General features: G+C 63.9%; 101 protein-coding genes, 1 tRNA gene and 3 pseudogenes (1 of these 105 running past the window's edge). 67 read left to right on the plus strand and 38 right to left on the minus strand.

Going from position 1 to position 115,343, the window contains the following annotated elements:
- The first annotated feature begins 150 nt into the window (after positions 1-150).
- A complete protein-coding gene (locus tag NKJ18_RS18245; RefSeq protein WP_023683937.1) occupies positions 151-1,206 on the plus strand; it encodes an ABC transporter permease in 1,056 nt (351 codons plus the stop codon).
- Complete coding sequence (locus NKJ18_RS18250) at positions 1,203-2,147, plus strand: ABC transporter permease (RefSeq protein WP_023702405.1); 945 nt, start codon at positions 1,203-1,205, stop codon at positions 2,145-2,147. Before NKJ18_RS18245 ends, NKJ18_RS18250 begins: the two co-directional genes overlap by 4 nt.
- Before the next feature lie 210 nt (positions 2,148-2,357).
- Here NKJ18_RS18250 and NKJ18_RS18255 read toward each other — a convergent pair whose 3' ends face one another.
- Positions 2,358-3,125: an SDR family NAD(P)-dependent oxidoreductase gene (locus tag NKJ18_RS18255; RefSeq protein WP_023686096.1), complete on the minus strand. Its 768-nt coding sequence runs from the start codon at positions 3,123-3,125 to the stop codon at positions 2,358-2,360.
- Positions 3,126-3,357: 232 nt separating this feature from the next.
- Between NKJ18_RS18255 and NKJ18_RS18260 the strand changes: the two genes are divergently transcribed.
- Complete coding sequence (locus NKJ18_RS18260) at positions 3,358-3,513, plus strand: hypothetical protein (protein ID WP_023670454.1); 156 nt, start codon at positions 3,358-3,360, stop codon at positions 3,511-3,513.
- A gap of 170 nt (positions 3,514-3,683) precedes the next feature.
- The gene (locus NKJ18_RS18265; RefSeq protein ID WP_023828716.1) at positions 3,684-4,643 is read left to right on the plus strand and encodes an LLM class flavin-dependent oxidoreductase; all 960 of its coding nucleotides are present in this window, start codon (positions 3,684-3,686) and stop codon (positions 4,641-4,643) included.
- A 195-nt stretch (positions 4,644-4,838) separates the two neighbouring features.
- Here the strand turns inward: NKJ18_RS18265 and NKJ18_RS18270 are convergent, their stop codons facing one another.
- Positions 4,839-5,507, minus strand: a complete 669-nt coding sequence (locus NKJ18_RS18270; RefSeq protein ID WP_023686098.1) for a cysteine hydrolase family protein — start codon at positions 5,505-5,507, stop codon at positions 4,839-4,841.
- A 325-nt stretch (positions 5,508-5,832) separates the two neighbouring features.
- Here NKJ18_RS18270 and exbB point away from each other — a divergent pair, with 325 nt between their 5' ends.
- The 12 genes from exbB (at position 5,833) to NKJ18_RS18330 (ending at position 18,849) form a co-directional block, all read left to right on the plus strand.
- Complete coding sequence (gene exbB, locus NKJ18_RS18275; RefSeq protein WP_023687757.1) at positions 5,833-6,822, plus strand: tonB-system energizer ExbB; 990 nt, start codon at positions 5,833-5,835, stop codon at positions 6,820-6,822.
- Positions 6,823-6,828: 6 nt separating this feature from the next.
- Positions 6,829-7,287 (plus strand): TonB system transport protein ExbD, encoded by a 459-nt coding sequence (gene exbD, locus NKJ18_RS18280; RefSeq protein WP_023710186.1) that lies wholly within the window; start codon positions 6,829-6,831, stop codon positions 7,285-7,287.
- Positions 7,284-8,243, plus strand: coding sequence for an energy transducer TonB family protein (locus NKJ18_RS18285; protein WP_023713408.1), 960 nt, complete (start codon positions 7,284-7,286; stop codon positions 8,241-8,243). Before exbD ends, NKJ18_RS18285 begins: the two co-directional genes overlap by 4 nt.
- Before the next feature lie 171 nt (positions 8,244-8,414).
- Positions 8,415-9,509: a transporter substrate-binding protein gene (locus tag NKJ18_RS18290; RefSeq protein WP_023693237.1), complete on the plus strand. Its 1,095-nt coding sequence runs from the start codon at positions 8,415-8,417 to the stop codon at positions 9,507-9,509.
- Positions 9,506-10,120, plus strand: coding sequence for an ANTAR domain-containing response regulator (locus NKJ18_RS18295; RefSeq protein ID WP_023668589.1), 615 nt, complete (start codon positions 9,506-9,508; stop codon positions 10,118-10,120). Before NKJ18_RS18290 ends, NKJ18_RS18295 begins: the two co-directional genes overlap by 4 nt.
- Positions 10,098-11,000: an ABC transporter permease gene (locus NKJ18_RS18300; protein ID WP_023828713.1), complete on the plus strand. Its 903-nt coding sequence runs from the start codon at positions 10,098-10,100 to the stop codon at positions 10,998-11,000. The genes NKJ18_RS18295 and NKJ18_RS18300 overlap by 23 nt, the downstream gene beginning before the upstream one ends.
- Positions 11,001-11,013: 13 nt before the next feature.
- The gene (locus tag NKJ18_RS18305; protein ID WP_023821986.1) at positions 11,014-11,934 is read left to right on the plus strand and encodes an ABC transporter permease; all 921 of its coding nucleotides are present in this window, start codon (positions 11,014-11,016) and stop codon (positions 11,932-11,934) included.
- 76 nt (positions 11,935-12,010) lie between these two features.
- Complete coding sequence (locus NKJ18_RS18310; RefSeq protein ID WP_444849001.1) at positions 12,011-13,606, plus strand: ABC transporter substrate-binding protein; 1,596 nt, start codon at positions 12,011-12,013, stop codon at positions 13,604-13,606.
- A complete protein-coding gene (locus NKJ18_RS18315; RefSeq protein ID WP_023668593.1) occupies positions 13,596-14,540 on the plus strand; it encodes an acetamidase/formamidase family protein in 945 nt (314 codons plus the stop codon). Before NKJ18_RS18310 ends, NKJ18_RS18315 begins: the two co-directional genes overlap by 11 nt.
- Before the next feature lie 187 nt (positions 14,541-14,727).
- Complete coding sequence (locus NKJ18_RS18320; RefSeq protein ID WP_352759103.1) at positions 14,728-16,509, plus strand: ABC transporter ATP-binding protein; 1,782 nt, start codon at positions 14,728-14,730, stop codon at positions 16,507-16,509.
- Positions 16,510-16,637: 128 nt separating this feature from the next.
- Positions 16,638-17,588, plus strand: a complete 951-nt coding sequence (locus NKJ18_RS18325) for a hypothetical protein (protein WP_027050529.1) — start codon at positions 16,638-16,640, stop codon at positions 17,586-17,588.
- A 49-nt stretch (positions 17,589-17,637) separates the two neighbouring features.
- A complete protein-coding gene (locus NKJ18_RS18330) occupies positions 17,638-18,849 on the plus strand; it encodes a hypothetical protein (RefSeq protein WP_023747346.1) in 1,212 nt (403 codons plus the stop codon).
- A gap of 48 nt (positions 18,850-18,897) precedes the next feature.
- Here the strand turns inward: NKJ18_RS18330 and NKJ18_RS18335 are convergent, their stop codons facing one another.
- From NKJ18_RS18335 to NKJ18_RS18345, 3 genes are all read right to left on the minus strand, one after another.
- Positions 18,898-22,323 carry an acyl-[ACP]--phospholipid O-acyltransferase gene (locus NKJ18_RS18335; protein WP_352759105.1) on the minus strand — a complete coding sequence of 1,142 codons (3,426 nt, stop codon included), beginning with the start codon at positions 22,321-22,323 and terminating at the stop codon, positions 18,898-18,900.
- Between the two features lie 91 nt (positions 22,324-22,414).
- A complete protein-coding gene (locus tag NKJ18_RS18340) occupies positions 22,415-22,702 on the minus strand; it encodes a YiaA/YiaB family inner membrane protein (RefSeq protein ID WP_023668598.1) in 288 nt (95 codons plus the stop codon).
- Positions 22,703-22,813: 111 nt separating this feature from the next.
- The gene (locus NKJ18_RS18345) at positions 22,814-23,500 is read right to left on the minus strand and encodes a PspA/IM30 family protein (RefSeq protein WP_023681449.1); all 687 of its coding nucleotides are present in this window, start codon (positions 23,498-23,500) and stop codon (positions 22,814-22,816) included.
- Positions 23,501-23,607: 107 nt separating this feature from the next.
- On the opposite strand from NKJ18_RS18345, the gene NKJ18_RS18350 reads away from it, so the two are divergent.
- The 3 genes and pseudogenes from NKJ18_RS18350 to NKJ18_RS18360 all read left to right on the plus strand — a co-directional run bounded on the left by NKJ18_RS18350 (position 23,608) and on the right by NKJ18_RS18360 (position 26,281).
- Positions 23,608-24,216 carry a TetR/AcrR family transcriptional regulator gene (locus tag NKJ18_RS18350; protein ID WP_352759108.1) on the plus strand — a complete coding sequence of 203 codons (609 nt, stop codon included), beginning with the start codon at positions 23,608-23,610 and terminating at the stop codon, positions 24,214-24,216.
- Between the two features lie 102 nt (positions 24,217-24,318).
- A pseudogene (locus NKJ18_RS18355) lies at positions 24,319-25,326 on the plus strand (acyltransferase family protein); the annotation flags it as partial.
- A 271-nt stretch (positions 25,327-25,597) separates the two neighbouring features.
- The gene (locus tag NKJ18_RS18360) at positions 25,598-26,281 is read left to right on the plus strand and encodes an SGNH hydrolase domain-containing protein (RefSeq protein ID WP_352759237.1); all 684 of its coding nucleotides are present in this window, start codon (positions 25,598-25,600) and stop codon (positions 26,279-26,281) included.
- A 47-nt stretch (positions 26,282-26,328) separates the two neighbouring features.
- Here the strand turns inward: NKJ18_RS18360 and NKJ18_RS18365 are convergent.
- Positions 26,329-26,404 (minus strand) — tRNA-Ala (locus NKJ18_RS18365).
- Positions 26,405-26,552: 148 nt separating this feature from the next.
- Here NKJ18_RS18365 and NKJ18_RS18370 point away from each other — a divergent pair.
- Together NKJ18_RS18370 and NKJ18_RS18375 are read left to right on the plus strand one after the other, a co-directional pair.
- Positions 26,553-26,843 (plus strand): YggT family protein, encoded by a 291-nt coding sequence (locus tag NKJ18_RS18370; protein WP_023668602.1) that lies wholly within the window; start codon positions 26,553-26,555, stop codon positions 26,841-26,843.
- 13 nt (positions 26,844-26,856) lie between these two features.
- A complete protein-coding gene (locus tag NKJ18_RS18375; protein ID WP_023668603.1) occupies positions 26,857-27,171 on the plus strand; it encodes a DUF167 family protein in 315 nt (104 codons plus the stop codon).
- A gap of 3 nt (positions 27,172-27,174) precedes the next feature.
- On the opposite strand, the gene NKJ18_RS18380 is transcribed toward NKJ18_RS18375, so the two are convergent.
- Genes NKJ18_RS18380 through NKJ18_RS18390 form a run of 3 tightly spaced genes read right to left on the minus strand, consistent with a single transcriptional unit; the run spans position 27,175 to position 29,947 of the window.
- Complete coding sequence (locus tag NKJ18_RS18380; RefSeq protein ID WP_023668604.1) at positions 27,175-28,056, minus strand: MurR/RpiR family transcriptional regulator; 882 nt, start codon at positions 28,054-28,056, stop codon at positions 27,175-27,177.
- Between the two features lie 50 nt (positions 28,057-28,106).
- On the minus strand, positions 28,107-29,174 hold the full coding sequence (locus NKJ18_RS18385) for an ABC transporter ATP-binding protein (RefSeq protein WP_023668605.1): 1,068 nt from the start codon (positions 29,172-29,174) through the stop codon (positions 28,107-28,109).
- A gap of 2 nt (positions 29,175-29,176) precedes the next feature.
- The gene (locus NKJ18_RS18390; protein WP_352759112.1) at positions 29,177-29,947 is read right to left on the minus strand and encodes an SDR family oxidoreductase; all 771 of its coding nucleotides are present in this window, start codon (positions 29,945-29,947) and stop codon (positions 29,177-29,179) included.
- Positions 29,948-30,124: 177 nt separating this feature from the next.
- Here NKJ18_RS18390 and NKJ18_RS18395 point away from each other — a divergent pair, with 177 nt between their 5' ends.
- From NKJ18_RS18395 to NKJ18_RS18410, 4 genes are all read left to right on the plus strand, one after another.
- Positions 30,125-31,357, plus strand: coding sequence for an ABC transporter substrate-binding protein (locus NKJ18_RS18395; protein WP_352759114.1), 1,233 nt, complete (start codon positions 30,125-30,127; stop codon positions 31,355-31,357).
- A gap of 425 nt (positions 31,358-31,782) precedes the next feature.
- Complete coding sequence (locus NKJ18_RS18400) at positions 31,783-32,652, plus strand: carbohydrate ABC transporter permease (protein WP_023745368.1); 870 nt, start codon at positions 31,783-31,785, stop codon at positions 32,650-32,652.
- Positions 32,649-33,473: a carbohydrate ABC transporter permease gene (locus NKJ18_RS18405; protein WP_023668609.1), complete on the plus strand. Its 825-nt coding sequence runs from the start codon at positions 32,649-32,651 to the stop codon at positions 33,471-33,473. The genes NKJ18_RS18400 and NKJ18_RS18405 overlap by 4 nt, the downstream gene beginning before the upstream one ends.
- A gap of 25 nt (positions 33,474-33,498) precedes the next feature.
- The gene (locus NKJ18_RS18410; protein WP_352759116.1) at positions 33,499-34,974 is read left to right on the plus strand and encodes a M81 family metallopeptidase; all 1,476 of its coding nucleotides are present in this window, start codon (positions 33,499-33,501) and stop codon (positions 34,972-34,974) included.
- 31 nt (positions 34,975-35,005) lie between these two features.
- On the opposite strand, the gene NKJ18_RS18415 is transcribed toward NKJ18_RS18410, so the two are convergent.
- From NKJ18_RS18415 to NKJ18_RS18440, 6 genes are all read right to left on the minus strand, one after another.
- Positions 35,006-37,060, minus strand: coding sequence for a M3 family metallopeptidase (locus NKJ18_RS18415; protein ID WP_023688838.1), 2,055 nt, complete (start codon positions 37,058-37,060; stop codon positions 35,006-35,008).
- Between the two features lie 88 nt (positions 37,061-37,148).
- Positions 37,149-37,562, minus strand: a complete 414-nt coding sequence (locus NKJ18_RS18420) for a hypothetical protein (protein ID WP_023668612.1) — start codon at positions 37,560-37,562, stop codon at positions 37,149-37,151.
- A gap of 67 nt (positions 37,563-37,629) precedes the next feature.
- On the minus strand, positions 37,630-38,274 hold the full coding sequence (locus NKJ18_RS18425) for a carbonic anhydrase (protein ID WP_023668613.1): 645 nt from the start codon (positions 38,272-38,274) through the stop codon (positions 37,630-37,632).
- A 149-nt stretch (positions 38,275-38,423) separates the two neighbouring features.
- Positions 38,424-39,188 (minus strand): DUF429 domain-containing protein, encoded by a 765-nt coding sequence (locus NKJ18_RS18430; protein WP_352759118.1) that lies wholly within the window; start codon positions 39,186-39,188, stop codon positions 38,424-38,426.
- A complete protein-coding gene (gene pdxY, locus NKJ18_RS18435) occupies positions 39,185-40,069 on the minus strand; it encodes a pyridoxal kinase PdxY (RefSeq protein WP_352445039.1) in 885 nt (294 codons plus the stop codon). Before pdxY ends, NKJ18_RS18430 begins: the two co-directional genes overlap by 4 nt.
- A 133-nt stretch (positions 40,070-40,202) precedes the next feature.
- On the minus strand, positions 40,203-40,454 hold the full coding sequence (locus NKJ18_RS18440; RefSeq protein ID WP_023693217.1) for a hypothetical protein: 252 nt from the start codon (positions 40,452-40,454) through the stop codon (positions 40,203-40,205).
- A 163-nt stretch (positions 40,455-40,617) separates the two neighbouring features.
- Here NKJ18_RS18440 and NKJ18_RS18445 point away from each other — a divergent pair, with 163 nt between their 5' ends.
- The 7 genes and pseudogenes from NKJ18_RS18445 to ppa all read left to right on the plus strand — a co-directional run bounded on the left by NKJ18_RS18445 (position 40,618) and on the right by ppa (position 45,667).
- Positions 40,618-41,250: a LemA family protein gene (locus tag NKJ18_RS18445; RefSeq protein ID WP_023681434.1), complete on the plus strand. Its 633-nt coding sequence runs from the start codon at positions 40,618-40,620 to the stop codon at positions 41,248-41,250.
- Positions 41,251-41,489: 239 nt separating this feature from the next.
- Positions 41,490-42,260, plus strand: coding sequence for a TPM domain-containing protein (locus tag NKJ18_RS18450; RefSeq protein WP_352674410.1), 771 nt, complete (start codon positions 41,490-41,492; stop codon positions 42,258-42,260).
- A gap of 49 nt (positions 42,261-42,309) precedes the next feature.
- Positions 42,310-42,765 (plus strand): annotated as a pseudogene (locus NKJ18_RS18455) (TPM domain-containing protein); the annotation flags it as partial.
- 35 nt (positions 42,766-42,800) lie between these two features.
- Entirely contained in the window at positions 42,801-43,691 is an 891-nt protein-coding gene (locus tag NKJ18_RS18460) for a TPM domain-containing protein (RefSeq protein ID WP_023681431.1), read from the plus strand.
- Positions 43,692-43,697: 6 nt separating this feature from the next.
- On the plus strand, positions 43,698-44,336 hold the full coding sequence (locus NKJ18_RS18465) for a TPM domain-containing protein (RefSeq protein ID WP_023668621.1): 639 nt from the start codon (positions 43,698-43,700) through the stop codon (positions 44,334-44,336).
- A 167-nt stretch (positions 44,337-44,503) separates the two neighbouring features.
- Positions 44,504-45,010 (plus strand): GNAT family N-acetyltransferase, encoded by a 507-nt coding sequence (locus tag NKJ18_RS18470; protein ID WP_023668622.1) that lies wholly within the window; start codon positions 44,504-44,506, stop codon positions 45,008-45,010.
- A gap of 123 nt (positions 45,011-45,133) precedes the next feature.
- Complete coding sequence (gene ppa, locus NKJ18_RS18475) at positions 45,134-45,667, plus strand: inorganic diphosphatase (protein WP_023668623.1); 534 nt, start codon at positions 45,134-45,136, stop codon at positions 45,665-45,667.
- A 229-nt stretch (positions 45,668-45,896) separates the two neighbouring features.
- On the opposite strand, the gene NKJ18_RS18480 is transcribed toward ppa, so the two are convergent.
- Together NKJ18_RS18480 and NKJ18_RS18485 are read right to left on the minus strand one after the other, a co-directional pair.
- The gene (locus NKJ18_RS18480; RefSeq protein WP_352759123.1) at positions 45,897-46,493 is read right to left on the minus strand and encodes a hypothetical protein; all 597 of its coding nucleotides are present in this window, start codon (positions 46,491-46,493) and stop codon (positions 45,897-45,899) included.
- A 254-nt stretch (positions 46,494-46,747) separates the two neighbouring features.
- Positions 46,748-47,365: a TetR/AcrR family transcriptional regulator gene (locus tag NKJ18_RS18485; RefSeq protein WP_023835195.1), complete on the minus strand. Its 618-nt coding sequence runs from the start codon at positions 47,363-47,365 to the stop codon at positions 46,748-46,750.
- A gap of 73 nt (positions 47,366-47,438) precedes the next feature.
- On the opposite strand from NKJ18_RS18485, the gene NKJ18_RS18490 reads away from it, so the two are divergent.
- Both NKJ18_RS18490 and NKJ18_RS18495 read left to right on the plus strand, forming a co-directional pair.
- On the plus strand, positions 47,439-48,722 hold the full coding sequence (locus NKJ18_RS18490; protein ID WP_023835196.1) for an MFS transporter: 1,284 nt from the start codon (positions 47,439-47,441) through the stop codon (positions 48,720-48,722).
- 260 nt (positions 48,723-48,982) lie between these two features.
- Complete coding sequence (locus NKJ18_RS18495) at positions 48,983-50,557, plus strand: alkaline phosphatase D family protein (RefSeq protein WP_352759126.1); 1,575 nt, start codon at positions 48,983-48,985, stop codon at positions 50,555-50,557.
- 47 nt (positions 50,558-50,604) lie between these two features.
- On the opposite strand, the gene NKJ18_RS18500 is transcribed toward NKJ18_RS18495, so the two are convergent.
- Positions 50,605-50,883, minus strand: a complete 279-nt coding sequence (locus NKJ18_RS18500; protein WP_245262865.1) for a hypothetical protein — start codon at positions 50,881-50,883, stop codon at positions 50,605-50,607.
- Positions 50,884-51,080: 197 nt separating this feature from the next.
- Between NKJ18_RS18500 and typA the strand changes: the two genes are divergently transcribed.
- From typA to NKJ18_RS18515, 3 genes are all read left to right on the plus strand, one after another.
- The gene (gene typA, locus NKJ18_RS18505) at positions 51,081-52,910 is read left to right on the plus strand and encodes a translational GTPase TypA (protein ID WP_023681424.1); all 1,830 of its coding nucleotides are present in this window, start codon (positions 51,081-51,083) and stop codon (positions 52,908-52,910) included.
- A gap of 243 nt (positions 52,911-53,153) precedes the next feature.
- The gene (locus NKJ18_RS18510) at positions 53,154-53,900 is read left to right on the plus strand and encodes a M48 family metalloprotease (protein ID WP_352759128.1); all 747 of its coding nucleotides are present in this window, start codon (positions 53,154-53,156) and stop codon (positions 53,898-53,900) included.
- A gap of 52 nt (positions 53,901-53,952) precedes the next feature.
- The gene (locus NKJ18_RS18515; RefSeq protein WP_023688850.1) at positions 53,953-54,159 is read left to right on the plus strand and encodes a hypothetical protein; all 207 of its coding nucleotides are present in this window, start codon (positions 53,953-53,955) and stop codon (positions 54,157-54,159) included.
- A gap of 17 nt (positions 54,160-54,176) precedes the next feature.
- Here NKJ18_RS18515 and NKJ18_RS18520 read toward each other — a convergent pair whose 3' ends face one another.
- Entirely contained in the window at positions 54,177-54,803 is a 627-nt protein-coding gene (locus NKJ18_RS18520) for a DUF1062 domain-containing protein (protein WP_352759131.1), read from the minus strand.
- A 342-nt stretch (positions 54,804-55,145) separates the two neighbouring features.
- Complete coding sequence (locus tag NKJ18_RS18525) at positions 55,146-56,180, minus strand: L-idonate 5-dehydrogenase (protein WP_352759133.1); 1,035 nt, start codon at positions 56,178-56,180, stop codon at positions 55,146-55,148.
- Between the two features lie 137 nt (positions 56,181-56,317).
- Between NKJ18_RS18525 and NKJ18_RS18530 the strand changes: the two genes are divergently transcribed.
- Positions 56,318-56,929, plus strand: a complete 612-nt coding sequence (locus NKJ18_RS18530) for a LysE family translocator (protein ID WP_023688853.1) — start codon at positions 56,318-56,320, stop codon at positions 56,927-56,929.
- 26 nt (positions 56,930-56,955) lie between these two features.
- Here the strand turns inward: NKJ18_RS18530 and NKJ18_RS18535 are convergent, their stop codons facing one another.
- Positions 56,956-57,519 (minus strand): peroxidase-related enzyme, encoded by a 564-nt coding sequence (locus tag NKJ18_RS18535; RefSeq protein WP_023688854.1) that lies wholly within the window; start codon positions 57,517-57,519, stop codon positions 56,956-56,958.
- Positions 57,520-57,650: 131 nt separating this feature from the next.
- Here NKJ18_RS18535 and NKJ18_RS18540 point away from each other — a divergent pair, with 131 nt between their 5' ends.
- Positions 57,651-62,441: an NAD-glutamate dehydrogenase gene (locus tag NKJ18_RS18540; RefSeq protein WP_352759135.1), complete on the plus strand. Its 4,791-nt coding sequence runs from the start codon at positions 57,651-57,653 to the stop codon at positions 62,439-62,441.
- A gap of 275 nt (positions 62,442-62,716) precedes the next feature.
- Entirely contained in the window at positions 62,717-64,096 is a 1,380-nt protein-coding gene (locus NKJ18_RS18545; protein WP_023750353.1) for an MFS transporter, read from the plus strand.
- A gap of 44 nt (positions 64,097-64,140) precedes the next feature.
- Here the strand turns inward: NKJ18_RS18545 and purH are convergent, their stop codons facing one another.
- From purH to NKJ18_RS18560, 3 genes are all read right to left on the minus strand, one after another.
- Positions 64,141-65,757 (minus strand): bifunctional phosphoribosylaminoimidazolecarboxamide formyltransferase/IMP cyclohydrolase, encoded by a 1,617-nt coding sequence (purH, locus tag NKJ18_RS18550; RefSeq protein ID WP_352759137.1) that lies wholly within the window; start codon positions 65,755-65,757, stop codon positions 64,141-64,143.
- A 106-nt stretch (positions 65,758-65,863) separates the two neighbouring features.
- On the minus strand, positions 65,864-67,588 hold the full coding sequence (locus NKJ18_RS18555) for a heparinase II/III family protein (RefSeq protein ID WP_352759139.1): 1,725 nt from the start codon (positions 67,586-67,588) through the stop codon (positions 65,864-65,866).
- Between the two features lie 217 nt (positions 67,589-67,805).
- Positions 67,806-68,660 (minus strand): helix-turn-helix transcriptional regulator, encoded by an 855-nt coding sequence (locus NKJ18_RS18560; RefSeq protein WP_023835206.1) that lies wholly within the window; start codon positions 68,658-68,660, stop codon positions 67,806-67,808.
- 159 nt (positions 68,661-68,819) lie between these two features.
- On the opposite strand from NKJ18_RS18560, the gene NKJ18_RS18565 reads away from it, so the two are divergent.
- Complete coding sequence (locus tag NKJ18_RS18565) at positions 68,820-69,677, plus strand: phytanoyl-CoA dioxygenase family protein (RefSeq protein ID WP_502882179.1); 858 nt, start codon at positions 68,820-68,822, stop codon at positions 69,675-69,677.
- 19 nt (positions 69,678-69,696) lie between these two features.
- Here NKJ18_RS18565 and NKJ18_RS18570 read toward each other — a convergent pair whose 3' ends face one another.
- The gene (locus tag NKJ18_RS18570; protein ID WP_352759142.1) at positions 69,697-71,082 is read right to left on the minus strand and encodes an RsmB/NOP family class I SAM-dependent RNA methyltransferase; all 1,386 of its coding nucleotides are present in this window, start codon (positions 71,080-71,082) and stop codon (positions 69,697-69,699) included.
- Entirely contained in the window at positions 71,073-72,098 is a 1,026-nt protein-coding gene (gene htpX, locus NKJ18_RS18575; protein WP_352759145.1) for a zinc metalloprotease HtpX, read from the minus strand. The genes NKJ18_RS18570 and htpX overlap by 10 nt, the downstream gene beginning before the upstream one ends.
- A gap of 105 nt (positions 72,099-72,203) precedes the next feature.
- Here htpX and NKJ18_RS18580 point away from each other — a divergent pair, with 105 nt between their 5' ends.
- Entirely contained in the window at positions 72,204-72,410 is a 207-nt protein-coding gene (locus tag NKJ18_RS18580) for a DUF1674 domain-containing protein (protein WP_023668643.1), read from the plus strand.
- A 111-nt stretch (positions 72,411-72,521) separates the two neighbouring features.
- Here NKJ18_RS18580 and NKJ18_RS18585 read toward each other — a convergent pair whose 3' ends face one another.
- Entirely contained in the window at positions 72,522-73,187 is a 666-nt protein-coding gene (locus NKJ18_RS18585) for an HAD-IA family hydrolase (RefSeq protein ID WP_352759148.1), read from the minus strand.
- 169 nt (positions 73,188-73,356) lie between these two features.
- Between NKJ18_RS18585 and NKJ18_RS18590 the strand changes: the two genes are divergently transcribed.
- Together NKJ18_RS18590 and NKJ18_RS18595 are read left to right on the plus strand one after the other, a co-directional pair.
- Complete coding sequence (locus tag NKJ18_RS18590; RefSeq protein WP_023693194.1) at positions 73,357-74,226, plus strand: transglutaminase-like domain-containing protein; 870 nt, start codon at positions 73,357-73,359, stop codon at positions 74,224-74,226.
- 387 nt (positions 74,227-74,613) lie between these two features.
- Positions 74,614-75,882 carry a class I SAM-dependent methyltransferase gene (locus tag NKJ18_RS18595; protein ID WP_023818257.1) on the plus strand — a complete coding sequence of 423 codons (1,269 nt, stop codon included), beginning with the start codon at positions 74,614-74,616 and terminating at the stop codon, positions 75,880-75,882.
- Between the two features lie 66 nt (positions 75,883-75,948).
- Here the strand turns inward: NKJ18_RS18595 and NKJ18_RS18600 are convergent, their stop codons facing one another.
- Together NKJ18_RS18600 and acs are read right to left on the minus strand one after the other, a co-directional pair.
- The gene (locus NKJ18_RS18600) at positions 75,949-76,686 is read right to left on the minus strand and encodes an MOSC domain-containing protein (RefSeq protein WP_352759151.1); all 738 of its coding nucleotides are present in this window, start codon (positions 76,684-76,686) and stop codon (positions 75,949-75,951) included.
- 9 nt (positions 76,687-76,695) lie between these two features.
- Entirely contained in the window at positions 76,696-78,651 is a 1,956-nt protein-coding gene (acs, locus tag NKJ18_RS18605; protein WP_023745348.1) for an acetate--CoA ligase, read from the minus strand.
- Positions 78,652-78,956: 305 nt separating this feature from the next.
- Between acs and NKJ18_RS18610 the strand changes: the two genes are divergently transcribed.
- Positions 78,957-79,229 (plus strand): usg protein, encoded by a 273-nt coding sequence (locus NKJ18_RS18610; protein ID WP_352759154.1) that lies wholly within the window; start codon positions 78,957-78,959, stop codon positions 79,227-79,229.
- A 60-nt stretch (positions 79,230-79,289) separates the two neighbouring features.
- Here NKJ18_RS18610 and NKJ18_RS18615 read toward each other — a convergent pair whose 3' ends face one another.
- Positions 79,290-80,324, minus strand: coding sequence for an aldo/keto reductase (locus tag NKJ18_RS18615; protein ID WP_023745347.1), 1,035 nt, complete (start codon positions 80,322-80,324; stop codon positions 79,290-79,292).
- 43 nt (positions 80,325-80,367) lie between these two features.
- A pseudogene (locus NKJ18_RS18620) lies at positions 80,368-81,546 on the minus strand (MFS transporter).
- A 127-nt stretch (positions 81,547-81,673) separates the two neighbouring features.
- Here NKJ18_RS18620 and NKJ18_RS18625 point away from each other — a divergent pair.
- Entirely contained in the window at positions 81,674-82,582 is a 909-nt protein-coding gene (locus tag NKJ18_RS18625; protein ID WP_352759157.1) for a LysR family transcriptional regulator, read from the plus strand.
- A 51-nt stretch (positions 82,583-82,633) separates the two neighbouring features.
- On the opposite strand, the gene NKJ18_RS18630 is transcribed toward NKJ18_RS18625, so the two are convergent.
- The 3 genes from NKJ18_RS18630 to NKJ18_RS18640 all read right to left on the minus strand — a co-directional run bounded on the left by NKJ18_RS18630 (position 82,634) and on the right by NKJ18_RS18640 (position 84,844).
- Complete coding sequence (locus NKJ18_RS18630) at positions 82,634-83,683, minus strand: aldo/keto reductase (RefSeq protein ID WP_352759159.1); 1,050 nt, start codon at positions 83,681-83,683, stop codon at positions 82,634-82,636.
- Positions 83,684-83,837: 154 nt separating this feature from the next.
- Complete coding sequence (locus NKJ18_RS18635; RefSeq protein ID WP_023700209.1) at positions 83,838-84,092, minus strand: type II toxin-antitoxin system Phd/YefM family antitoxin; 255 nt, start codon at positions 84,090-84,092, stop codon at positions 83,838-83,840.
- Between the two features lie 89 nt (positions 84,093-84,181).
- On the minus strand, positions 84,182-84,844 hold the full coding sequence (locus NKJ18_RS18640) for a YggS family pyridoxal phosphate-dependent enzyme (protein ID WP_023700210.1): 663 nt from the start codon (positions 84,842-84,844) through the stop codon (positions 84,182-84,184).
- A gap of 147 nt (positions 84,845-84,991) precedes the next feature.
- Here NKJ18_RS18640 and leuS point away from each other — a divergent pair, with 147 nt between their 5' ends.
- A complete protein-coding gene (leuS, locus tag NKJ18_RS18645; RefSeq protein WP_023700211.1) occupies positions 84,992-87,619 on the plus strand; it encodes a leucine--tRNA ligase in 2,628 nt (875 codons plus the stop codon).
- A complete protein-coding gene (locus NKJ18_RS18650) occupies positions 87,606-88,202 on the plus strand; it encodes an LPS assembly lipoprotein LptE (protein WP_023698237.1) in 597 nt (198 codons plus the stop codon). Before leuS ends, NKJ18_RS18650 begins: the two co-directional genes overlap by 14 nt.
- Positions 88,203-88,291: 89 nt before the next feature.
- Here NKJ18_RS18650 and fsa read toward each other — a convergent pair whose 3' ends face one another.
- On the minus strand, positions 88,292-88,948 hold the full coding sequence (gene fsa, locus NKJ18_RS18655; RefSeq protein ID WP_023698236.1) for a fructose-6-phosphate aldolase: 657 nt from the start codon (positions 88,946-88,948) through the stop codon (positions 88,292-88,294).
- A gap of 90 nt (positions 88,949-89,038) precedes the next feature.
- On the opposite strand from fsa, the gene NKJ18_RS18660 reads away from it, so the two are divergent.
- From NKJ18_RS18660 to NKJ18_RS18675, 4 genes are all read left to right on the plus strand, one after another.
- On the plus strand, positions 89,039-91,222 hold the full coding sequence (locus NKJ18_RS18660) for a primosomal protein N' (protein WP_352759164.1): 2,184 nt from the start codon (positions 89,039-89,041) through the stop codon (positions 91,220-91,222).
- 280 nt (positions 91,223-91,502) lie between these two features.
- A complete protein-coding gene (locus NKJ18_RS18665; protein ID WP_352759167.1) occupies positions 91,503-93,707 on the plus strand; it encodes a TonB-dependent receptor in 2,205 nt (734 codons plus the stop codon).
- A 38-nt stretch (positions 93,708-93,745) separates the two neighbouring features.
- Complete coding sequence (locus NKJ18_RS18670) at positions 93,746-94,096, plus strand: hypothetical protein (protein ID WP_023806385.1); 351 nt, start codon at positions 93,746-93,748, stop codon at positions 94,094-94,096.
- Complete coding sequence (locus NKJ18_RS18675) at positions 94,093-95,379, plus strand: RhtX/FptX family siderophore transporter (RefSeq protein WP_352444813.1); 1,287 nt, start codon at positions 94,093-94,095, stop codon at positions 95,377-95,379. Before NKJ18_RS18670 ends, NKJ18_RS18675 begins: the two co-directional genes overlap by 4 nt.
- Positions 95,380-95,390: 11 nt before the next feature.
- On the opposite strand, the gene NKJ18_RS18680 is transcribed toward NKJ18_RS18675, so the two are convergent.
- Positions 95,391-96,557, minus strand: a complete 1,167-nt coding sequence (locus NKJ18_RS18680; RefSeq protein WP_352759171.1) for an MFS transporter — start codon at positions 96,555-96,557, stop codon at positions 95,391-95,393.
- Between the two features lie 118 nt (positions 96,558-96,675).
- Between NKJ18_RS18680 and NKJ18_RS18685 the strand changes: the two genes are divergently transcribed.
- The 5 genes from NKJ18_RS18685 (at position 96,676) to NKJ18_RS18705 (ending at position 103,478) form a co-directional block, all read left to right on the plus strand.
- Complete coding sequence (locus NKJ18_RS18685) at positions 96,676-98,463, plus strand: IucA/IucC family protein (RefSeq protein ID WP_352759173.1); 1,788 nt, start codon at positions 96,676-96,678, stop codon at positions 98,461-98,463.
- Positions 98,460-99,524: a GNAT family N-acetyltransferase gene (locus NKJ18_RS18690; RefSeq protein WP_352444819.1), complete on the plus strand. Its 1,065-nt coding sequence runs from the start codon at positions 98,460-98,462 to the stop codon at positions 99,522-99,524. The genes NKJ18_RS18685 and NKJ18_RS18690 overlap by 4 nt, the downstream gene beginning before the upstream one ends.
- Complete coding sequence (locus NKJ18_RS18695) at positions 99,521-101,341, plus strand: IucA/IucC family protein (RefSeq protein ID WP_352759176.1); 1,821 nt, start codon at positions 99,521-99,523, stop codon at positions 101,339-101,341. The genes NKJ18_RS18690 and NKJ18_RS18695 overlap by 4 nt, the downstream gene beginning before the upstream one ends.
- Positions 101,338-102,672, plus strand: a complete 1,335-nt coding sequence (locus NKJ18_RS18700) for a lysine N(6)-hydroxylase/L-ornithine N(5)-oxygenase family protein (RefSeq protein ID WP_352759179.1) — start codon at positions 101,338-101,340, stop codon at positions 102,670-102,672. The genes NKJ18_RS18695 and NKJ18_RS18700 overlap by 4 nt, the downstream gene beginning before the upstream one ends.
- 110 nt (positions 102,673-102,782) lie before the next feature.
- Positions 102,783-103,478, plus strand: coding sequence for an aspartate/glutamate racemase family protein (locus NKJ18_RS18705; protein ID WP_352759181.1), 696 nt, complete (start codon positions 102,783-102,785; stop codon positions 103,476-103,478).
- Positions 103,479-103,494: 16 nt separating this feature from the next.
- Here the strand turns inward: NKJ18_RS18705 and NKJ18_RS18710 are convergent, their stop codons facing one another.
- The gene (locus NKJ18_RS18710) at positions 103,495-103,683 is read right to left on the minus strand and encodes a hypothetical protein (protein ID WP_023728687.1); all 189 of its coding nucleotides are present in this window, start codon (positions 103,681-103,683) and stop codon (positions 103,495-103,497) included.
- Positions 103,684-103,820: 137 nt separating this feature from the next.
- Here NKJ18_RS18710 and NKJ18_RS18715 point away from each other — a divergent pair, with 137 nt between their 5' ends.
- The 7 genes from NKJ18_RS18715 (at position 103,821) to lepB (ending at position 110,902) form a co-directional block, all read left to right on the plus strand.
- The gene (locus NKJ18_RS18715; protein ID WP_023668669.1) at positions 103,821-104,216 is read left to right on the plus strand and encodes an AGROH133_08824 family phage infection protein; all 396 of its coding nucleotides are present in this window, start codon (positions 103,821-103,823) and stop codon (positions 104,214-104,216) included.
- A gap of 246 nt (positions 104,217-104,462) precedes the next feature.
- Positions 104,463-105,023 carry a F0F1 ATP synthase subunit delta gene (locus tag NKJ18_RS18720; protein WP_023668670.1) on the plus strand — a complete coding sequence of 187 codons (561 nt, stop codon included), beginning with the start codon at positions 104,463-104,465 and terminating at the stop codon, positions 105,021-105,023.
- Positions 105,023-106,552, plus strand: coding sequence for a F0F1 ATP synthase subunit alpha (atpA, locus tag NKJ18_RS18725; RefSeq protein ID WP_023684101.1), 1,530 nt, complete (start codon positions 105,023-105,025; stop codon positions 106,550-106,552). The genes NKJ18_RS18720 and atpA overlap by 1 nt, the downstream gene beginning before the upstream one ends.
- Positions 106,553-106,586: 34 nt before the next feature.
- Entirely contained in the window at positions 106,587-107,471 is an 885-nt protein-coding gene (locus NKJ18_RS18730; RefSeq protein ID WP_023668672.1) for a F0F1 ATP synthase subunit gamma, read from the plus strand.
- 70 nt (positions 107,472-107,541) lie between these two features.
- Entirely contained in the window at positions 107,542-109,113 is a 1,572-nt protein-coding gene (gene atpD, locus NKJ18_RS18735; protein WP_023668673.1) for a F0F1 ATP synthase subunit beta, read from the plus strand.
- Between the two features lie 109 nt (positions 109,114-109,222).
- Entirely contained in the window at positions 109,223-109,630 is a 408-nt protein-coding gene (locus NKJ18_RS18740; RefSeq protein WP_023668674.1) for a F0F1 ATP synthase subunit epsilon, read from the plus strand.
- A gap of 525 nt (positions 109,631-110,155) precedes the next feature.
- A complete protein-coding gene (gene lepB / locus NKJ18_RS18745) occupies positions 110,156-110,902 on the plus strand; it encodes a signal peptidase I (protein WP_032892998.1) in 747 nt (248 codons plus the stop codon).
- Between the two features lie 28 nt (positions 110,903-110,930).
- Here lepB and NKJ18_RS18750 read toward each other — a convergent pair whose 3' ends face one another.
- Positions 110,931-112,439, minus strand: coding sequence for a mannitol dehydrogenase family protein (locus NKJ18_RS18750; protein ID WP_023688888.1), 1,509 nt, complete (start codon positions 112,437-112,439; stop codon positions 110,931-110,933).
- A 175-nt stretch (positions 112,440-112,614) separates the two neighbouring features.
- Between NKJ18_RS18750 and uxaC the strand changes: the two genes are divergently transcribed.
- The 3 genes from uxaC to NKJ18_RS18765 all read left to right on the plus strand — a co-directional run.
- A complete protein-coding gene (uxaC, locus tag NKJ18_RS18755) occupies positions 112,615-114,024 on the plus strand; it encodes a glucuronate isomerase (RefSeq protein WP_031205309.1) in 1,410 nt (469 codons plus the stop codon).
- Between the two features lie 38 nt (positions 114,025-114,062).
- Complete coding sequence (locus tag NKJ18_RS18760) at positions 114,063-115,040, plus strand: TRAP transporter substrate-binding protein (protein WP_023668677.1); 978 nt, start codon at positions 114,063-114,065, stop codon at positions 115,038-115,040.
- A gap of 70 nt (positions 115,041-115,110) precedes the next feature.
- Positions 115,111-115,343, plus strand: the beginning of a protein-coding gene (locus NKJ18_RS18765; RefSeq protein ID WP_023668678.1) for a TRAP transporter small permease. Its footprint extends 331 nt past the window's final position; only the first 233 of its 564 coding nucleotides appear in the window; it begins with the start codon at positions 115,111-115,113; the stop codon falls past the right edge of the window.

The following is a 115,343-nucleotide window of genomic DNA, read 5'->3' on the forward strand; positions in this document are numbered from 1 at the left end:
CAACCAATCCGCTTGGCGCTGCGGCGGACGCATAGAGGGAGAGAAGTGTCACCTATGTATCCGGTTCAAAGTGTTACCCATCTATCGGCTGGACACCGGCAGGCGGATGAAGGGCGGCGCGACCGTCTGGGCGGCGGAGGGGCATAGCTGATGTTCCGCCTCGAAGCCCGCAGTTCCACCCCCGCCTGGTTCAATCTCGCTTTGCCGCTGCTGGCCATCGGCGCAGCGCTGGTCCTGTGCAGCGGCCTCATCGCGCTGGCCGGCGCCGGCGTGCTTGAGGCCTATGGCGTGATGCTGTCGGCCTCGTTCGGCGACAGCTATGCCATCACCGAAACGCTGGTGCGCGCCGCCCCGATGATCTTCACCGGGCTGGCTGTGGCCGTCGCCTTCCGGGCCAAATTCTGGAACATCGGCGCCGAGGGCCAATTGCTGGCCGGCGCCGTGGCCAGCTGCTTCGTCGGCGCCATCCCGATGCCGGGCGCGCTGGCGATCCTGTCGATGGCGCTGGCGGGCGCTGCTGCCGGTGCCGCGGTAGCGCTGGTGCCCGCGACGCTCAGGGTCAAATTCAAGGTGGACGACGTCGTCAGTTCGCTGCTGCTCAATTCGGTCATCTACTATGCGCTGATGGCGCTGATCGAGGGGCCGTGGAAGGACTCGTTCAGCGGCTATCCGATCTCGCCGCCGATCGAGGATTCGGCGAATTTCCCGGTGCTGCTCGAAGGCACAAGGCTGCATCTGGGTGTCATCGCCGCGTTGATCGCGGCCCCGTTGATCTGGTTCCTGATCGTGCGCACCACGCTCGGCTTCCGGATCAGGGTCACCGGCGAAAGCCCGGAAGCCGCCCGCTATGGCGGCATACATGTCGAGCGGGTGCTGATCTCGACGGCGCTGCTGTCGGGCGCGCTGGCCGGGCTTGCCGGCGTCGGCGAGGTCGGCGGCGTGCATTTCCAGGTGATGAGCGACATTTCGCCGGGCTATGGCTATTCCGGCATCGTCGTTGCCATGCTGGCCAGGCTCAATCCGCTCGGCGTCGTACCGGCGGCGATCTTCCTGGCCGCCGTGATGACCGGCGCCGAAGCGATGTCGCGCGCCACCGGCGTGCCGGCGTTCCTCAGCGATGTCATCCAGGGCACGGCGCTGCTCGCCATGCTGGTGGCGCTGCTGTTCACGGCCTATCGCATCCGCCGCGTCGGTGCCGCCTTATGAGCGCGGTGTTCGAACAGATCTTTCAGGTCGGCTTCCTCGCCGCCATTATCCGCATCGCCACGCCGCTGGCATTTGCCACGCTGGGCGAGATGTTCTCCGAGCGGGCCGGCGTGCTCAATCTCGGTATCGAAGGCATCATGCTGCTCTGCGCGATGACCGGCTTCACCGCCGCCAGCCTCAGCGGCAGCCTTTGGCTCGGCGTGCTGGCCGCGGTGTTGACCGGCATGGCGATGAGTGCGCTGCATGCGCTGTTCACCGTAGCGCTCGGCCTCAGCCAGCATGTCTGCGGCATCGGCGTTACTTTGTTCTCGTCCGGCCTTGCCTATTTCCTCTACCGTCTGACCTTCGGCCAGCAATCGGTGCCGCCCAGCATCAAGGGTTTTCAGACGGTGCCGATCCCGCTGCTGTCGGATATTCCGGTTCTGGGGTCAGCGGTTTTCAACCAGTTTGCGCTGGTCTACTTGGCAATCATTGCCATCCCGCTCGCTGCTTTCGTGCTCTACCGCACGCCTTGGGGGCTGTCGGTGCGGATGGTCGGCGAGAACCCGCGCGCCGCTGATTCCGCTGGGGTCAGCGTCATCGCCACGCGCTTCCAGGCGGTCATCCTCGGCGGTGCGCTGATGGGGCTTGCGGGCACCTTCCTCACCATGGCACAGTTCAACGCCTTCACCTTTGGTGTCGTGTCGGGCCGTGGCTGGGTGGCGATCGCGCTGGTCGTGTTCGGCCGCTGGGACCCGTGGCGCTCTGCGGGCGCGGCGCTGCTGTTCGCCTTCGTCGATGCGCTACAATTGCGCATGCAGGCGAGCGGCCTCGGGCATATTCCCTATGAGGCGTTCTTGATGCTGCCCTTCATTTTCACCATCGTCGCGATGGCCGTGATGTCACGCAACGCGGTTGCGCCGTCGGCGCTGCTGAAGCCGTTTCGACGAGAAGAGCGGTAAGGCGAGTAGGACTTGGCGCCCTTCCTCTCCCTCCGGGGGAAGAGGTGGCGCTGCGAAGCAGCGACGGAGCGGGGAACCACCTCGCCACTGTTGCCAACGGGTGCGCATGAATCTTCCTTGCGCCAAGGGTCGACCCCCACTCCGTCGAGTTGCGCTCGACACCTCTCCCCCGATCGACGGGGGAGAGGAAGGGCGCCAAGCCTGGGATACTCACATCGCCGTAAAACCATTATCGACAAACAGATGCGTGCCATTGACGAAGCTGGACTCATCGCTGGCGAGGTACAGCGCTGCCTTGGCCACTTCCTCCGGCTCACCGATGCGGCCCTGCTGTGCGGCCAATGCGGCGTCCGACACGTCGACGCCGAGCTTGCCGAGATCGGCGACCTCGCGCAGGCCGTGCGGCGTGCGGATGAAGCCGGGACAGACGGCGTTGCAGCGTATGTTGCGGTCGCGGAATTCGACTGCGATGGCGCGCGCGAACATGTGGCAGGCGCCCTTGGTGGTGTCGTAGAGCACCTCCATGGGTGTGGCCGCCACAGCCGAGATCGACGAGGTGCAGACGATCGAACCGCCACCGGCAGCGATCATGCCCGGCAACACGGCGCGCGTCATCAGGAACATCGAGCGGACATTGACCGCATGCAGCCAGTCCCATTCCTGCACTGTCGTCTCCAGGAACGGCTTTATCACGATGGTGCCGGCATGGTTGAACAACACCGTGGCCGGGCCGAGCCTGGCAGTCGCCGCCTTCACTGCGGCCTCGACCTGCGCCTCGTCCGAGACGTCGGCCACCCAGTGTTCGGCGATATGTCCCCGCGCGCGTATCGCCGCCGCAGTGGCTGCCGCCGCCTCGCCATTGCGGTCGATGATCGCCACCTTGGCGCCTTCGGCGGCGAACAATTCCGAGGCCGCTCCGCCCATTCCGGTCGCGCCGCCCGAGATGATTGCAATCTTGCCGGCTAGTCTTGTACCCATGTTCTGTTCCCGTTCCCGATCGAAATGATCCGCATTTATGCCGGAATGGCGATGCTATCGCCTATGCAGACGTCGGCCAAGCTTGTCGCTCGCTTGTCGCCAGCAGGGGTCCCCCAGCAATCCAAAACCAAATAATAAGGCATACTGAGAAAATCGTTCTACATATCGCCAAAAAATAGCACTCGACAAAGTCTACTGATTTTATAGATTAATCCGCAAGACGGAGGTCGATATGTCCTATATCCAGAACGCCGAGACGGACCGCACCAGCCAGAGGCTGGCCAATAGCCAGGCTTTCCGCCCGGCCTATGCCGGCGCCTTCGCCTATCTCGTCTTTGCCCTTGCGTTCGTGTTCACCGGGGCAGTCGTGCTCGGCTTGATTCCCTGACCCGTTCAGGCCGAAGGGTGGCGACCTATCGCTTTCAGTGAGTGACCGGAGTTGATGAACCGAATGCGGATGCGCTTTGGCGCTGACCGCTTGTTTTTACGCATGTCGTCGTCTCAAAAACCGGGGCCACTTTTGGGCGACATACATCCAACGTGATGGAGGAGATGGCAATGCCGATCGAGTTCACGCATGTTCCCGGTAAAACGCATGCCGCCGACGCCGGTTCGGCCGTTCCGTTCTTCTATGATTTCGTCGAGACGCCGACAAAGCTGTCGCTGATCGAGGATTCCGGCTTCCAGAACATCGTCGTCGACGACCCGGCCGGGCTGTTGACCAATATGGACATCGCCGCCCAGGCGCTGGACCGCACCTCGTCGCTGGAAGTGGTGCTGACGCACTGGGCCGGCGTGATCGCGCCTGCGGTTGCGGCGCGGCAACTGGCGGCGCTCGACGCCAGGAGCGGCGGCCGGCTGGCGCTGAGGATGCTGAGCGAGCCGCTGGATGACGACGATGCCGAGACGCGTCCGGTCGGCCACACCGTGGTCTGGCAGCGCATCGACGAATATCTGGTGCTGCTGAAGCGGCTGTGGTCGAACGACCGGCCCTTCGACCATGAAGGTGCGTTCTACAGCATCAAGGGTGGCTATGTGCCGCGCAAGGGGCCGCATGGCGTCGATATCACCATCCGCATGGGTGGCCAGTCCGGCACGGCGCTGAAGGTCGCCGGCCGCCATGCCGACGTCTTCGAGCTGGCGCCTGGTTCGCCCGACGAGATCCGCCAGCTGATGGAACGGGCGCGCAGCGCCGCCGCCGAGCATGGCCGCGCCGGCAAGCTGCGTTTTGCGCTTCCGGTCCGGGTCCGCTCGGAGGGTGGCGCCTCTACCGTCGGACACAAGGCGGTCGAACTTTCCGGACCACCGGCGCAGATCGCCCTGTCGCTGCTGTCCTATGCGGCGCTGGGCATCAGCGAGTTCATGATCGTTGGCGTCGACAGGCCGCGCGAGATCGCCGGCGTCGGCCGCGAGACGATCGCGCTCTTGCGTAATTCGCTGGCACGCCGTGAGGCGGAGGTGCCGCAGCCCGGCGCGTTTGCCTCGCGGGGCGGGTCGGATATTCACGCAGCTGGGTAGCGAGATCGCGATCGGGAACGCCGGCGGGGACAGCACCCCCCTCTGTCCTGCCGGACATCTCCCCCTCAAAGGGGAAGATTGGCAGCTTGAGCGCCGGCTCTCAACGTTGGTAATTGGCGAAAGCCGACGTGATGTCTGATCGCCCTCCTTGCGGGGGATGCCCGGCAGGGCAGAGGGGTGCTGTCCCGCCAGCGTCTAATCACCACTCAGCACTGCCAGCGCCTCCAACACCGCGTCAGATTCCGTCAGCGTACCAAATACCCCGTCCTCCACCGTCACCATATGCAGCGCCGCGTCATGCGCGTATTGGTCGCCGCTGGCGCAGGCATCGGCGATGGTCAGGCACTGGAAATTGCGGTCGCAGGCCTCGCGCAGCGTCGTGTGCACGCAGACATCGGTCGTGCAGCCGGAAAAGATCAGATGGGTGATGCCGCGTGCGCGCAGCACAAGTTCCAGGTCGGTGTAGGTGAAGGCGCTGTTGCAGGTCTTGTCGACGATGATGTCGTGCGGCGCGACGTCGATGTCGGCGACGATCTGAAAGCCGGGGCCGGAGCGCAGCAGCACGTCGGTGCCTTCGAGACCCGCCCGCTTGCGGCGCCATCTCTCGTACGGCGTCATGTCGGCCATGTCGCCGCGATATCCCTGCCTGGTGTGAATGATGGTGAGGCCGGCCGCGCGTGCCGCTGATATCAGTCGGTTGACTGTCGGCAGGATGGCGCGCAGCGGCGCGGGGTCATAACCCTTCCTGGCGAAATAGCCGGTCGGCGAGAGGAAATCCTCCTGCAGGTCGATGACCAGCAACGCGGTGTTTGCCGGCACCAGCCGGCCGTCATAGGGGAAATCGAACGGTATCGCCTTGATCATCGCAGCCTGCCTCAATTGCTGCCCGGTATCGTGGCCCAGCAACCCTGCGGCCGTCCATCCCTCAGTGCGACGACACCAGGTAGACCGACGCCAGGACGATGTGCCGCTGAGACATCGCGCCGATAATCGTTGGCCAAAAAAGCCATCTTGTTTGTTGACTAGTAAACTCATGTTTTATAGTCAAGCAGGGCACTCGGCCGCCTGAATTGTTTCCAGCGGCTGTGCCGCGTTTGAGAGAAGCCAGAACCAGTGGCTGGATTTCCGGGGTCGACATTCCGTCACCGACCAGCCGATCGTACGTGCAATGACGAAGCGAGGAAGAAGCGTGTCCAGAAATGGTTTGTTGGCGGCGCTGGCCGCGGTCATGCTGTCGGCCGGCAGCGCTGCTGCGCAAGAGCAGCCAAACACGCAGCCCAGGGTGACGACGGAACCCGCTGCAGCTGCCCGGTCGGCGGCCCAGCCTTCCCCGGTCGCAGTCGAACGGCCCGCACCGGCTGCGCCTGTCGCGCCGGCTTCGCCAACTGCCGGGCAGGCGGCGCCGACCGCGCCACAGCCGGCAACCCAGCCCGGTGCATCCGCGCAGGCCGAGCCTTCGGCAATATCGCTGACGCTGCCGCACGATCTGTCGCCCTGGGGCATGTTCATGGCCGCCGACATCATCGTCAAGGCGGTGATGATCGGGTTGGCCTTCGCCTCGCTGGTCACCTGGACGGTGTGGCTGGCCAAATCGCTGGAGATTCTCTTCGGCAAGCTCGGCGCCCGTCGCGCTGCGCGCGCCATCGGCAATGCCGCCACGCTGCGCCAGGCCGGGCGCGCGCTTGGCAACAGTGGCGGCCCCGGTGCGCTTTTGGTGCGGGCGGCCGAGGAAGAGACTGCCCTTTCGGCCGGTGCGCTCGGCCATGTCACCGGCGACGGGCTGAAGGAACGCGTGACGTCGCGCCTGTCGCGCATCGAAGCGGCGGCGGCGCGGCGCATGTCGCGCGGCACCGGCGTGCTGGCGACGATCGGCTCGACGGCGCCCTTCGTGGGCTTGTTCGGCACCGTCTGGGGCATCATGAACGCCTTCATCGGCATCTCGCAGGCGCAGACCACCAACCTCGCGGTCGTCGCGCCCGGCATCGCCGAGGCGCTGCTCGCCACGGCGATGGGCCTGGTCGCGGCCATTCCCGCGGTGGTCATCTACAACGTCTTTGCGCGGTCGATAGCCGGCTACCGGCAGCTCCTTGCCGATGCCTCGGCCGGGGTCGAGCGGCTGGTCAGCCGCGATCTCGATTTCCGCACGGTGCCGCAGGCGCCCGCGCTGGCGGCGGAGTGATGGGCTATGGCGGCTAGAATTCGCGAGGCTATCGATGGCGATCTCGAGGAAAACCACGAGATCAATGTCACCCCGTTCATCGATGTCATCCTGGTGCTGCTGATCATCTTCATGGTCGCTGCACCCTTGGCGACAGTCGACGTCAATGTCGATCTGCCGGGTTCGACGGCGACGCCAGCACCCCGGCCGGAAACGCCGCTGTTCCTGACCCTGAAGGACGATCTGACGCTCGCGATCGGCAATGACAGCGTGCCGCGCCAGGCTTTCGCCGCGGTGCTCGACGGCAGAACCAAGGGCGACAAGCAGACCCGCATCTTCCTGCGTGCCGACAAGGCGGTCGGTTATGGCGAGCTGATGGAGGTGATGAACCTGCTGCGCGGCGCTGGTTATCTGAAGATCGCGCTGGTGGGGCTGGAGACGGTGCCGGCGGACGCATCCGCGGCGCACCGGGGCGCCGCCCCGTGACGCAACTGGCCGCCGCCGCACCCGCGGCCGACCCGCCACGCGCCGGCCTGCGCGAAATTGGCTTGTGGGCGGCTGCGGCCATTGTCATTGTCGGCGCGCATGTCGCGATCGCCTATGCCGTCCAGAGCTTCAGCCTGGCCAACATGGCCGATGGCGGCCCGCCGCCGGCTGTGGCTATCGAGCTGTCGCCGATGATGGTGGCGCCGGCGGTGCAGGAGGACTCGATGGCCGACGTGGTGACGCCTGAGCCGCCGAACCAGATCGAGGAGGCGGTTGCCGAACTGAAGCCCGTCGTGGAGCCCGAGCCCGGTCAGCCGGGGCCGGTCGCCGAGAAGACGGAAGCGGTTCAACCCGCCGCTCCGATCGAGACGGCAGCGGCCGAGCAGCCCGATCAATCGCCGCCGCTGGATGAGGTGGTGCCCGACATCGTCCCGACCATAGCGCCGGATGTGGTCATTCCGCCGCCCCAGACCAAGCCGGCGGAGACCAAGCCGGCGGAGACCAAGCCGATCGAGAAGGCGAAGAAGGCTGCCGAAAAACCCAAGCCGAAAGCAAAGAAAGAGAAGAAGGAAAAGGCCGCGCCGGCGAAAGCGGTCGTGACCGCCAGTGTCGATCAAAAGGCAGCGGCGAAGGCGTCGGCGCCGAAGGCTTCGCAATCGAGTGGATCATCAGTCAGTGCAAGCAAATGGAACTCCCAGCTGATCGGATGGATCAATCGGCACAAGCGCTACCCGAGCGCGGCAAGGTCGCGGCGCGCCGTGGGTACCGCAAATGTGACCTTCGTCGTCAGCGCTTCGGGCAAGGTGACCTCCGTCCGGCTGACCCGATCTTCGGGGGACGCCGATCTCGATCGCGCCGCGCTCGGCATTCTGCAGGGTGCGACGGTGCCCGCGCCACCGCCTGAGAAGGCCGGTACGGCTGTCGTGGCGCCTTTGATGTTCACGCTGCGGAACTAGAAGCAGCCGGACAAGGCCGATCCCATGACCACGTACTTTCCCGCTTGACTGACCCGCCGGACCGAATACGCTAGCGCAAAATACCGGCCTTGGTCGCCGGGCGGCAAATATGCCTCGTATGCCTCGCCCTCCGGCGCTGGCTGCGGGGCATTGTCATTTCTGAGGATCGGTTTGAAACGGCGTATCGAGATCGGCATCCTGTATTCCCGCTCGGGCAGCTACCAGTTGGTCTCCGATGCGTGCCGGATGGGCGCCACGCGCGCCATCGCCGACATCAATGCCGATCGGAGCTATGGCATCGAACTGGTTCCGGTCGAGCGCGATCCGCAAAGTAATGCCGATCGCTACGCGACTTTGTGCGAGGACATTTTCAGGACCAGCAGCGCGCGCCATGTCGTCGGTTGCGTCACCTCGTGGAGCCGCAAGGAAACCATCCCGGTGCTGGAGAAGGCCGGCGGCATGCTCTGGTATGCCTGCCCCTATGAAGGGTTCGAGGCCAACGAGCATGTCGTCTACATGCACGCCTGCCCCAACCAGCATCTGGTTCCGCTGATGGCGCATGTCGTGCCGCGTTTCGGCGCCAACGGCTTCCTGCTCGGCTCGAACTACATTTGGGGCTGGGAGATGAACCGCGTGGCGCGCGACCTGATCGCGGATGCCGGCGGCAAAGTGCTGGGCGAGCGCTATCTGCGCATCGGCGAGACCGACGTGTCGCGGTTGATCGCGGAAATCCGGGCGACGAGGCCGAGCTTCATCCTCAACAATCTGATCGGCACCTCGTCGTATGCCTTCCTGGCGGCTTACCGCGAGTTGGGCGATGAGGATGCGGCATTCAGGCCGGAAAACTGCCCCGTCATCTCCTGCAACCTCACGGAAGGCGAGTTGCCGGCGATCGGCGAGACAGGGAAAGGGCATCTGTCGGTCGGGCCCTATTTCGCGCCCCGGCCGGCTGCCTTCGCTTCGTCCTTCGAGGCCTCCGCCTATGCCTCGGTGCAGGTGATGGCCGACGTGCTGTCGCGCAACACTGATGCCGGCCCGGCGGAATTTTCCAAGGCCTTCGCCGAGCGGCGCTTCTCCACCCGGCTCGGGCCGATCGCCATCGACGCCCACTCCCAGCACGCGACGCTGCCAGTGATCATCGGCCGGATCGCCGATGGCTTCTTCGAGGTCGTCAGCCAGGAGGATGAGGTCGCGCCGGATCCCTATCTGTCGCGCTACGACCCCGCCAAGACATTCGGCCGTCCGCGTCTGAGGGTGGTGTCATGACGCGGACGCGCATCCCCAATCTCGGCGGCGCGCGGGCTTTCATCCTGCATCGCCCGCATCCGACGGTGCAGGCCATCACCAGGCAATTGTCGGCCATCGGCCTGGCTACGATCGACTGCTGGCCGGAATTGCCGCCGGAAGCTCTCGCCGCCGATTTCGTCTTCTTCGATGCCGATCTCGGTTTCGACGAGCAATTCCCGTGGAAGCCGGGCGAGGCGCCGATGCCGCTGGTGGCGCTGATCGGTTCCGAGGCGCCGGGGCGTATCGAATGGGCGCTGTCGCACAAGGCCGATGCGCAGCTGCTGAAGCCGGTCGGCAATGCCGGCGTCTACAGCGCTCTGTTGATCGCGAGACAGAGTTTCGAGGCCCGAAAACATTTAGCCGGCGAGATAGCGTCGCTGCGCCAGCGCGTCGCCGAGCGCCAGACCATCGTGCGCGCGGTGACGGCCTTGTCGAAAGGCAGCGACGACGAGCGCGCCTATGCACAACTGCGTTCGCTGGCGATGAGCTGGCAGATCAGCGTCGAGGATGCCGCGCGTCGGATCGTGGCAATGACAAGCGAGGAAGCGACGGGGGAAGAAGGCGGCGATGACCAGTCCCATCGCGCCTGATCTACCGGTGCGCATGCCGGTCAAGCCGCGCGCCGGTGTCTGGCGCCGGCTGGTGAAACGCCGCCTGGCGCTGCTCGGCCTGATCATCGTCGCCATTGTCCTTGCCGGCGCTGTGCTGGCGCCCCGGCTGACCGGCTATGACCCCAACGAGCAGATGTTCGACGGCCTGACCATCGAGGGCTCGCCGCTGCCGCCCAGCGCCCAGTACTGGCTCGGCACCGACCTGCTCGGACGTGACCTCTTGACCCGCATCCTCTACGGCGCCCGCACCTCGCTCATCATCGGCATCGTCGCCAATGGCGTGGCGCTTTTGATCGGCACTTTGGTGGGCGTCACCGCAGGCTATTTCCGCGGCTGGATCGGCAGCGCGCTGATGCGCTTCACCGATCTGATGATGGCGTTCCCGGCGCTGCTGCTCGCCATCTGCCTGGCGGCAGTGTTTCAGCCCAGCCTGTGGATCGTCGCCATGGTCATCGCGCTGGTCAACTGGGTGCAGACGGCGCGTGTCATCTACACCGAGACATCGTCGCTGGCCGAACGCGAGTTCATCGATGCCGAGCGCAGCATCGGGGCGAGTGCGCCGCGCATCCTATTTCGCCACATCCTGCCGCATCTGCTGCCGACCATCATCGTCTGGGGCACGCTCGGCATCTCGACCACGGTTCTGCTCGAGGCGACGCTTTCCTTCCTCGGCATCGGTGTGCAGCCGCCGACCGCGTCGTGGGGCAACATCATTTTCGAGAACCAGACCTATTTCCAGGCCGCCCCCTGGCTGGTGTTCTTCCCCGGCGCCGCAATCCTGGCGTTGGCGCTGGCCTTCAACCTGATCGGCGACGCATTGCGCGACATCCTCGATCCGACGCAAAGGGGCCGGGAATAATGGGGGGCCGGTCATGATCGCCTATCTCGGTCGCCGGCTGATCCAGTCGCTGCTCATCCTGGTTGGCGTCTCGCTGATCACTTTTGCGCTGCTCTACCTCTTGCCGGCCGACCCGGTGCGGCAGATCGCCGGCCGCAGTGCTACGCCGCAGACGGTGGAAAACATCCGCCAGCAGCTCGGCCTGGACCAGCCTTTCGTCGTCCAGTATTGGCACTACCTGACGAAGCTAATCAGCGGCGATCTCGGCCGCTCCTACATCCAGCGCTCGGAGGTTACCGAGCTCATCGTCTCGCGGCTGCCGGCCAGCCTGCTTTTGATGGTGGGCGCCATATTGTGCGAGTTGCTGATCGGTCTAAGCATGGGGCTGATCGCCGCCGTCAAGCGCGGCTCCGCCACCGACCAGACCCTGATGGTGGCCTCCTTCGTCGGCGTCTCGGCGCCGCAATTCGTCGTCGGCTTGTTGCTGCTCTACGTCTTTGCCGTGCGGCTAAGCTGGTTTCCGATCGGCGGCTACGGCACATGGCGCCATCTGGTGCTGCCGTCGTTGACCATGGGCGTACTCGGCGCCGGCTGGTATGCGCGCATGATGCGCTCGTCGATGATAGACGTCCTGCGCCAGGATTATGTCCGCACGGCGCGGGCCAAGGGCCTGGCGCGCAGCGCCATCATATTCCGCCACGCACTGCCGAATGCCATCCTGCCGGTCATCGCCATGATCGGCATCGACATCGGCATCTTCATGGGCGGCATCGTCGTCGTCGAAAGCGTGTTCGGCTGGCCCGGCATCGGTCAGCTGGCGTGGCAGGCGATCCAGCGCGTCGACATTCCGATCATCATGGGCGTCACGCTGGTGTCGGCCTTCGCCATCGTGCTCGGCAATCTGCTCGCCGACATCATCGCGCCGTTCATCGATCCCCGCATCAAGCTCAGATGAAAATGAAACAGAGAAAGGGAACACAACAATGAAAAAGTTTCTCGCATCCACAGTCGCGGCATCCGCCTTGGCCCTCATGCTCGGCATGACAAGCGTCCGCGCCGAAGACACGGTCGATCCCAACGCCAAGCAAGGCGGCGCCATCACCATCACCTACAAGGACGATGTTGCGACCCTCGATCCGGCGATCGGCTATGACTGGCAGAACTGGTCGATGATCAAGAGCCTGTTCGATGGGCTGATGGATTACGAGCCAGGGACCACCAACCTGAAACCCGATCTGGCAGAAAGCTACGAGATTTCGCCCGACGGCCAGACCTTTACCTTCAAGCTGCGCCATGGCGTGAAATTCCACAATGGCCGCGAGATGACGGCCGACGACGTGAAATATTCGCTCGACCGCGTCACCAATCCGAAGACGCAGAGCCCCGGCGCCGGCTTCTTCGGCTCGATCAAGGGCTATGACGATGTCGCTGCCGGCAAGGCCGAAGGCCTTTCCGGCGTCACCGTCGTCGATCCCTACACGGTGAAGTTCGAGCTGACCCGGCCCGACGCCACCTTCCTGCATGTCATGGCCATCAATTTCGCCCATGTCGTGCCGAAGGAAGAGGTCGAGAAATATGGCGCCGATTTCGGCAAGCATCCGGTGGGCACCGGCGCCTTCAAGCTCGCCGAGTGGACACTCGGCCAACGCATCGTCTTCGAGCGCAATGCGGATTACTGGCACAAGGGCCTGCCGCATCTCGACAAGATCACCTTCGAGATCGGCCAGGAACCGATCGTGGCGCTGCTGCGCTTGCAGAAGGGCGAGATCGATGTGCCCGGCGACGGCATTCCGCCGGCAAAATTCCAGGAGGTGATGGCCGATCCCGAGCAGAAGGCGCGCGTCGTCGAAGGCGGTCAGCTGCACACCGGCTACGTCACCATGAACACTACCATGGCGCCGTTCGACAATGTGAAGGTGCGTCAGGCCGTCAACATGGCGCTCAACAAGGCGCGCATCATCCAGATCATCAACGGCCGCGCCGTGCCGGCTAACCAGCCGCTGCCGCCGTCGATGCCGGGCTACGACAAGGAATACAAAGGTTATCCCTATGACGTAGCCAAGGCCAAGGCGCTGCTGGCCGAGGCCGGTCATCCCGATGGTTTCGACACGCAGCTGTTCGCCATGAACACCGATCCCAACCCGCGCATTGCCCAGGCGATCCAGCAGGACCTGGCGGCCATCGGCATCAAGGCCAGCATCCAGTCGCTGGCGCAGGCCAATGTCATCGCCGCCGGCGGTGACAAGGCCGGCGCGCCGATGATCTGGTCGGGCGGCATGGCCTGGATCGCCGACTTCCCCGATCCGTCGAATTTCTACGGCCCGATCCTCGGCTGCGCCGGCGCGGTGCCGGGCGGCTGGAACTGGTCGTGGTACTGCAATAAGGACCTCGACGCCAAGGCGGCCGAGGCGGATTCTGTGGTCGACCCGGCAAAGGCCGGCGAACGCGACAAGATGTGGAGCGCCATCTACGACAAGGTGATGGAAGACGCGCCCTGGGCGCCGGTCTTCAACGAACAGCGCTTCACCATGAAATCCGCCCGAATGGGCGGCGCCGACAACCTCTATGTCGACCCGGTCCATATCCCGATCAACTATGACAATGTGTACGTAAAAGATGTGCAATAGCTGCGACTACACCATCCATGGGCGCCATCACCATTTCGGCTGGGACAATTCCTTTGTCCCGGCCGAGCGGGTGGCGCCCGGCGCGACCATCGAGTTCCAGTGCCTCGATGCCGCCGGCGGCCAGCTGAACGCCGACAGCACGGTCGCCGAAATTGTCAAGCTCGACTTCGCCGGGGTCAACCCGGTGACCGGGCCGATCTTCGTCGAGGGCGCCGAGCCGGGTGACGCGCTCAAGGTGACGATCGAGATGTTCAAACCGTCCGGCTTCGGTTGGACGGCGAACATTCCCGGTTTCGGCCTGCTCGCCGACGACTTCACGGAACCGGCGCTGAACATCTGGAAATACGATGCAGCCGCGCTCGAACCGGCGCTGTTCGGGAAAAACGCGCGCGTGCCACTGAAGCCGTTCGCCGGCACCATCGGCAATGCGCCGGCTGAGATGGGGCTTCACTCGGTGGTGCCGCCACGGCGGGTCGGCGGCAATCTCGACATCCGCGATCTCGCTGCCGGCACGACGCTCTATCTGCCGGTTGAGGTGGCCGGCGCGCTGTTCTCGGTCGGCGATACGCACGCCGCACAAGGCGATGGCGAGGTCTGCGGCACGGCGATCGAGAGCCCGATGGACGTCGTGCTCAAGCTCGACCTTGTCAAGGACGCCAGGCTGAAGACGCCGCGCTTCACCACGCCGGGCCCGGTGACGCGCCATCTCGACGCCAAGGGTTACGAGGTGACGACGGGGATTGGGCCGGATCTGATGGCGGGCGCGAAGGAGGCGGTGGCGCAGATGGTCGATCTGCTCGCTGGGCGTTACCAGATCGATCCGGTCGAGGCCTATATGCTGGCCTCGGTGTGTGGTGATCTGCGCATCAGCGAGATCGTCGACATGCCGAATTGGGTGGTGTCGTTCTATTTTCCGCGTTGCGTGTTTGAATGATGTCAGGTCGGCGCTGCACCCCCACCCCGCTGCTTCGCAGCGACCCTCCCCACAAGGCGGAGGGTAAAGCGCTGCCGCCCTACCTCCCCCTTGTGGGGAGGTCGGACCGGACGTCCGGGTGGGGGGCAGCGCCAAGGTTTGTGCGAATGGTGCGACGGAACCAATCCGTCGCAGGGCTCCACCCACAATGACCCTCGCCGACAACCCCATCCTCTCCATCGCCAACCTCTCCGTCAGCGTGCGCGGCGAGGACGGCGAGCGCGATGTCGTCTCCAACCTGTCGCTGACGCTGGCGCGCGGCGAGACGCTCTGCATTGCCGGCGAATCCGGCTCCGGCAAGTCGATGACCGCGCTGGCGATCATGCAGCTTTTGCCGCAGCCGGCGGCGCGCATATCGTCAGGCATGATCCGTCTTCGGGATGGGAATCGGGGCGACACCGACCTAGCAACCCTCGACGAACGCCAGATGCGGCGCATTCGCGGCGACCGCATCGCCATGATCTTCCAGGAGCCGATGACCTCGCTCAACCCGGTTCTGTCGATCGGCCGGCAACTCACCGAATCAATCGAGGCGCATACCAGCCTGTCGTCGGCGCAAGCCCGCCGGCGCGCCATCGAGGCGTTGAAGGCGGTGCGCATTTCGGAGGCGGAAAGCCGGTTAAAGCAGTTTCCGCACGAACTCTCCGGCGGCATGCGCCAGCGGGTGATGATCGCCATGGCGCTGGCGCTCGAGCCCGACGTGCTGATCGCCGACGAACCGACGACGGCGCTCGACGTCACCGTGCAAGGCGAAGTGCTGGAGCTGTTGCGCGACCTGCAGCGCCAGCATGGCACCAGCGTCATCCTGATCACCCACGATATGGGCGTGGTTGCCGAAATGGCCGACCGGGTCATCGTCATGCGCGACGGCCGCATGGTCGAAGAAGGCACGACATCGGATATTTTTGCCCGCCCTCAGGCCGACTATACGCGCGAACTGCTGGCTGCCGTGCCGCGCATCGGCAGTGGTGTCGGTCGACAGAAATCCAGGGATGCGATTGACGTCTTGAAACCGGCCAAAGTCGCCGAGGTCAACGACCTGCATGTCCGCTTCGATCTGCGTGGCGGCATCTTTGGCCAGGTCACCCGCCGCGTCCACGCCGTCGAGGGCGTCAGCTTCTCGATCGCGCCCAACGAAACGCTCGCTCTGGTCGGCGAATCCGGCTGCGGCAAGTCGACCACCGCCAAGGCGCTGGCCGGACTGGCGCCGTATAGCGGCGACATCGTCATTGGCGGGCGCAATCTCTCCGGTCTTGGCCGCGACGAGCGCAAGGCGGTGCGCCGTGACGTCCAGATGATTTTCCAGGATCCCTTCGCTTCGCTCGATCCGCGCATGCGCGTCGGCGAGCTCGTCGCCGAGCCGCTGGTGATCCATGGCATCGCCTCCAAGGACGAGCGCCGGGAACGGGTCGCGGCGCTGTTCGAGCGCGTCGGCCTGTCGGCCGACCAGATGGAGCTTTACCCGCACGAATTCTCCGGTGGCCAGCGCCAGCGCGTCTGCATCGCCCGAGCGCTGGCGCTACGACCAAAACTGATCATCGCCGACGAAAGCGTCTCGGCGCTCGACGTCTCGGTGCAGGCGCGCGTGCTCGATCTCCTGAAGGAATTGCAGCGCGAATTCGGCGTCGCCTATCTCTTCATCTCGCACGACATGGCGGTGGTCGAGAACATTTCCGACCGCGTTGCCGTCATGTATCTCGGCCAGATCGTCGAGATGGGCACGCGCGACCAGGTGTTTTCCAACCCGCTCCATCCCTATACGAGGCGGCTGATCGAAGCGGTGCCGGTGCCCGATCCGGCGCAGCGCAGAACGCGCTTCGCGCGCCTCGACCAGGAAATCCCGAGCGCCACCCGCAGGATCGGGGAGGCGCCGCTGAAGCTGGCGCTGAACGATGTCGGCGGCGGCCATCTGGTTGCTGCGGAAAGCTGAGCCCGCACTGGCTGGCAGCTGTTCTTTTACTTTGTTGAGTACAACCAAGAACTGCCGTCTCGGGTTTACCGCGTCTTAGGTGGACGGCGGCCACTATACGGTCGGCGTTCTTGCCACGGGGAAAAATAGTGCTCAAGGCGGTTCTGCAGCTGCTGCCGGGTCGGTTCATGGATGTGCGCATGCGCGTATCCGCCGACTACGAGACGCGCGTCGTGGAGCGGCCCGGGCGCTGGATGAAGGCTGCCGAACTGGAGCAGCTGAGCAGCGATCTGCGGCTGGTAGCGTCCAAGACACTGAAGTTCGGCAGCCTGACCTATGGCGTGTTTTCCGGCGACCGCAGCCGGCTGGAACATTCCATCATCACCATTGTCTACCGGCGCAGCGACCGGCAGCCGATCGCCTTCAACTCGCTGGCGCTGATGGAGATATCGCTCGCCGGCAAGCCCTATGAAGTCTTGCACCTCGGTTTGGTCATGATCGATCCCGACGAGCGCAGCCGCGGGCTGAGCTGGATCCTCTACGGCCTGACCTGCTTCCTGATGTTTTTGCGCAATCAACTGCGGCCGATCTGGATTTCCAATGTCACCCAGGTACCCGCTGTCGTCGGCATGGTCGCGGAGGCGTTCAGCAATGTGTTCCCAGGACCGCATGCCGGCGCGCGCCGCTCGCTTACCCATGTGCTTCTGGCGCGGCAGATCATGGCGCGCCATCGCCATGTCTTCGGTGTCGGCCCCGAAGCTGGTTTCGACGAAGAGCGCTTCGTCATCACCAACGCCTATACGGGCGGCTCGGACGATCTGAAGAAGACCTTCGACGAGGCGGCCAAGCACCGCGTCGAGACCTTTAACGAGTTCTGCCGCAAGGAACTCGACTACACGCGCGGCGATGATGTGCTGCAGATCGGACAGATGAGCTTTCAGTCGGCGCGCACCTATCTCGCCGACGCGGTTCCGCGCGGCTCGCTTGCCGCCCTTGCGGTAGCAGGTGCGGCGGCCACGCTGCAGCGGCTGGTTTTGCCGGTGGTACACTGGGCGGATAGCAGCCGCCAATGGAATGTGCTGAGACCATGGACACGCTGATGGCTTCATCCGTGATGATGCCTGGGTGTGAGCTGATGGGCGCTGACCGATGAACCTCGACGACACGCTCGTGGCCGACACCATCACCTCGCTGGCGGCGCTGTTCGGGCTGCTGATCGTGATATCGGTCGTCGGCGGGCGCGACACCGGCGATCCGCTGTCGCGGCGTTTTCTGTTCGGTTTGCGGGTGCTGACGGTTCTGCTCGCCTGCCGCATCCTCGACTGGACTACCGGCCTCGCACTCTTCCGCTTCGTCACCATCGCGGCGGCGGGCCTGCTGCCGCTGGCCGCACTGCTGCTGACCGAGGGGCTGTTGCGCCGGCATGCGCCGTTTGCGCTAAAGTTCTTTGCCGCCGGCGGCGCCCTGCTGTTTCTACTGCTGGCGCCGATCCCGGAACGCTTTGCCGAGCCATGGCGGATGGCGGTACTACTTGCCTTCCAGTTCGGAGGTTTTCTCGCCATCGGCTGGCTGGTGATGACGCGCGATCGCGACAGCCTGTCGGCGGCCGAAAACCGCACGGTCGAGCGCATGGCGCTGTCGCTGCTGTTGATCATTCCGTTCATAGTCACCGACTACCGGCCCGGCCTGTTCGAAGTGCCGGTTCGGCTTGGCGGCATCGCCATCCTGTTCCTGTGTTGGCTGACGATCGGCCTTGGACGCGCGAGCCTCGGCCATCGCGACACGATCGGCGCCTTTACCGTGATTACGCTGAGCTCGGTTTTCGCCGGGCTGGCGCTGGGCGGCATCGACGATCTCGGCTGGCGCGGCAGTGTGCAGGGCGTGGTGATCGTGCTGTCGGCGACGCTGCTGGCAGTCATCTACAATGACAGCGTCAGCCTCACCGCGGAGAAGCGCCGCGACTCGTTGCTGAAGCATATGGCCGAGGGCGACCTCACCGATTCGGCGCGCTTCCTGCGCGGCCTGCAGAGCCATATTCTTGTCGACGGTGCGCTGATCCTGCCGGCAGCCGACCTCGGTGATTTCGACCTGAAGGTGCTGGCCCGTGCACTAGAGCAGGAGCCCGTGCGCTCGCTCGCCGATACGCAGCCGGGGGCGCCAGTCGACCAGGATATACGCGAGCAGCTGGCCTGGCTGTTCGAGAAATTTGAGGCGACCCATGTGCTGCTGGCGACGCTCGAGCCGTTGACCGTGGTGGCGCTCAACATGCCGGCGCTGGCATCGTCGCCGGGCGTGGAAATGGAGCTGCGGGCAGTCCAGCGCATGGCGATGCTGATCTCGCAGCGGCATGCGAAGGGTTGATCATACTGAACGGGCCGGCTCTTGCGTCGGCCCGTTGCCGTAGCCGGGTCAGGCGGCCTTGGTCTTCAAGGCCTCTTCGTCGCGCACCATTTTTGTCACGGCGGCGAAGTCGAGCTTGCCGGAGCCAAGGACCGGTACCTTTGAGACCACCCGCACTTCGGCCGGGACCATCAGGTCCATGGCGCCGTTGGCCTTGGCGTAGGCGAGGAATTCCGCTCGTGTGGCGCCGGATGCCTCAGTGATGAGGATCAGCTTTTCGCCCTTGCGCGCGTCGGGCACCGTGGCGACCGCCGACAGCGAGCCCTTCCACAATTCGCCGGCCAGCGCTTCGACAGCGGCGAGCGAGATCATCTCGCCGCCTATCTTGGCGAAGCGCTTGGCGCGGCCGCGAATGGTGATGAAGCCGCCTTCGTCGATAGCGACGACGTCGCCCGTATCATGCCAGCCGTCCTCCAGCGGTTCGAGCACGCCGGGCTTCTCGGCCCGGAGATAACCGGCCATGACATTGGGGCCGCGCACGAACAGCCGGCCGCCTTCGTCGACGCCGGGGACCGGATCGAGGCGGTATTCCATGCCGGGCATGATCTTGCCGACGGTTCCAGAGCGATTGTACATCGGCGTGTTGATGGAGATCACCGGCGCCGTCTCGGTGACGCCATAGCCCTCGAGTATGCGGACGCCGAACTTCTCCATATAGGTCATGCGCGTCGCTGTCTTGACCGGCTCCGCGCCGGCAAAACAATAGCGTATCGAGCGGAAGTCGTAGGGGTGCGCGGTGCGGGCATAGCCGGAGAGGAAGGTGTCGGTGCCGAAGATGATCGTCGCGTTCGAGCCGTAGATCAGTTCCGGCACGAGGCGGTAGTGCAGCGGCGAGGGGTAGAAATAGACCGGCACGCCGGAGATCAACGGCAGCACCGTGCCCGCGGTCATGCCGAAGGAGTGGAAGATCGGCAGCACGTTGAACACCTTGTCGCCCGAATGGAAGTCGATACGCGACGCCGCCTGGGCGGCGTTGGCCAGGATGTTGCGGTGGGTCAGAACGACGCCCTTCGGCGTGCCTTCCGAACCCGAGGTGAACAAGATCACCGCCGCATCGCCGGGCTTGCGTTTCGCGCGCGGCGTCGACTTGCGCAGCAAGCCGAGCAGCTTATCCTTGAGACTGATGGTCTTTCTGAGATCGTCGAGCCACACGATGTCGACCGAGCGACCGAGTTCCTCGACTACAGCGCCGAGCTTTGCCTGTTCGACGAACGCGCGGGACGTCAGCACGGTGCGGACTTCGGCGGCCTTGCAGGCGGACAGAATATTGGCAGCACCTGCGGTGAAGTTCATCATCGCCGGAACCTTGCCGGCGGACATGACGCCGAGCAGCGTCGCGCAAGAGCCGTTGGCGTTGGGCAGCATGATGCCCAGCGTCTGCTGGTCGGCATAAAGGTTCTGGAACTTCTCACCAAGCACGGCGGCAGCCGTGAGCAGCTTGCTGTAGCTGAGAGAACCGGTGACCGGATCCTGAACTGCGAGCTGATTCATGCCGCGTTCGTTCGCCGTCTCGATGATCTTTTCCAGTACGGTCTTGTCGATGTCCTGGGTGCGGAAAACGAGATCCGACATCACCTGGTAGAGCGCGGAACCCGCCGCGGCGCGGCGCTTGCGGCCCTTCAGCTCTTGCGGCACCTCGAGCTTGACCGGTTCCAGAATGGTCACCTTGACCTTCGGGAACAGGCGGCGGCGCACATGCTGCGAGCTCAACCGCGAGAAGTAGGTCTTCTCCAGCCCGTCGATGCGCACCGGCACAACCATCGAGCCGGTCTTGTCGGCAACCATGGCGGCGCCGTCATAGACCTTCATCAGGCCGCCGGTCACCGTGATGCGTCCCTCCGGGAAGATCACCAGCGGATCGCCGCCCTGCACGATCTTGATCAGCGTGCGAGTCGACATCGGCTTGGCCGGGTTGAGCGGCAAAGCGCGGGCAAGTTTCATGAACGGCTTCATCCACCAGGCCTGGGCAATGGTGTAGTCGATGGCGAAGACCGGCTCCTCATCGGTCAGCGTCAAGGCGAGCGGACCGTCGAGAAAGCTGACATGGTTGAGCGCCAGGATCGGTGCCTTGCCGGCCGCCTTGAGGTTTTCCATGCCCTCGACTTCGAGGCGCAGGAAAGCGCGGAACAGGATGGAGACGAAGTCACGGAAGGGGTTCGTCGGCAAATATTTCAGCATCAGCCAGGCGGCAATCGCATTGGCCGCGGCGAGGCCGAACAGGATGCCGCCGGTCGAGACCTTTGTCTGGATCAGGGCCATGATGATGCCGCCGCCAGTCATGAAACCGGCATTGACGATACTGACGGCGGCGACGACCCGGGCGCGCCGCGCTTCGGGCGACCAGGCCTGCACGGCGGCGAAGGTCGGCACCACCAGGAAAGCGGCTGCAATGGCCATGCCGGCGAGGTCGATGGCGACGCGGATCGTGTTTGGGCCGGCGAAGAATGCGCCAAGGGTTTCCGCCTGGGGCGACGGCGTCATGCCGGAGATGGTCCAGGCGAGATGCAGGCCGAACAGGGCGAGCAGCGCCGTGCCGACCGGTGCCGGCAACAGCACGATGCGGCCCTGCGACATCCAGGCGGCGATGGCCGAACCGATGGCGATCGAGACGGCGAACACGGCGAGGTAGACGGTGACGGCCATTTCGTTGCCGCCGAGCGAATCCTTGATCAGGACCGGCAGGAGCGAGAGCACGATGGCGCCGATCAGCCAGAACCACGACGTCATCAGGCCGGCGCGCCAGATGCGCGTGTCGGTGCGCAATTCGGCGACCTGGCGCCAGGTCGAGCGGAAGATGTTCTTGTCGATGACAAGGTCGGGCGCCGCCGAACCGGTGGACGGGATATAGCGGCTGACGAGCCAGCAACCGACGGCGAGCGCCATCATGATCGGTCCGAACACCGCGACGCCGATGCCATCGGCGGAAACGACGCCGCCGGCTATGGTGCCGCCGAGAATCGCGGCAAACGTGGCTGACTCGATCCAGGCGTTGGCCTTGGGCAGTTCCTTGCGTTCGAGGTGATCGGGCAGGATTCCGTATTTGATCGGTCCGAACAGCGCCGAGATGATGCCGAACATCAACAGCGCCGTCATCAGCACGGGAATGGACGACAGGGCGATGCCGACGACGGAGACACCCGCCGCGGCGATCTCGGCGAATTTCAGACGCTTGGCTATGAGAGCCTTGTCGAAGCGGTCGGCGAGCTCGCCGCCGAGCGCCGACAGGAGCAGGAAGGGGGCCATGAAGACGGCGCCCGCCAAGGTGACCAGTGATGCCGCCTGGTCCGCCGCCAGCGTGAACAGAATAAGGAACACCAGCGTGTTCTTGAGGAAATTATCGTTGAAGGCGGACAGGAACTGCGTCCAGAACAAGGGCGCAAAGCGCCTGGAGGTCATCAGATGAGCTGTCGGTCGGTTGATCGGGGCGATTTCCATAGCGGCGACTTCCATTGGGCAAGACCGGTGAAAATCCTGACTGGATTGATCAGCGGTCTTGCGCGTTGAGCCTTGTTTAGCGGGAACCCGGTTACACTTCGTTACTGCGGCTGACTTCCATCAGCAACTTCTCGGTCTTGGCGTCTTCCAGCCGGTTGATGAAGCGGCTTGCCTCTTCCGAGTCGCGCAGTGTCTTGGTGATGGTGATCGAGGTGTGCACGAGCATGATGGCGGCCATGGCATAAAACCCCTTGGCGGCGAAGCTCGCCTCCATGAAGTAGATGCCGCCGGCCATCATCGTGGCGGCAACGGCGAAACTGGCCATGGTGAAGGTCTTCCAGGCGCTTGAGTCCTTGGGGGAATAGGTGTTCGGGGTCATCGATATGGTCCTTTCGTTTCAAGGTTAGGTTGGTTGGGCGTGGGTCTGTTTCAGGCTGGATACAATCAGGCCGGATACAATCAGACTGGATAACAATCAGGCCGGGTACGATCAGGCCGGCTTGGTCATGGTCTTCGTGAGCCGTTCGAGCACGGCGTCGGCGCTGCTTCTCAGCGGCGCGCCGCAGCCGGCGGCCGCAAGCTTCTCTGAGACCGCGGCAGGATCGCCCGACTGTTCCATCTCGGCCATGGCGGCCGCGGTGGCGTCGATCTGCTTTTGCCTGGTGCGCAGGCGCAGCAGCGTCTCCTCGGCGTCCCTGAGCGCCGACAGGCTGGAGCCGGGCGCGCTTTCTCGCAGGCGCTGGGTCGAGTCGACCGCGGCAACGATGCGCTGGCCGCGCTGCAATTCGCGCAGGCGCATTTCGGAGACGCGGATAATCCGCTTGAGACGCTCGATCTCGGTGCCGAAGCTTTTCTGCGCCTCGGCGGAGGCGTCGCGTTCGGCTTCCAGCATGGCGATGGTTTCGGCGGCTTCGCGGGCCAGTTCATTCTGTCCCTGCTCGATCGCGGCGATCGTGCGCTTCTCCAAATCATCGATGCGGAGGACAAGCTTCTTGAACTGCGCGACTTCCTGTTCGTTCTGGGCGATGGCAATTGCAACCGCCCGGCGGGCGGCCGCGATAGCGTCGGCGCAATCGCGGATCTGCTGGCGCAGGATTATCAGCGCGTTGCGGTCGACGACCGCCTCTGCGGCTTCGTAGCTTCGGCCGCGAACGAGAGCAAAAAACTGTTTCAACATTTCCGTTTCTCCTCTATGAACGTTGTTCACGAGGCAAAGTAGCACATTGTGAACGGCGTTCAAGGAGAAAATGAACGGTGTTCATGATTGCGCATAAGAGAAGGTAAATGGCCGCAAAACGGGACGCCAAACGAGAGGACCTCAAAGGCAGGCTGATCGAGGCCGCGCAAGCGCGCATCCAGTCCTCGGGGCTCGCCGGGCTGCGCGCACGCGACATCACGGCCGATGCCGGCTGCGCGCTCGGCGCGCTCTACACCGCCTTCGCCGACCTCGACGAGCTCATCCTGCACGTCAATTCGATCACGCTGGCAAGACTTGGGGCGGCGTTGGAACAGGAGGCGACCGCCGCCGCCGAGCCAAGGGCCAAGCTGAAGGCACTGGCCAAGGCCTATCTCGGCTTCGCCCGCGGCAATCGCATGGCGTGGAAGGCGCTGTTCGAGCATCGCATGGCGCCAGGCGTGGCGGTGCCCGGATGGCATCTGGCCGAACATGCCGTGCTGATCCAGCATCTAGTCGAGCCGCTGGCGGCGCTGCTCCCGGCGGCGGCAACGCCGGAGCTTTTGGCCCGCGCGCGCACGCTGTTCTCCGCCGTGCATGGGATCGTCGCCATCTCGCTCGAAGACCGTTTCATTGGCCTGGCCTCCACCGATCTCGAAGGTGAGCTGCTGGGTTTCGTCGGCACGCTGGTGAGCGGACTGGAGACGGAAAGGGAATGAACTGCTGCGATCGGCTCTTGCCTCACGGCACTCTGCCCTTATGAAGATCGTGGCGCGGACTGCCGGTTGATCCAGGCCGGCTGAGACTGTTGGGGATATCCGGTGACAATCGATCAGAACCGTCGGTTTCGACCCGAAATACAGGGGCTGCGCGGCTTGGCGGTCGCGCTTGTCGTGGTCTATCACATATGGCCGGATGTGCTGCCTGGCGGATATGTCGGCGTCGACGTCTTTTTCGTCATCTCTGGCTATCTGATCACGGGCCTGCTGGCGCAGATGGCGCTGCGCGGCGGCCGGATTTCACTGATCGAATTCTACTCGCGACGGGTGCGACGGTTGTTGCCGGCAGCAACCCTGGTGCTGCTGGTGGCATTGCTGGGCACGCTGCTTTTCATCTCAAAGGCGCGCTGGGAGGAAATGGGCAACCAGATCGTGGCGAGCGCTCTTTATGTCGAGAACTGGCGGCTGGCCTCGATTGCGGTCAGCTATCTCGAGGCCGACACCTTGCCGAGCCCGGTGCAACACTACTGGTCGCTTTCCATCGAAGAGCAGTTCTACATCGCCTGGCCGTTGGTGATGATCGGCGTGATCTGGCTGGCGCGCCGCCGTGACCTTCCGCTGAGGGCCTGCTTGATCGGGGCGTTGTCGCTCATTTTCGCGGCATCACTTGTTGCCTCTGTCGTTTTGACGGCGACGGATCCGGCCCAGGCCTATTTCGTCAGCCATACCCGCCTGTGGGAATTGGCGCTGGGTGGTCTGCTGGTGCTGACCGAACACCAGTTTCGACTGGCGGCACTCACTAGACAGTGGCTGGCGATCGCCGGCATCCTGGGCATCGTTGCGTCCGCCTTGCTGTTTTCCGCTGCAACTCCATTTCCCGGCGTCAGTGCGTTGTTGCCGACCTTGGCCACAGTGCTGGTCATCCTGGCTGGCGAGGTTGAAGTCGGCCGGTTTCGTGGGCTCGATTCGTTGCCACTTCGTTTCATCGGCGATCGCTCCTACTCGGTCTATCTATGGCATTGGCCGCTGATCACCATCTCCCAGGCGCAGGGTCATTCGCTGACCCTTGCCGGCGGTTTCGGCCTGATTGCGGCGACCCTGCTTCTATCGGATCTGTCCTATCGATATGTTGAGCAGCGCTACCGGCAAGCTCGGGGCGGCGCCTGGTGGAAGCCGCTGGGATACGGCACCGCGGCGGTTCTCACATGCGTGGCCGCATCCGGCAGCCTGCTGCTCTTTCTGAAGACCGAACGCATCGACACCGCGCTGATCGGCACGCCTTCCTACCCTGGGCCCGCCCGCTCTCGTCTCCGGCGCCGTGGTCCCGGACGGTGTGAACCTTCTGCCGCCGCTGGCCCGGCTGAGGCGGGACGTGCCGGTCGTGTATGCAAGGAAGTGCCACCAGGAGGAAAGCTCGGAGCCCAAACGATGCTCTCTAGGCGATCCCACGGGTGCGAAAACAATGGTTCTGGTGGGAGATTCTCATGCAGCCCAGTGGGTGCCGGCACTGGACAAGATCGCAAAGGACCGCAACTTCAAACTGGTTACCTTTACAAAATCCGCCTGCCCATTCACCCGCGTGGCCATCACGGCGGATGGCAAACCCAACGTCTTATGCGCGCAGTGGCACGAAAAGGTGCTGGCCGAGATCCTAAAGCTGAAACCGGATCTGATCTTCACCAGCCAGTCCAATTACGGAGCGGTTCAGCAAGACGTGATGATCGAGGGGCTGCGAAGTCTCTGGGGCGGGCTGACGGACGCCGGCTCGCAAATCGTTGCCATCCGCAACACGCCCTATATGAAATTCGACCCGGGCGAATGCCTGAGTTCGACCCCAACGAAATGCGTCACCAAACTGAGCGATATTGAGCGGAGCAACGTGTTGGCGCTGGCCGCGGAAGGACAGAAAAATGTGCGCGCCATCGATATGCTCGATGCCATTTGCGGGCCGCAACTATGCCCGGCAGTTGTCGGCAACATCATCGTCTGGCGGGACAGTCATCATCTGACCGCCAGCTACTCGCTTGCCCTGGCGCCCTATCTCGCAGCGAAGGCGGGGCTTTGACGAGACGTCTCGGAACTTAGATGTGTCGACAGGCAGGAAAATTCCGCTGGTGGAGCTGAGGAGGATCGAACTCCTGACCTCGTCATTGCGAACGACGCGCTCTCCCAGCTGAGCTACAGCCCCGTCCAGCGGATGGCGCATTTATCGAAGGCTGCGGTTTCCTGTCAAGGCGGGGTTTTGCCGAAATCCCTTGTGCCCGATGCTTGTAGGCGACCGGCCCTTGCCGGTTTCGCGCTCAATGGCTACATGTCGGCAACAATCGGAGACCGGCATGCTCGCCCTCATTCAAACAATCGTCATGGCGCTGGACCTGTACTGGTGGGTCATCATCGCCTCGGCGATCTTTTCCTGGCTCTATGCGTTCAACGTCGTCAACTCGCGCAATCAGTTCGTCGGCAGCATCGGCAACATGCTCTACCGGCTGACCGAGCCGGCGCTGCGTCCAATCCGTCGGTTCATGCCCGACCTTGGCGGCGTCGACATCTCGCCGATCATCCTGCTTCTGCTCCTGTTCTTCCTCAGGCAGCTCATTCTCACCACGATAGCGCCGCTGGTCCTGTGAACCCGACGATGGCATGAACGCGCCATTCCGCTTGCGCGCCGACGGCATCGACCTGTTTATCCGGCTGACGCCGAAGTCTTCCGTGGACAGGCTCGGAGGCGCCGAAAAATCGGCCGACGGGCGCAGCCATTTGAAGGCGCGCGTGCGCGCCGTGCCGGAGAATGGCGCGGCCAATGCGGCGCTGGAACGGCTGGTGGCCAAGGCGCTGGGCGTTCCGGCATCGGTCGTGTCGGTCATTGCAGGCGGCACGGCGCGGCTGAAGACGGTGCGTGTGGTTGGCGAACCATCGACGCTGGTGAAGAGCATCGAGGCACTGGCCGCCGGATAATCCTCAATCCCCCAGCGGCAACTTTGGATCGTCGACCTTCAGCGTGTTCACGCTCTGCTTGATGCGGCGCAGGTTTTCGAGAACCCTGGGTCCGCGCGTTTCGGCCACGGAGGTGACGATCATGTCGACGATCGACAGCAGCGCATAGCGCGACGAGGTCGGCTTGTAGATGTTGCCGTCTTCCAGCGACTGGAACTGGATAACGGTATCGGCGGCCTTGGCGAGCGCTGATTCCGGCGGGGTTACGGCGATGGTGCTGGCGCCATATTGCTGGGCCACCTGCACGGCGTCGATCACCGAGCGCGCATAGCCGGACACCGAGAACGCGATCAGCGTCGTCTCCGATGTGGCGACCGCGGCATACATGCGCTGCAATTGCCCGTCGATCTGCGCCAGCACCGGCACGCCCAGCCGAAACAGCCGGTTCTGCATCTCGGTCGCCATCATCGAGGAAATGCCGCCGGAGCCGATGCACAGCACATTGCCCGAACTGACGATGCGCGCGGCCACGCCCACCAGCGTCTTCATGTCGAGGTTTTCGCTGGCGCGCTGGATGGCGGCGATTGCCGCTTCGGTGATGGCCGACGCAATGCGCTGCTCGCGCGCGTCGCGGTTCAGCGGTTCGGGCGACAGATACTGGCCGCCAATGGCGATCGCCTGCGCCAGGTAGAATTTGAAATCGCGCAGACCCTCGCAGCCGAGATTGCGGCAGAAACGGGTGACCGTCGGCTCGCTGACGCCGACGCGCGCGGCAATTTCCGAGATTGCCGCCTTGGAGGCGAAGTCGAGATCGGTCAGCACGAGGCCGGCCAGGCGGCGGTCCGATTTGGTGCCGTCCTGCGACATCAGCTGCAGGCGCGTGATGATGTCGGCCGGCGTTTTCATTTCTGGGTTGTCGTCTTCATCGTGGTGTTTTCGTTTTCATGCCGGCGCTCTCATAGCGGCAGGCCTGTCGCCGTGTCGAACAGATGGATGTTTGCAGGCGCGACCGAGACCGGCAGCATCTCACCCGGCTTGACCTGTATCCGATCGCGGAACACGGCGCGCACCGTGTCAGCGCCGATGGCGCCATAGACATGGGTTTCCGAGCCGGTCGGCTCGACGACATCGACCTTGATCGCCATCGCGTCGACAGCCTCGCCGATGACGAAGTGTTCGGGCCGTATGCCGGCCTCGACCGTGCTGCCAGCCGGCACCGTCTTGCTGCCGAGCGCCAGTCGCCCTCCGCCGGCCGATTCGAACCAGCTTTTCTCGGGCGTCGTCTTCAGGGCGCCGGAGACAAAACTCATCGACGGCGAGCCGATGAAGGAGGCGACGAATTTGTTGGCGGGACGGTCGTAGAGCTCCAGCGGTGCGCCGACCTGCTGGATCTTGCCGCGGTCCATCACCACGATGCGGTCGGCCATGGTCATGGCCTCGATCTGGTCGTGGGTGACATAGACGATGGTCGATTTCAGCCGCTGGTGCAGCGCCTTGATCTCGGTGCGCATCTGCACGCGCAGTTGCGCGTCGAGATTGCTGAGCGGCTCGTCGAACAGGAACACCGAGGGTTCGCGCACGATGGCGCGGCCCATGGCGACGCGCTGGCGCTGGCCGCCCGACAGCTCCCGGGGATAGCGGTCGAGATAGGAGAACAGGTTGAGGACGCCGGAGGCCTTTTTCACCTTGTCGTCGATTGCCGTGCGGCTTTCGCCGCGGATCTTTGGGCCGAAGCCGATGTTGTCGGCCGCTTTCAGATGCGGAAACAGCGCATAGGACTGAAAGACCATCGCAACATTGCGCTGCTGTGGCGGCAAAGCGTTGGCGCGCACGCCGCCGATCAAGAGGTCGCCTGAGGTGATCGGCTCCAGCCCGGCCAGCATGCGCAGCAAGGTCGACTTGCCGCAGCCGGAAGGGCCGACCAGCACGACGAATTCGCCGCTCTTGATGTCGAGGCTGATGTTTTCGAGAATCTTATGGCGTCCGAAGGATTTCGACAGGTCGCGGAACTCAACGTCGGTCATGGCTACGCTCCCAGTATGTCGTCGATGAAGGGCAGGAAGCCGGCGGTCAGTCCGGCGTCGACCGGCACCACCGCGCCGGTTATCCCCGATGCGCGCTCCGAGGCAAGAAAGGCCACCGCTTCGGCCACTTCCATGGCGTCGACGATGCGGCCGAGCGGATAGAGCCGCTTGAGCTTGCCGAGAACATCCGGGTTCTTGGCCAGGCGATGGTCCCAGGCGGCAGTGCGGATCGAGCCGGGGCAGACGACATTGGCGCGCAGCCCGCTGCGGCCGAGTTCCACAGCGATCGCTTTGGCATAGGCATTGATGCCGGCCTTGGCCGCGGCATAGGCCGGGTTGCCGAAATGGGCGATGGCGTTGACGGAAGAGATGAAGACGACGCTGCCCGAACCGCGCGCGGCCATTGCCTTGATCAGCGGATCGGCGAACAGCATCACCCCGGTCAGATTGAGGTCGAGCTCATGCGTGATCTTGTCGGGGGTCAGCGCTGCAAGAGTCTCGGCGCGCGTCCAGCCGGCATTGTTGATCAGGATGTCGGGCACGCCGACTTTCCCGAGGATCGCCGTGATCGCGGCATCGGTGGAGATCCGGTCGAGAAGGTCGAAGACGTGGCCCGACGCCAGATGCGGACTGCCGAGCTGGTCTTGCGACTGGTCGCAGCCGACGACGCGCGCGCCTCGTTCGGCCAGCAGCGCCACAATAGCCGAGCCGAGCCCGCCGCCGGCGCCGGTCACCAGCACGGTCTTGCCCGCGAATTCGGCCTTTGAAACCACGCTGCGCGCCTCCCTGGGATCTACGATAATCGGAAAACGCTATTTTAAGAAATGTAATTAAGCAACAGGATAATCCGCTTGCACAGCGTGAAATCATGGATAATGTAGGAAAGTCACATAAAGCCTTGGCCGCCTGGAAGCCGCAAGAGCGCAGGCGCAATCAATGGGAGAGATCGAATGAAGCTTGCAAAATGGACTGTCGGCCTGATGGCCGGAATGAGCCTGCTCGCCCTGGCCGCGGAGGCAGATGCCGGCGAGGTGCGCGTAACCGTCGCCGAATACAGCGCCAAGACCGGCCCGTATTTCGAAGCGGTGAAAAAGGAATTCGAGGCAGCCAACCCGGGTATCACCGTCAAGTTCGAAGTTGTGCCGTGGGACGTGCTGCTGCAGAAGCTGACCACCGACATCACGGCCGGTACCAATGCCGACCTGTCGATCATCGGCACCCGCTGGCTGATCGATTTCGTCCAGCAGGATGTCGCCGAGCCGCTCGACGCCTACATCAAGCCAGACTTCAAGGACCGCTTCATCGACACCTTCCTGTCGCCGTCGATCATGGAGGGCAAGACCTATGGCCTGCCGATCGCGGCCTCGGCGCGCGCCATGTACTACAACAAGCAATTGTTCGAGAAGGCCGGAATCGCCAACCCGCCGGCAACCTGGACCGAGTTGCAGGAGGATGCGCGCAAGATCAAGGCACTGGGCACCGGCACGTTCGGCTTCGGCCTGCAGGGCAAGGAGATCGAGACCGACGTCTATTATTATTATGCGATGTGGTCGCAAGGCACCGAGATTCTCAACAAGGATGGCACGTCGGGCCTCGGCACGCCGGGCGCGCTCGAAGCCGCCAAGCTCTACAAGTCGATGATCGACGAAGGCCTGACGGAACCCGGCGTCACCTCCAACAACCGCGAGGACGTCCAGAACCTGTTCAAGCAGGGCAAGGTCGGCATGATGATCACCGCGCCCTTCCTGTCCAACCAGATCAAGGACGAGGCGCCGAACCTGAAATATGGCGTGGCCGCTATCCCCGCCGGACCGACCGGCGCGCGGGGCACGTACGGCGTCACCGATTCCATCATCATGTTCAAGAATTCCAAGAACAAGGATGAGGCCTGGAAGCTGCTCGACTTCCTGTTCACCACCGAACAGCGCGCCAAGTTCACGCAAGGGGAAGGCTTCCTGCCGGTGAACAAGGAAGAGGCCAAGATGGACTATTACGTCAACAATGCCGATCTGGCAGCGTTCACCGCGCTGCTGCCCGACGCCCGCTTTGCACCGGTCATCCCCGGCTGGGAAGAAGTCGCCCAGATCACCTCGGATGCCATGCAGAAGATCTATCTCGGCGGCGACCCCGAGGCAGGCTTGAAGGAAGCGGCTGCCAAGGCCAACGCCGTGATCAAGAAATAGGGCGTATCTCCCTGCGCCCGGCGCGCCCCAGAGATCGGGGCGCGCCACACTTTCCTCTCCCTCCGGAGGGGGGAGAGGTGGCTCGGCGAAGCCGAGACGGAGTGGGGGAACCACCTGGCAACCGCCGCGATGGACATAGGAAGGGCAATAGGGGCAAACATCACCTCGCCTTGCGCCCCAAGGGTCGACATCCACTCCGTCGACCCCACTCCGTCGAGCTTCGCTCGACACCTCTCCCCCGATCGACGGGGGAGAGGAAGGGTTCCCTTCCGCAACCATTGCGGAGGATGGGCAGGCAGGTGAGGGGCAGCGCAAACGTCCGCAGGAGATTCAAACCCTGAAGCGCTGCCTTAGACCGATATGCGAGATTGATCCGAGCTGGCGCGCCAGCGCCACTTATGTCCAACACGGTACGAATCCGGCCGATGCAAAATCGTTACCTGCCCTATTTATTGACCTTGCCCAGCCTGTTTCTGGCCGCGGTCGTCATCTTCTGGCCGGTCTGGGACCTGATCCAGATATCGACGCATGATGTCAGCCGTTTTGGGCAGCTGCGCGACTTCAACGATTTCGCCAATTATTCCGCCTTCCTCGCCGATCCCGATTTCCTGGCGGCACTCTGGCGCACCGGCCTGTGGACCGTGCTGGTGGTCGGCGGCGCGCTGCTGTTGTCCGTCCCCGTGGCGATGATCCTCAACACCGATTTCTACGGCCGCGGCATTGCCCGCGTCATCATCATGCTGCCCTGGGCGGTGTCGCTGACGATGACGGCGGTGGTCTGGCGCTGGGCGCTCAACGGCGAAAGCGGGATGCTGAACTCGGCGCTGATCGGGCTTGGCCTGATCCATGAAAACATCCAGTGGCTGGCGCGCGCCGAGACGGCATTCCCGATGCAGGTGCTGATTGGCATATTGGTGACGGTGCCGTTCACCACGACCATCTTCCTCGGCGGCCTGTCGTCGATCCCCGACGACCTCTACGAGGCGGCGGCCCTGGAGGGGGCGACGCCGCTGCAGCAGTTCCGCGAGATCACCTTTCCGCTGCTGAAGCCGTTCATCAACATCGCCATCGTGCTCAACACCATCTACGTCTTCAATTCCTTCCCGATCATCTGGGTGATGACGCAGGGCGGGCCGGCCAACTCGACCGACATATTGGTCACCCATCTCTACAAGCTGGCCTTCCGCATCGGCAAACTGGGTGAAGCATCGGCGGTGTCGCTGCTGATGTTCGCCATCCTTTTGATCTTCACCATGATCTATGTGCGGCTTGCCATGCGGGAGCAGCGCACATGACGCCCAAGCTGAAGCGTACGATCATCGCCTGGCTGCTGCTTTCGCCGCTGCTCGTGGTGACGATCTTCCCCTTCGCGGTAATGTTTTTGACCGCGGTCAAGCCGCGGCAGGAGGTGCTGTCGCCGACCTGGTGGCCAAGCGAATTCCACTGGTCGAATTTTGCCGACATGTGGGTGGCGACCGGCTTTGGCCAGGCGCTGGCCAATTCGCTCTATGTCTCTGTTATCGCCACCGTCGGCGCCATCCTGATCTCGGTGCCGGCCGCCTATGCCATGTCGCGGTTTCGCTTTGCCGGGTATGGCGCCTTCCGCCAGTTCCTGCTGATCTCGCAGATGATCTCGCCGATCGTGCTGGTGCTTGGCCTGTTCCGGCTGATGGCCGCCTGGGGCCTGATCGAATCGACGACGGCGCTCGGCGTCATCTACATGGCTTTCAACGTCGCCTTCACCGTGTGGATGCTGCAGAGTTATTTCGACACCATCCCGCGCGATCTCGAGGAAGCAGCGTGGATGGAGGGCGCCGGCCGCTGGCTGACCTTGCGAAAAGTGTTTCTGCCGCTTTGCCTGCCGGCAATCGCGGTCACCGCCATCTTCACCTTCATCAACGCCTGGAATGAGTTCGTCGTTGCGCTCACAATGCTGCGCAGCCAGGAAAGTTACACGCTGCCGATCCAGGTGTTCTCGCTGGTCGCCGGCCGCTACACGATCGAATGGCACCATGTAATGGCGGCGACGCTGCTGGCGACGCTGCCGGTGGCAATCCTGTTCATCTGGCTGCAGCGCTATCTCGTCCGCGGGCTGGCGCTCGGGGCGGTCAAATAACGGCGCCATTCACAACGGAGCTTTCATGCGCATCTTCACCGCCTCGCTGGCGACCGAAACCAACACCTTCTCGCCGGTGCCGACCGACCGGGCGTCGTTCGAGATGGCGTTCTATGCCGGGCCGGGCAAGCATCCAGACACGCCGACCTTGTGCTCCTCGCCGATGGTCGCGCTGCGCCGGCGTGCGACTGCCGAAGGGCTGACCGTCATCGAAGGCACCGCCACCTGGGCGGAGCCGGGCGGGCTGGTGCAGCGGCAGACCTATGAGTCGTTGCGCGACGAGATTCTCGGCCAGTTGAAGGCAGCCTTGCCGGTCGACGCCGTCATCCTCGGCCTGCACGGCGCCATGGTGGCGCAAGGCTATGACGATTGCGAAGGCGATCTGCTGGAACGGGTTCGCGCAATCGTCGGGCCCGACGTGGTGATCGCGGTCGAGCTCGACCCGCACAGTCATCTGACCCCAAAGCGCGTCGCGGCATGCAATGTCATGGCCTATTTCCTCGAATTCCCGCACACCGACTTCTATGAGCGCGGCGAACATGTCGTCGAGCTTGGATTGGCGGCGGCGCGCGACGAGATCAAGCCGGTGATCTCGACGTTCGACTGCCGCATGATCCAGGTGCTGCCGACCAGCCGCGAGCCGATGCGCTCCTTCGTCGACCGCATCAAGGCGCTGCACGGCAAGGACGGCGTGCTGTCGGTCTCGGTCATCCATGGCTTCATGGCCGCGGACGTGCCGGAAATGGGCACGCGCATCCTGGTCGTCACTGACAATGACAAGGCCAAGGGCGATGCGCTGGCGGAGAGGCTAGGGCACGAGCTTTACGCCATCCGCGAAAGGACGGCGATGACGATGCTGAACACCGAGGACGGCATCGCGCGGGCACTGGCCGTGCGCAAGGAAAATCCCGGCAAGCCGGTTGTGATTGCCGACATTTGGGACAATCCCGGCGGTGGCGTCGCCGGCGACGGTACGGTCGTGCTGCGCGCCATGCTGGAACAGGGCGTGGACAATTTTGGCGTGGCGACGATCTGGGACCCGATCGCTGTCACCTTTTGCCAGGCGGCAGGCGAAGGCGCCGTCATCGACCTGCGCTTCGGCGGCAAGGCCGGGCCGCTGGCCGGCGAACCGATCGATGCGCGCGTCAAGGTGTTGAAAGCCGTCCCCGAGGGCTGGCAGAGCTTCGGGCCGAGCCGGGTGACGCTCGGACCAACGGCGCTGGTGCGGCTCGAAGGCACCGAAATCGACATCATCCTCAACACCAACCGCACGCAGACCTTCGAGCCGGATGTCTTCTCCAACATCGGTGTCGATCCGTTGTCGAAGGACATATTGCTGATCAAGTCAACCAACCATTTCTACGCCGGCTTTGAACCGATCGCGGCGGAGATCATCTATGTCTCGGCGCCGAGCTCGTATCCGAGCAATCCGGCGGTGACGGATTACAGGAAGCTGACGCGGCCGGTGTGGCCACGGGTGGCGGATCCTTGGCGCTGGTGATCTCCCCCTCGAGGGGGGAGATAAGGCGGCGCTATAGCAATCCCCGCTTCACCATCATCGCTTCCGGCGAAGGCATCTTGCCGCGGAACGCCGTGTACAGCTCCTCCGGATCCTTCGACCCGCCAGCGGCATAGATATTCTTCCGAAGCCGTTCCGCCAGCGCCGGGTTGAAGGGATCGCCGGTCTCCTCGAACGCGGCGAAGGCGTCGGCGTCGAGCACTTCCGACCACATGTAGGAATAGTAGCCGGCTGAATAACCGTCGCCGGAGAAGATATGGCCGAAATGCGGGGTGCGATGACGCATGGCGATGGTGTCGGGCATATCAAGCTTTTCCAGCGTTTCGGCTTCGAAACGCAGCGGTTCCGCCGGCGCATCCGGCCGCGCGTGATACGCCATGTCGATCAGCGCCGACGCTGTGAACTCGACCGTGGCGAAACCGGCGCCGAACGTGCGGGCGGCCAGCATCTTGTCGAGCAGCGACTTCGGCATCGGCTTGCCGGTCTTAACATGCAGCGCATGCTTTTCCAGCACTGCGGGCACCGTCAGCCAGTGCTCGTAGAGCTGCGAAGGCAGTTCGACGAAATCGCGGGAAACCGAGGTGCCCGCCACCGACGGCCAGGTGACGTCGGTCAGCATGCCGTGCAAAGCATGGCCGAACTCGTGGAACAGGGTCTTGGCCTCATCGACCGACAACAGCGCTGCTTCCCCGGCCGGCGGCTTGGCGAAGTTCATGATATTGTAGATCACCGGCTTGGAGCCATCGCCAAGCTTGTAGCCCGACTTCAGCGCGCTCATCCACGCGCCGGAGCGCTTCGAGGACCGGGCGAAATAGTCGGCGAGGAACAGGCCGCGCTCGCTGCCATCGGCGTTCTTCACCACGAAGACGCGCGCGTCGGGATGCCAGGCGGCGATGCCCTTCTTCTCCTCGAAAGTGATGCCGAACAGTTTTGTGGCGACGTCGAAGCAGGCGTCGATGATGCGGTCGAGTTGCAGATAGGGTTTCAGTTCCGCCTCGTCGAAGGCGAATTTTTCGGCGCGCAATTTCTCCTGGTAGAAGCGCCAGTCCCAGGCGGCGAATTTTTCGTTGCTGCCTGCCTTGGTCGCCAGCCGCTCCAGCTCCTTCTGGTCGGCGGCGGCCTTCTCCAGCGCTTTCTCCCAGACCGGGTCGAGGAGGTCGTGCACCGCCTTCGGCGTCTTGGCCATGGTGTCGTCGAGTTTCAGCGCGGCGAACGAGGCATAGCCTAGCAGCCTGGCCTTTTCGGCGCGCAGTTTCAGCATGTCGCGCACCACTGCGGTGTTGTCGCTGGCGCCGCCATTCTGGCCGCGCATGGTGAAAGCGCGGAAGGCGCTCTCGCGCAGGTCGCGGCGTTCGGAGAAGGTCGTGAACGGCTCATAGATAGAGCGCGACAAGGTGACTGCGTAGCGGCCTTTCTGGCCGCGCGTCTCGGCGGCTTCGGCCATCGAACTCTTCACGAAGTCCGGCAGGCCCGCAAGATCAGCCTCGTCGAGGAAAAGCGCCCAGTCGCGCTCGTCGGCCAGCACGTTCTGGCCGAAGGTCGTGCCGAGCGAGGACAGCTCCTCGCTGATGTTGGCCAGCCGCTTCTTGCCGTCGGCGTCGAGTTTTGCGCCCGATCGCACAAAGCCTTTCCAGGTCTTCTCCAGCACCCGCAGCGTCTCGGCGTCGAGTTTGAGCGTCTCACGGCGCTGGTAGAGATCGTCGACGCGGGCAAACAATTTCTCGTTCATCGAGATCGCCGAGAAATGCCTCGACATTTTTGGCGAGATATCGCGCTCCAGCGCCTGGATCGCATCGTTGGTGTGGGCGCCGGCCCGGCACCAGAAGATCGACGAGACATGGTCGAGCGGCTCACCGGCGAGCTCGAGGGCTGCCAGCGTATTCTCGATGGTCGGCGCATCCTTGTTGCCGGCGATCGCATCGATTTCGGCCTCATGTGCCTTCAGCGCCGCGTCGAACACCGAGGAGAAATCGTCGTCGCCGATGCTGGCAAAATCCGGCAGGCCGAGCGGCCCTTGCCATTTGGTCAGCGGATGGGCGGCGAGATCGACGGTTTTCGTGGACGGCATGGGGGATCTTTCGATGATTGGCGGAGCTTGCTGACCGATGTAGGGCGATGACTGGCGCGGCGCAACAGCGCGGCCGTTCAAGCCCGCGTCAGAAGCCGTCGCAATTTTCCGCGATCGCCGCTTGCGAACTGGCGGTGATGCGGTTGCCGGTGACGGCGAACGTTTCCTGCATCAGCATGTCATTGTTGGGGAAATCATAGCAGGCGATGACAGTGGTGACGCCGGCCTCGCTCTTTTCGACGCGATGCCGGATTGCGGCGCCGGCGACCGCGCCCTTCCATTCGTCGATCGACGCGATGAACTCCTGCTTCGACTGCACGACGCCGAGATCGTCGAGCTTGATGCGGACATCGTCGGCGAGCAGGTCCGACAATTCGGTGCGATCGGCGACCAGCAGCGCCGAATACCAGCGGTCGATAATGGCGCCGTCATCGGAGCGGGCAGGGACGAGCGAAATCAGCAGCGCCGCTACGGCGAAAGCGATCGCACGCCAAACCCGCATTCTTCCCTCCTCTTATTTGACCATGCCCTTATCCGAAAACCGGTTCCCACTTTTCGGGATCACGGGTCTACGTCAAATCCGGCCGCTCGAAGTCGCCAGTGTCCTTGTTCATCACCCAGAGCTCGCCTGTCGAGATGTCGAACCAGGCGCCATGCAGCGACAGCCGCCCCTTGCCTTCGAGGATGGAGACGCAAGGGAAGGTCCTGAGATTGGCGATCGAATAGCGGATGGAAATCCGCTCCAGCGCCGTCTGCCGTTCGGTTGTCGTCATGAACGTGCTGGACGAAACGGTTTCGGCCGCCGGCGCGATCAGGCTCATCCATTTGCCGATGAAGTCGCCGGGCGACAGCGGCGCCGAATTGGTGTCGAGCGCGGCGCGGATGCCGCCGCAGCGGCCATGGCCCATCACCACGATGTTTTTCACCTTCAGGCTCTGCACGGCGAATTCGAGCGCGGCCGAGGTCGAGTGGAACTCGCCGTCCGGTGCATAGGGCGGCACCAGATTGCCGACATTGCGCAGAACGAACAGTTCGCCCGGACCGGCGTCGAAGATCGCCTCGGGGGCAGAGCGGGAATCGCAGCAGGCAACGATCATGGTTTCGGGCGCCTGCCCCTCGCGGGCGAGCTCGCGGTAGCGTCCGCTCTCGGTGAGATAGCGGCCATTCATGAAATTGCGGTAGCCGGTCCAAAGATGTTCGGGGAGATGGGGCATGGGCTAGGGATGAAGCCTTTCGGGGTTAGCGACGGCAGCTCATTTCAAGTTAGAAAGGCTCTAACGGCAAATGCCCGTCGCGGGCAATGCCGAATTGCGGATGGCTTCGTCGCAAATCGCCATGCCGCACGCATGGCTCGCCGTTTGCCTCACGCCCAGATCGCCAGGGGAATGCCCAAACGGTCGGCAAGCGGCGGGTCGGGAAACGGCTTTGCCTCGCCGCCGGCAATGCGTCCGGCAATCAGCATCATCGCTGCGGCGTCGAGGAAATCGTCGGCGGCAGCACCGCGTTGCGGCGGCTGGTCAAGGAAACCTCTGGTATAGCCGTGCCGGCAGAGCAGTGCCTTGCGCTCTTCCATCCCGGCAGGATTGACTGCGCCCTTGATCTTGTTCGGCAGCGTCATCGGTTTTTCGCCGTTCAGCCGGCAGAAGGCCACTTCGGGGTGCGATTCGAAGACGCGGCGGCGCAGTTGCGGACGTGCGATCAGCAGCGCGTCGATCTCGCGTATCTTGGCAAAGATGCCGAAGGCCTGGATCGAGACGCCGCGTGGCGGATCGGAGGTCGCCCTGGCCACCTCGCTGGCGCGCCGATGCGCCTCATACCAGGCCTCGACCGTGGTGAAGTCGCTGATGTCGGCGTAGAGGGCCGCGCGGGACGGGATAGAGAAGACGCTGGATTGCCGTGCTCCGAGCATTGGCCGTACCAAGGTCTCCGGCCCGCGCCCGCCTCTTTGCGAGACGTCCGGCAGGCCGATCGGCATGTCGACGGCCACTGTCGCATCGGCGGGCAAGGCGTCGAGCAGGGCCGCAAAGCTGGGAAAGACGCGGACTGACGGCGCGGCATCCAGATCGCGGCGGACGGCGATCCAGCCGGCCTTGCAGCCGTCTACGCCGACTACCACGGTCGAGGTCACGCCCGGCGGTCCCGCCCCGGATGCGTGAGGTGGCGCAGCTGCACCATCGCCATCGGATGCGACAGGCTCTGGGCATCGGTTTCAAGCTGCAACTCGTCGCCGCCACGCTTGGCGGTTCGCGCCAGGATTTCGTAGACGGCGGCGGTGGTCGATTGCAGCGCCTTGATCGGCGGCTGCCCCGACAGGATGCGGGCGAGGTAGACGGCCGCAGTCAGGTCGCCGAGGCCATTCGGCGGCTTGTCGATGAGGCGGTGTTCGGCCAGCAGCGCCTGGGTGCCGTCAAGCAGCAGATTGCCGGTGCCGCCGGTCATCATCGACTGTGCCGACGTCACCAGCATTGTTGACGGTCCGGCATGGAGGGCGGCCGAGATCACCGATTTCAGATCGGGCAAAGGCGCGCCGGCCATCCATTCCAGCTCATAGCGGTTGGGGGTGGCGATGTCGGCGACCGGCATCAGCCGGTCGCGCATCGCGGCGGCCGTCGGCTCGGGCACATAGAGCCCGCCGGAATCGCCCATCACCGGATCGCATATATAGATCGCGTCCGGCGTCTTGGCCTTGACTGCCGCAACCAGCGAGGCGACGGCCTCGGCCTGGCCGGCCTCGCCGAGATAGCCCGACAGCACCGCGCCCACCTCGCCCAGCCAGGGCGCGCGCTCGAGATCGGCCATCAGCGCCTTGAACTGGTCGAGCGGCGGCACGATGCGCGTGGCGCGGCCATGGCCCGGATGCCAGGGCAGGATGACCGTCGGTACCGCCCACACCGGAAAGCCCAGCGTCTCCAGCGCAAACACGGCGGCGCGGTTGCCCACCGAGCCGCGGGCGACATGGCTGGAAATGACGATGACCGCGCGCGGCGCGTCGGCTTTTTCGCTGTTCATGGAAAATCCTAGATGCGGATAATTTTTCGCTGAATCGTCATCCTGGTCTATCTCTTTGGTTCGAGCATGATCTCCGGACAAAACGGTTCCCGCTTGTCCGAGAAAACCGGTTCCCACTTTTCAGGATCATGCTCTAGCTGCCCCGGGAGACGTAGTACACGAGCCAGATCAAAAGGCCGAGGGCGACGATGAGCCCAAGTGCGCGACCGATGCGGGTGCCCCAGACCTCGATCGGATCGGATCGGTCGGCCTCCGCTGCGGTAACATGATCGCGCGCGCCTTTCGCTGCCCGTGACACCAGCGATGCGCCGCCAAGGCCGCCCTCGTTCGCCACGCGCTCGATAATGCGGCGCGATTCGCTGTCATCGTCGTGGCGTTCCGCCATGATCCTGTCCTGTTTGCCGGCAACCATACCGTGTTCGCGCGATCAATCACAGGGCCTCGCCGGCGCATGAATGCGCGCCAGGAATGCGCGCCAGCGGCAGACATTTTCTTGAGCGCGGATTGTGCTAATGCTTCGCATGCAACTTCTGTCGAGGGACCTCACCATGTTTGCCCAGCGCCTTGCCTTCCCTTTCCGCAGTCTGCCGGCCGTGCTGATGATGGCCGTCGTGCTGCCTCTGCTCGCCGGCTGCGGCTTCAACACCATCCCGACGGCGGAGGAAAACGCCAAGGCGGCATGGAGCGAGGTGCTGAACCAGTATCAGCGTCGGTCCGACCTCATTCCCAATTTGGTCGAGACGGTGAAGGGCTATGCCTCGCATGAAAAGGACACGCTCGATGCGGTGGTCGAAGCGCGCGCCAAGGCGACGCAGATCACGGTGACGCCGGAAACGCTGAAGGACCCCGAAGCGCTCAAGAAGTTCCAGGATGCGCAATCAGGGCTGACCAGCGCGCTGTCGCGGCTGATCGCGGTGTCGGAGGCCTATCCCGACCTCAAGGCCAACCAGAATTTCCTGGCGCTGCAGGCGCAACTCGAAGGCACCGAGAACCGTATCGCCGTGGCGCGGCGCGACTACATCCTGGCGGTCAAGGATTACAATCTGACGCTGAGGACCTTTCCGTCGGTGCTATGGGCAACCTTCTGGTTCCGCAGCAACGAGCCCTTCGCCAACTTCACCGTCGAAGAAGACAAGATGCAGCCGCCGAAGGTCGATTTCGGCACGAAGCAGGGCGGGTGATGACGTCTGGGTGAGCTTGGCCTTTGCCAGCCTTGCGTTCCTTCACACCCCCCTCTGTCCTGCCGGACATCTCCCCCTCAAGGGGGGAGATCAGCTGTCTTCTGTCCTTGCGCCAATTATCAGCGTTGCCGGCTGAGCGTCGGCAGCGAGATTGCCAATCTCCCCCCTCGAGGGGGAGATGTCCGGCAGGACAGAGGGGGACGCGAAGGAACGCCAACCTTGGTGTTCTTCTCGCCTTTCTGGCCGTCTTCCTGCCCCTCACCGCCTTCGCCGCCGACCTCCCCGCGCTGACCGGCCGCGTCGTCGATAACGCCGGCATTATCGACGCGGGAACCAAAGCCGCGCTCACCCAGAAACTCGCCGACTTCGAGACAAAAGGCTCCGACCAGATCGTCGTCGCAACCATCCCCAGCCTCGACGGCGAGGAGATTGAGCCTTACGCCAACCGGCTGTTCCGCTTCTGGAAGCTCGGCCAGGCCAAGGAAAACAACGGCGTGCTGCTGCTGGTGGCGCCGAACGACCGCAAGATGCGCATCGAGGTCGGCTATGGGCTGGAAGGCACGCTGACCGATTTGCACACCAAGCTGATCATCGAAAACGACATGGTGCCGGCGTTCCGCGCCGGCGATTTCTCCCGGGGCATTTCGAAGGCCGTCGACGACATGGTGATGGTGCTGGAAGGCAATCCGGAGGAATTGGAGGCGCGCGGCGAGCGCAACCAGAAGCCGCCCATCAATACCGACAATCTGTTCTTCGGCGTCTTCATCAGCATCTGGGCAATCATGTTCTTCGGCAGCATGGCCGCCTCCATCCTGCCGCCGATCTTTGGCAAAAAGCTCGGTCCCGGCCGCTATCGCTGGCTCGGCATGACATTCGAGCCGGGCCGGCGGTCGTCCAGCGGCGGCTGGTCTTCGGGCGGGGGCGGCTGGTCGTCGGGTTCAAGCGGTGGTGGCGGCTTTTCCGGCGGCGGCGGTTCGTCCGGCGGCGGCGGCTCCTCGGGAAGCTGGTGACGAGATGACAACACGCATCGCCAATCCCTGGCATGGCCGCTTCGCCACGATGACCGGCGCTGCCTTGCTGGTCTTGCTCGTCAGCGTCGCGGCGCTGGCAGCGGAGCTGCCCGCCCTCGCGGGACGCGTGGTAGACAATGCCGACATCATCGATGCCGCGACCGAGGCGGCGCTCACCCAAAGACTGGCCGATTTCGAGACCAAAGGCTCCGACCAGATCGTCGTCGCGACGGTTCCCAGCCTCGACGGCGAGGAGATCGAGCCTTACGCCACCCGGCTGTTCAACGCTTGGAAGCTCGGCCAGAAGGCCAAGAACAACGGCGTGCTTCTGCTGGTGGCCGTGAACGACCGCAAGATGCGCATCGAGGTCGGCTACGGGCTGGAAGCCACGCTCACCAACCAGCACGCCACACGGATCATTGAAGGCATGGTGCCGGCCTTCCGCGCCGGGGATTTCTCCGGCGGTATTTCCAAAGCGGTCGACGACATGATCATGGTGATTGAGGACAGTCATGGTGGTTGAGGGGAACTGGTGACGGCATGACAGTACGCGTCTTCAATCCGCCAAGACCTGGCCGCGCAGCCGCGACGATCGGCATCGCCCTGTTGACGATGCTCACCATGCTGTTTGTAGCCTTGGCGGCAGACCTGCCGGCACTCACCGGGCGGGTGGTCGACAATGCCGGTATTATCGACGCCGCGACCAAGGCGGCACTGACGCAGAAGCTCGCGGATTTCGAGACCAAAGGCTCCGACCAGATCGTCGTCGCCACGATCAACAGCCTCGACGGCGAGGAGATCGAACCCTACGCCAACCGGCTGTTCCGCTTTTGGAAACTCGGCCAGGCCGGCGAAAACAACGGCGTGCTTCTGCTGGTGGCCAAGAACGACCACAAGATGCGCATCGAGGTCGGCTACGGGCTGGAAGGCACGCTGACCGACCTGCACACCAAACTGATCATCGAAAACGACATGGTGCCGGCGTTCCGCGCCGGTGATTTCTCCGGCGGCATTTCCAAGGCCGTCGACGACATGGTCATGGTGCTGGAAGGCAACCCGGAAGAGCTGGAGGCGCGCGGCAAGCGCAACCCGGCCGACCGCAGCACGCCCATCGATCCCGTCGTCGCGGTCTTCCTGATCCTGTGGGCGGCGATGTTCTTCGGCGGCCTGGCGATGGCCTTCCTGCCGCCGATCTTCGGCACCAAGCTGTCGCCGGGCGTGTATAAATGGCTGGGCATGACCTTTCGCTACGGCCAGGGGCCGAGCGGATCGTCCTCGGGCTCCAGCAGCTGGACAACAAGTTCGTCGTCGGGCAGCGGATGGTCATCGGGAAGTTCGGGCAGCAGCTGGTCTTCGGGCTCAAGCAGCGGCGGCGGGTTTTCAGGCGGCGGCGGTTCGTCTGGCGGTGGCGGGTCTTCAGGGAGCTGGTGAGAGAAGATGGCAACACGACCGATCAGCCCACAGGACCATGAGCGCATCGCCACCGCGATCCGCGCGGCCGAGGCCAAAACCGACGGCGAGATCTACTGCGTCGTTGCGCATGCCAGCGACGGCTATTTCTTTCCCGCCGCCTTCATGGCGACATCAGGCATGCTGATTGCCAGCCTCGCCGTCGCTTATGGGCTGGAAGCCTGGTGGCTGTCGATCCGGCTGCCGCATTTCGTCATTGTCCAACTGCTGGCACTGGCCTCGGTGTTGGTGCTTTTGTGGGCGCTGCCGGGCTTGCGCATCCATCTGGTGCCGCGCCGGCAGCGTTATCAGGCGGCACATCACAATGCGCTCAGGCAGTTCCTCGCCCGCAATGTCCACCGCACCACGGCGCGCACCGGCGTGTTGGTCTTCGTGTCGATCGCCGAGCGTTATGCCGAAGTGGTCGCCGATTCGGGCATCGACAGCAAGGTCGGCCAGCATGTCTGGGACGGCGTGGTGCGCGATCTCCTGCAGCATGCCGGTGACGACCGGCTCGCCGACGGCTTCGTCAAGGCGATCGGGCAGGTCGGCGCGGTGCTGGCCGAGCATTTCCCGGTGACGTCGGGCGATGCCAATGAACTGGACGATCATCTCGTCGAGATCTGAAAAGCCAGCACGCGCTACCCGGACGGACGCCTGACCGCGCCGGCTGGGTGCGTTTCCAGGCAGGCTTTGCCCATTGTCAGCAGTGTCGCGATCGGCTGTGAGAAAGCGGTCGGCGGGCTGACCTCGACTCTTGCAAATGGCCGATGCGGGTTTATGGTTAACAAATCATGAATACGCTGAGCATCGACATCAGGAAAGCCGAACCGCGCGACGCTGGCGCCATTGCGGACGTGCACCAGCAGGCTTGGGAGGGCGCCTATTCCGGCATCATCCCGCATCGCTCGCTGACCTCGATGATCAACCGCCGCGGCGCCGACTGGTGGGCCAACGCCATCCGCCGCGCCGCCACCGTTCTGGTGGTCGAGATCGGCGGCACCATCGCCGGCTATGCCACGATCGGCAAGAACCGCGCCCGCGAGCTGAAGCAACAGGGCGAAATCTACGAACTTTACCTGCGTCCGGAATATCAAGGCATCGGGCTCGGCAGCCGGCTGTTCAAGGCGGCGCGGGCGCGGCTTGCCGACCACGGGCTGAAGGGAATGGTGGTGTGGGCGCTGGAAGACAACCAGAACGCACTTTCCTTCTATGCCGGCGCGGGTGGCCGTGACGTGGCCGAAGGCGTCGAGATTTTCGAGCAGAGGGCGCTCAAGAAGGTCGCCTTCGTCTGGGAATGACCGGCCTCGGTTACAAATCATCATAAACCGTGCGCTTCCGTTAGCGCTTCGCACCAATCGCCGCATTGCACCATGCCGCGCCGCCCGCTATCGATCTTGGACATCGAGAGAGGGATTTAAGCCATGCGAATCGAAGCCATTGCCATCGGAAAGAACCCGCCCGAGGACATCAACGTCATCATCGAGGTGCCGATCGGCGGCGAGCCGATCAAGTACGAGATGGACAAGGAGGCCGGCACGCTGTTCGTCGACCGTTTCCTGCACACCTCGATGCGCTACCCCGGCAATTACGGTTTCGTGCCGCACACGCTCTCGGGCGACGGCGACCCGATTGACGTTCTGGTCTGCAACACCCGCGCGCTGGTGCCGGGCTGCGTCATCAATGTGCGGCCGATCGGCGTGCTGGTGATGGAAGACAATGCCGGCCAGGACGAGAAGGTCATTGCCGTGCCGTCGCCGAAGCTGACGCTGCGCTACGAAAACGTCACCGAATACACGCAGCTGCCCGAGATCACCCGCGACCAGGTCCAGCACTTCTTCGAGCACTACAAGGATCTCGAGCCCGGCAAATGGGTCAAGATCGAAGGCTGGCACGATTCCAAATACGCCAAGAAGATGATCGTCGACGCGATCGCACGGGCGAAGGCGGCAAAGTAGCGCCGAGAGAGGCCTGCGACTCGTTCAAGTAAGCGGCAAACGCCAGCGCGAGGCACCCCCCCTCTGGCCTGCCGGCCATCTCCCCCTCAAGGGGGGAGATCGGATGTCGCAACGGCTTTCGTCAATTTTAAGCGTTGAAAGAAAAAGCGCCGCCAGCGAGGCTGCCAATCTCCCCCCTTGAGGGGGAGATGCCCGGCAGGGCAGAGGGGGGTGCCTCGCGCCCACCTGCCTAATTATCCACCCTCCCAAACGCCGGCACATTGCCGATGACGGTGTGCTTGTCCTTGCCGCAGGCGAAGGTCCTAGCCTTTTCATCGGCCAGTTTGCGCGCCTGGTCGTTGGCTTGCGGGTTGCCGGTGGCAAGCACGAGGCCAATCGTGCAGCCGTCGCGGGCTTCCATCTGGGCAACCTTGGCGACCAGCAGCACTTCGGTCGGCTTGTTCTCGTCCTCGAGATTGCTGATCGAGCGGCGGTGGATGACGGCGAAGGGAACGGCAACGTTGCCCTTGGTGTCGATGCGCCACTCGACCTTGGCGCCGGACGAGTTGAGGCCGGAAAAGCTCTCCCAGACCGGCGTCATGTCGCCGCCGGGCGGAAACCCGTAGAACAGCGATTCCCGGTCATCGTCATAGGCGATCAGCACGGGATAGCCGCGATAGCCGGAGCAGGCGAGTTCGGCCCAGTCGCCATCGCCTTCCTCGGCCTGCGCATAGGTCACGCAATCCTTTTGCGAGTCGAGGTCGGTGTAGACGCTGGATATGCCATCGGCATGGGCTGCCTGGCAGAGGGCGGCGAGGGCGAATGGAACAAGCAGCAGGGTTCGCATGCGGACTTTTCCCTTGAGGTTGGCCCCAGCCTATCGCCAAATTTGCGGCCGGCCTAGCGTGCCAATCTCAACGTTGGCGCCGCCCACATCGCCCTGCCGGGCAATTCTCCCCCTGAACGGGAGAAAGTGGCCGGCTGCGCCGCTGGCGACAACCTTGCAACGCTGGCAATTGGCGAAATCGTGATGAGAGCGTTCCTCGCCCCATTTCCGGGAAAGGATGCCGTTAGGTGAGGGCGGCGCCAACGTTCGAAATGTTATTTCTTCAAGCTCGCCTCGATCAGCAGGTCGGCGTTGCGGGCCACCGATTGCGCCGGGCCGCCTAGGCCGAAGAGCTGGCCGCTGATATAGGCGCCTTCGATCAACAGCAGCAGGCCGTCGCCGAGCGTGTCAGGGTCTTTAGCGCCCATCGCTGCGGCCATGGCGCGCAGGCGGTGGCGCAGCTCCTGCTTGTTGGCCTCGCTGACGACACGCGCCGGATGGCCATGTTCGGGATATTCCACCGCCGCGTTGGTCATGCCGCAGCCGCGATAGTCCGGCCTTTGCGTGCGCTTGCCGACGCGAGTCAGGAAAGCCCTGAGCTGTGCGCGCGGGTCGCCGGGGTGGGCAGCCACGGCTTCGTCGAAACGCTCCCAATACTCACGGTCATATTGCCTGAGATAGGAAGCGGCGAGCTCGTCCTTGGAGGGAAAGCTGCGGTAGAGGCTGGGCTTGGTGACGCCGGCGCGCTTGACGATCTCGTCGACGCCGATCGCCCGGATGCCGCGGCGGTAGAACAGGTCGTACGCCACGTCGAGGATTTTCTTGGCAGCCTTGGGCGGTGCCACTGCATGACCGTCCTTGATGGTCAGTTCAAAATTTTTGTCCGTTGGCATGGTATGACTCGATTGACGTGTTACCGATCGGTACGTATACAGGTCCTCACCCTGCAACGTACCGGTCAGTAACATGATAGCTCAATCCCGTCCGTTTGGCCAGCGCTACGCTTTCGTCGTGGTTGGCGTCATCTTCCTCTGCCTGTTGATCGCGGCCGGGCTTCGTTCCGCACCCTCGGTGATGATGCTGCCGTTGGATAAAAGCTTCGGCTGGGGGCGCGATACGGTTTCGATTGCCGCCGCGATCGGCATCTTCCTTTACGGCCTGACCGGGCCGTTTGCCGCCGCATTGATGGAGCGTATCGGCTTGCGCCGCACGCTGCTTGCCTCGCTTGTGATCATGTCGGGCTCGACCGCGCTCAGCCTGCTGATGACCGAGCCATGGCACCTGTTCCTCACCTGGGGCGTGTTTTCCGGCATCGGCTCCGGCGCGGTCGCCACCGTGCTCGGCGCCACCATCGTCAACCGCTGGTTCAAGACCAATCGCGGCTTGGTGATGGGGCTGATGTCGGCCTCCAGCGCCACCGGCCTCTTGGTGTTCCTGCCGCTGCTGGCATCGCTCGCCCAGTCGGGCGGCTGGCAGCCCGTCGCTACCGCCGTCTCGATCGCCACCGCCTGTCTTCTGCCGCTGGTCTGGCTGTTGGTTCCGGAGCGTCCCGCTTCGATCGGCATGGTGCGCTATGGCGCCGGGGCCGATGACGTGCCGCCGGTATCGCCGGCATCGCAAGGCAATTTCCTGGCGCATACGCTCAACACGCTGCGCCGCGCTGCCGGCACCCGCGTCTTCTGGTATCTGTTCGCCACCTTCTTCATCTGCGGCTTCACCACCAACGGGCTGGTCGGCACGCATCTGATCTCCTTCTGCGGCGATATGGGCATCCCCGAGGTACAGGCCGCGGGCCTGCTGTCGCTTATGGGCATTTTCGACCTGATCGGGACGACGCTCTCGGGCTGGCTCACCGACCGTTTCGACCCGCGCAAGCTGCTCGGCGTCTACTACGGCATTCGCGGTCTGGCGCTGATCTATCTGCCCTATTCCGGCTTCTCGGCGACCAGCCTGATCATCTTCGCGGTGCTCTACGGTCTCGACTGGATCGCCACCGTGCCGCCGACGCTCAGGCTCGCCAACGAGGCCTTCGGTGACCGCAGCGGCCCGATCGTGTTCGGCTGGATCGTAGCCGGCCACCAAGTCGGCGCCGCCACCGCCGCCGCCTTCGGCGGCACCATGCGCGAATTGCAGGGCAATTACGAACTGGCTTTCCTGATCGCCGGCATGACGGCGATCGTGGCTGCGTGTCTGTCGCTGCTGATCAATACGAGCAGGCCGGCTTTCGATCCGGAGCCGCAAGCGGCGTAAGGCGCGGTACTAATCTCCCCCCTCAGGGGGGAGATGGCCGCGAAGCGGCCAGAGGGGGTCCGTGCGACCGGACTCAGCCTCTTGCGCAGAGGTCGGCGCTCCAAGCGAGGCGACCCCCTTCTGTCGCCTTCGGCGACATCTCCCCCCTCAAGGGCGGAGATCACCTGTCGATTGTTATCAAAGTTTCATCTTCCCGGGATGTGGCTGAAACATTGAAGCTGGAGCTTGCTGGCACCGTTCGAAGCCATCAGGAGACAGCCATGAACAAGATCTCGTTGACCCGCCGCGCTTTCGTCACCTCTGCCAGCGCCGCCGGTCTGCTCGGCGCATCGGGGCTCGCTTTGCCCTATTATTCGCGCGCCAGCCAGCGCCCGGCCTTCACCCATGGCGTCCAGTCCGGCGATGTCGATGCCTCGAGCGGCATGGTGTGGACGCGCACCGACCGGCCTTCGCGCGTCATGTTCGAAGTGTCGTCGACGGAAAACTTCGCCAATGCGACGCGGCTGGCGCCGCTCGATACCTCGCCGGCCAGCGACTTCACGGTCAAGCGCCTGCTTACCGACCTCGCCTCCGACCAGGATATCTTCTACCGGATGACTGCCGCCGACCTGTCGGATATCAACGCCGTTTCCGAACCGATCGTCGGCCGTTTCCGCACAGCACCCGCCTCGAAGCGCGACATAAAATTCGCCTGGTCGGGCGACACGGCCGGCCAGGGCTGGGGAATCGATGAGACCGGCATGAAAACCTACGCCACCATCGCCAGGCACACGCCGGATTTGTTCCTGCATTCCGGCGACACCATCTATGCCGATGGCGCCATGAAGGACGAGGTAGACCTGCCTGGCGGCGGCAAGTGGAAAAACGTCGTCCTGATCGACGGCAAGCGCAAGGTGGCCGAGACGCTGGATGAGTACCGCGACCAGTGGAAATACAACATGATGGACAAAAACGTTCTGGCCTTGAGCGCCATCTGCCCGACCTTCTACCAGTGGGACGATCACGAGGTGCTGAACAACTGGTCGGATTCGAAGAATCTCGGCGCCGACAGCCGCTACACCGAAAAATCCATCCATGTGCTCGCGGCGCGTGCGGCGCGCGCCTTCCATGAGATGACGACGATCCGCTACGAGCCGTCCGAGCCCGGCCGCGTCTACCGCAAGATCGCGCATGGGCCGCTGCTCGACGTGTTCTTCCTCGACATGCGCTCCTATCGCGGCCCGAACGGCCCCGACATGCAGGAGGACATGACGCCGCAGCCACGCATGCTGGGCGAACAGCAGACGAAATGGCTGAAGCGCGAGCTGACGAATTCCAGGGCGACCTGGAAGATCATTGCCGCCGACATGCCGCTCGGCCTCGTCGTCTGGGACGACGGCGCCAAGAAGGTCGGCGCGGAAGCCATCAGCAATGGCGACAATGGCCTGCCCAAAGGCCGCGAGCTCGAGATCGCCGACCTGTTGCGCTACATCAAGACTGCCGGCATCACCAACACGGTCTGGTTGACCGCCGATGTCCACTACACGGCGGCGCACTATTACAACCCCGACAAGGCGCGGTTCCAGGATTTCAATCCTTTCTGGGAATTCGTCTCGGGCCCGATCCACGCCGGTACCTTCGGTCCCAATGATTTCGACATGACCTTCGGCCCGGAGCTGAAATTCATCAAGGCGCCGACCACCGAACAGGGCCAGAACCTGCCACCCTCGGCCGGCCTGCAGTTCTTTGGCCTGGTGGACATTTCAGGGGCGACAGAGCAGCTGACCGTGCGGCTGATGGATCGCGACGACATCGAGCTTTACAAGGTGACGCTCGATCCGGTGCGGTCGGCGTAAGCCTTTGGGCCGGTGCGAAGGATCGCTATGCCTGGAATGGGCAGCCGTCAGTCCGGGTAGCAAACCGTCGGAATCTTCGGCCACACCGCGCTGTCGCAGCCTGCAACCCGCTGCCTCTGCTTGAAAGAGGCGCTGACCGGGCCGGTGACCACGGGGTCGACGCCATCAGGGGCGTCGGCAAACATCTGCTCGGCCGTCCGGTCGGGCGACGAAGCCGGATTGGCTTCCTTCACCGTGGCGGCCGATTGAGCGGCATTGGCCGCCAGCACGGCAGCGAATGCGACCGAAGCGATGAGGGGCCAAAATCGGTTGAGTTTGTCGGTCATGAATTTCGAACTACCCGGGCCCAGAAAGGTTCCCGCCTTGGTTAACAAAACCATCTCACACCGAGATGCTTAAGATTTGATGAGTATTTGGTGGTGCGCCTCCTCTTTCGCAATTGCGAAAAACCCTGTATGAGCCGCGCAACCGAAAGAGGCGGCGCCTTCTGGCCTGCTGCCTGCAACGCTCCCGAGACCACAAAATGAAAATTCGTAATATCGCGATCATCGCGCACGTCGACCATGGAAAAACCACCCTCGTCGACCAATTGCTGCGGCAATCCGGTTCCTTCCGCGACAATCAGCGCGTCGCCGAGCGCGCCATGGATTCCAACGACCTCGAAAAGGAACGCGGCATCACCATCCTGGCCAAGGCGACCTCGGTCGACTGGAAGGACACCCGCATCAACATCGTCGACACGCCCGGCCACGCCGATTTCGGCGGTGAGGTCGAGCGCATCCTGTCGATGGTGGATTCGGCGATCGTGCTGGTCGACGCCGCCGAAGGCCCCATGCCGCAGACCAAGTTCGTCGTCGGCAAGGCGCTCAAGGTCGGCCTGAAGCCGATCGTCGTCATCAACAAGATCGACCGTCCGGACGCCCGCCACGTCGAAGTGGTCAACGAGGTGTTCGACCTGTTTGCAGCGCTTGACGCCACCGACGAGCAGCTCGACTTCCCGATCCTCTACGGTTCTGGCCGCGATGGCTGGGTCTCGGAAAATCCGGAAGGCCCGAAGGACCAGGGCCTGGCGCCGCTGTTCGACCTCGTCATCAAGCATGTGCCGGAGCCGACCGTTCATCCCGGCCCGTTCCGCATGATCGGCACCATCCTGGAAGCCAATCCATTCCTCGGCCGCATCATTACCGGCCGTATCGAGAGCGGCACGCTGAAGTCCAACCAGGCGGTCAAGGTGCTGCACCATGACGGCACCCAGATCGAAACCGGCCGCATCTCCAAGATCCTCGCTTTCCGTGGCCTCGAGCGCCAGCCGATCGAAGAGGCGCAGGCGGGTGACATCGTCGCCATTGCCGGCCTGTCCAAAGGCACCGTCGCCGACACGTTCTGCGACCTGGCGGTGACCGAGGCGTTGCATGCGCAACCGATCGATCCGCCGACCGTGACCATGTCTTTCCTGGTCAATGATTCGCCGCTCGCCGGCACTGAAGGCGACAAGGTGACCAGCCGCGTCATCCGCGACCGCCTGCTGCGAGAAGCCGAAGGCAATGTCGCGCTCAAGATCGAGGAATCGCCCGACAAGGATTCGTTCTTCGTTTCCGGCCGCGGCGAATTGCAGCTGGCCGTGCTGATCGAGACGATGCGCCGCGAAGGCTTTGAAATCGCCGTGTCGCGTCCGCGCGTCGTCATGCAGAAGGGCGAGAACGGTGAATTGCTGGAGCCGGTCGAGGAAGTCGTCATCGACGTCGACGAGGAGCACGCCGGCATCGTCGTGCAGAAGATGTCGGAGCGCAAGGCCGAGATGGTCGAGCTGCGGCCTTCGGGCGGCAACCGTCAGCGCATCGTCTTCCACGCGCCGACGCGCGGACTGATCGGCTACCAGTCGGAACTGTTGACCGACACGCGCGGCACCGCCGTGATGAACCGGCTGTTCCACGCCTACCAGCCCTACAAGGGCGAACTGCCGGGCCGCACCAACGGCGTGCTGATCTCCAACGAACAGGGCGAGGCAGTGGCCTATGCCATGTGGAACCTCGAAGACCGCGGCCCGATGGTCATCGACCCGGGCGTCAAGGTCTATCAGGGCATGATCATCGGCATCCATAGCCGTGACAACGACCTCGAAGTGAACGTGCTGAAGGGCAAGAAGCTGACCAACATCCGCGCCGCCGGCAAGGACGAGGCGGTGAAGCTGACGCCGCCGATCCGCATGACGCTGGAGCGCGCGCTGGCCTGGATCCAGGACGACGAGCTGGTCGAGGTGACGCCGAAGACCATCCGCCTGCGCAAGCTCTATCTCGACCCGAACGAGCGCAAGCGCTTCGAGAAGTCGGCCAAAGTGGTCGGCGCGGCGTAACGGTTTTTGTTTTGGCGAGATGGGGACGACCCAACCCATCGTCTCGCCGAATGGGACAGGCTTCCCACTGGGAGCAGCCTGGCGCCCAGCCAGCCCAGCGGTGTCTCTTCAAAGGACCACAGCGGAAGCTCATAGTGTCATGATATTCTCGTTCCTCTCACTCCTCCGCACGGTATGCTAGCTGTGGGTGGAGGCGAGGAAACGGGTGTGCGAAATGCCGTTCGGGATTTCGTGCGGAGTCTTATGCAAGACGACACGCGGCGAAGGCTCGCAGCCCACAAAAAGCTTGTTGGATTTGGCAACGCGGCACTGCCGGCGATCGAGTATGAGCTGGCAAAGATCGATCTGGGTAAGGTTTCCCATCGCGAAGTTTCAACGGTTGTGGCGGGCCTCGCTACTGCCCTGCACGATATTAACGAAGATGCATCTCGACGATATATTTCGGATTCGCTTGCAGGACCGATAACTCCCCTTATGCGCGCTGCGCTCCGCAGCATCGTTCGCTTTGCGATGGACGACTGGCTGCGGTCTTCAGTTGGCGACATCACTGTTCTGGAGCATGGCAAGCTCGACAGTGGTTTGGAGGCGGCGCGGCACATTGGCCACTGGCTTGCAAATGTACCTGCAGCCGATCTGATTGGCATTTCGCGAATCTATATAATCCCGGAAATCCCCGAACCCGAGTTCGCCGGCACTTACCTCCAGACAGTATCGGTCATCGAGATTGTCTGGCGACGCCCATCCAAACATTGGATTGGCAACGCATTTCGCAGATTCATGATCGAGAAAACGCTCTATCACGAAATAGGCCACCATGCGCTGCAGCATGTCGAAATGGGACAAGACCCCGATCAGGAAAAGCAGGCAGACCGCTACGCATGGAAAATGATGCGCAGGGCACATCCCAATCTATGGATGCTTACTTTTCCTCTGCGGTTCCTTGGAACGTCTGAACGACGGAAAAATGCCAAGGAGTTGGAAGCCGTATAGGATGCGTTTCGAAAGGTCGGCCAAGGTGGTCGGTGCAGCTTAAGGGCGCGCAATGAGCGACAAACTGGTCACGGCTGCGGTATTCGACAATCGGCCCGAGGCCGCGGTCTGCATATCGATGCTTCAAGCCTACGGGATTTATGCATTTTCGGCGCATCTCGATACGAGCGGGCAAAGCCTGACCCATGTGCAGGTCGCCGACAGCGATCTCGAAGCGGCCAAGGGTTTGATCGCTTCGACCTCTGAAGAGAGCGATTAACCCCTGGCCGCAGCGGCTCATCCTCCGGCCGCCGAGATGATGACTTCGCGATCCGCTTCGCCGGCTAGGTCGATGCGGATGGTCGTCCCCTCGCGAGCCGGCTTGCGCAAAGCCTTGGCTCCCTCCGGAAAGACGGTCAACACCAGCTTCTCCTCCAGTGCCTGAAGCCGCGACCGCGAGATGCCGAGTTCGCCGGCGAGCAGACGGTCGAGCCGCAGCGATGTCGGCATTTCCAGCCCAAGCCTGATTTCAAGCGCGGCTGCGGGTTCGCCTTCGCCGCCGAGCCGGTGTTTGTGAACGGCGACATCGGGAAACTCCTCGACGCGGCCGACCCGGTTTCGCAAAGCCACGACATCGAAGGCATGGCGGCGGGCGAGGGCCGGATCGTTGCTTTCGAGCGCTGCCAGCAGCGCGGGTTCGATGTCGCGGCGGTTGCAGCGTTCGAAAATGCCGAAATTCCACGAATTGTCGCAGTCGATGCAGCGATAGATCAGCCAGACATCAATGCGTTTGCCATTGGCGTTGACGCGGAATTTGTCGCTGCAGCGATAGGCTTTCACGGCGCCGCAGCGGTTGCAGTGGATCAGGGGTCGAGGTGCGATTTCGGGCGCGATTGCCCAGTGGATAGCGAGATGTTGGGACAAGCCGGAAGACCTTCCAGTGTGGAAGTTCTTCAGGTCGGCAATGGCGAGATGCCCATGCGGGCACGGCGTGGCGAGAGCTAGCTACGTCGGAAATCAGCTGTCACGGGCGGCAAAGCGCGCGACAACGGTTCAGCAGTGCCAAACCGGTCTCGAACCGCCGCCTGAGGAACACGTGAAATTGAGCAGGCACCGCTTAATGCGGCGCCCTGCCAAGCGTGATCAGGGGAGTTGGCGAGACCGGCGGTTACTGAGGCAAAATGAAGCTCGAAATGGATGTCGGGACGGCTCTTCTAGCGATAAGATGCCGAGCGGGCAAGGTTCATAGCGGGTGTCTCGCCATGCTCAGGCGAAGGCGATCTGTACCTTCATCGATTTGTTGCGGTCGCCGGCGATCTCGAAGGCCGCAACCGCCTCGTCCATCGGATAGATGCCGGTCAGCAGCGGCTTGACGTCGACGCGACGGTTGTTGATCAAATCGACGGCCAGCGCGAACTCGTCGTGGAAACGGAAGGAGCCGCGCATTTCGATCTCCTTGGCGACGATGAGATTCTGAGGCAGCGACATGTCGCCGCCTAGGCCGAGCTGCACGAGCACCCCGCGCGGCTTCAGCACATCGAGCCCGGCTCGCACCGCGCGCTCATCGCCGGAGCATTCGAACATGACGTCGAAACTGCCCTTCTCGACATTGTAGCCAGCGAGCTTGTCGGCATCTGTGGCGACATTGATGGTGCGGTCGGCGCCGATCTCGTTGGCCTTGGCCAGAACCGCGTCCATGACATCGGTGACGACGATCTCACGCGCGCCGTGGACACGTGCGGCAAGGATGCTGAGCGCACCGATCGGCCCGCAGCCGGTGACCAAGACCCGCTTGCCGAGCAGCGAGCCGGCGCGGTTGACGGCATGCAGCGTTACCGCGAACGGCTCGGCAAAGGCGGCTTCGTTGATGGAGACATAATCGGCGATCTTGTGGCACTGCCAAGCCTCGGCGACGAGGCGCTGGCGGAAGGCCCCCTGTATGTGCGGCATCGGCATGGCGCTGCCGTAGAATCGCATGTCGAGGCATTGGTTCTGCACGCCCTGCAGGCAGTAGCGGCACGCATTGCAGGGCCGGCTGGGCGAAATCGCGACGCGGTCGCCGACCACGAGGCTGGAGACGCCGGCGCCAAGCGCCTTCACCGTGCCGGCGACCTCATGTCCGAGGATCATCGGCTCGCGCAGGCGCACCACGCCGAAGCCGCCATGGTTGTAGTAGTGCAGGTCCGAGCCGCAGATGCCGCCGGCCTCGACCGATATTTCGACCTGTCCGGCGCCAGGCGCGCCCGAATCGGTCTCTTCGATGCGCAGGTCTTTTGCGGCGTGGATGACGATTGATTTCACGGCCGCGATCCTTTCTCAAACCGCTGGCACGGGCAAGTCCGATCTCCGAAATGTGTCGCGTTCGTTGGCCCATCAGGCAGAGGGGTGCCAAATTGACGCCGACCGGATATCATTTGCCATCCAACGAAGGCTCCGCCATGCACCTCACCTCGCTGCTGATCTTCGCCGCCGCTCTCTTCGTTGCCGCCGGCTCGCCCGGCCCATCGATCGCCGCACTGGTTGCCCGCGTCATCTCGAAGGGCTTTCGTGACGTGTTTCCGTTCCTGCTCGCCATGTGGATCGGCGAGGCCATCTGGCTGTCGCTGGCGGTGTTCGGGCTGGCGGTCGTGGCGCAGACCTTCCATTTCGCCTTCGTCGTCGTGAAATGGATCGGCGTCGCTTACCTCGCCTACCTCGCCTTCAAGATGTGGACCGCACCTGTCGACGCAAAAGAAGGCGAGATGCCGCGCGAGGATTCGCCGGCAAAACTGTTCTTTGCCGGCATGGCGGTGACGCTCGGCAATCCCAAGATCATGATGTTCTATCTGGCGCTGCTGCCGACGATCATCGACCTCGCTTCGGTGAGTGTCATCGGCTGGGTCGAACTGACGGCGACGATGGCGGTGGTTCTGATCGCCATCGATCTCGCCTGGGTCGTCGCGGCCTCACAGGCGCGCAAACTGCTGAAGAGCAAGCGCGCCATGAAGATCGCCAACCGCATCAGCGCCACGACGATGGCCGGCGCTGCCGGGGCCATCGCGGCGCGTTGACCTCTCCTGCGAGGAGAAGGAAACTTTCACCTCGCCATGGCGTGGTATTCGTCGTTCGGCCGCATGTCGATGGCCGCCGCCACGCGGTTCGACATGTTGAAGAAGGCGGCGGTCGAGGCGATGTCCCAGATGTCGCGGTTGGTGAAGCCGGCGTTGCGCAGTGCTGCCCTGTCCGCCTCGACGATCTTTGCCGGCTCTTCCGTCAGCTTGACGGCGAATTCGAGCATCGCCGTCTGCTTCGGTGAAAGATCGGCGGCGCGGAAATTCATCACCATCATCTCGCCGAAGGACGGGTCGCCGGAGAGCTGGCGCACCGCCGCGCCATGCGCGGTCAGGCAATAATAGCAGTGATTGATCGAGGAAACGACGACCGCGATCATCTCCCGTTCCAGCTTCGACAGGCCGGATTCACCCAGCATCAGATCATTGTAGGTGTCGGTAAAGGCGCGCAGCTTCTTCTCGTCGAAGGCATAGGCAAGAAGCACGTTGGGAACCAGGCCGAGCTTTTCCTCGCATTTGGCGAAATAGGCTTTTGTCGCCTCGCTCAGTTCCGCGATACCGAGGTCAAGTGCGCTGATTTTGCCGGACATGGGGTCTCCCTCCTGGTTCACCGCCGCCTGACCGTCGAATTCCTGTAATTCTTATCGAGCCGTCAAACCTTTGTCGCCAAACAGCGGTCATCTGCTACCATAGTCGTAAAAGCATGTGACGGGAGGACAACATGGCGAGCGTGAAATCCGCAGCTAAGCCGAAGAAAACAGCCACTGCCGGGGTGAAACCCGACGGGAAGCCGGCCAGGCTCGCCGACTATCTGCTGGCCCGCGCGCCGGCCGAAGACATTGCCGCCTATGACGCCGCCGACCTGGAGCGCGCCGCCGACCTGGCAGGACGTGCGGTCGCCGCCCACAAGAAGGGCCAAAGTGTCGTCGCCGTCGATGCCGGGTCGGGCGTCTCCCGCGAGGGCCGCCCGATGACGATCATCACAGTCGTCAACGACAACATGCCGTTCCTGTTCGATTCGATCCTCGGCGAGATCACAGAAACTGCCGGCGAACCGACTTTGGTCACCCATCCGGTCATCGTCGTGCGTCACGGCAAGGCCGGCGTCGACGAGATCCTCGGCGACGGCAGCGCCCTCAAGGACGATGGCAATCACGACCGCCTGAGCGTCGTCCATGTCCATATTCCGCGCCTGACGGCGGAGCAGGCCGACGCGCTGGCCGACCGCCTGCGCAAGATGCTCAACCAGGTGCGCGCCGCCGTCAGCGACTGGAAGCCGATGCTCGCCCGTCTCGACCAGGCGATTTCCGAATTCCGCTATTCCGCCGTGCCGCTCGACAAGAAGAGCGTTGCCGAGGCCATCGCCTTCCTTGAATGGCTGCGCGACGACAATTTCACTTTCCTTGGCATGCGCGAGTTCAAATATTCCGGCGGCGCGGAGAGCGGCAATCTGGAGCGCGCCGACAAACCCGGTCTCGGCATCCTCGCCGACCCGGATGTGCTGGTGCTCCGGCGCGGCACCGAGGCGGTGACGACGACGCCCGAAATCCGCGCCTTCCTGCATGGGCCGGAGCCGCTGATCGTCACCAAGGCCAACGCCAAGTCGCTGGTGCACCGCCGCATTTATCTCGATTATATCGGCGTCAAAACCTACACCGCCAAGGGCACGCTTGCCGGCGAGTTGCGCATGGTCGGCCTGTTCACCTCGACTGCCTACACGCGCTCGGTGATGAAAATCCCGTATTTGAGGTCAAAGGCCGAGACCATCATCGCCAAGTCCGGCTTCGACCGGCACGACCATTCCGGCAAGGCACTGATCAACGTTCTGGAGAGCTATCCGCGCGACGAACTGTTCCAGGTGCCGGTGCCGATCCTGAAGAAGCACGCCGCGGCCATTCTCGGCCTGGTCGAGCGGCCGCGGGTGCGGGCGCTGGTGCGCGCCGACCAGTTCGACCGCTTCGTGTCGATCCTCGTCTTCGTGCCGCGCGACCGCTATGACAGCGTCGTGCGCGAGAAGATCGGCACCTATCTCAAGACCGTCTTCGAGGGCCGTTTGTCGGCTTATTATCCGGCGTTTCCGGAGGGCGGGCTGGCGCGTGTGCATTTCATCATCGGCCGCTCGGGCGGCAAGACGCCGAAGGTCGAGCAGGCGGCGATCGAAGCGGCGATCCGCGATATCGTGCGAACCTGGGACGACGCGCTGGCCGAAGCCGCGGAAGCCGTCGGCGGCGATCCATCGCTGAAGGCGATCGCCGCGCGTCTGCCTGAGAGCTATCGCGATTCCTTCAGCGCGGCCATCGCGCTGAAGGATGCGGGGCGCATCGCCGGCATCAGCACCGCCAACCCGATCGCCATCGACTATTACCGCCATGCCGAGCAGAAACCGCATCAGGCAGCGCTGAAGATCTACCACCACGGCAGCCCGGTAGCGCTGTCGCGTCGCGTGCCGGTGCTGCAAAACATCGGCTTCCGCGTCATCAGCGAGCGCACCTTCGAGGTTGGCGAGGACGGCGGCGACACCGTCTTCGTCCACGACATGGAGCTGGAGAACAGCTACGGCAAGCCGATCGACCTCAGCGATGGCGGCGCGCTGTTCGAGGACGCGTTCCTGTCGGTCTGGCGCGGCGACATCGACAATGACAGCTATAACGGGCTTGCCCAGACCGCCGGCCTGTGGTCGGGCGAAGTCAGCATTCTGCGCGCCTATGGCCGCTACCTGCAGCAAGCCGGTATCCCGCAGAGCCAGGATTTCATCGCGGCCGCGCTCAACCGCTATCCCGACATTGCGCGCGGCCTGCATGCACTGTTCGTCGCTCGTCTCGGCCCGACCGCCGAGACGGAAGGCGTCATCGCCGCCAAGCACCTCAAGGCCAAGATCAAGGACGCTCTGGAGGAAGTCCCTAACATTGATGACGACACCATCATCCGCCGCTATCTCAACCTGATCGAAGCCTCGTTGCGCACCAATCATTTCGTTGCGGGAACGAAGGCGCGGGGCCAGTCACTGGCGATCAAGCTGGACTCGCAAGCGGTCGAAGGATTGCCGGCGCCGCGGCCGTGGCGCGAGATCTTCGTCTACGGTTCCGAGGTCGAAGGCGTGCATCTGCGCTTCGGCCCGGTTGCGCGCGGCGGCCTGCGCTGGTCGGACCGCGCCCAGGATTACCGCACCGAGGTGCTCGGCCTGGTCAAGGCGCAGCAGGTCAAGAACGCCGTCATCGTGCCGGTCGGCGCCAAGGGCGGCTTCTATCCGAAGAAGCTGCCGATGAGCGCCGGCCGCGACGCCATCTTCGAGGCCGGCACCTCGGCCTACAAGAATTTCGTTTCCAGCCTGCTGTCGATCACCGACAATATCGGCCTCGATGGCGTCATACCCCCAGCCGACGTCGTCAGGCGCGATCCTGACGACCCCTACTTTGTCGTCGCCGCCGACAAGGGCACGGCAACCTTCTCCGACACCGCCAATGCCATTTCGGAGAAACACGGTTTCTGGCTCGACGATGCCTTCGCCAGCGGCGGCTCGGCCGGCTACGACCACAAGAAGATGGGCATCACCGCCAAGGGTGCCTGGGAAGCGGTCAAGCGGCATTTCCGCGAGATCAACCGCGACATCCAGACCACCCCCTTCACCGTCGTCGGCGTCGGCGACATGTCGGGCGACGTGTTCGGCAACGGCATGCTGCTGTCGCCGCAGACCAGGCTGATCGCCGCCTTCGACCATCGCGACATCTTCATCGATCCCGATCCGGACAGGGTGGCGTCGATGGCCGAGCGCGAGCGCATGTTCGCGCTGCCGCGTTCGTCCTGGCAGGACTACGACAAGACCAAGCTGTCGGAAGGCGGCGTCATCGTCTCGCGCAGCCAGAAGTCGATCACGCTGCCTGCGGCAGCGGCGGCGGCGATTGGCCTCGCCAAGACCACCGCGACACCGGCCGAGATCATGACCGCCATCCTCAAGGCGAACGTCGACCTTCTGTGGTTCGGCGGCATCGGCACGTATTTACGGGCCTCGGGCGAAACCAATGCCGAAGTCGGCGACCGCGCCAATGACGCCATCCGCATCACCGCGCTCGATGTCCGGGCCAAAGTGATCGGCGAGGGCGCCAATCTCGGCGTCACGCAGCGTGCCCGCATCGAATTCGGCATGAATGGCGGTCGCTGCAACTCCGATGCCATCGACAATTCCGGCGGCGTCAACTGCTCCGACGTCGAGGTCAACATCAAGATCGCGCTGGCGTCCGCCATGCGCAAGGGATCGCTGACCCGGCCGGCGCGCAACAAGCTGCTGGCCGAGATGACCGACGAGGTCGCCGGCCTCGTGCTGTCCAACAATTACGAACAGACGCTGGCGCTTTCCATCGCCCGCAAGCGCGGCCTTGCCGACATCGCGCACCAGAGCCGGTTCATGGCGGCGCTGGAGGCTCGGGGCCTGCTCGACCGCGCTGTCGAGACGCTGCCGTCGCCGGCCGCCCTTGCCGAGCGCGAGGCGCGTGGCGAGCCGCTGACCCGGGCGGAGCTTGGCGTGCTGCTCGCCTATGCCAAGATCGTGCTGTTTTCCGACATCGTCGCCAGCGACGTGCCTGACGACGCGCATTTCGACCGCGATCTGATGGGCTATTTCCCTGACCGGATGGCGAAGAAATATGCGGCCGAGATCCATGGCCACCGGCTGCGCCGCGAAATCATCGCCCGCGTCGTCGCCAACGATCTCGTCAATCGCGGCGGACCGTCATTCGTCAACCGGCTGCAGGAAGCCACGGGGCGCAGCGCGGCCGACGTGGTGCGCACCTTCGCCGTGGTGCGCGACGGCTTCGCGTTGCCGGCGCTCTATCAGGAGATCGATGCGCTGGACAGCCACATCGACGGCCAGGCGCAGCTCGATCTCTACCAGTCCGTCAGCCGGCTTATCTTCGTGACCAGCGGCTGGTATCTGAAGAACGATGCCGGCACCGCAGCGCTCGGCCAGCGCATTGCCGAACTGCAAGAGGCGCGCATGGCGCTGGAGCCGAAGCTGCTCTCGCTGCTACCGGCCTTCTCGCGCGAGCGGGTCGAGGAGAGGCGGTATGGCCTGTTCAAGGCCGGCGCCCCCGAAAAGCTCGCCGGGCAGCTGGCAATGGCCGATGTGGCGGGACTGATCCCCGACATCGCACTGACGGCGCGCACGGCCAATGCCGACGTCGTCGCCTCGGCCAAGGCGTTCTTCGCCGTCAGCGATGCCTTCCGCATTCCGCGCGTCGAAGAGGCGGCGCGTTCAATCACGCCGTCGGACTATTACGACCAGCTGGCGCTGTCGCGCGCCACCGACACGATCGGCGCGGCGCGGCGCGGCATTGCGGTGGCGGCTCTCGCCGGCCATGCCGGGACGGCGGATCCTGTGGCGGCCTGGCTGGAAGCCGGAGGCGAGCGCGTGGCGCGCATCCGCGAGCGGCTGCAGGCGCTGACCGAAGGCGGGGATATCACCGTGTCCAGGCTGTCGGTGGCTTCGGGGCTGATGAGCGATCTGACGGGGATGTGAACATCTCCGAAATGCCGGCGCCGCCCTCATTGCCCTGCCTGGCATTTCTCTCCGTATAGTGACGAGGAGAAAGGGCGGGCCGTAGCCTTGGCGCCCTTGTTGCAACGCTGGCGACTAGCGAAATCATCGATGAGAGCAACCCTCTCCCCGTCACTATTCGGGGAGAGGATGCTGGCAGGCAGGTGAGGGGCAGCGCGAATCTTTGGCGGTTTGCATGAGCATTCGAAACATGCAGACATGGCATCCGACAAGCGCGGTGTCCCGGGGGAATCATCATGGCGGCGGTAGAAACAGTGCAGCGGGCATCCGGGCACGGCATCTGGGGATGGATGTTCTTCGACTGGGCGGCGCAGCCGTTTTTCACCGTCGTCACCACCTTCATCTTCGGGCCTTATTTCGTCTCGCGCATGGCGAGCGATCCGGTCTCAGGCCAGGCGGCCTGGGGCTACGGCATCGCTGTTGCGGGCCTGGTCATTGCCGTGCTGTCTCCCATCCTCGGCTCGATTGCCGACCAGACCGGGCCGCGCAAGCCGTGGATTGCGTTCTTCGCCTCGATCAAGATCATCAGCCTTTGCCTGCTATGGTTCGCCGCTCCCGGCTCGAACCTTTTCCTGGTGGTGCTGTTCTTTTCTCTCGCTTCGGTCGCGGCGGAATTCTCGACCGTGTTCAACGATTCGATGATGCCGCGCCTGGTGCCGAAGAGCGAGATCGGCCACGTCTCCAACATTGCCTGGGGACTTGGTTATCTCGGCGGCATGATCGCGCTGATCTTTGTTGTCGCCTGTCTTGCGGGTTCGCCGGAGACCGGCAAGACGATCATCGGCATCGACCCGCTCTTTGGGCTCGACCCGAAACTCGGCGAGGACGCGCGCGCCACCGGGCCGCTGTCGGCCGGCTGGTATTTCCTGTTCATCCTGCCGATGTTCTTCTTTACGCCGGACGCCATCAAGGGGATTCCGATCGGGCCCGCGGTGCGCGAGGGGCTGTCGGAACTGAAGTCGACGCTGACTGAAGTGCGCCGGCGCAAAGGCATCTTCCGCTTCCTTGTCGCCCGCATGATTTATCAGGACGGCGTCAATGCGCTGCTCGCTTTGGGCGGCACCTTTGCGGCAGCGATGTTCCACTGGTCGATCACTGAGATCGGCATGTTCGGCATTATCCTCAACGTCGTCGCCATCGTCGGCTGCCTGGTTGCCGCATGGCTGGACACCGCGCTTGGCTCCAAGACCATCGTGATGATTTCGCTCGTCCTGCTCAGCATCGCCACCATCGGCATCGTTTCGACCGGGCCAGGCTACACATTGTTCGGCGCCTGGATGATGCCGGGAGCCGATAGTGGCGGCCTGTTCGGCACGGCGGCGGAAAAGGCCTACATTTTCTATGGCCTGTTAATCGGGCTGGCGTTCGGACCGGTGCAGGCGTCGTCACGCTCCTACATGGCGCGCAGCGTGACCGCAGCCGAATCCGGCCGCTATTTCGGCATCTATGCGCTGGCCGGAAGGGCCACGAGTTTCCTGGCGCCGTTCATGGTGGCGTCGATCACGCTCGCCAGCGGCTCGGCGCGGCTCGGCATGGCGGCCATCGTGCTGTTCCTGGGCGTTGGGATCGCGATATTGATCTGGACGCCGTACCCGGCGGATCAGCCGGTGGAATAGCGCCGCACTTTTCCTTCTCCCCTTGTGGGAAAAGGCAGAGGCGCTCAATGCCTGAAATGCCTCACGCCGGTAAACACCATAGCAATGCCATGCGCGTCGGCAGCGGCGATAACGTCGTCGTCGCGCATCGAGCCGCCGGGCTGGATCACCGCCGTGGCGCCGGCTTCGATGGCTGAGATCAGCCCGTCGGCGAAAGGGAAGAAAGCGTCGGAGGCGACCACCGAGCCCTTGGTCAACGGCTCCGCGAGGCCAGCTGCTTCCGCCGCGTCGAGGGCCTTGCGGGCGGCGATGCGCGAGGAATCGACGCGGCTCATCTGGCCGGCGCCGATGCCGACGGTAGCGCCGTCTTTTGCATAGACGATGGCGTTCGACTTGACGTGCTTGGCGATGCGGAAAGCGAATTTGAGGTCGGCCATCTCGGCCGCACTCGGTGCGCGCCTGGTCACCACCTTGAGCTCGAGATCGTCGACCACCGCGTTGTCGCGGCCCTGGACGAGCATGCCGCCGGCGACGGATTTCACAGTGATGCCGCCGGCGTGCGGATCGGGCAGACCGCCGGTGACCAGCAGTCGCAAATTCTTTTTGGCGGCGATGATGCGGACAGCGTCCTCCGACGCGTTCGGCGCGATGATCACCTCGGTGAAGGTTTTTACGATCTCCTGCGCCGCTTCCGCATCGAGGATGCGGTTCATGGCGACGATACCGCCAAAGGCCGAAACCGGGTCGCAGGCCAGCGCTCTCGCATAGGCAGCAGCCAGCGAAGCGTCCTCGGCGACGCCGCACGGGTTGGCGTGCTTGATGATGGCAACGGCGGCGCAGCGGTTGGGGTCGAACTCGCCCACCAGCTCGAAGGCGGCATCGGTGTCGTTGATGTTGTTGTAGGACAGCTGCTTGCCCTGCAACTGGCGAGCCGTGGCGACCCCCGGCCGCTTGTCGCCATTGACATAGAAGCCGGCGCTCTGATGCGGGTTCTCGCCATAGCGCATGACACTTTCCAGCCTGCCCCCGAAGGCGCGCCAGGTCGGATGCTCGATCTCCAGCGTTTCGGCGAACCAGCCGGAGATCGCCGCATCGTAGCTGGCGGTGCGGGCAAAGGCCTTTGCCGCCAGCTTCTGGCGGAAATCCAGCGACAGCGAGCCGATGTTCATCTCCAGCGCGTTCAGCACCGAGGCATAATCGCCGGGATCGGTGACGATGGCGACATAGGCATGGTTCTTGGCCGAGGCGCGGATCATCGCCGGGCCGCCAATGTCGATGTTCTCGACAACAGCGGCATAGTCGGCGCCGGAGCGGCGGACCTCCTCGAACGGGTAGAGATTGCAGACGAGCAGATCGATCGGCTCGATGCCGTGATCGTGCATCGCCTTGGCGTGTTCGGGATCGTCGCGCACGCCGAGCAGTGCGCCATGCACCGACGGGTGCAGCGTCTTGACGCGGCCGTCCATGATCTCGGGAAAGCCTGTCAGTTCCGAGACGTCACGCACCGCCAGCCCCGCCTCGGCGATCGCCTTTGCCGTACCTCCGGTCGAGACCAGCTCGACGCCGGCCGCGACCAGCCCTTTGGCGAAGTCGGTCAGGCCGGTCTTGTCGAAGACGGAAAGCAGGGCGCGGCGGACCGGAAGGAGGTCGGGTGCCGGAATGTTCTTGGCGGCGACGGCCATGGGCTGGCGGCCTTTCAGGGCTGATTGGAGAGCGTTGCCGGGCCGTAGCACATGAGGTCAGGAAATCAAGCCGGAAGCTCGATCAAGCCGGCGCCGGCAACGACGCTCAGCTGTTCTCGGGATAGCCGGCGATGCCGGTGCGCGTGAGCTGCCAATGCACCTCGGCGATCTCCGAGGCCTTGAAGGCGAGCACGATCTGGCGGCTGCGGCGCGGGCCGCCAAGGCCGGCGAAATAGATCGATTCCTCGACCTCCGGCACCACTTCGGTGCAGGTGAACACCCATGTGTCGGTCTGGTCGGCGGTCAGCACCAGGCGGTCATGCTCGTCCTGCAAAAGGTTGATATCAGGGTGGATGTGGAAGCGCACCACGACGAAGTCGCGGCCATTGTTGCGGATCGCCGCACCGCCCGGGCGGAGGAAGCGATCCCTGCCGGCGAGCACATTGCCCTCGCTCGACAGTTTCAGCTCGCGCTCATGCAGGAAGCCAAAGCGCTGCATATAGCCGTCATGGCGGGCGATGAAGCCTTGCGTGCCCTTCTGGTCGATGCGCTTGCAAGGCACATGCTGCGGGCCGCCGAGCAAGGGTGAGCCGAGCAGGTCGTTGACGCGCAGCGAATGGGAAAACCGCGCCGACGAGGTGTCGTTGATGGTGGCGGTCGAATGCGCCGCGGTGGCACGGGCCAGCGGCCGGAACTCGGCAGCGCCATAGGTGTCGATGCCGGCATTGACGATATAATGCTGGCGACCGGACGAGAGTTCGAAGGCCAGGCACCCGGCATGCGCGGCGTTGGACACATCGACGGCCGGCGACGGGCCGGTATCGGCAATTACCGTAACGCCGCCCATCGACAGGCGCTCATAGCCGGAATGCGGCGCGTGCAGCAGCGGCGCGCCGGCGGTGTCGTCGTGGCGCAAGATGGTGGCTATACGGTCGTGGATGGTGGCGCCCATGCCGTTGAAGCGGGCGAGGCTGCCATCCTGATGGCGGAAGAAGCGCAGCGCCGGCAGCATGCGGTCGATGGCGCCCATCAGGGCGGCCGGTGGCGTTTCGGCCTGGTTGGCATAGGTCTGACGCAGCGGCAGGAGATCGGCGAGCAATTCGAGCACCGCCATCGGGTTGCGCGAAATATGGCCGCCATCGGGAAGGATCTGGCGGTCGAGTTCTTCCGCCAGGTTGCGGGTGGCGCCGCGCAGTGCCGAGGCCGGCGCCGGCAGCGACAGCGCGGCGAAGGCAAGCGCGATACGAGCGCGCAGCCTGTCCTTGCCGTCCGGCATCTCGCGCGCCATCGAGCGGAGATAGCGGATCTGCACGGCGAGCGATTTCAGGAAGGCGCGATAGAACGGAAATTCGGCCCCTTGTAGGACAACCGAGGAGTGTTGCAACCAGGCAATGACTCGCTTGGCGGTGGTGCCGGGCTCCCAGGCTATGCCGGAAATCTGGTTGCCATGCATGGCGATCCAGTCGGAGACAAGCGCGCGTGCATTGGCGGCGGCCAGCTCGGTGCCGGCGGCGCGCATATGGCGCAGCCAGCGAAAGCCGTGCAGCGTCTTCACCCAGCCGCGATTGGCGACATCGATCTGGAATGGCGATTTGCCGCCGGTCTCGACCAGATGTCCCGACAGCGGATAGCGGCCATAATAAATCTCGAGCGCGATCTGCGGATCGGCGAGCCTGAGGTCGGGCGGTGCGATCAGGACGCGTTCGGGCGTGCGCCCGGAATAGCGCCAGCGATAGACTGGCCCTGCGCGAAGGCGCCGGCGCGTCTTGCGCCAAAACTCCTTAGCGACAAGCGTCCACAGACGTGTCGTGCTGCCGGCAGCCAGTGCCAAAACCCCTCCTCGTCGCCTGGAGCTAGAGCATGCTGTCGTCCGAAAACCGCGTCGCAGGTTTCGGCATCATGTTCCGGTACCCCAGCACAAGCTTATATGATTCAAGAACTTATGCGAAGTCGAATTCCGCCGACGTGAAGCGCCTCACGCTGCCGGCCACCGACCCACCCCGAAAAAAGTCAAGCGCTTCGCGGGCTTAAGCCCGGCAATCCGGCACTCACTTGCGGTTGTGGCGAGACCGAAATTCGCTGGGCGAACAGTTTTCGCGGTCGCGAAACAGACGGGAGAAATAGAAGGCGTCGTGGATGCCGACGGCGGCCGCAATGGACTCGATGGGCGAATCGGAGGCGGCCAGCATCTGTTTGGCGCGGTCGAGCCTCGTGCGCAGTTGGAAGGCCTTGGGCGACATGCCGGCTGCCCGCGCAAATCTGCGCCGCAAGGTTGCCGGCGACATCGAGAATTTCGCGGCGAAGGCATCGAGATCCACCGGGTCGCACGCGCAGCGGCGCAATTCGTCGATGATGGGCTGCATGTCGGCATGCTGGAAGCCGGGATTTCGTTGACGGTTGTTCCAATCCATTGCCTGGCGGGCAGCACGCACGACGATGCGATGCATCGTGGCGGCGGCTTCTGCCTGGCTCAGCATCGTATCGAGCGACAGCTCACCGTGCAGCCTGTCGAACAGCCGCTGCATTTTGCCGAGGTCGCGCAAGGGGACGACAGGGGCGTCCTCGGCGATCAGCCGCAGCCGGGTGAAATCGCGTATCAAGGCCCCGTCGAAGAGCGCCCAGCGTTCGAGCCAGCCCGATGCGTCCGGCCCGTAGGAATGCATTCTCCCGGGAAGCAGCCAGAACAGGGCCGGCGCTTGGATCGTCTGCATGCCGGCAGTCCTGGTTTCAAGCCAGCCTTGACCGTTCTCAATCAGCACCACGGCGAATTCCGGCAATTTGCGCGCTTGGATCGCCTGAGTGACGCGATGCCGACCAATCCCTGTAACCGACAGGCCGCCGGCCGCGGCCGGTGCGGATCTGTAGAGTGCGTAAGAGAGATCGTTCATGAGCGAAAAGTCCATGGCTTCGTTCTGTCCATGGGCGAGTGTGCGAACAGTATGACATTTCCAGCTAAGGATAAAAAATCGCAGGTGGCTGAAATGTCAAGCTCAACAGGTGGCACGCAACGACAGATTCCTGTTGCGTCAATCGATCTGAACGCCAACGGCAAGACATTATCGATGGCGCCGAACCGGTTGGGTCATCTCGTGCCAACCGACGCCGGGGTCGGCATCGATGCCATTCGCGGCCTCCTTGCCGAGCAAGGCTATGTCTGGCTGAAAAGTATGCTGCCGCGCCGCGACGTCATCGATTTTCGCGGCTGGGTGTTTTCGTATCTGGCCGACACCGGCTTGCTGCAGCCCGGGTCCGATCCCGCGCTTGGCCTGGCGGCGGCCGCCGGCACGTTCGACCGTCAGCTCGCCGATCGCCGGTTGATGGCGCTGGTTCGCTCCACCGCCTATGAAGGGTTTTGCGCACAGCCCCGGATGGCGCGGCTGATGGATGGGTTTGTCGGCGGGCTGTCCTATTTGCACAAGCGCAAGATCATGCGCTTCACCCAACCGGGCACCGCCGTGGCGACGCCGGCGCATTACGATCTCGTCTATCTTCGCGGCGGCACCAGCCGCATCGTCACGGCCTGGATCCCGATCGGCGACGTTCCCGTCGACATGGGCGGCCTGGTCTATCTCGAGGGATCGCACGCCATCGGCCTCGACATGGAAGCCCGGTTCGCCAGGGACAATGCCGGGCTGAGCCCGCAGGAGCGCATCAGCGCCTACAACAGGAACATGAGCGAGGGCGGCTGGGTGTCGAAGGACCTGCCCGACATGGCGGAGCGGTTCGATACACGCTGGCTGATCGCGGATTTCGAGGCCGGCGATGTCGTCCTCCACTCGCCCTATATGATCCACGCCTCGACGACCAACCAGAGTGCGGAGGGGCGTATCCGGCTCTCCACCGATATCCGCTACCAGAATGTGGATGATGAGATCGATGCAAGGTGGAGGAAGCACTGGAGTCTGAACGACATGCTTTAGGCATGTCGTCGCGTCGGAGTCAGGCCAGACGTCGCATGCGGGCTGCGAAGAAGCCGTCCAGGCCGGAAACCCCTGGCGAACCACTGTCAAGATCGGCGGGTGTGGTGCGCAGCGTGCCTTGCGGGGTCAGGAAAGCGTCGATGCCGGCGATTTCGCCGGGCTGCAGCGGATCGTCGGCGACGGTCTTGTTGCCGGCCAGAAAGGCGCGATACAGATCCTCGCCTTCGATCGGGTCCAGCGAACAGTTGGAAAAAACAATCCGGCCGCCCGGTTTGACCAAAGTGACGGCGCGGGCGAGCAGCTTTGCTTGCAGATCGGCTAGCTTTTCGACGTCGGCTACCGTCTTGGTCCATGGCACGTCCGGGTGGCGCCGAACCGTGCCGGTGGAAGAGCAGGGCGCGTCGAGCAGGACGGCGTCGAAAAGCTCCGCCGGCTGGTATTTCAGCAGATCGGCCTGCACGATCTCGGCGGACAGCCCAAGCCGTTCGAGGTTCTGCGTCAGCCGCGCCAGCCGGTTCTTCGAGGTGTCCAAGGCGGTGACTTTGGCGCCGGCAAGGATAAGCTGAGCGGTCTTGCCGCCGGGGGCGGCGCAGAGGTCGGCGACGCGTAATCCTTTGACATCGCCGAACAGCCGCGCCGGAAAACTGGCGGCGGCGTCCTGGACCCACCATGCGCCTTCGCTGAAGCCCGGCAGTTCGGTGACGGAGGCGCTGAGCTTTTCCACTCGCACCGTGCCGGTCGGCAGCACGATGCCGCCGAACTTTTCGGCCCACAATTCGGGATCGGCCTTGGCCGTGAAATCGACCGGCGCCTCAACGCGATGCGCCGCCAGGATCTGTCTGGTCATCTCGGCGCCATAGGCGGCCTTCAGCCGGTCGGAGAACCATTTTGGCGCCTCGTCGGTGGCGGCAAGAGCTGCCGGCAGTTCGGTCTCCTTGGCGCGCACCAAAGTGCGCAGCACGCCATTAACGAGGCCGGAAAAGCGCTGCGTGCGTGGGTCCGACTTGGCGTGGGTCACAGCCAAATCGACGGCGGCGCTGTCGGGGATGTCGAGGAACAGGATCTGCGCCGCCGCAACATGCAGGATGTGCGACAAAGCTGTGGCGTTGGGCGGCAGCGGCTTTTCAAGGCGGCGGGCGAGGAGCCCGGCAATGGTCATGCGGTAGCGCAGCGCGGTCACCAGTATGGCGCGCACCAGGCCGCGGTCGCGCAGGTCGAGCACCTTGTATTGCGGATGGCCGTTCTCGTGGTCCGTCAGCCCGTCGAGCGGCGTCTTGGCGTCGATAACGGCGGCCAGCAGCCGCGCCGCTGCCTTGCGCGCGGCGAGGCCGGCGACGAATTCGTCCGAGCTGTTTTCGCGATCGCCTGAATGTGCGGGCCGGGATCTGGCGCCGCTCACGACCACGGACCTTTGGGTCCGGTCGGATTGCGGCCCCACGGATTGGCTTTCGGCTTGGCCGGTCTGGTCGGCGGAGTGGGGCGTGCTGCCTTGCCCCACGGGCCTTGCACGGCATCGGCCGGGAATTCTTCTGTTTGCCCGGGCGTCGGCGCTTGGCGCGGCGCCGGCTGGCGGCCTGCCATGTCGCGCGCCATCGCCTGCAGCGCGGCGATGCGGTTGTCGGTATTCGGGTGGGTCGAAAACAGGCTGTCCATGCGCTCGCCGTGAAGGGGATTGATGATGAAGAGATGCGCGGTCGCGGGATTGCGTTCGGCATCCGGGTTGCGGATGCGTTCGGCGCCGCGGGCGATCTTGTCAAGCGCTGATGCCAGCCAAAGCGGATTTCCAACGATTTCGGCGCCGCGCCGGTCGGCCTCGTATTCGCGGGTGCGGCTGACCGCCATCTGCACGATCATGGCGGCGAAGGGCGCGACCAGCATCGCCACCAGCACGCCGACAAAGCCGAACGGGTTGTTGTTGTCGCGGCTGCCGCCGAAGAAGAAGGCGAAATTGCCGAGCATCGAGATGGCGCCGGCGAGTGTCGCGACAATGGTCATGGTCAGCGTGTCTCGATGCTGGATGTGGGCCAGCTCATGCGCCATGACTGCCGCCACCTCCTCATGCGACAGGCGCTCCAGCAGCCCGGTCGAGGCCGCGACCGCGGCGTTCTCGGGATTGCGGCCGGTGGCGAAGGCGTTCGGCTGCGGATTGTCGATCAGATAGGTCTTGGGCATCGGCAGGCCGGCCTGCTTGGCCAACGCCTCGACGATGGCGTGGAATTCGGGCGCGTTCTTCGCGTTGACCTCGACGGCGCGGTTCATCGACAGCACCATCTTGTCGGCATTCCAGTAGCTGAACAGATTGGTGCCCGCGGCGACCAGGAAGGCGATCATCATGCCGCCGGTGCCGCCGATCAGAAAGCCGACGCCCATGAACAGCGCCGTCATCGCGGCCAGAAGCATGGTGGTGCGTAGCGTGCTCATCATCTGCTCCCTGTGCGGCCGTGGCAAAAAAAGGTCGATCGGGGTGAACTCATGGCTATATGATGGGAAACGCCGCCCTTCGTTTCAATCCGCCCGGACTATCGCATGACCGACCAACCCAGCAAAGCCGATGCCGACCGGGAGAAGGACCTGACGCCGGCGGCCAGCCGAGCGCTGGCTGAAGCCGAGGCGCGCCGTGAAGCGTATCGCCAGAAGGAAGCTGCGCTGCCGAAGGAAATCGGCGGCCGCGGCGGCAAGGAACCCGGCCGCTACGGCGACTGGGAAGTGAAGGGCCTGGCTACGGACTTCTAAGGATATGCGGGATTCAGGTAATGCCGGCCTGCGAACAACCGGTTCCTGCGCTTCCGGTACTCACGGGCCGAGTCCGCTCCGTTCCGGTTCGCGACATATCCGAGCCTTGTCCTAAGCCGCGCTGCGCTGTGCCCCCAACGTCATCCAGCCGCTGTCATCGATCGCGATGGAGACGGTTTCGTAGCCGCCAATCGAGTTGTGCTGAGTCGTCATTGGATGCTGGTGAGTGGCGCTGATCACCATCACCGACGCGCCCGCTGCTTCCGCCGCCGCGATGCCGGCCGGCGCATCCTCGAAGACCAGGCAATCGCCGATGTCGACGCCGAGCCGTTTTGCCGCCAGCAGGAAACAGTCGGGCGCCGGTTTGCCGTGCGACACATCCTCGGCCGCGACCACCAAGGCGGGAACCGGGATGCCGGCGGCCCGCATGCGCAGCAGCGCCAACGGGCGCGGCGCGGAGGTGACGATCGCCCAGCGCTCGGCCGGCAGCGCGTTGAGAAACCGTACTGCGCCGGCGATCGGCAGCACGCCTTCGACATCGTCCGACTCCGCCTGCAACAGCACAAACGCCTCATGCACCGGGTCGACGCCGGGAAGCGCCAGCCTGGTGATGGTCTCGACCGCCCGCACGCCATGGATCGTCGGCAGGAAGGCTTCGACGTCGAGACCGTGCTTAAGCGCCCACGCCGCCCAGACGCGCTCGGCCGAAGCGATCGAATTGAGCACCGTGCCATCCATATCGAACAGGAACGCGGCGAATCTTCTGCCTGCAAACATCAGATTTTCCACGGGTTTCGGGAGGGTCAAAACATGTCGGGCGACCGTAACGTCGCCACGCTTGCCTGGGAAGCCGCGGGAGAGCCTTTTCGATAGTTCCAGGGAACCATGGTCCCGCCTCTGGCGTTTTGAGCATACTGTTTTCCACGGGATCGAAGGGGCAATCATAGTGCTGATCCGGCTCGGCTACGAAATCGCCATTGAATGCGTCGGCGCCACGCCGGTCATCTCGCTGCTTGATATCCACAGGGATCGTCAGGCCGACATCAAACGGCAGACGCGCGTGCTGACGTCGCCTTCAGTGCCGAGCAAGGTTTATCACGATCTGTTCGGCAATACCTGCCGCCGCTTCACCGCACCCGCCGGCAGTTTCCGCATTCTCTATGACGCAGCCGTCGAGGACAGCGGGGAGCCTGACGCGGTCAACACGCTGGCCAGGGAAGTGCCGGTGGCGGAACTGCCGGACGATGTGCTCGGCTACCTCCTCGGCAGCCGCTATTGCGAGACCGATCATCTGAGCAGTCTGGCCTGGCAGCTTTTCGGCCATGTTCCCTCCGGCTGGGCGCGGGTGCAGGCGATCGTCGACTATGTCCACAACCGGCTGTCCTTCGGCTATGGCTATGCGCGGTCGACGCGCACCGCAGCCCAAGCGCATGAGGAGCAGGTTGGTGTATGCCGCGACTTCGCCCATCTAGCGATCACGCTCTGCCGCTGCATGAACATCCCGGCCCGCTATGTGAACGGTTATCTCGGCGACATCGGCGTACCGGCCGACCCGGCGCCGATGGACTTTTCGGCCTGGATGGAAGTGTTCCTCGACGGCAAATGGTACACGTTCGACCCGCGTCATAATCGTCCGAGGATAGGCCGCGTCGTCATCGCGCGCGGTCGTGATGCCACGGATGTCCCGCTGCTGCACAGCTTCGGCCCGCACCAACTTTCGCTGTTCAAGGTCTGGACCTATGAGCAGGAAGGCAATCTGTTCAACCCGCCCTATCACGGCGTCGACAAGACGGTGAGCGCGCGGATGCTGGCGTGACCGGACTCTGATCCGCTTCGACACACAATCCGGGAATGGAAAAGGCCGCCGCTTCTTGACGAAGCCGGCGGCCTTCCGTGTTTCCGTCCGTGGCGCGGCCAATGGCGGCGACCGAGGTCACCCGCCGCGCTTATCGCGCCTTAACGGGAAGACTGCTTCCCGAAAGTGCAATCCGCTGAGGCCACGTTCTGGAAAACGAAATCACTCGACATCGGATCACCTCCTTTCGATTTGTTGAACACGTACAGATGATGGGGTGCGTTGCAGCAAAAAACAAGATGCCGATTTGAAATAGCTGGCGAGCCGCCTTTTGCGCCGGGTTGCGAAGAGCCGCGAGGGCGGGCAAAATCCATGCAAGGTGGATTGTCAGGACTCGGGAGGATGGCCATGGAGGCAGCCGAGAAGGCCGCGCGCATCGTGCGAACGGTGATCGAAACGCTGAAGCCGGGTTTTGCGGTCAAGCTGTGGACCGGCGAGCGGATCGGTCCCGCCACCGGGCCCGTGCTCACCATCAACGACCAGGACATCGTCTGGCAGGTGGTGAAGCGGCCATCACTGTCGACGCTGATCGAGATGTGGATTTCCAAGACGATAGACATCGAAGACGGGACGATTTTCGATTTTTATGCACTGCCGTCGCAAGGCAAGCTCAGGACCAAGCTCAAGTCGCTGCCGAAGCTGGCGATCCTGCGCGACCTGCCGGCGGTGCTCCTGTCACGCAAGCAGATGAGTGCACGCACCGATCTGTCGGGTCGCAACCCCTATGTCAGCGGGTCGAGCCAGGAGGCGATCCAGCATCACTACGACATTTCGAATGCCTTTTACCGGCTCTTCCTCGACGAGCGCATGGTCTACAGCTGCGGCTACTTTAAGGATTTCGCCGATGGCATCGACCAGGCGCAGGCCGACAAGCTCGACCATATCTGCCGCAAGCTCAGGCTGAAATCGGGCGAAAAACTGCTCGACATCGGCTGCGGCTGGGGCGCCATGCTGATCCATGCGGCCAAAAATTACGGCGTCGTCGGCCATGGCGTGTCGCTGTCGCAGGCGCAGACCGATCTCGCCCGCGAGCGCATCCGCGCCGAAGGGCTGCAGGACCGCATCACCATCGAGATCAAATCCTATGCGGAACTCAAAGGCTCCTTCGACAAGATATCGTCGATCGGCATGTTCGAGCATCTCGGGCTCGCCAACCACGCCACCTATTTCAAGACCATCCATCGCTTGCTGAAGCCCGGCGGCATCTATCTGCACCACGCCATCACCAGGCGCAGCAAGGGCGACTTGAAGAAAACCTTGCGCAAGGGGCCGGAGTTCAAGGCGCTGCTCAAATACATTTTCCCCGGCGGGGAACTCGACACGATCGGCATGACGCTGGGCAATCTGGAGGCGCATGGCTTCCTGGTCTACGACGTCGAGAATTTGCGCGAGCACTATGCGCGCACCTGCCGGCTGTGGGCCCAGCGGCTACAGGCTCGCTTCGACGAGGCGGTCGCCGAAGTCGGCGAGGCCAAGGCACGGCTGTGGCTGCTTTATCTCACCGGCTGCTCGATCACCTTCGAGCGCGCCTCGGCGCAGATTTTTCAGACCGTCGTCACCAAACGCGCACGCGGCCCGAGCGGGCTGCCGCCGACACGGGCGGATCTGTATCGGTAGAGATAGGATTCGGGGCCGAACCCCACGCTTTCCAAGGTCTGCGATTCGCTGCCTCGCGGTAGAGGCCTACACGAACCGCATCGGCGCGCCGATCTCGACGCGGGCAGGCCTGTCCACAGTGCAATAGACGCCGAGATTATGGGCGTTGTGGCGGACCAGATTGCGCAGGATGCCGGGATCGTGGTCGAAGCCGTCCTGGCTGATGATGGTGAAGCCGCAGCGGCGGCACGGCTCCGAGACGGTCACCAGCAGGTCGCCGATGGCAAGCTTGCGGCCAATCCATTCGGTCTCGGGAAACGAGCTCTCGACCGCCGCCATGTCGACGACAATGTTGGGGCGGAAGCGGCGCGGATCGGGAATGCCTTCGGGGTGCAGCGCCTTGAGCCGGGCCAGCGATGCGGTGGTCAAGAGATGGATCGGCGCTTTGCGGTAGCGCGCCGCGGTCAGCGGGCCGGTGTAGCCGGGAGCGTTGTCCTGGCTGAACGGCCGGATCGAGGCGGCGAAGCCGAGATAGGCCGAGATGGCTTGGTCGCATTCCACACCCGGCACTGCCAGCCAGTCGCCGCCGGGAACGGCGATCTCCAGCTTGCGGTCCTTGCTCAGCCGGGTGCGGATGCGCGGCACCTTGTGCCACTTGGCGTCGCGGTCGGGCCGCGCGATCTCATTGTCCGAGACATCGACAAGGCCGAACAGCCGGTCGCCGTCGATGGTTTCAAGGCCGACCGAAATGGCGTCCTGGCGTTCGCCGGCAAGCGAACTTGCAGGGTAACGCCAGAGCTCCGTGACTGCGCCCAGTGCAGCCATCAAATCCCCTCAGCCCTTCTTGTTCTGGCGGTTGGCGATCAGATCATCGACCACGGCCGGATCGGCCAGTGTCGAGGTATCGCCGAGCGCGGAAAAATCGTCCTCTGCGATCTTGCGCAGGATACGGCGCATGATCTTGCCGGAGCGGGTTTTCGGCAGTCCGGGCGCGAACTGCAGCTTGTCGGGCGAGGCGATTGCGCCGATCTCCCTGCGGACATGGGCCACGAGCTCCTTGCGCAGTTCCTCGCTCGGCTCCACGCCTTTCATCAAGGTAACGTAGCTGTAGATGCCCTGGCCCTTGATGTCGTGGGGATAGCCGACGACAGCTGCTTCCGACACCTTCTCATGGCTGACGAGCGCCGATTCGACCTCGGCCGTTCCCATGCGGTGGCCGGAAACGTTGATGACGTCGTCAACGCGGCCGGTGATCCAGTAATAGCCATCGGCGTCGCGGCGACAGCCGTCTCCGGTGAAGTATTTGCCCTTGTAGGTGGAGAAATAGGTCTGCACGAAGCGGTCGTGATCGCCATAGACCGTGCGCATCTGGCCGGGCCAGGAATCGGCGATGCAGAGATTGCCGTCGGCCGCTCCTTCCAGCACCTTGCCTTCGCCGTTGACCAGCTGCGGCTTGATGCCGAAGAAGGGCCGCGTCGCCGAACCGGCCTTGAGGTCGGTGGCGCCGGGCAGCGGCGTGATCAGGATGCCGCCGGTCTCGGTCTGCCACCATGTGTCGACGATCGGCACCTTGCCGTTGCCGACGATGTTGAAATACCACTCCCAAGCTTCCGGATTGATCGGTTCGCCGACCGAGCCCAGCACGCGCAGCGACTTGCGCGAGGTCTTCTTCACCGGTTCGTCGCCGGCGCCCATCAGCGCGCGCAGTGCCGTCGGCGCGGTGTAGAAGATGTTGACCTTGTGCTTGTCGATGACTTCCCAGAAGCGCGACTGCGAGGGGTAGTTCGGCACGCCCTCGAACATCAGCGTGGTGGCGCCGTTGGCGAGCGGGCCATAGACGATGTAGCTGTGGCCGGTGACCCAACCGACATCGGCGGTGCACCAGTAGATATCGCCATCATGGTAGTCGAAGACATATTGGTGGGTCATCGAGACATAGACGAGATAGCCGGCGGTGGTGTGCAGCACGCCCTTCGGCTTGCCGGTCGAGCCTGAGGTATAGAGGATGAACAGCGGATCCTCGGCCTTCATCTTCTCCGGCTTGCAGTCGCCTTTCACCGTGGCGATCTCGTCATGGTACCAGATGTCGCGTCCCTGGACCCAGCCGGTCTTGCCGCCGGTGCGACGAACGACGACCACCTTATCGACCTTGGTGCCGGCCTTGGCGGCGATTTCGATCGCTCTGTCGGTGTTTTCCTTCAGCGGGATCGGCTTGCCGCCGCGCAGGCCTTCGTCGGCGGTGATGACGAAGGTCGACTTGCAGTCATCGATGCGGCCGGCCAGCGCGTCCGGTGAAAAGCCGCCGAAGACGATCGAGTGGATGGCGCCGATGCGGGTGCAAGCCAGCATCGCGTAGGCCGCTTCCGGGATCATCGGCATGTAGATGGTGACGCGGTCGCCCTTCCTGACGCCGTGCTTCTTCATCACATTGGCGAGCCGGCAGACATGCTCGTAGAGCTCGTTATAGGTGATCTTCTTGTCGTCGTAGGGATTGTCGCCTTCCCAGATGATGGCTGTCTGGTTGCCGCGCTTCTTCAAATGGCGGTCGATGCAGTTGTAGGAGACGTTGGTTTCGCCGTCCTCGAACCATTTGATCGAGACCTTGCCCTCGAAGGAGGTGTTCTTGACCTTGCTGAACGGCTTGAACCAGTCGATGCGCTTGCCGTGCTTGCCCCAGAACTTGTCCGGATTCTTCACGCTGTCAGCATACCATTTGAGGTAGGTGTCATTGTCGATCAGCGCATTCTTCTTCCACGCCGGCTGGACGCGGTGGATCTTCACCTCGGACATGTCTTCACTTTCCTCCCAAACCACCCCGCCGGCTTGACCACAGCCAGGATCACGGCGACGCAGCCGCGAATTCGGCGGCATTATTAACAGTTCCGCGCTGACGGCAACATTAGACGTTGGATTCGCGTGGCGCGATGCCGCAGCTCCCGTTTCGGTTGTATCAGCACTCGGCAGCGGTCGCTGCTAACTGCATGTTTTCGTGCATAAAACCCGACTGGGATCAGGAAAATCATAGACAGTTAAGGAACGGCGCGCACAATTCGGTGTTGGGAGGAATGGAGAATCAACTAGGCCAAGGGGCTGTCATGCGCGATCATTCCGAAATGGACCTGATGCTCAAGGGGTATGGCCTGACCACGGCCAAGATTCTGTACCATTTTCCCGAGCACCCGCATCTGCTGCAGAGCTTCATCTGGCAGGATTACGATCTGGCGCCGAAGTTTCCGGTGCTGATCAAGTTCATCGAGTTCTGGAAGGCCAGGCTCGACGGGCCGCTGCATTCGATCAGCTACACGCACCAGAAGCTGATCGCGCCGAACGAATGGCGGAAGGTGGATGGGGAGTTCGTGCTGCACTGAGCGGCAGTATAGCTGATCTCCCCCGCAAGGGGGGAGATTGGCAGCTTCAACGTCGTGCGATCACACCGCAGGCGGGTTCAGTCGGGCGAAACCTTCCTGGCGGTGATAGGGGAAGTACGGGTAGGGCGCGGTCACTTCGCTTGCGGCGTCGAGCTTTTTGACCTGCTCCGGCGTCAATGCCCAGCCGACGGCGCCGAGGTTCTGGCGCAGCTGTTCCTCGTTGCGGGCGCCGATGATGACCGAGGACACGGTCGGGCGCCGCAACAGCCAGTTGATGGCGATCTGCGGCACGGTCTTGCCGGTCTCTTCAGCCATCGCATCAAGCGCATCCATGACCCGGTAGAGATGTTGGTCCGCGACCGGCGGGCCGAAATCGGCGGTGTCGTGCAGCCGGCTCTTTTCCGGCAGGGGCTGGCCGCGGCGGATCTTGCCGGTCAGGCGGCCCCAGCCGAGCGGGCTCCACACCAGCGCGCCGATGCCCTGGTCGATACCGAGCGGCATCAGCTCCCATTCATAGTCGCGACCGACCAGCGAGTAGTAGACCTGATGCGCGGCGTAGCGCGGATAAGCATGCTTGTCAGCTTCCGCCAGCGATTTCATCACCTGCCAGCCGGAGAAGTTGGAGACGCCGACATAGCGCAGCTTGCCGGCGCGCACGAGGTCGTCCAGCGTCGACAACACCTCCTCGATCGGCGTGCCGGCATCGAAGGCGTGCAGCTGCAACAGGTCGATGTAATCGGTGCCCATGCGCTTCAGGGCGGCGTCGACGGCTTTGATCAGCCGCGAGCGCGACGAGCCGTAGTCGGCCGGTCTGTCGCCCATCGGCAGCGAAGTCTTGGTCGAGATCAGCACCGCGTCGCGGCGGCCTTTGATGGCTTCGCCAAGCACTTCCTCGGAGGCGCCGTTCGAATAGACATCGGCGGTGTCGAACAGATTGACGCCGGCCTCGAGGCAGATGTCGATCAGCCGCCGCGCTTCCTTGGCATCGCTGTTGCCCCAGGCCCCGAACAGCGGCCCGGAGCCGCCGAAAGTGCCGGCGCCGAAAGAGAGTGCGGGCACTTTCAGGCCCGATGCGCCGAGACGTCGATAATCCATTTTATGCTCCTTGATGATGTCGAAGAAGGATTGCGCGTGATGCTCATGACTGGGCGCAGACCGGCACCCCGATTGTGGGGGCGCGATCGAGGCGCAGCGCCAGGGCAGCGACGCCAAGAGCCGCGACCGGCAGCAAAGCGGCGATCCAGGTTAGTGAGCCGAGGCCGAGGTCATGGGCAATCACCGCGCCGCCAAGCCAAGCGCCGGCGGCATTGCCGAGGTTGAAGGCGGCGATGTTGAAGGAGGAGGCGAGGCTCTGGCCCGCGCCTTGCGCCTTTTCCAGCACCCACATCTGCAGCGGCGCCACGGTGGCGAAGGCGGCGGCACCAAGCAGGCCGACATAGATGACGGCAGGATTTGGCTGTGGACGGCGAAGGTCATGGTGGCCAGCACCAACGCCAGCACCACGAGGCTGCCGAGCACAGTCGGCACCAACCAGCGGTCGGCGACCTTGCCGCCAAGCAGATTGCCGGCGATAAGACCGCCGCCGAAGACGAGCAGGATCGGCGACACGGCGGCTTCCCCAAAACCGGTGATCTCGGTGAGCAGCGGGGCGATGTAGGTGAAGACGGCGAAGACGCCGGCGTAGCCGAGCACGGTGGTGGCGAGGCCGAGCAGCACCGGCGTGCGGCGCAGCACGGCGAGGTCGGCGCGCAGATTGGTCTTCTCGGGCGCTTCCTTGCTGCGCGGCACCAGAAGCAGGATGACGGCAAAGGCTGCCAAGCCGACCACGGTTACGGCCCAGAAGGTGGTGCGCCAGCCGAAGGTCTGGCCGAGCCAGGTGCCGAAGGGCACGCCGAGGATGTTGGCGATAGTCAGGCCGGTGAACATCAGCGCGATCGCCGAGGCTTTCTTGTTGGGCGCGACCAGGCCGGTGGCGACCACCGAGCCGACGCCAAAGAAAGTGCCATGGGCAAAGGCGGTGATGATGCGGGCGCCCATCAGCGTCCAGTAGTCGGGGGCGATCGCACAGGCGAGGTTGCCGAGCGTGAAGATCGCCATAAGGGCCAGAAGGACGGTCTTGCGGGGCCAGTTGCCGGTGGCGATGGTCAAAAGCGGCGCGCCGATGACGACGCCCAACGCGTAGCCCGAAATCAACTGGCCGGCGGCCGAGATCGAGACCGAGATCTTTGCTGACATCGATCAGCAGCCCCATGATGACGAATTCGGTGACACCGATGCCGAAGGCGCCGGCAGCGAGGGCGTAGAGGGCAAGAGGCATGGCGGTTTCCAGTTCGAACTCGAACGAGCGCGCTGTCCAGACCCGCGCCCCGACCGCAGAGATCGTGTTGCCATGTCTTGTGAACCAGACTTGCCTTGGGCATATTTCCTGTGAAATAGATTCACAGATGGCCAGACCCGATATCAACCGTTCCGGCGAGATCGAAGTGTTCGTCCGCGTCGTCGAGGCGGGCAGCTTCTCGGCTGCGGCTCGTTCGCTGCGTATGACACCGTCGGCGGTGAGCAAGCTGATCGCGCGACTGGAGGCAAGGCTCGGCGCGCGGCTGGTCACCCGCACCACGCGCAAGCTGCAGCTGACGCCGGAAGGGACGGCGTTCTATGACAGCGGGGTGCGCATCCTGGCCGATATGGCGGCGGCCGAGCGCGAGGCCGCCGTGGGTGCCGCGCCGCGCGGACGGCTGCGCGTCAACTCCTATGTGCCCTTCGGGGTGCATCGGCTGATCCCGCTGCTGCCTGATTTCCTCGAACGCTACCCCGGGATTTCGATCGATCTGGTGCTGACCGACAGCGTCATCGATCTGATGGCTGAACGTGCCGACGTCGCCATCCGTGCCGGGCCGCTCGGCGAGTCGCGGCTGGTGGCGCGCAAGCTCGGGCAAAGCCGGATGACAGTCGTTGCCGCACCGTCCTATCTCAAGGCACATGGCACGCCGCTGGTTCCAGCAGATCTCGACCGGCACAATCGCATGGCTTTCGGCTTTGTCCGGCATGTCGATGGCTGGTCGTTTGTCGATGCAACCGGGAACGCCGTCATGGTGCCGATCACCGGAAACACGCTGGTCGGCGATGGCGAGTCGATGCGGTTGATGGCGGTCGGCGGCGCCGGCATCGCCCGGCTGGCACACTGGCATGTGGCCGATGACATCGCGGCGGGGCGGCTGACGGCGCTGCTGGAGGATTTCAATCCGGGCGACGGGGAGCCTACCCACGCCGTCTATGTCGGCCAGGGCCGGCATTTGCCCGCACGGGTGCGGGCGTTTCTCGACTTTCTGGTCGAGAGCGTGCGGATGAGCTGAAAAGACGTTGGGGAGCCAGATGACCCCCCAAGCATCAGGCGACAGCGGCGACTACTTCTTCGGCGTGAACGGCGCCGGGCGGCGACCGGCGGCCTGGCGCTCCAGCATCCAGCCGGGATATTCGGCCGGCAGCGCGCTGACCTCATCAAGTTTGGCGAGATCGTCGGCGTCGAGCTTCACCTCGGCCGCGGCTAGGTTCTGCTCGAGCTGCTCCATGCGGCTGGCGCCGATGATGACGCTCATGACGAAAGGTTTGGCCAGGACATAGCCGAGCGCCACCGTGGCGACGCTGACGCCGTGCTTCTGGGCGATCTCGCGCATCACGGCGACAGCCGCCCAGGCGCGGTCCTCATCGACCGGCGGGAAGTTGAAGGCGGCGCGGCGGCCTTCGCCATTGCCGGGCGCGCCGGGGCCGTATTTGCCCGACAGCAGGCCGCCGGCCATTGGCGACCAGACCATCAGGCCGAGCTTTTCCTCGTTGATGAGCGGCACGATCTCGCGCTCGAGGTCGCGGCCGGCGATCGAGTAATAGGACTGGATGGTCTCGAAGCGGGAAAATCCCTTGCGCTCGGCAACGCCCAGCGCCTTGGCGATGCGCCAGGCCGCCCAGTTGGAGACGCCGACATAGCGGACCTTACCGCTGGCAACGAGATCGTCGAGCGCCCGCAGCGTCTCGTCGACTGGCGTCACGGTGTCGGTGCCGTGCAGCTGGTAGAGATCGATATGGTCTAGCTGCAGCCGCTCCAGGCTGCCCTCGACCGAATCCATGATGTGGCCGCGCGAAGAGCCGCGCTCGTTCGGGCCCTGGCCCATGGCGCCATGCACCTTGGTGGCAATGACGACGTCCGAGCGCTTGACGCCAAGATCCTTGAGCGACTGGCCAAGCAGGCGTTCGGACTGGCCGAATGAATAGACGTCGGCCGTGTCGAAGAAATTGACGCCGGCGGCGATGGAACGGGCAACGATGTCGTTGACGCCCTTCTGGTCGAGGCTGGCGATCAGGCCCCATTGGGCATTCTCGCCGGCGGCGCCGAAGGTCATTGTGCCGAGGCAGAGTTCGGAGACGAACATCCCCGTATTTCCGAGTTGATTGTAGCGCATGGTGGCAGCTCCAGAAGATTTGGTGATTACGCAAAGCAAATAGGAACGGTACGTTTCGTTTCCAGTGGTGGCGTAATCGACCGGATGCATCTGGCCCCATAGAACTCGTCAACCGTGGCGAGATGCGCGAGGCGATGTTTGTGTCGAAAATCTATCAGAATTCCACGGGTCGGATCATCGTCTCTGAGCGGCGGTTGACCTCCTCGACGAAATCGTCGTCCCATGCGGGACCGGAGAGGAGATATTCCGCAAGCGAAGGCTTTGCGCCGATCAGTTGGTCATAGTCATCAGGAGACAACACGACGGCAGCTGGCTTTCCGCGCAAGGTGATGGTTTGCGGCCCTTCTTCGCGCGCCTGTCGCACAAGCTTCGAAAGATTGTTTCGTGCGTCCCTGAGGTGCCAGTCCAAGAAGAATAGTCCTCGCTAACTCGGCCGGATGTGCTCGATACATTAGCTCGAAAAATCGGGGATCGACAGGTGTCTCGCGAAGCCGACGACTACCGGCTCCCAAAAATCGCCGAGCCGACCCGGACGCTGGTGGCGCCGAAGGCGATCGCGGTCTCGTAGTCGCCGGACATGCCCATCGACAGTTTGGCGACGCCGGCCTCCTTGCCGAGCTTTTCCAGCAGGGCGAAATGCGGGCCGGGATTCTCGTCCGCCGGCGGGATGCACATCAGGCCTTCGATGGCGAGGCCGTGGACATCGCGGCAGCGGGCAACGAAGGCAACGGCGTCGCGCGGCTCGATGCCGGCCTTTTGCGGCTCCGAGCCGGTATTGACCTGGACATAGAGTTTTGGTGCACGGCCTTGCCTAGCGATCTCCTTGGCGAGTTCGGCGGCGATCTTCTCGCGGTCGACGGTCTCGATGACGTCGGCGAGCGCGACGGCTTCCTTCGCCTTGTTCGACTGCAGCGGGCCGATCAGATGCAGCTCGATGTCAGGGAATTCAGTTTTCAGCGCCGGCCATTTGCCTTGCGCCTCCTGCACCCGGTTTTCGCCAAAGACGCGCTGGCCGGCCTCGATGACCGGGCGGATGGCGTCGGCCTCAAAAGTCTTCGACACAGCAACCAGCGTCACGGAGCCGGCGTCGCGGCCGGCCTCGCGCTCGGCGGCAGCGATCCTCGTCCTGACGGCGAAAAACTGTTCGACGGCGCTCGCCATGCCTATATCCTGCCTGTCTTTCTAGCCCTCGCCGGCTCACCGCAGTTGACGGGTCCGGCAATCCATGGTGAACACCGCCACGACATTTACCTTGGCCACCGGGCCTTGTCCGGCGGTCTGCGCCTGCTTTTAAGTGAAAATCATCCGATGGCAACCGAACGATACAATCCGCGCGCGTCAGAGCCCAAATGGCAGAAGGCCTGGGCCGAAAAGAAGCTGTTCGAAGCGCAGAACGACGACCCGAAGCCGAAATACTACGTGCTGGAGATGTTCCCCTATCCCTCGGGGAAGATCCATATCGGCCACACCCGCAACTACACGATGGGCGACGTGGTGGCGCGCTACAAGCGGGCCAAGGGTTTCAACGTGCTGCACCCTATGGGCTGGGACGCTTTCGGCATGCCGGCCGAAAATGCGGCGATGCAGAACAAGGTCCATCCCAAGGAATGGACCTACGCCAACATCGCCGCCATGCGCGAACAGCTCAAGATGATGGGCCTGTCGCTGGACTGGACGCGTGAGTTCGCCACCTGCGACGTCGACTATTACCACCGCCAGCAGATGCTGTTTCTCGATTTCGTCGAGAAAGGGCTGGTGACGCGCAAATCCTCCAAGGTCAATTGGGACCCGGAGGACATGACGGTGCTCGCCAACGAGCAGGTCATCGACGGGCGCGGCTGGCGCTCGGGCGCGCTGGTCGAACAGCGTGAGCTGACGCAGTGGTTCTTCAAGATCACCGATTTTGCGCAGGACCTGCTGGACTCGCTGGACGGCCTCGGCGAATGGCCGGAAAAGGTCAAGCTGATGCAGCAGAACTGGATCGGCCGCTCGGAAGGGCTGCTGGTCCGCTGGCCGCTGGCTGCTCCGGTTGGGGACACGCACGAGCTGGAAGTCTACACGACCAGGCCCGACACCATTTTCGGCGCCTCCTTCATGGCTGTCGCCGCCGACCATCCGCTGGCCAGGAAGGCCGCCGAGACCAATGTCGAACTGGCCAAGTTCATTGACGAAATCAGACATATGGGCACCTCGGTGGCCGCGCTTGAGACGGCGGAGAAAAAGGGCTTCGACACCGGCATCCGCGTCGTTCATCCGTTCGACGACTCGTGGACGCTGCCGGTCTATGTCGCCAATTTCGTGCTGATGGAATACGGCACCGGCGCCATATTCGGCTGCCCGTCGGGCGACCAGCGCGACCTCGATTTCGCCAACAGATACGGCCTGCCGGTGATCCCGGTGGTGATGCCGGAAGATGCCGACGCCAAGACCTTCCAGGTCACGGAAGAGGCCTATGTCGATGACGGCGTGATGATCAATTCGCGTTTCCTCGACGGCCTGAAGCCGGAGCAGGCGTTCGACGAGGTGGCAAAGCTCCTGGAGCAGAAGACCATCGGCGGCCGGCCAATGGCGGAGCGCAAGGTGAACTTCCGCTTGCGCGACTGGGGCATTTCGCGTCAGCGCTACTGGGGCTGCCCGATCCCGATGATCCATTGCGAGGATTGCGGCGTCGTGCCGGTGCCGAAGGCCGACCTGCCCGTCAAGCTGCCCGACGACATCGAGTTCGACCGTCCCGGCAATCCGCTCGACCGCCACCCGACCTGGCGGCATGTGAAGTGCCCGCAATGCGGCAAGGATGCGCGCCGCGAGACCGACACGATGGACACGTTCGTCGATTCGTCCTGGTATTTCGCGCGCTTCACCGCGCCCTGGGCCAATGAGCCGACGGAGCCCAAGGCTGCCGATGACTGGCTGGCCGTCGACCAGTATATTGGCGGCATCGAGCACGCGATCCTCCATCTGCTCTATTCGCGCTTCTTCACCCGCGCCATGCGCGCGACCGGGCATCTCGACCTGGCCGAGCCATTCAAGGGCCTGTTCACGCAAGGCATGGTGGTGCATGAGACCTACCGCGTCGGCGGTGCGTCGAACAATGGCCGCTGGCTGTCACCGGCTGAGGTCAAGATCGAGGATGTCGGCGGCAAGCGCCGCGCCATCGAGATCGCCACCGGCGAAGAGGCGGCGATCGGCTCGCTCGAAAAGATGTCGAAGTCGAAGAAGAACACGGTGAGCCCGGAAGACATCACCGACGGCTACGGCGCCGACACCGCGCGCTGGTTCATGCTGTCGGATTCGCCGCCCGAACGCGACGTGGAATGGACCGACGATGGCGCCGCCGGCGCGCACCGTTTCATCCAGCGTGTCTGGCGCCTGGTGTCGATCGCCGCCGAGACGCTCGATGGCGTCAAGCCACAGGCGGCGCAGGATGGCGAGGCCGGTGCCGTTTCCAAGGCCGCGCACAAGATCCTGAAAGCGATCGGCGAGGATATCGAGAAGCTCGGCTTCAACCGGGCCATCGCCCGCATCTACGAACTTGCCAATGCCTTGAACACGCCGCTCAACGACGTTGCCGAGGGCAAGGCCGATGCGGCGCTGAAAGGCGCCTGCCGCGAGGCGGTGGAGATCCTTGTGCATGTGGTCGCGCCGGTCATGCCGCATCTGGCCGAAGAGTGCTGGCACACGCTCGGCGGCACCGATCTGGTCGCCGAACGGCCATGGCCGGTCTACGACCCGGCGCTGGTGGTCGACAACGAGATCGTGCTGCCGGTTCAGGTCAACGGCAAGAAGCGCGGCGATTTGACAATTGCCCGCGACGCGGACCAAGGTGCGGTCGAAAAAGCGGTTCTGGCTCTCGACTTCGTGCAGAAAGCGCTGGAAGGTAAGGCGCCCCGCAAGGTGATCATCGTGCCGCAGAGGATCGTCAATGTCGTTGCCTGATTTCAAAAAGACGGGGCTTGACTTCGGAAAGACGACGCATGTGCTGCGCCGCACCGCGCTCTGCGGGCTGGTGGCCTCGATGACGCTGGTTTCGGCCTGCACGGTCAGGCCGCTCTATTCGAGCGCGCCGCTGACGGCAGGCTCGACTGTCAGCGCGTCGGCGGAGCTTGCCTCGATCGCGGTCAAGCCGGTCAAGACCCGCTATGCCCAGCAGGTCCGCAACAATCTGATCTTCGCCTTCGGCCAGGGTGCCGGCGAAACGACGGCACCGGTCTACATGCTCGATCTCGGCGTCACCGAACTGGTCGAATCGGCCGCGGTGGTGCAGATCCAGACCGACGAAGACGAGCCGACGGCAGGCACGGTGACGCTGACCGCAAACTATGTGCTGACCGATGCCAGGACCGGCGTGGTGATCGCAACCGGCAAACGGTCGATCCCATCATCCTTCGACAAGCCGACGCAGGAGTTCGCCTCCTACCGGGCACAGCTCGACGCCGAGAACCGCGCCGCGCGTGAACTGGCTGAAATGGTGAGCCTGTCGGTCGCCCAGGACTTGGTCAGGCACGGCAAGAAGGCCTGAGCATTCCCTGGCCTTGCCAACTCGACTTTAGCAGTCCGCAATAAAAAGGCCGGTTTCCCGGCCTTTTTTCGTTTGTATCGAACCCGATCTCAGCCGATCTTCTGGCCGGTCTTGGCCCAGTCGGCTGCGAACTGATCCAGACCCTTGTCGGTCAACGGATGCTTGACCAGCGCCTTCAGCGTCGCCGCCGGTGCGGTAACGACATCGGCGCCGATCAGGGCTGCCTGCTTGACGTGGTTCACGGTGCGAACCGAAGCGACGAGGATCTCGGTGTCGAAATCGTAATTGTCGTAGATCTGCCGGATCTCCTGGATCAGTTCCATGCCGTCCGCGCCGGTATCGTCGACGCGGCCGACGAAGGGCGAGATGAACGAGGCGCCGGCCTTGGCCGCCAGCAGCGCCTGGTTGGCCGAGAAGCACAGCGTTACATTGACCATGCGGTTCATCTCGGTGCGGATCGTCTTGCAGGCGCGCAGGCCGTCGAGCGTCAGCGGCACCTTGATGCAGACATTGTCGGCGATCTTGGCCAGGATGTTGGCCTCGGCCATCATGTCCTTGTATTCGACCGCAACAACCTCGGCCGAAACCGGGCCCCTGACGATGTCGCAGATCTGCTTGGTGACCTCGGCGATCTTGCCGCCGGATTTCAGGATCAGCGAGGGATTGGTGGTCACGCCGTCGAGCAGCCCCAGGTCGTTCAGTTCCTTGATGTCCTTGATGTCAGCGGTGTCGACAAAAAATTTCATGGGGGTCTCCTGAAAGATTTCCATGTGCATGCCATGCACATTCGAGGTTGCCCTTTGATCTAGACCAAAGTCGGGGCAAGGTCACGCCCGATGATCGAAGATTCGCCCTTTGTCGCAGCCGCGCCGGTGCTGGTGCCGATGCCGGCCGAACGGCCCTACACCTACGCTGTGCCTGCCGGCGTGCGCGTGGTGCCGGGCTCGATCGTGCGCGTGCCGCTCGGTCCGCGCCAGGTTGCCGGCATCGTCTGGGATGGTGCGGTCGAGAATATCGACGCCAAAAAGCTGCGCCCGATCGAACAGGTCTTCGACTGCCCGCCGATCGACCGCGGCATGCGCCGCTTTGTCGACTGGCTGGCGCAGTACACGCTGTCGCCGCCCGGCATGGTGGCGCGCATGCTGTTGCGCGCGCCGGAGGCGTTCGATCCCGAACCATGGATCGAGGGCCTGCAGCGGACCCTCGTCATGCCCGACCGGATGACGGATGCCAGGACGCGCGTGCTGGAGACGGCGGAAGGGGGGCTTGCCTGGACGCGATCCGGCCTGGCGCACGCGGCGGGCGTGTCGTCGACGGTGGTCGAGGGGCTCAAGGCGCAAGGCGTGTTCGAGACGGTGATGATCCCGCCTCGACCGGTGGTCGCCGCGCCCGATCCCTCCTACGCCATGCCGGAGCTGATGCCGGACCAGGCAGACGCGGCCGCCATGCTGCGCGCCAATGTCGCGGCCGCTGCTTTCAACGTCACGCTGCTCGACGGCGTCACCGGTTCAGGCAAGACGGAAGTTTATTTCGAGGCGGTGGCGGCAGCCCTCGACCAGGGCAAGCAGGTTTTGATCCTTTTGCCGGAGATCGCGCTGACGCATGCCTTCCTCGAACGCTTTCAGCAGCGCTTCGGCGCCAAGCCGGCGGAATGGCATTCCGACCTGCCGCCCCGAATGCGCGAAAAGGTCTGGCGACAGGTGGCGGAAGGCGGCGTGCGCGTCGTCGCCGGCGCACGCTCGGCGCTGTTCCTGCCGTTCCGCGAGCTCGGGCTGATCGTCGTCGACGAGGAACACGACCCCGCCTACAAGCAGGAGGACCGTGTCTTCTACAATGCCCGCGACATGGCGGTGGTGCGCGGCCATATCAGCGGCTTCCCGGTGGTGCTGGCGTCGGCGACGCCATCGGTCGAAAGCCGGGTCAATGCGCAGCAGGGCCGCTACAGCAGGGCGGTGCTGTCGGCGCGCTTTGCCGAAGCCGCGCTTCCCGATCTCAAGACGATCGACATGCGGCGCGCGCCGCCGGCGCGCGGGGGGTTTCTGTCGCCGCTGCTGATCGGTGAGATGCAACGTACGCTGGAGAAGAAGGAGCAGTCGCTGCTGTTCCTCAACCGGCGCGGCTACGCGCCGCTGACGCTGTGCCGTGTCTGCGGCCACCGCTTCGGCTGCCCGGTCTGTTCGGCCTGGCTGGTCGAGCACCGCTTTCGCGGCCAACTCGTCTGCCATCATTGCGGGCACAATGAGAAGCGGCCGGAGGCCTGTCCGGAATGCGGCACGCTCGACCATCTGGTCGCCTGCGGGCCTGGCGTCGAGCGGATAGCTGAAGAAGTCGTGGCGCATTTCCCCGACGCGCGCACGATCGTCCTGTCATCCGATTTGATGGGTGGAGTGCGCCGGCTGCGGCTGGAGCTCGAGGCCATTGCCAATGGCGAGGCCGACATCGTCATCGGCACGCAGCTGGTCGCCAAGGGCCATAACTTTCCCAACATGACGCTGGTCGGTGTCGTCGATGCCGATCTCGGCCTCGCCAATGGCGATCCGCGCGCCGCTGAGCGCACCTTCCAGTTGCTCAGCCAGGTGACCGGCCGCGCCGGCCGCACCGGCAAGAAAAGCCTCGGCCTGCTGCAGACTTTCCAGCCGGACCATCCGGTGATGCGGGCGATCGTCTCGGGCGATGCCGAGGCCTTTTACGAACGCGAGATCACTGAGCGCGAACGGGCAGCCCTGCCGCCCTTCGGCAGGCTTGCCGGCGTCATCGTCAGTGCGGTGACGCGGGCCGAGGCCGAAGGCCACGCGCGCGGCCTGCGCCGTGCAGCACCCCAGGCCAGCGACCTGTTCGTGCTCGGCCCGGCCGAGGCGCCGCTGTCGCTGCTTGGTGGGCGCCATCGTTTCCGCTTGCTGATCCAGGGTGAAAAGCGCGCCGACATCCAAGGCTTCATCCGCACCATGCTGGCCGAAGGGCCGAAGCAGCGCGGCTCGGTTCGCGTGCAGGTCGACATCGATCCGCAGAGCTTCTTGTAAGCACAAAGGCTGACGACGCCGCCGGCTGCCCTATGCCGTTTTGTCAAGAAAGCTCAACATCTTAGCGCCGGCTAAAATGCGCGCCGTTCATGTACCCGGCTCCCATCCGTTCGCTGACTAATCCTGATTTGAAAAGCCACAAAATAAATGTTGACTCGTTTTATCATGAATTATAACTGGGCCTTTCCGCTCTGGCGCTGGGGACCAGGGCATAGATGGGGACAGCATGCGCAGATTTTTCAGTACGCTTCTTTGGTCATCGGCTTTGGGTTCGTCGATTATGGCAGGCGCGGCATTTGCCCAGGAAGCCGCTCCGACGGACCAGCAGGGAGCCACCGTGCTCGATCAGATACTGGTCACCGGCCGCAATGAAAGGTCGATTTCCAGCGTCGCTCAGTCTGTCCAGGTCGTGGAACGGGAGCAGGTCGAGGAAGCCGCGCAGGAAAATATCGACGCCGCCACCCTGATCAGCCGCATCGTCCCCGGCTACGCGCCGCGCAACCAGACCATTTCTGGCGCCTCGGAAACCTTCCGCGGGCGAAGCGTGCTCATCATGGTCGATGGCGTGCCGCGCAACACGCCGCTGCGTGACGTGTCACGCATCCTGTCGATGATCGACCTGAATTCGGTCGAGCGCATCGAGGTCATCAACGGCGCTTCCAGCCTCTATGGCGCCGGCGCCACCGGCGGCACGATCAACTTCATTACCAAGCGCGGCGACAGCGACAAGCCGAAGGTGACGGTGCGCACCGGCGTTACCGCCTTCACCGAGAACCCCGGCAAGTCGGCCGGGCCCAGCACCAGCGTCTCGGTCGAGGGCAAGAAAGGCGATTTCGACTATTTCTTCTCGGCGTCCGGTGATCTGTCGCGCCGCACCTATGACGGCCACGGCAACGAGATGGCTTCGGACGCCATGCTTGGGCAAGGCGGCGGCGACCGCACCGGCACGGGCAATCTCTTCGGCGTGGCCGGCTACCAGTTCGATTCCAGGCGCTTCGAGGCCAGCGTCGACTGGACCTATGCCAACCAGAAGCCGGACTGGTTCACCGATTACACGACCAATCCCGTCTCCCCGGATTTCGGCGATCCCTATGAAGGCAAGCCGCTGAAGGAAGATTCGAAATATCTGACCGCCAAATACACCGACAGCGACTTCGCGCTCGGAAACCTCGAGGTCAAGGCGTTCTACAACGACATCTTCAAGCAGTCGCCCTTTACCAAATTCTCGGCCGTCAACAGCCAGGTGTATTTACCGACGAACCCGACGCGGCCGGTGATCCTGCCGCCGGGTACGGACCCGACCGCCGACTTCAACCAGACGGCGCTGCAATCGCGGCGCAGCGGCGTCAACCTGACCGTCAACACGCCGATGAACTTTATCACTCAAGGCAGCACGCTGACCTGGGGCGCCGACTACGTCTTCGATGCCACCGATCAGCAGCTGACCAACGGTCAGGACGCCATCTCGCCCACGACCCAGAACTCGGTTGCCTTGTTTGCGCAAGGCGAAATTCCGGTGACGGATCGCTTTCGCATCAGCGGCGGCGCGCGCTACGACCAGTTTTATCTCAATGTTGAAGACTTCACCCGGCCTGCCGCTGCCGTTCTGCTCGGCCGCAACATTATCGGCCTGCCGGCGATCCGGGTGACCGGCGGCTCGTTCGACTACGACGCCGTCACCTTCAACGCCGGCGCCGTCTACGATCTGACCGAAAGGATGCAGCTTTTCGGCAATTTCTCGCAAGGCTACAGCCTGACCGACATTGGCGGCTTCACCCGCCGGGCCGGGTTGAACTCCAACGCCGAAACCTGCGACGCCTATGGCACCGCCATCCGGCCGCTGCTGCCGTGCACCAACGCGCCGGATTACGCGATCAGCTATGCCGATATCGCGCCTGAACCCCAGCTGGTGAACACCTGGGAAGCCGGTCTGCGCGGCGATTGGGGCGACTATCGCGGCGGCGTCAGCACCTATCTGTCGACCTCGGACAACGGCGTCAGCTACGACATCGTCAACAACCGGGTATCGCAGCAGAAGGAACGTATCTGGGGCGTCGAAGCCAATCTCGAGGCAGACCTCAGCGGCATGTTCACGCTGGGCGGATCGGTCGGCTATGTCGAAGGCAAATACGACGCGGATCACGACGGCCACATCGAAGCTAACGAATATCTGCCCAACAACCGTATCCCCTCGACCTACAAGGGCCTGGTCTATCTCACCACCCGTTTCGAGAACGAGCTGACCCTGCGCAGCGAGTTGGAGCTGTTTTCCGGGCGCGACCGCATCGCCACCCAGGAACTGGACGGTGCAGCACTGGTCAATCTTGCAGTCTCGAAGACGTTCGCCAATGAGAGTGTGCTGAACCTTGCCGTGCGCAATGTGTTCGACACCTATTACATCAACCCCTCCGCGTCGGCGCCGCGCGGCGCCGACGTTCCCGGTCTGGGGCGTTCCGTCGCTCTGTCGTACCAGATCACCTTCTGAGGGCGGCAATGGCGGTGTCTCTCCAACGAAACGGTGCATTGGCTTCGCTGCTGGCAGAAGCGCCCGCCGATCCGGCGGATGGCGGGGCCTATATCGAGGCGCTCGGCTGCCTTTCACAGGAGAGGGAGCCGTTCGTGCTCCTGGTCGATATCCGCATCGAGATCGCGCTGAGCGACGCCCAGCGCAAGGCGCAAAACCTCTGGTACAAGGCGGAACGCGAGCAGCTCGAAAAAGCCTGCCGCGCCTGTGCGCTGGTGCGCCCCGCCGCCGACGAGAACATGCAGCGCGTCTGGCAAAGCCTGTTCGGCTTTCCAGTGCTCGTCACCCGCAGCCGGGCGGAGGCCGGCGCCTTCCTGAACGGTTACGCACCGAAGGACTATGTCAAATGAGCGGCGACGCAGACCGGCCGGCGCCCGCCGGGCTTTCGCGCCTGCGGCTTTTCGTCGTTCTCGCCTGCCTTTATCTGGCGCAGGCCATCCCGAGCTATCTGTTTGCCGCGGCGATCCCGCCGATCCTGCGCGAGCAGGGCGTGTCGCGCACCGCCATTGGCTTGATGGCGCTGCTGATGCTGCCGCTGGTGCTGAAATTCCTATGGGCGCCGCTGGTCGACCGCTTTCGGCCAATGGCCCGCGCCCATCGCGCCGGCTGGGTCATCATCACCCAGATCGGCGTCATCGCCGGCATCGCCGCCATGCTTTGGATCGAGCCGACCGGTGTCGCCGGTATCTTTGCCGTCGGCCTTGTCGTGAGCCTGTTGATGTCGACCCAGGACATCGCCACCGACGGCTACGCGGCCAAATATCTCGACCCGAAGGACAGGCCGATCGGCAATGCGATCCAGGGCGGCGCCGTCGCGCTCGGCGTCGTTCTCGGCGGCACGCTCGGCCTGTTGGCTTATCATCATGCCGGCTGGCAAACCATGGTGGCCATGGTGGCCGCGCTGTCCATCATCCCGCTGGTCGCCGCCTTCGCCATGCGCGAGACCGATCCCGTCGCCAGCGCGCCGCAGGCGGCCATCGACCGCCCCTCGATCCTGCGCTTTCTGCGCCGGCCGGAGGCACGCCAGATCCTGTGGATCGCGCTCATCTACCGCGCCAGCGAGGGGCTGGTGAAGTCGATGGAAGGCTCCTATCTCGTCGATGCCGGCGTGCCGCTCGATATCATCGGTTATCTCTCGGGCGGTGCCGCGCTCACCGTCGGGCTCGGCGGCTCGGCGCTGGCGGCGTGGCTGCTGCACAAAAAGGGGGCCGCCTCGGTGCTCGGCCTGCTCGGCGCGCTGCGAACCATCTGCTTCCTGATCTTCGCGCTGCACGCTTTCGGCGCTATCGCCGGCTTCTGGCCGATCTTCGGCGCCTCGTTCCTGCAGACGCTGGTGCGCTACATGGAGATCGTGGCGCTCTACAGCCTGTTCATGTCCGTCACGTCGTCGGACCAACCCGGCACCGATTTCACCATCCTGTCCTGCGCCCAGCTTATCGTCTATCTCGTCGGCTCCATGCTGGCCGGCCGCCTCGCCGACATGCTCGGCTACTTCGCGCTGTTCACCCTGGCGACAGTGCTGTCGGGCATCGCCGTGGTGGCGACCTATCGCATGCTGAATGCCCATTTCGCCGATGCCGCAAAAGCCCAGCCGGGTACTCCGATGCAGCCGCTGCCGGAGGTCGCCGAATGAGCGCGGTTTGGCTAGTGCTTGCGAACCATGGCAGCGAGACAGGCAGCGGCCAGCGCCAACGCCGCGCAGTCGGCCAGCGGCGCAAAGGGCCAGAGCGTGAAGGCAAAGCCGCCGGCCAATGCGCCGATGCTCTGGCCGAGCACATGGGTGCTGGTGAGCCAGCCGGCCGCCGCGCCCTGCTCGCCGGGCTCCAGGCGCTTCATCAGCCAGGCGGTGTAGCCGGGTGTCGCCAGGGCAATGCCGGCCGCCGCCACCACCAGAGACGCTGCCGAGGCAACATGGCTGGCCGTGACGGCCAGCGCCGTCATGCCGACGCAAACCATGAGACAGCCGACGACGACGCTGTTGCGCTCCGCCAGCCGCAGGCGCGCCATGAGCAGTCCCTGGACCAGAACCATGACGATGGCGACCAGCATCAGGGCCAGGCCGGTCACCGTCGTGGCCTGCGTCGCACCAAGGCCAAAACGCTGCTGGGCCATCGGGCCGAGCATCATCTGCACCTGTCCGAAGCCGAGCGTCAGGCACAAGCCCATCGCCAGGCAAGGCAGAGCGCGGCGATCGAAGGGCGATATTCCACGGCCGACGTCGGCTGCCTTGCCGTCGCTCCGTCCGCCGGCTTCCCCTTTGCCCGGCGCGAGCCACAGCAACAGCGGGCTGAACAGGAACAGGATGGGCGGCAGCAGCGGCGACAACACGGCGGCCGTCGCCGGCAGCGCACCGGCCAGCCGCCCCATGCTGACGCCGGCGCCAAGCAGTCCCAGCGCGGCCTGTCGCCTGTCATCGGCAACCGAGCGGCTGGCCCAGACCTGCGCCGTCGGCATGACGCCCGATGCGGCGAAACCGTAAACGGTTCGCGAAAGCACCAACAAAGCGAGGCCGAGCGCGGCTCCCGTCCCGGCTATCAGCAGCACGGCGAACACCGCCTGGCCGGCCAGCATGGCGAGGCCAAGCAGGCGCAGCAGCCTGGCATGGCCAAGCCGCTCGCCCATGCGACCCCACAGCGGCGAGCCGACCAGAAAGGCCGCCGCGCCGACAGCAGTTGCCGCGCCGATGGCAAACGTGTCGAGCCTCAGCCGCTCCATCACCAGGGGAACGAGCGATACGAAGGCCGACTGGCCGAAGCCGATTGCCGAGACCGCGATCGCCAGGCGGCGCAGAAGCGAAGATCGATTTTTCATACCGGTCGTCATAAGACCAAGCTTATTTCTTGTTTATAATAGTTAATCAACATAAATGTTTAAAGACGACGACTTATAGATGTAATCTGCAGTATTATTAGGATTTATCGAGATGCACATGGAACAAGTAGGACCAGAATCTTCCTCTGCATTAAGCCCGTTACTCAACGCGTTGCTGCGGGAATGGAATGGCTGGGAATTCGTCGACGCCAGGCAAACCGCGCTGTTTCGGCCGCAGGCAGCCGTGCTGCGTCTGAATTTCCCTGCCTCGCGCGCGGCGGTGCTCGTCGAAGCGCGGCATCGCTCGAAGGTTGGTTACCACGATTTAGCGATGCCGCTCTGGCGCCTCGATATTAGTAACGAGGGGGCCGATGGCGAAGCGACCGAGATCGACCTTTTCAGCCTTTTGGCGCTGATCCTGGCGGATCCCGACATTGCCGGCCGGGCGACAGCGAAAAGCCGACTGACCTTCCTGCGCCGCAGCCTGGCCAGCATCGCCGCAATCGCTGACGCGACTGCGGCGCGTGGATCGTCGCGGCCCTTCTCCGAAGGCGATCCTGATTTCATCGATGCCGAAAGCGCCCTGCGTTTCGGCCACGCGGTGCACCCGGCGCCGATGAGTCGCGAAGAGTTCACGCACACGGATTCCGCGCGCTTCGGGCATGAATACTGCAATGCGTTCAAACTGCGCTGGTGGGCCGTCGACCCGACCATCCTCACTGGAGGCAGCGTCGAGCCGCTAGATGTCACCGAGATGGTCCGCGGGCTTGCCGCCAGCGATCCGCAGCTGCTTGCTCGGGCTGGCAAGCAACAGGGCAAGGTTCTCGTTCCGATGCATCCGTGGCAGGCCGTACGGCTCATGCTGGAAGACCGCGTCGAGCGCCTGTTTCGCGCCGGTCGTATCGTCGATGTTGGGCTCGGCGGACCAGCGTGGCGGGCCACGACCTCGCTGCGCACGGTTCATTCGTCTGAAGCCGAGTGGATGCTGAAATTCTCGCTCAGCCTGCGCCTGACCAATTCCAGGCGCATCGTCGAGGAGCATGAGTGCCGGCGAGGCCTTTCGGTGCACCGGCTGGTCAAGGGCAAGCTCGGCTATGCCTTGCAGCGGCGCTGCCCGACCATGACGGTGCTGGGTGAGCCCGCCTGGTTCGGCCTGCGTGACGAAGACGGCCGGCTGATGACGGATACCATCGTCTCGTTTCGCGAAAATCCGTTTCGCGGCACGGGCAATCCGCCGGCTGCCGTTCTCGGCGCGCTTTGCGAGCGCCATCCCGGCCGTACCGAAAGCCATCTGTCCGACCTGGTCCACCGTATCGCCCGCGACGAGAAGCGACCTGTCGAGGAAACGGCGCGTTTGTGGTTCGAGCGTTTCCTTCATGCCGCCATCGAGCCGTTTATCGTTGCCTTCTCGGAATTCGGCCTGCTGTTCGGCGCCCATCAGCAGAACCTCGTCGTCGGCCTCGCCGGCGGCTGGCCGAATGCGCTCTATTTTCGCGACTGCCAGGGCACCGGTTATGTCGAGGAATTCCTGCCCAGGCTGCGCGAATTCGTGCCCGAGGCTGGTCAGGCGGGCGATCATGTCTTCCCAGCGGAAGCGGCCGCGAAGCTGTTCGGCTACTATCTGGTCGTCAATGGCGCTTTCGCCGCCGTCGCAGCCCTTGCGGCCGCTGGCCTCACCAACGAAGACGATCTGCTGGCGATATTCCGCCGCTCGCTCGAGCGGCTGGCCGCCACGCCGATGGCTGACCGGTCCTGCGTCGACTATTTGCTCAACGCGCCGACGCTTGCTGCCAAGGGCAATTTCCTGATCGCGCTGCGCGACATCAATGAGAACACCGAAGTGACCGACCCGCTGGCAGGTTACGTCGAGCTTCCGAACCCCCTGCATGTGAGAGAATACGCATGAACATCGAGGCTGCGAAAAACTGGTCACCCGCCACCGTCGCCGGCAACGAAGGATGGCAGCATCTGGCCTCGGCCGCGGAGCCGCTCGCCATCCGTGCCGGCGATGGCCATGTCAGCCTGGTTAACGCTGAGGGAACAGCGGTGGGACAGGCCCGCATCTCCGACGCGGATGGCCGCCTGCTCATCGACGATGTCGCGTTCATTGGCGGCCGTCTCGACCAACCGCAAATCCTGGCAGGTCTCGTCGACGCCGCGCTGCGCCTGCATCCTTCCTTCGACTGCGCCTTCCTGCCGGCGGCCAAGACGCTGTGGCCAGTTTCGGCGCTGGCCACCGAGACGGTTCCGGGTGAACCGGAACGCGCCGTCATCCATCGCTCGGTCCTGCGCCAGCTGCCGCTGCTGTGGCGCAGCCAGGCCTCGCATGTCACCTATCCGGCATTGACGACCGCTATCGGCCCGGAAGACCGGCTGCCGCCATTGCGCCAACCGCGCCCCTGCGGCCCGATGTACGAACGCTGGATTCCGGAGATCGGTCTCACCGTGTCGCTGCGCCCGATCGACCGCCGGACCGATCTCGACCTCTTCCATCGCTGGATGAACGATGGCCGTGTCGCCTTCTTCTGGGAACTTGCCCAGAGCCATGAAGAGCTCGACAAATATCTCGCCGAGCAGGAAAGCGATCCGCATATTTTCGGCGTCATCGCCAGCTTCGACGGCGAGCCGACCGGCTATTTCGAGTTCTACTGGGCCAAGGAGGACCGGCTCGGGCCTTATTACGAGCCGCTCGACTGGGATCGCGGCTGGCATGGGCTGATCGGCAATATGCGCCATCTCGGCCGGCCGAAGACGCTGTCACTGTTCCGCTCCGTCACCCACTATCTGTTCCTCGACGAGCCGCGCACGCAGCGCGTCGTCGGCGAGCCACGCGCCGCGCACCAGAAGATGCTGAGCTATTGCGCCGGCGCCGCCTACGACAAAGTCAAGGAGTTCGACTTCCCGCACAAGCGCGCGGCGCTGGTCTGCTGCGAACGCGAGCGCTTCTTCCGCGAGGTGCCGCTGTGACGGTGCAGCAACCGATTGCCAAAGCGGGGGAGGCGACACGCTGGGCCGCGATCAACCGCGACGCCGTCGCCAAGGCCATTTCCGAACTGACCTTCGAGGAGTGCCTGTCGCCGCGCGAGCTTTCGCCCGGCCGATGGGAGCTGACGCCCGGCCCCGGCGTGACCTATCGCTTTGCCGCGACGCGGCGCCTGTGGGGCCAGATCGCCGTCCGTCCGGAGACGCTGACTCGCGACGCCGGCATCGAGCTGCCGGTCGACGATGCGGTCGCCTTCTTCGCCGACGCGCGCGAGACGCTCGGCATGTCGCCGGCAACATTCTGCACCTATGCGAAGGAGCTTTACAACACGCTGATGGCCGACATGCGGATCGCCAAGGCACGCGGCAATCGACCGGCCGCCGATCTAGCCGCGCTGCCGGATACCGAGTTGCAGGCATTGCTCGACGGCCATCCGAAGGCACCTGCCAACAAGGGACGGCTTGGCTGGGGACGGGACGACTTCGAGCGCTACGCGCCAGAATCGGCCACCGCATTCCAGCTCTTCTGGCTTGCCGCCGCCAGCGATCGCTGCCTGCTGGCGCTTGACTGCGGGCTCGACGAAGAGGCGCTGCTGCAGGCCGCACTCGGCGACTACGAGCGCGCAAGGCTCGAAGCGGCTTTCAGCGCCGCCGGGATCTCGCGATCGACGCATAGGCTGCTGCCGGTCCACCCCTGGCAGTGGCAGGCGATGATCGCCTCGCAATATGGTAGCGAGATCGCCGCCGGCCGGCTGGTGCCGCTTGGCCAGTTCGGCGATCCGTTCCTGCCCTTGCAGTCGCTGCGCACGCTTGCCAATGTGGCACGGCCCGAGGCGCTGCACGTCAAGCTGCCGCTGACCGTCCTCAACACCTCAGCGTGGCGCGGCGTGCCGGGCAAATACATGGCGATCGGCGCCGATCTGTCGCGCTGGCTGGCCACGGTGGCGGCCGCGGACCCGGTGCTCAAGGACGTCAAGGTCTTGCAGGAAGTCGCCGGCGCCTTCTATCCGCATCCGCACTATACCGGCGTTGAAGGCGCGCCCTATCAGTTTTGCGAGATGCTGGGCGCCATATGGCGCGAAAGCCCCGAAAAGGATCTGACAGCGGGCCAGCGGCCGATGATGATGGGCGCCCTGCCGCAGCGCGACGCCCATGGCAGGCCGATCGCCAGCGCCCTCATCGAGCAATCCAGCCTTGGTCCGGAGGCATGGCTGGACCGCCTGTTCTCCACGGTGTTCGTGCCGCTCTACCACTTCATGTGCCGTTACGGCGTCGGCTTCATCGCCCATGGCCAGAACGTCACCATCATCCTCGACGGAGCGGCGCCTCTCGGCGTGGCGGTCAAGGATTTCCAGGGCGACCTCGATCTCGTCGACCAGCCGTTTCCCGAACTGGCCGGCCTCGACCCCAAAATCCTGTCGACGCTGAAGCGCCGGCCCCCGGCACATCTTCTCCAGCATCTGCAAACGGGACACATCGTCAGCGTTCTGCGTTTCCTGTCCGAGGCGCTGGCCGCCTATGACCGCTTCGACGAGAGGACTTTCTACGCCATCCTGGCCGGCGCCATCCGGCGCTACCAGGCGCAGAACCCGGATCTGTCGGAACGGTTCGCGCTCTTCGATCTGTTTGCTCCGAAGATCCCACGCATCGCCATCAACAAGGTGCGCTTCGCCATCGGCTACGGCGACAGCGGCGAACGCCCTCTGCCCGACCTTGGCACACCGCTCGACAATCCGCTTAACCCCGAGTCAGCCCGGCGATCTCCCATCAGCCCAGCCAGCTCCACAAGGAGTTCGCCATGACCCATACGCTTGACCTCGCAGGCATCGGCATCGGGCCGTTCAATCTCAGCCTCGCCGCCCATCTCGATGCGGTGGACGGCGTCGAAGCGCGCTTCTTCGATCGGGCGACGCGGCTCGAATGGCATCCGGGCATGATGCTGCCGGGCGTCGAACTGCAGACATCCTTCCTCAAGGATCTCGTCACCGCGACGCATCCGACCAGCCCATGGTCGTTCATGTCCTATCTGGTCGCGCAGAAGCGGTTCTATGAATTCCTCAACGCGGATTTCTCAGCCATCCCGCGGCCGGAATTCGCCCGCTATCTCGGATGGGTCGGCGAGAACTTGTCTTCGCTGCGCTTCGCCAGCGCCGTCGACCGGATCGACTTCGACGGAACGAATTTCAGGCTGCGTATCGGCCGCGAGCAGGTGAACGCGCGCAATCTCGCCATTGCCGTCGGGCTGGTGCCCAACATCCCCGCCTGGGCGCGGGCGGCGGCCTCCGATCAATGCTTCCACAACGCCCAGGCCGCCAACCGCCTCGATCGCCTGAGCGGACAGCGTGTCGCCGTGATCGGCGGTGGCCAGAGCGGCGCCGAAGTGCTTCTGCATCTGATCTCCTCCGACCGCTTCGCCGGCCGCGAAATCGAGTGGATCTCGATGCGGCCGAATTTCCTGCCACTGGACGACTCGCCCTTCACCGACGAACTCTTCACGCCGGGCTATGTCGAAAACTTCCATCGGCTGCCGCAAGGGCGGCGCGAGACGATCCTGGAACAGCAGCTGCTTGCCGGTGACGGCGCATCGGCGAGCACGCTGAAGGCGATCTATCGCCAGCTTTACACGCTGCGGCACCTCTCGGAGGAAACGACGGCGGTCAACATGACGCCGCACCGCGAAGTGCTGAACGTGACGCGGGAAGGCAGCGAATACCGGCTGATCATGCGCAACGGCTTCGACGGTGCCATCGAGACGCGCACCGTCGATGCGGTGGTTCTGGCCACCGGCTATGCCTTTGCCATTCCTGATTGCATGGCACCGCTCATGAACAGGATCGCGTTGGACGAGCGCGGTCATTACAGGCTCAACGCCAGCTTCGAGGTCGAATGGGACGGGCCCGACGACCGCCGGATCTACGCGCTCAATGCCGGCCGGCTCAGCCATGGCATAGCCGAGCCGCAGCTCAGCCTGATGGCTTGGCGCAGCGCCAAGATCGTCAATTCGCTGCTCGGGCGGGCACAGTTCGATCTCGATCTGCCCGATCCGCCGGTTGCCTGGAGTTCAAGGCACACGACACAAAGCCTGCATCATCTCGGCGCCAATGCGAGGATGACCGAATCGGGCGCGCGGTGATGTTTGTGGAGGCGGGCCGAAGAGCGTGGTACGGCGCGCGTTAAGATTGACATCGACCCGTAAAGCTTTTCTGTGAGAGAGATCGTTCGGTCCTGCTGGAGGCTCAGCGCATGAAAACCCTTGGCCTTATCGGCGGCATGAGCTGGGAATCGACCGCAATCTATTATCGCCTGCTCAACGAGATCGTGCGCGAGCGGCTGGGCGGGCTGCATTCGGCAAAGCTGCTACTCCATTCCTTCGATTTCGCCGAGATCGCCGAGCGGCAGCATCATGGCGACTGGGACAGTGCGGGCGTGCTGCTGGCGGATGCGGCGCGCAAGCTGGAGGCGGGCGGCGCAGAGGGTCTGCTGATCTGCACCAACACCATGCACAAGCTCGCCGACCGGGTGCAGGCGGCGGTGTCGATCCCGCTTATCCACATTGCCGACGCCACGGCCGTCGCGGTCAAGGGCGCCGGCGTCAAGCGGCCGGCGCTGCTGGCGACCCGCTTCACCATGGAGCAGGATTTCTACAAAGGCCGGCTGACGGAGAAATACGGGCTGCAGCCCGTGGTGCCGGACCAGGCCGGGCGCGACATGGTGCACCAGGTAATCTACGACGAGCTCTGCCGGGGCATCGTCAGCGCGGCATCGAAGGCGGCCTATATCGACGAGGTCGCCCGTCTGCGGCGCGATGAGAAGATCGATGGCGTCATCATGGGCTGCACCGAGATCACCATGTTGATTGGCCAGCGCGATTTCGACATTCCGGTGTTCGACACCACGCGCATCCATGCCGAGGCGGCGGTCGCATTCATGCTGCCCTGAAGGGCCAAAACAGAGATCAGGGCTGGGCGGCCACGGCGACATTGCCGCTGCCGACAACTTTCAGCTTCCATCGATCTGCTTCCGTGCCGGCCAGATTGAGGTGCCCGGTCAGGAAATAAAGGCGATCGGTGTCGGGGCCTTTGGCTGTGCAAAACCGGTCCTGCAGATAGGAGGGAGGCGTCGCCTGACAATACAGGTTGGCCACGATGCTGGCCGGACTCGCGCGCGGCCTAAACAGCCTTCCGCTCCTTCACGAATTGCGTGCCAAAACTGCCGCGCGCTTGACTTCTTTTTGCAGCGACATTCAATGCATCCGGCATTGCTGTGAGGGATGAAAGCAAGATGGATTTTGCGTTTCCTTGGCCGACCAGCCAGGGCGAATGGTTGGCTTGGTCCAGCGCCGTCGTCACCTTGGCGCTCGGTCTGCTGTTTTTCCTCGCGCCAGGGCTGGCATTTCGGATTCTGCGGCTGCAGGTCCGGCCCGAAAGGGCAGCGGCAATCGCGGAAGGGCGCGGCCGCATGTCGGGCTTCTATCTCGGCGTCAGCCTGTGCTGCATTCTGTTGGCGCAGCCGTGGCTCTATATGGCACTCGGCTTTTCCTGGCTGTTCACCGCTTTTGGCCGTTTGCTGTCGATGATGTCGGACGGCGCCAACACGCCTTTCAACTGGGCGTCGATCGTCGTCGAACTCGTCCTGGCCGCGTTGCCGCTTGCCTTCGTCTTCGGCTTTCTGCCCTGAATCGGCAGCCAATCCAAAGGCTTCGGTTGAACTCTGCGGCCGGATGCGACAATAGTGCCCGAAAAGCATGCGGAACGACGCATTGCGGTCTTAAAATGCCTGTGCTAGACGGCAATCGACTTTCGGCCGGGGATAGCGGAAGCCGCGCCTCCGTGCTTGGAAAAACTTAGTAAGGTCAAAGATTTAGCCAGAGTTTTTGCTCGCGCCAACAATCTGCGGCCCCTCAGACAAGAGAAAAGACGGTCCGTGGCTCAATCGTCATCGCCAATCTCAGGTGTCGCAGAACGCTACGCGGGTTCGCTGTTCGAACTTGCGCTGCAGTCGAATTCGGTGGCCAAGGTCGAGGCCGACCTCAACAGTTTCGCCAAGATGCTGGATGACAGCGCCGACCTGACGCGCCTCATCAACAGCCCGGTGTTCTCCAGCGAGGACCAGGCCAAGGCAATCGCGTCGATCGCCGACAAGGCCGGCATCACCGGCCTGACCGGCAATTTCCTGCGCGTCGTCGCCCGCAACCGCCGGCTCTTCGCGGTGCCCGGCATGGTCAAGGCTTTTCGCAAGATCGCCGCCGAACAGCGCGGTGAGACATCAGCCGAGGTCACTTCGGCGCATGAACTGACGGCTGCCCAGCAGACCGAACTCAAGGCCGCGCTGAAAGGCGTCGCCGGCAAGGACGTGGCCATCACTGTTACCGTCGATCCGTCGCTGCTCGGCGGGCTGGTGGTCAAGATGGGCTCGCGCCTGATCGATACGTCGCTCAAAACCAAACTCAATTCGCTCAAGCTTGCACTGAAAGAGGTCGGCTGATGGACATCCGCGCCGCGGAAATTTCCGCAATTCTCAAAGACCAGATCAAGAATTTCGGCAAGGAGGCCGAGGTCTCCGAAGTCGGCCAGGTGCTGTCCGTCGGTGACGGTATCGCTCGCGTCTACGGCCTCGACAATGTCCAGGCCGGCGAAATGGTCGAGTTCCCCGGCGGCATCCGCGGCATGGCGCTCAACCTCGAAGCCGACAATGTCGGCGTCGTCATCTTCGGCGCCGACCGCGACATCAAGGAAGGCGACATCGTCAAGCGCACCGGCGCCATCGTCGATACGCCTGTCGGCATGGGCCTGCTCGGCCGCGTCGTCGACGCGCTCGGCAATCCGATCGACGGCAAGGGCCCGATCAAGGCGACCGAACGCAAGCGCGTCGACGTCAAGGCGCCAGGCATCATCCCGCGCAAGTCGGTCAACGAGCCGATGTCGACCGGCCTCAAGGCCATCGATGCGCTGATCCCCGTTGGCCGCGGCCAGCGCGAGCTGGTCATCGGCGATCGCCAGACCGGCAAGACCGCGATCATCCTCGACACGATGCTCAACCAGAAGGCCGTGCACGACAACGGGCCGGAAAAGGAAAAGCTCTACTGCGTCTACGTCGCCATCGGGCAGAAGCGCTCGACGGTCGCGCAGTTCGTGAAGGTTCTCGAAGAGCGCGGCGCCCTTGAATATTCGATCATCGTCGCCGCCACAGCTTCCGATCCGGCGCCGATGCAGTTCCTGGCGCCGTTCACCGGCGCCACCATGGGCGAATATTTCCGCGACAACGGCATGCATGCGCTGATCAGCTATGACGATCTGTCGAAGCAGGCCGTCGCCTATCGCCAGATGTCGCTCTTGCTGCGCCGCCCGCCGGGTCGCGAAGCCTATCCGGGCGACGTGTTCTACCTGCATTCGCGCCTGCTCGAGCGCGCCGCCAAGCTCAACGACGATCTGGGTGGCGGTTCGCTGACCGCGCTGCCGATCATCGAGACGCAGGCCAACGACGTGTCGGCCTACATCCCGACCAACGTGATCTCGATCACCGACGGCCAGATCTTCCTCGAAACCAACCTGTTCTTCCAAGGCATCCGTCCGGCGGTCAACGTCGGCCTGTCGGTGTCGCGCGTCGGTTCGTCGGCGCAGATCAAGGCGATGAAGCAGGTCGCCGGCTCGATCAAGGGAGAGCTGGCGCAGTACCGCGAAATGGCTGCGTTCGCGCAGTTCGGCTCCGATCTCGACGCCGCCACGCAGCGCCTGCTCAACCGCGGCTCGCGCCTGACCGAACTGTTGAAGCAGCCGCAGTTCTCGCCGCTCAAGGTCGAGGAGCAGGTCACGGTGATCTTCGCCGGCGTCAACGGCTATCTCGACAAGCTGGCGCTGAACCAGGTCGGCAAGTTCGAGCATGGTCTGCTCAGCCATATGCGCTCGGCCGGCAAGGACGTGCTGGACGGCATCCGCAAGGAAAAGGCGCTGTCGGACGATCTGCGCGCCAAGCTGAAGGCCGAGATCGACGCCTTCGCCAAGACCTTCGCTTGAGAAGAAGCCGGACGCTCGGGATCAGGTTTGAAGCATGCCTTCATTAAAAGACCTTCGTAACCGTATCGCCTCGGTCAAGGCGACGCAGAAGATCACCAAGGCGATGCAGATGGTCGCCGCGGCGAAGCTGCGCCGCGCGCAGGAAGCGGCGGAAGCGGCGCGTCCCTATTCCGAGCGGATGGGTGCGGTGCTGGCCAATATCACGCAGGCGATCGGCGGCGGCGGCGATGCCCCGGCACTGATGACCGGCACCGGCAAGGACGATGTGCATCTGCTCGTCGTCTGCACCGCCGAGCGCGGCCTTTGCGGCGGCTTCAACTCGCAGATTGCACGTCTGGCCCGCGACCATATCCGCCGGCTGCTGGCCGACGGCAAGCAGGTCAAGATCATCTGCGTCGGCAAGAAGGGTTTCGACATTCTGCGCCGAGACTATGCCTCGCTCATTATCGACCGCGTCGACCTGCGCGATGTCAAGAAGCTCGGCTTCGTCAATGCCGATGCCATCGCCCGTAAGATCATCCATCTGTTCGGCGAAGGCGGCTTCGATATCTGCACGCTGTTTTATTCGCAGTTCAAGTCGGTGATCAGCCAGATTCCGACCGCGCAGCAGATCATTCCTGCCGGCGTGGCCTCCGCTCCCGCCGAAGCGACCGCGGGTGGCAATGCCGTCTACGAATACGAGCCGGAGCCGGGCGAGATCCTCACCGACCTCATTCCGCGCAACATCTCGGTCCAGGTCTTCCGCGCGCTGCTCGAAAACGCAGCCGGCGAGATGGGCGCCAAAATGAGCGCCATGGACAATGCAACGCGCAATGCCGGCGACATGATCAACAAACTGTCGATCACCTATAACCGCCAGCGGCAGGCGCAGATCACCAAGGAACTGATCGAAATCATTTCGGGCGCCGAAGCGCTCTAGGCGCGACCGCCAGGAGGTCATCGACCTTCTGATGGAGCGTGAGAAACAAAGGACGAGAAGGGTAAAGACGATGGCGAAAGCAGCGACCCCCGCGAAGACGGCCCCCAAAGCGGCCGCAAAGGCTCCGGCAGCAGCGGCGAAGGCCGCTCCGGCCAAGAAGGCGGCCGCGCCCGCCAAGGCCGCGGCCCCGGCAGCGAAGACGACGAGCGTTGCCGTCAAGAAGACCGGCGCCATCGGCAAGGTTCGCCAGGTCATCGGCGCCGTCGTCGACGTGCAGTTCGGCGATCATCTGCCGGCCATTTTGAACGCCATCGAAACCTCCAATGTCGGCAACCGCCTGGTGCTCGAAGTTGCCCAGCATCTGGGCGAAAACACCGTGCGCTGCATCGCCATGGATTCCACCGAAGGCCTGGTTCGCGGCCAGGACGTCTATGACACCGGCGCGCCGATCACCGTTCCGGTCGGCCCGGGCATGCTCGGCCGCATCATCAACGTCATCGGCGAGCCGGTCGACGAAGAAGGCCCGGTCGACGGCATCGAGATGCGCGCCATCCACCAGCCGGCGCCTACCTATGTCGAACAGTCGACGGAAGCGCAGATCCTGATCACCGGCATCAAGGTGCTCGACCTTCTGGCGCCCTACGCCCGCGGAGGCAAGATCGGCCTGTTCGGCGGCGCCGGCGTCGGCAAGACGGTTCTGATCCAGGAGCTGATCAACAACGTCGCCAAGGCGCATGGCGGCTTCTCGGTCTTCGCCGGCGTCGGCGAGCGCACCCGCGAGGGCAACGATCTTTATCACGAGTTCATCGAGTCCGGCGTCAACAAGAAGGGCGGCGGCGAAGGCTCCAAGGCGGCACTGGTCTATGGCCAGATGAACGAGCCGCCGGGCGCGCGTGCCCGCGTCGGCCTGACCGGCCTGACGGTCGCCGAATATTTCCGCGACCAGGGCCAGGACGTGCTGTTCTTCGTCGACAACATCTTCCGCTTCACGCAGGCCGGTTCTGAAGTGTCGGCGCTGCTCGGCCGTATTCCTTCGGCCGTGGGTTACCAGCCAACGCTGGCCACCGACATGGGTGCGCTGCAGGAACGCATCACCACAACGACCAAGGGTTCGATCACTTCGGTGCAGGCGATCTACGTGCCGGCCGACGATTTGACCGACCCGGCGCCTGCGACCTCGTTCGCCCACCTGGACGCGACGACCGTGCTCAACCGCGCGATCTCGGAAAAGGGCATCTACCCCGCCGTCGATCCGCTCGACTCGACCTCGCGCATGCTCGATCCGCTGGTCGTCGGCGAGGAGCACTATGCCGTCGCCCGCCAGGTGCAGTCGATCCTCCAGCGCTACAAGTCGCTGCAGGACATTATCGCCATCCTTGGCATGGATGAGCTGTCGGAAGAGGACAAGCAGACGGTGGCCCGCGCCCGCAAGATCGAGCGCTTCCTGTCGCAGCCGTTCTTCGTCGCCGAAGTGTTTACGGGTGCGCCGGGCAAGCTGGTCGACCTCGCCGACACAATCAAGGGCTTCAAGGGCCTCTGCAACGGCGACTACGATCACCTGCCGGAAGCCGCCTTCTACATGGTCGGCGGCATCGACGAAGCGGTCGAGAAGGCTCAGCGCCTGGCGGCTGAAGCAGCGTAATCAAGGCAATAGGGAGTAGTCAGTAGTCAGTAGTGAATAGCGGCCGGGTGATCAGGACAGCTGTCCTCTCCCTACTCCCTACTCACTATTCCCTACTCACTAAATTGACATGGCTGAAGCTTTCAAGTTCGAACTGGTCTCGCCGGAGCGCCTCCTGGTTTCCGAGCAGGTCGAGTCCGTCGTCATTCCAGGCGCCGAAGGTGAAATGACAGTCATGGCGCACCATGCGCCAGTCATGACCACGATCAAGCCGGGCGTCGTCACGCTGAAGACCGCCGGCGGCAAGGAAGAGCGCTATGTGGTGTTCGGCGGCTTTGCCGACATCGTCCCTGCCGGCTGCACGCTGCTCGCCGAATCGGCGGTCGCCGTCGGCGATATCGACCGCGCCGATCTCGCCCGCCGCATCCAGGAAGCCAAGGAAGACGCCGCCGACGCCAAGGACGACCAGAGCCGCAGCAAGGCGGAGCAGTTCCTTAGCCAGCTTACCACGCTCGAAGGCGCGCTGCTGCCGGCGTAAGCCGCAGAATGACTTGAAGAAAAGGCCGGGCTCAGCCCGGCTTTTTTGTTGCGGCCGCCATCCTGGATCGTCTCGCATAGGCGCAGGGCCTTGGCGGGATTTCAGGGCGGGCAGCCAGCATGATCAGATCGGGTGGCGGCATGCCGGCTGCCAGTCAGGGCGAGATGAGCTTGTATTAGGCGATGGCGCCGGCGGAACCGCGATTTGGCTGCGGCGGTACAGTCGGATCGGGGCTTGCCCCTGCTTTCTGGTTGTTCGACAGTCCGGCTGTCTATCGATTTGGGGTGGCCGATGACGGAACAGACAACGCAACCGGAAGCGGCCTCGCGATCCCGGTGGACGACGGCGCTGATCGCGGCCTTTGGCGGTCCGTTCGGCGGGTTCCTTTGGATCGGCGCCGGCCGGCCGGCGGTTGCCAGCCTGGTGGTGATCAGCGCCATAAGCATTGCGCTGACATATGTGGGATTCCCGGTTCTGCCGGGGGTCGATCTCGCCTGGCTGGTGGATCTCTCCAGTTTAGGTCTCATGGTCCTGTGGGTAGCGCTCGTCGTGCCTTTCGCGTCACGATACAGACCGAACCGGTGGTATTCACACGGCCTTTCGGTGCTGCTGTTGGCCGTGCTGACCTCCTACGGAGCCGCGTTAGCGATCCGCACATTCCTCTTCCAGCCGTTTTCGACCCCGGCAGGCAGCATGACACCAACGCTGGAACTCGGCGACTATTTCTTCGTCTCGAAGTTTGCCTATGGTTACAGCCGCTACAGTGTTCCTCTTGGGCTGCTGCCCTTCGAAGGCCGGATCTTTGCCGCCGAGCCGAAGCGCGGAGATATTGTGGTGTTCAAATTTCCAGCGGATCCGAGCATCGACTACGTCAAGCGGGTCGTTGGACTGCCGGGCGACAAAATCCAGATGGTCGACGGAATCCTTCGCATCAATGGTGTGGCGGTCAAACTCGAGGATGTTGGTCCGTACAGCTCCGAGGACTCTCCCCAAAGCGCCAGACTGCAACGTGAAACCCTCCCCAACGGCGTTTCCTATTCCGTCATCAGTCTTACGGACAATTCAATAACCGACAACACGCGGGTGTTCGACGTGCCCGAAGGCCACTATTTCGTGCTTGGCGACAACAGGGATAATTCCTCCGATAGCCGGCTCAGTGTCGGCTTCGTTCCTGCCGAAAACCTGGTCGGCAAGGCAGTGCGACTGTTCTGGAATTCGCAAGGCACGGAGTATTCGTCGCGGCAGAGGCTGGACGCTCCGGCGGGACAATAGGCTTGAAATGGGCGGTTCCGGACCAGCTTCAGCCTACGTTTGTCGGCTCCGGTATGCCGAGCGCTGAGAGCGCAAGCACGATCCCGCCTTGCAGGATATGCTCGCGATGAGCGGCGACCAGTTCGATCAGCGTCTGCCGCTCGGGCTTGCCGCTGGCGAAGCCGGCCCAGTCGAACACCGCCGCTACTCGTTCCAGCATCCGTCGTTCGTCGAGCGCCGCCAGCGCCGCGTCGAGCGGATCGGTAAAGTGGGCTTCCGGCAGGTCCTTGCCGCGCGCCTCGCAGGCGGCGATCCAGGCGGCGATCACCAGCGTCAGATGCTCCGGGACCAGGCCGGCCTGGATGCACTCGATGGCGGTAGCGACAATGCGCTGCGGCAATTTCTGGCTGCCGTCATTGGCGATCTGCGCGGTGCGGTGGGCCAGCGCGGTGTTGGAGAAACGTTCGGCAAGTTCGGCCGTATAGGCTGACGTGTCGAGCCCGGCATCCCCAGGCAATGTCGGGATGGCCTCGGCCCAGAGCCGGTCGACGAACGCGCGGATCGCGGGATCCGCGAAGGCGCGGTCGACGGTGACGTGGCCGCTGAGCAGGCCGATATAGGCGATGCCCGAATGGGCGCCGTTGAGCAGCCGAAGCTTCATGTCCTCGAACGGCCGGACATCCTCGACCATGGTGACGCCGAATTTCTCCCAGGCCGGGCGGCCGGCTGGAAACCTGTTTTCGATCACCCATTGCCGGAACGGTTCGGTCATCACCGGCCAGGCGTCCTCGAGGCCGAGTTCGACCGCGATGCGCGCCCGGTCGGCATCGGTGGTTGCCGGCACGATGCGGTCGACCATGCTCGATGGGAATGCAACGTCATCGGCTATATGACCGGCGAGGGCAGCGTCGCCTGAAGCAGCAGCGCCGGCATCGCGCAGTTTTGCAAACCCGACCAGCAGCCGGTGCAGCGTGGCGCCATTGGCCGGCAGGTTGTCGCAGCAAAGCACGGTGAAGGGCGGCGTGCCGGCGGCCCGGCGTCGCACCAGCGCTTCCGCCAGGAATCCATGCGCTGTCCTGGGAGATCCGGGATTGCCCAGATCGTGGACGATATCGGGATGGTTTTCGTCGAGGCTGCCGTCGGCGGCCCTGAGATAGGCCTTTTCGGTGATGGTCAGGGTGACGATGCGGGTGCGCGGGTCGGTCAGCGCGGCCAGCACCGCGCCGGGGTCTTCCGGCGCGACCAGCATCGACTGGATCGAGCCGATAATGTGCAGCGCTTCGCCATCGCTGCCGCGCACCGCCAGCGTGTAGAGCCCGTCCTGTGGCGTCAGCGCATCGCGCGTGTCGGGGCTGCGCAGCGAGACGCCGACAATGCCCCAGCCGGTCTCGCCGGCCGCTAGGCAGTCATCGACATAGGCGGCCTGATGGGCACGGTGGAAGGCTCCAACGCCGAGATGGACGATGCCTGGGGCGACACTGGCGCGATCATAGGGGGGGACCGCGACCGAGGCCGGCAAGGATTGCACTGTTGCGTTGGAAAGGCGTCTGCTGGTCATGGCGCGGCTTGTCGCTGGATGGTGTGCGGGGCGGGATCTGCTAGCGGCGTAACATCCGCTCTTCCGCCGCACAATGACCTGACGCCGGTTAAAAGTCATCATACAACAATCCAGTTTTTGTATGTTGACATTATTTCTTTCCAATCCTACCGATATCGCCCCTGGGAGGAACGACGTGGCGGGAATGACCGATCCGGATCTGCTTTTTGCCGCCGAAGGGCGCGCGCTGTCGATCGCGCGCGATCTCCATGCCGGCATCAAGGACCTGCCGATCATCAGTCCGCACGGCCACACCGATCCGCGTTGGTATGCGCTCAACGAGCCATTCCCCGATCCCGCGCAATTGCTGGTGGTGCCCGACCACTACATTTTCCGTATGCTGTTCAGCCAGGGCGTGCGGCTGGAAGATCTCGGCGTCCCGACCCTCGACGGCTCGCCGGTCGAGACCGATCCCAGGGCGATCTGGCGGCGCTTCGCCGAGCACTATTACCTCTTCCGCGGCACGCCGACGCGGTTGTGGCTCGACCATGTGCTCGAGCATCTGTTCGGCATCGAAGAGCCGCTCAACGCCAGCACCGCTAGCCGCCATTACGACACCATCGCGGCGCTTTTGCAGCGCGACGATTATCGCCCACGCGCGCTGTTCGAGCGCTTCAACATCGAGGTCATCGCGACGACCGAGGGCGCACTCGACGATCTCCAATGGCACAAGACGATCCGCGACAGCGGCTGGCAGGGCCGCGTCGTCACTGCCTACAGGCCGGATGCCGTCGTCGATCCCGACTTCGAAGGATTTTCTGCCAATCTCGATCGCCTGGGCGAGATCGCCGGCTGCGACACCGGCACATGGGCCGGCTATCTCGACGCGCATCGCCAGCGCCGCGCCTTCTTCAAAAGTTTCGGCGCAACCTCGTCGGATCACGGCCATCCGACGGCCGAGACCGCCAATCTTTCCGATGCGGCGGCGGAAGAGCTGTTCAACCGCATCCGCCGCGGCTCGGACGACGAGCGCGAGCGCAAACTGTTTCGCGCCCAGATGCTGACCGAAATGGCCAAGATGAGCCGCGACGACGGGCTGGTCATGCAGATCCATCCCGGCTCATGGCGCAACCACTCGCCTGGTGTTTTCCAAAAATTCGGCCGCGACAAAGGCTTCGATATTCCGACCCGCACCGACTATGCCGCGGCGCTCAAACCCTTGCTCGACTGCGTCGGGCTGGAGCGCGACCTCTCCATCATCCTGTTCACGCTCGACGAGACCAGCTACGCGCGCGAACTGGCGCCGCTGGCCGGCGTCTATCCGGCGTTGAAGCTCGGGCCGGCCTGGTGGTTCCACGACAGTCCGGAAGGCATGCGCCGGTTCCGCGAGATGACCACCGAGACCGCCGGCTTCTACAACACCGTCGGCTTCAACGATGACACCCGTGCCTTTCCGTCGATTCCCGCCCGTCACGATGTGGCGCGCCGGGTTGACTGCGCCTTTCTCGCCCGTCTCGTCGCCGAGCACCGGCTGCGTGAGGACGAGGCGCATGAGCTGGCGCGGGAGCTTGCCTACACGCTTGCCAAGAAGGCGTACCGGCTGTGAGCCGGGCGCGTGGAATTTTAAAAGGGAGGAAGACAGTCATGTTGCATTTTTCAAAACTGGTGGCAGCCACATTCGCCTTCGGCTCGCTGATGATCGGCGTTGCCGGCGCCCAGACCGTACTGCGCTCGGCCGACACCCATCCGGACGGGTATCCGACTGTCGAGGCGGTCAAATATCTCGGCGAGCTCATCAAGGAGCGCACCGCCGGCCGCTATTCGGTCGAGGTCTATCATTCGGCGCAGCTCGGCGAGGAAAAGGACACGATCGAGCAGACGCAGACCGGTGTCATCGATCTGAACCGCGTCTCGATGGGTCCGTTCAACGGCATCGTGCCGGAAACCGCGGTGCCGTCGCTGCCCTACATGTTCCGTTCGGTCGAGCACATGCGCCATGTCATGGACGGGCCGATCGGCGACGAGATCCTCAAGGCCTTCGAGACGCATGATCTGGTCGGCCTTGCCTTCTACGATTCCGGCGCCCGTTCCTTCTACAACACCAAGAAGGACATCACCTCGATCGCCGATCTGAAAGGCATGAAGTTCCGCGTCATCCAGTCCGACGTGTTCGTCGACATGGTCAACGCGCTTGGCGCAAACGCCACGCCGATGGCCTATGGCGAGGTCTATTCGGCGCTCGAAACCGGCGTCATCGACGGCGCCGAGAACAACTGGCCCAGCTTCGAATCCGCCAAGCACTACGAAGTCGCCAAGCACTATACCGTCGACCAGCACCAGATCGTGCCGGAAGTGCTGGTGATGTCGAAATCGAGCTGGGACAGACTGACGCCGGAAGACCAGGCGATCGTCAAGCAGGCGGCCAAGGATAGCGTCGTCAAGATGCGCGAATTGTGGGACGCGCAGGAGAAGAAGTCGCGAGAGATCGTCGAGAAGGCCGGCGTCAAGGTCAGCGAGATCGACAAGCAGCCGCTGATCGATGCGATGAAGCCGGTCTACGACAAGTATCTGAAGACGCCGGAGCTCAAGGACCTCGCGACGCGCATCCAGGCGACCAAGTGATTTTCTGGCGGGGCGGCATGGCGCCGCCCCGCCAATCGCTTTTAGGGGACGGAAAGACCGGGAGGATCGGATGACTGCGGGAACGGCCAGGAGCGGAGCGCCACCGCGCTTCAGCGCGGTGCTTTCGAAGATTTGCGACGGTGCGCTCTATCTCGCGGGCATCGGGATGGTCGCCATGACCGCGCTTGTTGCCTACCAGGTGTTTTCCCGCTTCGTGCTCAACGCGTCACCGAGCTGGACCGAAGTCACCGCCATCATGCTGATGAACTGGTTCATCTTCCTGGGCGCTGCCGTCGGCGTGCG

Origin of the sequence: Mesorhizobium sp. M0217 (assembly GCF_040321955.1) — a bacterium.
Classification (GTDB): Bacteria; Pseudomonadota; Alphaproteobacteria; order Rhizobiales; family Rhizobiaceae; genus Mesorhizobium.

Coding starts and splice junctions, on each gene's coding strand:
- NKJ18_RS18245 (WP_023683937.1), top strand. CDS start 151: ATGTTCCGCCTCGAAGCCCGCAGTTCCACCCCCGCCTGGTTCAATCTC.
- NKJ18_RS18250 (WP_023702405.1), top strand. CDS start 1,203: ATGAGCGCGGTGTTCGAACAGATCTTTCAGGTCGGCTTCCTCGCCGCC.
- NKJ18_RS18255 (WP_023686096.1), bottom strand. CDS start 3,125: ATGGGTACAAGACTAGCCGGCAAGATTGCAATCATCTCGGGCGGCGCG.
- NKJ18_RS18260 (WP_023670454.1), top strand. CDS start 3,358: ATGTCCTATATCCAGAACGCCGAGACGGACCGCACCAGCCAGAGGCTG.
- NKJ18_RS18265 (WP_023828716.1), top strand. CDS start 3,684: ATGCCGATCGAGTTCACGCATGTTCCCGGTAAAACGCATGCCGCCGAC.
- NKJ18_RS18270 (WP_023686098.1), bottom strand. CDS start 5,507: ATGATCAAGGCGATACCGTTCGATTTCCCCTATGACGGCCGGCTGGTG.
- exbD (WP_023710186.1), top strand. CDS start 6,829: ATGGCGGCTAGAATTCGCGAGGCTATCGATGGCGATCTCGAGGAAAAC.
- NKJ18_RS18295 (WP_023668589.1), top strand. CDS start 9,506: ATGACGCGGACGCGCATCCCCAATCTCGGCGGCGCGCGGGCTTTCATC.
- NKJ18_RS18300 (WP_023828713.1), top strand. CDS start 10,098: ATGACCAGTCCCATCGCGCCTGATCTACCGGTGCGCATGCCGGTCAAG.
- NKJ18_RS18305 (WP_023821986.1), top strand. CDS start 11,014: ATGATCGCCTATCTCGGTCGCCGGCTGATCCAGTCGCTGCTCATCCTG.
- NKJ18_RS18310 (WP_444849001.1), top strand. CDS start 12,011: ATGCTCGGCATGACAAGCGTCCGCGCCGAAGACACGGTCGATCCCAAC.
- NKJ18_RS18315 (WP_023668593.1), top strand. CDS start 13,596: ATGTGCAATAGCTGCGACTACACCATCCATGGGCGCCATCACCATTTC.
- NKJ18_RS18320 (WP_352759103.1), top strand. CDS start 14,728: ATGACCCTCGCCGACAACCCCATCCTCTCCATCGCCAACCTCTCCGTC.
- NKJ18_RS18330 (WP_023747346.1), top strand. CDS start 17,638: ATGAACCTCGACGACACGCTCGTGGCCGACACCATCACCTCGCTGGCG.
- NKJ18_RS18335 (WP_352759105.1), bottom strand. CDS start 22,323: ATGGAAATCGCCCCGATCAACCGACCGACAGCTCATCTGATGACCTCC.
- NKJ18_RS18340 (WP_023668598.1), bottom strand. CDS start 22,702: ATGACCCCGAACACCTATTCCCCCAAGGACTCAAGCGCCTGGAAGACC.
- NKJ18_RS18345 (WP_023681449.1), bottom strand. CDS start 23,500: ATGTTGAAACAGTTTTTTGCTCTCGTTCGCGGCCGAAGCTACGAAGCC.
- NKJ18_RS18350 (WP_352759108.1), top strand. CDS start 23,608: ATGGCCGCAAAACGGGACGCCAAACGAGAGGACCTCAAAGGCAGGCTG.
- NKJ18_RS18370 (WP_023668602.1), top strand. CDS start 26,553: ATGCTCGCCCTCATTCAAACAATCGTCATGGCGCTGGACCTGTACTGG.
- NKJ18_RS18375 (WP_023668603.1), top strand. CDS start 26,857: ATGAACGCGCCATTCCGCTTGCGCGCCGACGGCATCGACCTGTTTATC.
- NKJ18_RS18380 (WP_023668604.1), bottom strand. CDS start 28,056: ATGAAAACGCCGGCCGACATCATCACGCGCCTGCAGCTGATGTCGCAG.
- NKJ18_RS18385 (WP_023668605.1), bottom strand. CDS start 29,174: ATGACCGACGTTGAGTTCCGCGACCTGTCGAAATCCTTCGGACGCCAT.
- NKJ18_RS18395 (WP_352759114.1), top strand. CDS start 30,125: ATGAAGCTTGCAAAATGGACTGTCGGCCTGATGGCCGGAATGAGCCTG.
- NKJ18_RS18400 (WP_023745368.1), top strand. CDS start 31,783: ATGCAAAATCGTTACCTGCCCTATTTATTGACCTTGCCCAGCCTGTTT.
- NKJ18_RS18405 (WP_023668609.1), top strand. CDS start 32,649: ATGACGCCCAAGCTGAAGCGTACGATCATCGCCTGGCTGCTGCTTTCG.
- NKJ18_RS18410 (WP_352759116.1), top strand. CDS start 33,499: ATGCGCATCTTCACCGCCTCGCTGGCGACCGAAACCAACACCTTCTCG.
- NKJ18_RS18415 (WP_023688838.1), bottom strand. CDS start 37,060: ATGCCGTCCACGAAAACCGTCGATCTCGCCGCCCATCCGCTGACCAAA.
- NKJ18_RS18420 (WP_023668612.1), bottom strand. CDS start 37,562: ATGCGGGTTTGGCGTGCGATCGCTTTCGCCGTAGCGGCGCTGCTGATT.
- NKJ18_RS18425 (WP_023668613.1), bottom strand. CDS start 38,274: ATGCCCCATCTCCCCGAACATCTTTGGACCGGCTACCGCAATTTCATG.
- pdxY (WP_352445039.1), bottom strand. CDS start 40,069: ATGAACAGCGAAAAAGCCGACGCGCCGCGCGCGGTCATCGTCATTTCC.
- NKJ18_RS18440 (WP_023693217.1), bottom strand. CDS start 40,454: ATGGCGGAACGCCACGACGATGACAGCGAATCGCGCCGCATTATCGAG.
- NKJ18_RS18445 (WP_023681434.1), top strand. CDS start 40,618: ATGTTTGCCCAGCGCCTTGCCTTCCCTTTCCGCAGTCTGCCGGCCGTG.
- NKJ18_RS18460 (WP_023681431.1), top strand. CDS start 42,801: ATGACAGTACGCGTCTTCAATCCGCCAAGACCTGGCCGCGCAGCCGCG.
- NKJ18_RS18465 (WP_023668621.1), top strand. CDS start 43,698: ATGGCAACACGACCGATCAGCCCACAGGACCATGAGCGCATCGCCACC.
- NKJ18_RS18470 (WP_023668622.1), top strand. CDS start 44,504: ATGAATACGCTGAGCATCGACATCAGGAAAGCCGAACCGCGCGACGCT.
- ppa (WP_023668623.1), top strand. CDS start 45,134: ATGCGAATCGAAGCCATTGCCATCGGAAAGAACCCGCCCGAGGACATC.
- NKJ18_RS18480 (WP_352759123.1), bottom strand. CDS start 46,493: ATGCGAACCCTGCTGCTTGTTCCATTCGCCCTCGCCGCCCTCTGCCAG.
- NKJ18_RS18485 (WP_023835195.1), bottom strand. CDS start 47,365: ATGCCAACGGACAAAAATTTTGAACTGACCATCAAGGACGGTCATGCA.
- NKJ18_RS18490 (WP_023835196.1), top strand. CDS start 47,439: ATGATAGCTCAATCCCGTCCGTTTGGCCAGCGCTACGCTTTCGTCGTG.
- NKJ18_RS18495 (WP_352759126.1), top strand. CDS start 48,983: ATGAACAAGATCTCGTTGACCCGCCGCGCTTTCGTCACCTCTGCCAGC.
- NKJ18_RS18500 (WP_245262865.1), bottom strand. CDS start 50,883: ATGACCGACAAACTCAACCGATTTTGGCCCCTCATCGCTTCGGTCGCA.
- typA (WP_023681424.1), top strand. CDS start 51,081: ATGAAAATTCGTAATATCGCGATCATCGCGCACGTCGACCATGGAAAA.
- NKJ18_RS18510 (WP_352759128.1), top strand. CDS start 53,154: ATGCAAGACGACACGCGGCGAAGGCTCGCAGCCCACAAAAAGCTTGTT.
- NKJ18_RS18515 (WP_023688850.1), top strand. CDS start 53,953: ATGAGCGACAAACTGGTCACGGCTGCGGTATTCGACAATCGGCCCGAG.
- NKJ18_RS18530 (WP_023688853.1), top strand. CDS start 56,318: ATGCACCTCACCTCGCTGCTGATCTTCGCCGCCGCTCTCTTCGTTGCC.
- NKJ18_RS18535 (WP_023688854.1), bottom strand. CDS start 57,519: ATGTCCGGCAAAATCAGCGCACTTGACCTCGGTATCGCGGAACTGAGC.
- NKJ18_RS18540 (WP_352759135.1), top strand. CDS start 57,651: ATGGCGAGCGTGAAATCCGCAGCTAAGCCGAAGAAAACAGCCACTGCC.
- NKJ18_RS18545 (WP_023750353.1), top strand. CDS start 62,717: ATGGCGGCGGTAGAAACAGTGCAGCGGGCATCCGGGCACGGCATCTGG.
- purH (WP_352759137.1), bottom strand. CDS start 65,757: ATGGCCGTCGCCGCCAAGAACATTCCGGCACCCGACCTCCTTCCGGTC.
- NKJ18_RS18560 (WP_023835206.1), bottom strand. CDS start 68,660: ATGGACTTTTCGCTCATGAACGATCTCTCTTACGCACTCTACAGATCC.
- NKJ18_RS18565 (WP_502882179.1), top strand. CDS start 68,820: ATGGCGCCGAACCGGTTGGGTCATCTCGTGCCAACCGACGCCGGGGTC.
- htpX (WP_352759145.1), bottom strand. CDS start 72,098: ATGAGCACGCTACGCACCACCATGCTTCTGGCCGCGATGACGGCGCTG.
- NKJ18_RS18580 (WP_023668643.1), top strand. CDS start 72,204: ATGACCGACCAACCCAGCAAAGCCGATGCCGACCGGGAGAAGGACCTG.
- NKJ18_RS18585 (WP_352759148.1), bottom strand. CDS start 73,187: ATGTTTGCAGGCAGAAGATTCGCCGCGTTCCTGTTCGATATGGATGGC.
- NKJ18_RS18595 (WP_023818257.1), top strand. CDS start 74,614: ATGGAGGCAGCCGAGAAGGCCGCGCGCATCGTGCGAACGGTGATCGAA.
- NKJ18_RS18600 (WP_352759151.1), bottom strand. CDS start 76,686: ATGGCTGCACTGGGCGCAGTCACGGAGCTCTGGCGTTACCCTGCAAGT.
- acs (WP_023745348.1), bottom strand. CDS start 78,651: ATGTCCGAGGTGAAGATCCACCGCGTCCAGCCGGCGTGGAAGAAGAAT.
- NKJ18_RS18610 (WP_352759154.1), top strand. CDS start 78,957: ATGCGCGATCATTCCGAAATGGACCTGATGCTCAAGGGGTATGGCCTG.
- NKJ18_RS18615 (WP_023745347.1), bottom strand. CDS start 80,324: ATGGATTATCGACGTCTCGGCGCATCGGGCCTGAAAGTGCCCGCACTC.
- NKJ18_RS18625 (WP_352759157.1), top strand. CDS start 81,674: ATGGCCAGACCCGATATCAACCGTTCCGGCGAGATCGAAGTGTTCGTC.
- NKJ18_RS18630 (WP_352759159.1), bottom strand. CDS start 83,683: ATGCGCTACAATCAACTCGGAAATACGGGGATGTTCGTCTCCGAACTC.
- NKJ18_RS18640 (WP_023700210.1), bottom strand. CDS start 84,844: ATGGCGAGCGCCGTCGAACAGTTTTTCGCCGTCAGGACGAGGATCGCT.
- leuS (WP_023700211.1), top strand. CDS start 84,992: ATGGCAACCGAACGATACAATCCGCGCGCGTCAGAGCCCAAATGGCAG.
- NKJ18_RS18650 (WP_023698237.1), top strand. CDS start 87,606: ATGTCGTTGCCTGATTTCAAAAAGACGGGGCTTGACTTCGGAAAGACG.
- fsa (WP_023698236.1), bottom strand. CDS start 88,948: ATGAAATTTTTTGTCGACACCGCTGACATCAAGGACATCAAGGAACTG.
- NKJ18_RS18660 (WP_352759164.1), top strand. CDS start 89,039: ATGATCGAAGATTCGCCCTTTGTCGCAGCCGCGCCGGTGCTGGTGCCG.
- NKJ18_RS18665 (WP_352759167.1), top strand. CDS start 91,503: ATGGCAGGCGCGGCATTTGCCCAGGAAGCCGCTCCGACGGACCAGCAG.
- NKJ18_RS18675 (WP_352444813.1), top strand. CDS start 94,093: ATGAGCGGCGACGCAGACCGGCCGGCGCCCGCCGGGCTTTCGCGCCTG.
- NKJ18_RS18680 (WP_352759171.1), bottom strand. CDS start 96,557: ATGAAAAATCGATCTTCGCTTCTGCGCCGCCTGGCGATCGCGGTCTCG.
- NKJ18_RS18685 (WP_352759173.1), top strand. CDS start 96,676: ATGGAACAAGTAGGACCAGAATCTTCCTCTGCATTAAGCCCGTTACTC.
- NKJ18_RS18690 (WP_352444819.1), top strand. CDS start 98,460: ATGAACATCGAGGCTGCGAAAAACTGGTCACCCGCCACCGTCGCCGGC.
- NKJ18_RS18700 (WP_352759179.1), top strand. CDS start 101,338: ATGACCCATACGCTTGACCTCGCAGGCATCGGCATCGGGCCGTTCAAT.
- NKJ18_RS18705 (WP_352759181.1), top strand. CDS start 102,783: ATGAAAACCCTTGGCCTTATCGGCGGCATGAGCTGGGAATCGACCGCA.
- NKJ18_RS18715 (WP_023668669.1), top strand. CDS start 103,821: ATGGATTTTGCGTTTCCTTGGCCGACCAGCCAGGGCGAATGGTTGGCT.
- atpA (WP_023684101.1), top strand. CDS start 105,023: ATGGACATCCGCGCCGCGGAAATTTCCGCAATTCTCAAAGACCAGATC.
- NKJ18_RS18730 (WP_023668672.1), top strand. CDS start 106,587: ATGCCTTCATTAAAAGACCTTCGTAACCGTATCGCCTCGGTCAAGGCG.
- atpD (WP_023668673.1), top strand. CDS start 107,542: ATGGCGAAAGCAGCGACCCCCGCGAAGACGGCCCCCAAAGCGGCCGCA.
- NKJ18_RS18740 (WP_023668674.1), top strand. CDS start 109,223: ATGGCTGAAGCTTTCAAGTTCGAACTGGTCTCGCCGGAGCGCCTCCTG.
- lepB (WP_032892998.1), top strand. CDS start 110,156: ATGGTCCTGTGGGTAGCGCTCGTCGTGCCTTTCGCGTCACGATACAGA.
- NKJ18_RS18750 (WP_023688888.1), bottom strand. CDS start 112,439: ATGACCAGCAGACGCCTTTCCAACGCAACAGTGCAATCCTTGCCGGCC.
- NKJ18_RS18760 (WP_023668677.1), top strand. CDS start 114,063: ATGTTGCATTTTTCAAAACTGGTGGCAGCCACATTCGCCTTCGGCTCG.